The following is a 114208-nucleotide window of genomic DNA, read 5'->3' on the forward strand; positions in this document are numbered from 1 at the left end:
CGTCCAGGAGATGGAGAAGCGCGGCCTGGGCACCAAGTCCACCCGCGCGAGCATCATCGAGCGCCTCTACACGGTGCGCTACCTCAAGAACGACCCGATCGAGCCCAGCCAGCTCGGCATCGCCATCATCGACGCGCTCTCGCAGTTCGCGCCGCGCATCACCACGCCCGAGATGACCGCGGAGCTGGACGAGGACATGACGCGCGTGGCGGAGGGTGCCGACACGCAGGAGCACGTCGTGGACCATTCCCGCACGCTGCTCGCCGGCATGCTCGACGCGCTCATCGAGCACAAGGACGATCTGGGCGAGGCCATCTCGGATGCCGTCACCGCCGACGCGCGCGTGGGCGCGTGCCCCAAGTGCGGCAAGGACCTCGTGATGAAGACGAGTGCCAAGACCCGCGGCAGCTTCATCGGCTGCATGGGTTGGCCCGACTGCGACGTGACCTACCCCGTGCCCTCCGGCGTCAAGGTGAGCCCGCTCGAGGGCGAGGCCGCCGTGTGCCCCGAGTGCGGTGCGCCTCGCATCAAGTGCCAGCCGTTCCGAAGCAAGGCCTACGAGCAGTGCGTCAACCCCAAGTGCCCCACCAACTACGAGCCCGACCTCAAGGTGGGCGAGTGCTCGGTGTGCGCCGAGGCGGGCCGTCACGGCGACCTGATCGCGCATAAGAGCGAGAAGAGCGGCAAGCGCTTCATCCGTTGCACGAACTACGACGACTGCGGTGTGAGCTATCCGCTGCCGGCGCGCGGCAAGCTCGAGGCCACCGGCGAGGTCTGCGAGCGCTGCGGCGCCCCCGTGGTGGTGGTCGAGACGGCTCGCGGTCCCTGGCGCATCTGCGTGAACATGGACTGTCCCGGTAAGGAGAAGAAGCCGGCCCGCGGCAAGGCGGCAGCGGCGAAGAAGACGGCTTCGACCGCGAAGAAGACGGCTACCAAGAAACCGACGGCGAAGAAGTCCACGGCGAAGAAGTCCACGGCAAAGAAACCCGCCGCGAAGAAGACGACGTCCAAGAAGTCGTCCGCGGGGGAGTAGCCCTAACCCCTGGGGGCGTCCCGCTGTCTTGCGTGTATGGCTTTCGACCGTTTAGACCGCTCTAAGCAGCCGAAAGTCATACACGCAAATCGAATAACGGCTGCGGATAATCGGCGCTCCCGTGTTCGCGGCATCGACCGTTGGCGTTCGTCCGCATGCCGCCTGCGGTCATAAGAAACCATCAAAGCGCTCTCGTATGCCGCCATGCTGCGGCGTTAGATGGCGATGACATCCTTGTTTGAGACTTGTTCGCCGCTTCTCTGCTACGGTGCCCATAAGGGGGGGTCGAGTATGGGTAGGCGTGGCTGGGAAGCTGCTGAGCGGCTCTTGGATACCGCGGAGGCGGAGGCGAGGTTCGCGTTCGCGGGCGGGCGGGCTGAGGCGCGTTCGCTCTCGCGCGCTTGCGTCGCCGGAGAGGCGGTCGAGGTTTCGCGGGGCTACTATGCGCGGGCCTCGTACTTCGAGGCGCTTCCGCAACGGGCCCGTGCGATGCATCTGATCCGCGCGATGGCCCGCAAGCATCCAGAATGGGCGTTCGCGTCGTTCTCGGCCGCTTTGGTCCACGGGCTGCAGGTGACCAACAGGCTGACCGGCATCGTGCACCTCGCGATGGGCGCGCGTGAGAATCGCTCCATCCGCGACGCTCGAATCAAGTGCCACCTGATCCGAGATGATTCGTACGAGCTGGTCTCCGGGATTCGCGTGACGCCGCTGAGGGCTACGGTGCTGGACTGCCTTTGTCGGGCGAACTTTCCTCAGGGCCTGGCGATCGCCGACTCCGCTCTCCATTGGAACCTGATTGACGAGGATGACCTGAGGCGGTATGTCGAGCACGCGGGCTATCGACGCCGTGGGATCCGGATGGCGAGAAAGGTGCTTCGATGGGCGGACGGCCGAAGCGAGAACGGCGGCGAGTCGATGGCGCGGGCGATCATGATCGATCTGGGGTTCGTGCCGCCCGATCTGCAGGTCGAGATATGCGACCCGATGAATCCGACCAGGTCGTGGCCGTGGATTTCCATTGGATGCTGCCTGACGGCGGGGTGGTTGTCGGCGAGTTGGACGGCAAGGGCAAATACATGCAAGGTGCTGCGCATGATGCGGCGCCCGCGATCGCCAAGCTGACGCGGGAGCGGGTGCGGGAGTCGCACATCAACCTGACGGGCGCCACGGTCCTGCGCTTCTCGTTTGCCGAGGCGATGGACGGGGAGTACATGCGCCGCCTGCTGGAAAAGGCCGGTGTGCCGATACGGATGCCGATGCGCCGTCGATAAGGGCTCCGGTGCGGCGCATGGTGCATCGCGTGGGGTATCATGGCGAGGTACGAGATTCGATTGGAGAGCGATGCCGTTCATTACGCTAGAGGGAGTCGATGGCTGCGGGAAGACCACGCAGGCGGCGCTGATCGCCGATGCGCTCGAGGCAGCCGGCTACGACGTGCTGCGCCTGCGCGAGCCCGGCGGGGTCGCCATATCGGAGAAGATCCGCGCGATCTTGCTCGACCCGGCCAATGGCGAGATGGGCGATGTGTGCGAGCTGCTCCTCTACGAGGCCGCTCGGGCCCAGCTCGTGCATCAGGTGATCAAGCCCGCGCTTGCCGAGGGCAAGACGGTGATTTGCGATCGCTTCTACGATTCGACCACGGCGTATCAGGCTTTTGCCGACGGCCTGGACCGCGATCTGGTGTCGCAGGCCAACAAGCTCGCCGTGGACGGCTGCTATCCCGACCTCACGCTCGTCTTCGACTTGCCGGTCGAGGCCGCCCAGCGCCGTCGTTCCAGCCGTGACACCGAGGACCGCCTCGAGCTCAAGGGCCTTGAATTCCAACAGCGAGTTGCCGAGGGCTTCCGTGCCGTGGCCGCCAGCGAGGTGGGTCGCGTGAGGCTGATAGATGCCGCCGGACCGGTTGATGGGGTCTTTAGGGGCGTCGTCGGTGAACTGGCGGCCGCCGGGCTGGATGTGCCCGAAGCCGCCGTCGCCGCGGCGCTCGCCGCATGCCAGGGGTCGTGCTGGTCATGACCGAGCGCCTCGCCCCCAACAGCCTGCTCTCCCAGCTCGACATGCAGCCGCGTGTCCGGAGCTTCCTCGCCCGCGCGCTCGAGCAGGGCCGCACGAGCCATGCGTACCTGTTCCTCGGCGCCCCGGGCTCGGGCAAGCTCGAAGCCGCCTGGGCGCTTGCCCAGGCGCTGATCTGCGACGACGGGGGCTGCGGGACCTGCGACCACTGCGTGCGCGTCGCCCGCCGCACCCATCCCGACGTCCATCTCTTCTCCCCCGAGTCCGCGACGGGCTACCTCATCGCGCAGACCCGCGAGCTGCTCGAGGACGTCGCGCTCGCCCCCATCCGAGCCAAAGCAAAGGTGTATATCGTCGACCGTGCCGAGCAGCTGCGCGCGAACTCCGCGAACGCGCTGCTCAAGACGCTTGAGGAGCCGCCTGCGGGCGTGACGTTCATCCTGCTGGGCACCTCTGCGGACGCGATGCTTCCCACCATCGTCTCGCGCTGCCAGTGCGTGCCGTTCCGCACCCTTTCCGAGGAGCAGGCCGTCGCCGCCGTGGAGCGCGCATGCGGGGCGCCGCGCGGCCGCTGCCGGATGGCGCTCTCCGTGACGGGCGGGCCCGCCCGCGCCGCCGAGTTCCTCAAGAGCGCGGAGCGCCAGGACGCCCGTCGCGCGACGGTGCGCGCCCTGGACATGCTGCGCCGCTCGGACGAGGCGGACATCCTCATGGCGGCCAAGGACCTCGTGCTCGCCGTCAAGGCTCCGCTCGATGAGGTGAAGTCCACGCAGAAGGCCGTGCTGGAGCAGAATGCCGACTACCTGTCGCGTGGAGCATTGAAGCAGCTCGAGGACCGCAACAAACGCGAACTGTCCGCCCGAGAGCGTTCGGGTATCATGGAGGCGCTCGCGAGCGCGCGCTCGCTGCTGCGCGATTGCCTGCTTCGCCTCGAGGACCCGGCCGCCGATCTCGTGAACGAGGACGTTCCGGAAGTCGTCGAGCGCCTTGCCGCCGCAACCGACACCGCGGGCGCCGTGCGCGCCCTCGAGGCCGTCTCCCGTGCCGAAGCCCGCATCGCGCGGAACATCACCCCGCAGCTGGCCATCGAGGTCATGCTCTTCGATATCAGAAAGGCGCTTCTATGCCTGTAGTCGTTCCCGTCAAGTTCCCCTACGCCTCGCGCGACCTGTGGTTCGATCCCTGCGGCCTCGACATCGTCCAGGCCGACTACGCGATCTGCACCACCGAGCGCGGCACCGAGATCGGTCTGGTCACGGCCGACCCCTTCGAGGTGCCCGCCTCCGAGCTCTCCGCGCCGCTCAAGTACGTCATCCGCGTGGCGAGCGACGAGGACCTCGACCGCGCCGACGACCTCGCGTGCGCGGGCGAGGACGCCATGGAGGACTTCCGTCGGCTCGTCGCCAAGAACGGGCTGGACATGAAGCCGGTGGGCGTCGAGTTCCTCTTCGGCGGCGAGAAGGCCGTGTTCTACTTCGCCGCGGAGGACCGCGTCGATTTCCGCCAGCTGGTGAAGGACCTCTCCGCACGGTTCCATGTGCGCGTGGACATGCGCCAGATCGGCGTGCGCGACGAGACCCGCCTGGTCGGCGGCTATGCGCACTGCGGCCAGGAGCTCTGCTGCACGCGCTTCGGCGGGCAGTTCGAGCCGGTCTCCATCCGCATGGCCAAAGAGCAGGACCTGCCGCTCAACTCCTCGAAGATCTCCGGCATGTGCGGCCGCCTCATGTGCTGCTTGCGCTACGAGTTCGAGGCGTACAAGGACTTCAAGGGCCGCGCCCCCAAGAAGAAGACGCTCATCGACACGCCGCTCGGCCGCGCCCGCATCCAGGAGTACGACACCCCGAGGGAGCAGCTCATCCTGCGCCTCGAGAGCGGCAAGGTGTTCCGCGTGAACCTCGCCGACATGACGTGCTCGGACGCCTGCGTGAAGCGCAGCCGCGAGCAGGGGTGCGCCTGCCGTCCGGACACGGTGACGCGCGATATCCTCGACCGCATCGAGTCGCCCGAGATCAAGCTCGCCCTTATGGAGCTCGACCGCGAGCACGGCGTCGACGTGGGCGACGGCCTCGACACCTCCGACCGCATCATCGCCAGCGGTCCCACGCCGCGCCGTCGCCGCATGCGCGAGGAGGAGGCCACCAAGTTCCACGGCACCTCGCCCGAGTCCCGCGGCGGTCGCCGCCGCCCGTCTGATAACGAGGGCGCTGCGGACGAGGCGTCCCAGCCGCGCCGTCGCCGACGCCGCTCCGCCTCCGAGGGCGCCGAGGGCACCCGTCCCGCCAAGGACGCCGCTCAGGAGAAGCGCGCCGCGGGCGAGCAGGGCCCTGGCGGCCGTCGCCGTCGCCGCCATCTTTCCGCCGAGGAGCGCGACGACGCGTTCCGCAACGCCGCCGCCCGCGAGGACTCCCGCGAGGCGAAGCGCTCCGGCGACGCCGCGCCCGGCCGTTCTCGCCGTCGCCATACGACCTCGCCGGATGCGCGTCCGGGCCGTTCGGTGAAGCCCGACGTCCCCTCGGTCGCCGATCAGCTCGCCGACGGCGACGTCAAGGTGTCGCGCCGCCGCCGACCCGGTGACGGCGGGGGAGCCAAGCAGGCCCCCGAGCGCGACCGCCGCGCCCCGCAGGGGGAGCAGGACGCCCCGGGTGCCGAGAAGAAGCGCCGCCGCCGTCGCCGCCGCAAGCCCGGCTCCGGCGAGGGCGGCGGCGCCCCCGCGGCCCCCGGCGGAGGCGAGGCGTAGCACAAGCCGTCTGCTTCCGGACCCCGGAAACCGGGTATAAGCCCTCCATGGAACGACCCTCCTTCGCCCCGCGCGAGGGAGGGTCGTCTGCATGGAGGGTTGGATTCGCGTTGGATTGGGGGAGGACGCCGCGCTGTCGAAAGGAGGCCCTGCGCCCGGACCCGGCTCGCTCGAGATCCCCGGCCCGCCCGCCGGCTATGCGCGCGGCGGGGCGCTCGCGCACGCGGCTCCCGCTTTGCGAGGGGCGGTGGCGCGCGCGGCGGAATCGGCGCTCGAGCTCCTGTCGCCCACGCGCTGCTGCGGATGCGAGCGCCTGGGTCCGCTCGTGTGCGACCGCTGCCTCGGCGAGCTCACCCTGATCGATCCCGCGCATGCGTGCCTGCGCTGCGGGGCCCCGTACGGCGACATCGTGTGCACGGAGTGCGCGGGCGGCGGCGCTGCGGACGAGCCGCGCGCCGGCGGGGCCGATGACGCCGCGATCGCGCGCTGCCTGGCGATGGCGACCTACGAGGGCCCGCTGCCGCGCATCGTGCGCGCCTACAAGGATGCGGGCGAGCGGCGGCTCGCGCGGCTGCTCGCCGAGATGCTCCTCGACTGCGCCCTCCATGCCGAGCTCGCCGCGCCGGAGCGCTACGGCGGGATCCTGAGCACGGCGGACGCCGTCTGCTTCGTCCCTGCCACGGCGGCGGCGTTTCGCCGGCGCGGATTCGACCACATGGAGCAGGTCGCGCGCCCCCTGGCCGAGATGGCGGGCGTGCCCCTCGACGACGTGCTGCTGAAGCACGGGGCGCGCGACCAGCGCGCGTACGGGCGGGCGGGTCGCCGCGCCGCCGCCCAGGGGCTCTACGAGGTGGTTCACGGCCTGGAGGGCATGCGGGTCCTGCTCGTGGACGACGTTGTGACGACGGGGGCGACCATGGGCGCGGCCGCCGGGGCACTCCGGCGCGCCGGTGCCGCCCGGGTGGACGCCCTCGCCCTCGCCCGCGTCTGGGGCGGCTGATCGCCGTGGGCCGAAAGCCCGTCCGGCACCTTCGCTCGCGGTGGGCGAAGGGGCCGCGCCCGTCCGTTTTGCCCGTCTTGCCGACACCGGGGGTCCGGCCAGCCCGGCACTTCTCCCAAATAAAGCCGCGACCTGCTATAATGCCGCTTTGTTTCTCCCAGGCTGTGGTTGCGGGAGGGTCGGCGCCCCGGCGCCCGGCGTCCTTCCTAGTCCAAGACAGACGCGGTCGAAGGGATCCACGTAAGCGACCGCGTGCGCGCGGCGCGATCATGGCGCGTCCTAGAGGTAAGCCGCACCGTCCGTTCTACATTCTATGGGGCAATGTCGCCCCGCGGGCGAGCGGGCCAGTCGTGACGGGCACCGCGGTGCCCCGAGCAAACGCCCCGGTGCGCAGGTGTGGGGGCAAAGACCAGGTCAGCTGGGAGAAACGATCGAAATCTGCCCCGGGCTGCTCGCGCCCGGGTCGAATGGGATGGAGACGAACGCATATGAGGCTGCATGCATCTTCGAGCGCTTCCCGCCGCGTCGTCGCGGCCGTCTGCGCCGCCGCGGTCGCACTGTGCGGGTCGGGCTGCGCGCTGACGACCCCCTCGCGCGCCGAGGTCCGCCCGGAGTCGGTCGAGCCCCAGGTGAGTTCTTCCGCACTGGTCGAGGACGGCGTGCTCACCGTCGCGCTCAACACGAGCAGCGCCCCGCAGGCCATGCTCGCCCAGGACGGGACCGTCACGGGCTATGCCGCCGACGTCGCGCGGGAGCTCGGCGAGAGGCTCGGCCTCCCGGTCGCCTTCGTGGACTCCGCCAGCGTCTCCGCGCTCGCCGACGGCGAGGCCGATATCTTCCTCGGCGCTTCCCCCTCGGCGTCCGATGACGAGGTGGAGACGGTCGGATCCTATCTCGAGGACGCGTCGGCGCTCTTCTGCCACAAGGACAGGGCCGAAGCCGTCTCCGCCGCGTCGCTGGCGGGCGCCACGGTCGCCGTCCAGGGCTCCTCGGCCGCCGCGGACGCCCTGAACTCCGCGGGCATCTCGGTCAACCAGGAGGACTGCTCCAACGTCAACGAGTGCTTCGAGGCGCTGGCCGAGGGCCGCGTCGACTACGTGGCCTGCAACGCCGCCGCCGGCGCCTACCTCGCGCGCGCCTACGCCGGGGTCCGGATCGCCGGGACGCTCGACGCCCCCTCGACGCTCCAGGTGAGCGTCAGGGCCTCCAGCCCCGAGCTGGCCGAGGCCGTCGTCGAGGCCTTCGATTCCGTTTCCGCGGACGGCACGCTCGATTCCGTGCGCACGTTCTGGTTCGGGGCCCTTCCGGGGAGCCTCTCGGGGACGCTCGTCTCCGGCGTGGAGCTCAAGTCTGCTCAGCAGGAAGAGGACGGCTCCGAGGCCGGCCAGGACGCTTCCGCAGGCGCTGAGGGGGAGTCCGATGACGCCGTCGAGGGCGCCATCGACCACGACATCAACAGCTTCCAGGGGTAGGCTCCCATCCTTTCTGCAGCTCAGGACAGGCAGGTATCGTAGATTGACGGCATGCGCCCCGTCCTCCCGACCATGGAGGGCGGGGCGTTTCCCATGCGGCGCACCGTATCGGGAGGCGGGCGCATGCCGCGTCAGGGCCAAACGGCGCATGGGGCGCAAGGGCCAATCGGCGCATGGGGGCGAAGAATACGTCAGCGGCGTCTTCACATTTTGCGCATCGTCCCGTGCGGAATGTGGGTACAACTGAGGTACGTCCTAATCCCGGATAGATTGGAGCCACGTATGGATATCAAGGTTTCTGGGCGCAAGACCACAGTTACCGATGCTCTGCGTGCGCACGTCGACGAGAAGATCGGCGAGGCCCTCAAGGTATTCGACATCAACCCCATGACGGTCGATGTCGTGCTGCGTTATGAGAAGAATCCCTCGAACCCCAATCCGGCTATCGTCGAGGTCACGGTTCGCGTGCGCGGTTCGGTGATTCGCGTGGCCGAGCACGGGGCGGACATGTATTCCGCCATCGACCTTTCGGCGGACAAGGTGACGCGCCAGCTGCGCAAGTTCAAGACGCGCGTGGTGGACAACCGTCAGCAGGGTCCGTCCGCGGCCGAGGTCGCTCCGGTGCCCTCTGTCGAGGATCTGGCCGACCTGCTGATCCCCGCGGAGGAGGACGAGCAGCTGGTTCGCGAGAAGGTCATCGACATCACGCCGATGACCGAGGAGCAGGCGCTCGTGCAGACCGATCTTCTGGGGCATGACTTCTACGTCTTCGAGAACGCCACGACGGGGCTCATCAATGTGGTCTATCACCGTAAGAATGGTGGATACGGCATCATCAAGCCCAAAATCGAGACGCTCGACGAGTAAAATACATGCACATGCATGAGCGAATGCAGGCGGTCGCCCGTGCGGGCGGCCGCCTTCTTCTGTAAGCGCGAAAGGGAGCATATGGCCGAAACGCATTCCGCACACGAAGCCCCCTCGGGCGTGAGGATCGTCATCGACACCTGCGCCGACCTGACCCCCGAGGTCGCCGCGTCGCTGGATGTCGACATCCTGGGATTCCCCTATATCCTGGACGGCGAGGAGCATACGGACGATATCTGGACGAGCATCACGCCCGAGGAGTTCTACGACAAGCTCCGCGCCGGATCTTCCGCCTCGACCTCCGCGGTGTCGCTCGGGCGGTATCTCGAGTTCTTCGAGCAGTGCGCCCAGGAGGGCACGCCCACGGTGTACCTGTGCTTCACGAGCGCGCTCTCGAGCAGCTACGGCACGGCGTGCACCGCGGCCGACCAGGTCCGCGCCTCCTATCCCGATTTCGAGCTTCACGTGGTGGACAACGCCTTGCCCTGCGCCTGCGGCGAGCTGCTTGCGCTGGAGGCCGTCCGTCAGCGCGCGGCCGGCCTCGATGCGTCGCAGCTGGCTGCCTGGGCCGACGAGGCGAAGACCTACATCCACGGCTACTTCACCCTCGACAGCCTTGACGCCCTGAGTGCCGGCGGGCGCATCCCGCCCGCGGCCGCGCAGCTGTCCAGCAAGCTCGACATCAAGCCCGAGCTCTCGTTCGACCTCTCCGGCGCCCTGTCCCTCATCGGCGTCAACCGCGGTCGGAAGAAGGCCCTGAAGTCGCTCGTCAAGTCGTTCAAGGAGAACTGGGTTCCCGACCCGTCGATGCCCGTCACCATCGTCTCGGCGGACGCCGAGAAGGACGCCGACTGGCTGGAGGCCGCGATCCGCAAGGAGGACGGCTGCTCCGACCTTTCCATCATCCGCGGGTCGGTGGGACCGACCATCGGATCGCATGTCGGTCCGGGCATGGTGGCGATCATCTTCTGGGGCGGCGATCGCTCCGAGAAGATCTCGCTGTCCGACCGGATCGCACGCCGTGTGCGCGGCGGGGAATAAGTCCTGTGCGGGCGGGCGCGCATGCGCGTGTCCGCTTCGCGCGTGCACGCGCCGTCGCGCATCGTCGCGGCCCGGCGCCGTACAACACCTTTGAGCAAGGAGATGCATATGGCAACTGACAACCTTAAGATCGCTTTCGTGGGGACCGGCATCATGGGCGCGCCCATCGCCGGCCACATCCTGGACGCCGGCTACGAGGTGACCGTCTACACCCGCACGCAGGCCAAGGCCGCGGCGCTCATCGAGCGCGGCGCGCGGTGGGCGGACAGCCCCGCCGCCGCGGCGGCGGGCGCGGACGTCGTGTTCACGATGGTCGGCTTCCCCACCGAGGTGGAGGAGGTCTACCTCTCGGGCGACGGCTTGCTCGCTTCGGCCAAGGACGGCGCGTACCTGGTCGACCTCACCACGAGCTCTCCTGAGCTCGCCCGCGATATCGCCGAGGCGGCCGAGACCATGGGCAAGCACGCCTTCGATATCCCGGTCACCGGCGGCGAGGCGGGCGCCATCGCCGGCACCCTGACGCTGATCGCCGGCGCGACCGAGCGCGACATCGAGGCGATCCGGCCCGTCCTCGAGACGTTCTCCCACACGATCTTCTGCTTCGGCGGCGCGGGCAAGGGCCAGGCTGCCAAGCTGGCCAACCAGGTCGCTCTCGCTTCCAGCATGGTGGGCATGGCCGACGCGCTCTCGCTCGCCGAGCAGAGCGGGCTCGATCTGGCCCAGACGCGCGCGATGATCCTCGGCGGCACCGGGGCCTCCGGCGCCATGGAGAACCTCGCTCCCAAGGCGCTCGAGGGCGACTGGAAGCCGGGCTTCATGGTCCAGCACTTCCTCAAGGACATCGGCCTGGCGTTGCAGCTCGCCGAGGAGAAGGAGATCGCCCTTCCGGGGGCGGACACCGCCTTCACGCTCTACGACATGCTCGACGCCATCGGTGGCGGCTCCCTGGGCACGCAGGCCATCACCCTGCTGTACCAGGAAGAGGCCGAGGCCGTCGCCGCCGGTCTCGATTGGTCGCTCTACCAGCACGGGCACGGGCACGAGCACGAGGACGGCTGCGGCTGCGGCCACGACCACGGCGACGACCACGAGTGCGCGTGCGGCCACGACCACGGCGACGACCACGAGTGCGCCTGCGGCCACGACCACGCGGAGTAGCGGGGCATGGCGTTCTTCATTCTCTCGGCCGTCCTGTTCGCGTTCTGCGTCTACATCGGTTTTCTGGTCGGCAACACGCTGGGCGGCCGCGTGGTCTCCACGAAGGACTACTGGAAGCTCAACGCGCTCGCGGTGCTCGTCGCGGTGCTGCTGGCGTTTATCGTCGCGCAGCTCCCTTTGCTGTATTCGGTGGTGATCGGTCTGCTTGCGGGCGCGATCGTCGGACTCAAGATGGGATTCGGCGAGTCGGTGGGCATCTGGCGCGCCCACGATAAGATGTTCAATGTCAACCGCGGGCAGCGCGACGTCGCCGAGCGCGGGGTGGGCGAGGAGCGCCGGCGCCGCCGCAAGTCCGGTGAGGCGGGCCCCGATCTGATCTCGGTGTCCGGCGACGCGGCGAAAAGGGATAACGAAGCAAGGAAGGCGAGGTAGCAACCGATGGCTGAGACTACGATGCATGAGATGACCCCCGAGGAGGCCGAGCGCCTCGCGTCGGTCGAGAAGGACCGCGACGCCCTCGCGGCGCTCGTCGAGGAGCTCTCCGGCCGCACCCGTCGCTCCCGCCAGCTCGCCGCGCACGTGGTGCACCTGCTCGCCGACCGCGAACCCGAGCTGCTCGCGCCGTATATCGATGAGCTGGTCGACGCCCTGGAGCGCCCCGAGGCCCAGACGCGCTGGGAGATTATCGACGCCCTGTCGATCCTGACCGAGACGCACGCCAAGGAGGTCGGTGCCGCCTACGACGGGGCCGAGGCCGCCCTGTTCGACGAGCTTTCCGCCACCTTGCGCCTGTCCGCGTTCCGCCTGCTCTGCACCTGGGGCGCCACCGATCGCGGCAGGTCCCGGAAGGTGTGGCCGCTGCTCGACGAGGCGATCCAGTGCTATCACGGCGACCTGGAGTACCGTGACATGCTGGGCTACCTGCATCTGTTCGCCACGGGCAAGATCGAGGGCGGCGTCGCCGGCGAGCTCGCCGGGCGCCTCCAGTTCGATGCCGAGAACGGCAAGGGAAGCTATCTCAAGGCCCGTTCCTCCGAGATCTACAGCCTGCTGGTCAAGCGCTTCAAGCTCGAGAACCCGCAGAAGCGCGCGCGTGCCCAGGCCGCCTCGGACGACGATGACGCTGATGAGTAATTCGTCGGGTCGAACCGTTTAATAAAGACCTAAGGGGATGCGCCGCTCAGGATGGCGTATCCTCTTTTTCATTTAGGACCCTGACGCCCGCTGTCGCGAGCGGGCGCGATCATGCAAGGAGATATGCCCATGGGTTTGATCCAGAAGAAGGAAGAGCACGAGGTCGTCGACGGCATCGAGGTCATCGAGCGCTCCGATGTGCCGGAGGACCTGCCCCAGGTCGAGGTCGATCTCGTCGAGGGCGAGAGCGCCGAGGACATCGCAGGCGACGGCTCGGACGGTGGTGGCGACGGCGGCTCGGGCAACGACGGCGGGTCGCACGACGGCGACGCGGCGGATCCCGGGGACGGGGAGCCGCGAAAGCCCGGCTGCGGCGTCTCCAAGGTCTTTGTCGCCGTGGCAGCCGTGCTCGTGGTCGTCGCCGCGATCGGCGGCTACTTCTTCGGCTCCGGCGGCTTCGGCGCCAAGGGGGCGGGTTCGGCCACGGTGGAGGAGGGCCAGCTCGACGCCGCGGTCGCGCGCTATACCTACGGCGGCGCCACCAAGACCCTGACCGTCCGCGAGGTCATCGAGGACCAGTACAGCCTGGAGACCGCCCAGGACGAGGACGGAAACTACGCCGTTCCCACGGCCGACACGACGCTGGCCTACGTTCGCAACCGCATCCTGCTCGACGAGGCCGCCGCGCGCGGGATCGAGCCGACCGACGACGAGATCGCCGAGTACGCCGTGTCGACGATCGGCACCTCCGACTACTCCGAGATGTCCGAGCAGTACGGGCTTTCCGAGGAGCAGGCCAAGAGCGTGGTCAAGGACCAGCTGACGCTCAAGCAGCTCTACGATGAGGTCGTGGGCGACGTCACCGCCTCGGCTCCCGAGGCTCCCGAGGAGCCGGCCGACGGCGACACCTCTACCGCCTCCAAGGAGTACGCCGACTACATCATCGCGCTCGCCGGCGATGAGTGGGATGCCGAGAAGGGCACCTGGGCGAGCGAGGACGGCGCGTTTGCCACGGCGCTGGCCGGCCAGGACTTCACCGCGGACTCCGCGACCTACGAGCAGGCCCTGACCGCCTACTACACCGCGTACCAGGAGTACTCGAGCGTCGCATCCGAGGCCAACACGACGTATCGCGATTTCTGCAACACGTTGTTCGCGAGCGCGGACGTCACGCTGCTCGGCCTGTTCGTGTAGCGAACGGGTGCGTCCGCGCGGCTCGACCTCGCCCATCGTGTGTGCTTCACGGAGCCCCCGCCTTCTCGGCGGGGGCTCCGTCTCGTTTTGAGGGGCGCTGCCCGAGGCGGCTTCTGCCGCCGTATCCGTTGCGTCGCGCGCGTACACGGACGGAGCGCTCCGTTCGTACGATATCGCGCCGCCGTGCGCACCGCGCCTTGGTATCCTGAACCGCGAACGCCCATCATGCGGCAGGGACCGCATATCGAGCGGCGCATACGGCCCGGCGGGCCGCCGGATGCGCGGGTGCGCCGCGGGCAGGTCGGATGAGGAGGTATTCCGATGGTTGACGAGCGTACGGTCGCATTTTGCGAGCCGAGTTTCGAGCATCCCGTGGCGATCGTGCTGGGTAGCGGCCTAGGGTCGCTCGCGGACCGCGTGCGCGCGGTGCGGCGCATCCCGTACGACGACATCGAGGGCTTCCCCGATGAGGCGATTCCCGTGGAGGGGCATCGTCACGAGGTCATCGTGGGAACGCTCGAGGGCGTCCCGGTCGTGGTGTATCCCGGCCGCGTGCACCTGTATCAGGGGTATTCCGCCCTTGCGGTGACCTCCTTGGTGCGCCATGCGCACCATCTCGGATGCCGCGTCATCATCCTCACGTGCGCCTCGGGCGCAGTGCGCCAGGTGGCGCCGGGAACGGTCGGCCTCATCGCGGACCAGATCAATCTCACGGGCACCAACCCGCTCGTGGGGCTCGGCGGCCTGGCCGCCGCCCGCGACCGCGAGGACCCGTTCGTCCCGATGGCCGGCGCCTACTCGCCCTACCTCACCGATCTCGCCCGGGCGGCGGGCGAGGAGGCGGGCGTGCCGCTCGCGGACGGCGTGTACGCCGGGCTCCTCGGCCCCACGTACGAGACGGCGGCCGAGGTTCGCGCCCTCGGTATCCTGGGCGCTGATTTCGTGGGCTGCTCGACCGTATGCGAGGCTATCATGGCGCACACCCTGGAGATGCAGGTCCTGGGCGTGACGCTCGTCACCAATCGCGCGGGCCAGCCCGCGAACTCCCACAAGGAGGTGCTCGCCGAGGCGAGCGGCGCCATCGGCAAGGGCTGCACCGATGTGATCCTGGGCGTGCTGAGGCGCCTCGCCGCGACAGCGAAGTAAGCCGCGTGGCCCCGCGTCGCCCTGCGGCGAGGCCACGCGGGGCGACGTCGTGGATGCGCCGCGTATAGCGTGCGGGCGAGAGGCCCGGGAGAGAGGATGGACTGATGATTTACGGGGCATTGTGCGATATCGAGCGCTACCGCGGCCTTTACCGCGGACTCGACGCGCTGATCGATTGGCTGGCGGAATACGATCCCGCCCAGCTCGACTGCGGGTCCCACGAGATCTTGGGAAAGCGGGTGTACGCCAACGTGATGGCGCCGACGACGCGTCTCGAGGAGGGTGCCCATTACGAGACGCATCGCCGCTACCACGATCTCCAGATCGACGTCGAGGGGCGCGAGGCGTTCAAGGTCGCCCTGGGCGAGCAGACCGGGGTCGAGCCGTTCAACGAGGCGGACGATTTCGAGCTCGTCGATACCGGGGACGGCATCCTCGGCGACCTGGACGAAGGGAAGTTCGCCTTGTTCGTGGTCGGTGAGCCGCACATGCCGACGCTCCAGTTCCCCGGCGACGGGGCGCGCGCGATCAAGAAGATCTGCTTCAAGATCGTCGATGATGCGTACTGGGACGAGACGGAGTAGGGCGCCGAACCGTGCGGTTGCGCGCCGAGGCTATTCCGACGGTCTTGCTCGCGGTGGGCTCGGCGGCCGAGGGCGGCCGCACCCGAGCGGATGCACGCGCCTCGCTGCCGATCGGGGATGCAATTTCGAGAAAACCCGTGCAGGCACTTGCGAAAACGCATCGGAGCACGTACTATAACCAATCGTCGGATGTGCGCCTGCATATCCGGTTCATGGATGCGCCAACGTGGCTCAGCTGGTAGAGCAACGCACTCGTAATGCGTGGGTCAGCGGTTCGAATCCGCTCGTTGGCTCCATTGAATGCAAGAGGGTCCCTTCGGGGGCCCTTTTTCTGTGCGCGGCGGCCCCGCTGCCGGAGCTGGGGTGAACGGCCGCGTCCGCGACGCATGGGGCCGCGTGCTCCATGGCGGTCTCGGCCCTCGGTTGCGCGCCGGAACGAGAGCGGACGAGGGTCGGCGCATGCGCGACAATACGGCATGACCTGTCCACTTATCTCGAAATCGTAGACAAATTTACCGTTCGCAGAAGAACACATACCGCTGACGGAACTCCATATTGCGGCTCATCAAAGCGATACCAGTTGTTCATCAGTTTTAATACAAGTGTGTAGCTCTTCATAATTTACCTGTGCGTTTTAACCATATGGAAAAACAGCTGGGAAACAATTTTCGAAATTGGAATGTGCTTGAAAAAAGTGAATAGAAGAGATCGATATTGTTAAACATGCAGGTCAGAAATGTAAACAGCGTTTAAACGGTCGTTTTTCGTCCGCGAACGGCATCGACGATGCTTATATAGAACCTGTGATTGACGGCACTTCGCGTGATGGTACTATGTCCAACGACTTATCACGTGGTTACAACCAGTTGCGGAGACCTCCGCACGTCCTGAGGGAAAGGAAACGCTGGAATGATCGGATTCATCCTGACGGGTCACGGGGAGTTCTCCTGCGGCATCAAGAGCGCGCTCGACATGGTCGCCGGCGATCAGCCCGCGTTCCAGATCGTGCCTTTCGAGGGGTCTCAGGCCGCCACCTACGGCGACGACCTCCGTGCCGCCATCTCCGCGATGCGCGCCGAGTGCGAGGAGGGCGTCATCGTCTTCGTCGACCTGCTCGGCGGCACCCCGTTCAACCAGTCCATGATGATCGCCAACGATATCGACAAGCTCGAGATCGTAACCGGCGCCAACCTTCCCATGATCATCGAGCTCCTGTTCGCCCGCGCCGGCGCCACCGACGTGACCGCGCTCGCCGATCAGGCCGTCCAGGTCGGCCAGGACGCGATCTGCCGCAAGTCCCTCGCCGCTGTCATGGGAGAGGTTTCCGATGAGCTCGACGAGGACGGCATCTAATGGAGAACTTCGGCGCGAACGTTCTCGCCTCCTCCGTCGCCCTGCTCATCCTGATCGGCATCATGGGCGTCGTCTACTTCTTCTGGTCCAAGGCCAACATTAAGAAGAAGGCGAAGTACTTCGAGCAGATCCACACCGAGCTCGCACCGGGTCAGCGCGTGATGTTCGGCGGCGGGATCTTCGGAACCGTCAAGAGCGTCGACGGCGACGTGGTCGAGGTCAAGGTGCGCTCCGGTGCGACCCTCGACGTTTCCCGGTACGCCATCCAGGAGATCAGCAAGTAGGCATCCTCGAGGGAAGGCGCCAGCCACCCCGATGTTGTATAAGCCAGACATGCGAACACGAAAGGAACGGATCGCAATGGCAGAGCCCAACATTCTTCTCACCCGTATCGATAACCGTCTGATCCATGGTCAGGTTGCGACCCAGTGGAACTCCACCCTGGGCTCCAACCTCATCCTCGTCGCCAACGACGAGGTGTCCACCAACACCATGCGTCAGAACCTCATGAAGATGGCGGCCCCGGCCGGCGTCGCCACCCGCTTCTTCTCGCTTCAGCACACCATCGACATCATCGCGAAGGCGTCCCCGAAGCAGAAGATCTTTATCGTGGCCGAAACTCCGCAGGACGTGCTTACGCTCGTCAAGGGCGGGGTGCCTATAAAGAAGGTCAACATCGGCAACATGCACATGTCGGAAGGAAAGCGGCAGGTGGCTACCTCCGTGGCCGTCGACGACTCCGATGTCGCCGCTTTCAAAGAGCTTCAGGAATTGGGGGTGGAGCTGGAGATCAGGCGTGTCCCGAGCACGCCGGTCGAGGATACGAACAAGCTCTTCTCGTAAGGGTTCCGTATCCGTTTCGTTCCGGACGCACCGTCCGGGGCTTCCTGTAGGTTCTTTATGTAAGACATTTTTCGAAAGGAGGAGCATAAGATGGAAGGCATTTCCTTTATCCAGGTAGCGCTCATCTTCGTCGTTACCTTCATTGCCGCTATCGATCAGTTCGACTTCCTCGAGTCTCTGTACCAGCCCATCGTCACCGGCGCCATCATCGGCGCGATCCTCGGCGATGTGCAGACCGGCCTCGTCGTCGGTGGTACCTATCAGCTGATGACCATCGGTAACATGCCGATTGGTGGTGCCCAGCCGCCTAACGCGGTCATCGGTGGCATCATGGCTGCCATCTTCGCTTGCTCTCTCGGCATGGACCCGAACGTGGCCACCGCTACCGCGATTCCGTTCGCCCTGCTCGGCCAGTACGGCGTGACCCTCTTCTTCACGCTTCGTGCCCCGATGCTCGAGTCCTTCCGCGCCGCCGCTACCAAGGCTGACACCAAGGCGATCACCCGCCTGACGGTCATCTCCGAGGTCATCCTCGGCCTGATCTTCGCCGTCATCGTGTCCCTGCTCTTCATCGGTGGCCAGACCTTCGGCCAGCAGGTCGTCGACGCGATCCCCGAGTGGGTCAACAACGGCCTGTCCGCTGCCGGTGGCATGATGAAGTTCGTTGGCTTCGCCATCCTGCTGAAGATTATGATGAACCGCGACATGTGGGGCTTCTTCTTCATGGGCTTCGGCCTGGCCCTCATCGCGGTCAACATCCCGGCTATCGCCGGCCCGGCCCTGCTCATCCTGACCCTTATCGGCTTCGGCATCGCTTTCTGGGACTTCCAGCAGCAGACCGAGCTCAAGGGCGCTGCTTTTGACGGAGGTGACATGAGCGATGGCATCTAATGAGTTTGTTGTACCTGCACAGTACGAGGATCTGACTCCCGCTCCGCAGGTTGACAATAAGACCCTGAACCGCATGGCTCTGCGTTCTTATTGGCTCCAGTCTTCGTTCAACTACGAGACCATGCAGTCCGGCGGCTGGCTCTTCGCCATGCTCCCCGGCCTCGAGAAGGTCCATACCAACAAGAACGACCTCGCTGCGTCGATGTACCACAACCTGGACTTCATCAACACGCACCCGTTCCTGGTCACCTTCGTTATGGGTATCGTTCTCTCCCTCGAGCAGAACAAGCTTGACACCCAGACCATCCGCGCCGTCCGCATCTCCGCTGCCTCCCCGCTGGGCGGCATCGGCGACGCCCTGTTCTGGCTGACGCTCGTGCCCATCACGGCCGGCATCACCTCCAACATGGCGATCGAGGGCTCCATCGCGGCCCCCTTCATCTTCCTGCTGATCTTCAACATCGCGCAGGCTGCTTGCCGCTTCGGCCTCATGAAGTGGTCCTACAAGGTCGGTACCGCCGCCATCGACGCGCTGACCGCCAACATGCAGGCCTTCACCCGTGCCGCCTCCATCCTCGGCGTCTTCGTCGTCGGTGCCCTGACGGTCACCATGGGTGGCACCCAGATCAACCTCACGATCCCGAACGGCACCACCCGTGGCCTCGTTGCCCACAGCATCGTGGTGTCCGATGAGGAGGCCGCCAACTTCGCCGACCTCGCCATCGACGTCGAGACCGCTGAGGCCGGTACGCTCGGCATGACCGCTGAGGACGGCTCCGCCCTCACCGCTGCCGACGCTGACGGCAACGCTGTCGAGTGCGGCATCACCGAGCTCGGCAACGGCATGAGCTCCGTGACCTACGCTGAGGTCACCGAGACCGAGGTCAGCTACTCCGTCGCTTCCACGCTGGACACCGTCCTGCCGAAGCTCGTCCCGCTGGCTCTCGTGCTTGGCCTCTACTTCCTGTTCGCCAAGCACAACTTCACGCCGATCAAGGGCATCGTCCTGCTGCTCATCATCGGCCTGCTCGGCGCTGGCCCCTTCGGCCTGTGGCCCAGCATCTGGTAAGGCTCTAAGGCCCGGGGTGCTCGCAAGCTCCAAGAGCACCCCGCCCCTTACTTCATGTGTATGTTTAAGGCCGTTTGCCCTTCGTGGGGAAGCGGCCTTTCTTCTCTCGATTCGAAGCCTGAATAGGAGGTAGGCCCATGGCGATGGCAGCGCGTAAGCAGCCGCTCTACGATCAGCTTGTCGACATCCTCACCGAGAAGATCGAAAACGAGTACCGCCCCGGCGACCTCATGCCCTCCGAGCGTGAGCTTTCCGAGCGCTATGCGCTCTCCCGCACGACGGTGCGCCTGGCGCTCCAGGAACTCGAGCGCCTGGGTCTCGTCGTGCGCCAGCATGGGCGCGGCACGTTCGTCGCGGACCGTGCGGCGCAGGCCACCAACCTCATGCAGGCTTACAGCTTCACGAATCAGATGCGCTCGCTCGGCCGTGTGCCGGAGACCACGATCCTCGAGTTCTCCGAGATCGAGGTCGACAAGAACCTCGCCGAGCACCTCGGGGTGCGTATCGGCGACAGGCTCTACAAGCTCAAGCGCTTGCGCTCCGCCGACGGCATGCCCATGATGGTCGAGCGCACCTACCTGCCCGTCCGCAAGTTCATGGGTCTCAAGCGCCCCATGTTGGAGCAGATGTCGCTCTACGACATCATCGAGCAGGTCTATCGCGAGAAGATCCGCGTGGCGGAGGAGGAGTTCTTTGCCAGCATCGCGCGTCCCGCCGACGCCCATCTGCTGGATATCTCCGAAGGGTCCCCTGTGCTCGATCTGGTCCGGACCACCTACAACGCGAGCAACGAGATCGTGGAGTACACGCTCTCCGTCGCCCGTGCGGACCAGTTCAAGTACAAGGTCTTCCATCAGCGGAGCGAATAGGATTCGGGAGGCTCGGGCACAGGGCGCAAGCCGTGGGTCCGAGCGTTTGGATTGTGTTGGAACTGAGAGGAATGCGATTGGCTAAACTGGTTACTACCAGATAACCAACTAAGTCGTATACTTCCTCGTACAGGCCCTACTCAGAAGGAGAGGTATTATCAATGTTTGAGAAGTCCCTCGAAGAACTCAAGGCGCTCGGTGCCGACATCACCACCGCCGAGATCAAGCAGCAGCCGGAGCTCTGGCTCGACACCCTCAACATCTACAAGGAGAACCTCGAGGCCATCGAGGCGTTCCTGGCCGATGCCCGCGCCATGGGCGATGGCCGTCTGTCCGTCGTCTTCACCGGCGCCGGCACTTCCGACTACGTCGGCGACACCGTGGCTCCCTACCTGCGTCACGCCGGCGACACCGCCCTCTACGACTTCAAGCCCATCGCCACGACCGACATCGTGAGCGCTCCTCGCGACTTCCTCTGCCCCGAGGACCCCACGCTGGTCGTGTCCTTCGCCCGCTCCGGCAACAGCCCGGAGTCCCTCGCTGCCGTCCAGGTCGCCGGCCAGTTCGTGAAGAACGTCAAGTTCCTCAACATCACCTGCGCCCCTGAGGGCAAGCTCGCCGTCGAGTCCGCCGGCAACCCCGACGCCCTGACGCTCCTCATCCCGCGCGCCAACGACAAGGGCTTCGCCATGACCGGCTCCTACAGCTGCATGGAGCTGCTCACCGCCCTTATCTTCGACACCGCCTCCCTCGAGCAGAAGACCGCTTGGGTCGAGTGCGCCGCCAAGATGGGCGAGGACGTCGTCGCTCGCGAGGAGCAGATCGCTGCCTACCTCGACAACGACTTCAACCGCGTCACCTACCTCGGCTCCGGCTCCTTCGGCGGCCTCGCCCAGGAGACCCAGCTGAAGATTCTCGAGCTCGCGCACGGCCTCGTCGCGACCTCCTTCGACACCTCCATGGGCTATCGCCACGGGCCGAAGTCCTTCGTCGACGACAAGACCCTCGTGTTCGTGTTCGTGAACAACGACGCCTACACCCGTCAGTACGACCTCGACATCCTGAACGAGATCGACGGCGACGGCATCTGCAAGAAGGCCATCGCGGTCCAGCAGGCCGGCGACACCGCCTTCGCTGGCGAGTCCTTCACGTTCGAGGGCTTCGACGCGCTGCCCGAGGCCTACCTCGCGCTGCCGTTCGTCATGGTCGGTCAGGTCGTCTCCCTGCTCAACTCCGTGCGCGTGGGTAACACCCCGGACACCCCGAGCCCGACCGGCACCGTGAACCGCGTCGTCAAGGGCGTGACCATCCATCCGTTCGAGGCGTAAGCAACGCCTTCGGGGCGCCGGGCCTTATGCCTGTCGCCCGGTAGCATCCATGAGGCGCCCGCCCGGTCTGCAAGGACGGGTGGGCGCCTTCTTTTTTGGGTACACCTGCGGTATGTGCACCCGATCGTGTGAGGAGAACACATGAGCACTTATGCAATCAAGGCCGATGCCTTCTATCTTCCTACCCGCGTCGCCCGCGGCGGCTACCTCATGGTCGAGGACGGCGTTTTCGGCGAGTATGTGACCGAGGCCCCCGACTGCGAGATTCGCGACTACTCCGGTCACGAGATCGCTCCTGGCTACGTCGACACCCATATCCACGGCTTCGACGATCATGACATCATGGATTGCGAGTCCGAGAGCGTCGCCATCGTGTCCCGTGGCATCCTGCGCAACGGCGTGACCAGCTACCTGCCCACCACGCTCACCGCGAGCGCCGAGCAGCTCGAGAAGGCCTGCGCTTCCGTTGCCGAGTACGTCGAGGCTGGCGACGAGACGCCGCACGCCCGCATCCAGGGCATCTTCCTCGAGGGCCCTTTCTTCACCGAGAAGTACAAGGGCGCCCAGAACCCAGCTTATCTCTCCGCCCCCACCATGGAGAAGTTGAACGCCTGGCAGGCCGCCGCACACGGCCTCGTCAAGAAGATCGCCGTCGCCCCCGAGTACGATGGTGCCGTCGAGTTCACCGCCGAGGCCGTCAAGTCCGGCGTCGTCGTGGCCCTCGGTCACTCCGCCGCCACCTGCGAGCAGGCTCAGGCCTGCCTGGACGCGGGCGCCAAGGTCTTCGTCCACACCTATAACGGCATGAGCGGCCTGCATCACCGCGAGCCCGGCATGGTGGGCGCCGCCCTTTCCAGCCAGGATAAGTCCTACTCCGAGCTCATCTGCGACGGGCACCACGTCAACCCGATCTCCGCGGGCATCGTGATGCGGGCCAAGGGCCATGAGCACGTCGCGCTCATCACCGACTGCATGTGCGCCGGCGGCATGCCCGAGGGCGAGTACAAGCTCGGCGAGCTCCCCGTCATCGTGAAGGACGGCACCGCTCGCCTGAAGGAAGGCAACTCGCTCGCCGGTTCCATCCTCAACATGAAGGATGCCGTCAAGAACGTCGCTGATTGGGGTATCGCCACCAAGGCCGAGGCCGTCTACATGGCGACCCAGGCTCCCGCCGAGGCGAACGATATCGACGACGTGTGCGGCTCGATCCGCCCCGGCCGCGATGCCGACTTCGTCGTGCTTAACCCCGACCTCACCCTTGTCGCGACCTACCTGGGCGGCGAGAGCGTCTACACGGCGTAGGTTTCGCGTCGACCCTACATCGATAGCGCGCCCGCAAGGCGCGGACAGATATGCCCGATCGACCATCTTGCGTGGCCGGTCGGGCGTTTTAGATGCGGGTACATTGTTGCACGCGGGTGGCGCCAGGGGCCTCTCCGCTTTCAGGGACGAACCGGGTGGGCTGCCTGCCTATGCTTCGTCATGCGACGAGACGACGAGCCGGGTGGAGCCCTCCACGAGGGTGCGCTGCTCTGGCGTGATGCTCGCATCGGTGATGAGCGCGTCGATGCGCTCAAGGTTGCAGAAGTTGTAGAAGTCCTGCAGCCCGATCTTGGCCGCATCGCACACGAGGTAACGCTCGCCGCTGCGGTCGCATGCGAGGGACTGGAGCCGGCCCTCGTCCAAATTACGAGCTGTTCGATTTCGCCGAGACGATCTTCGACGTGCTGGAGAGCCGCGTGGTCGACCTCGTCAAGAAGGACGAGGAGAAGGGCCTGCGCGTGAGCTTCCCGGGCTTCCCGTACCTGATCGTGTGGAGCAAGCCCGAGGGCGATTTCGTCGCCATCGAGCCGTGGGGTGGGCTTTCCACCTGCTCCGACGAGGGGGACGTCTTTGAGGACAAGCGCGGCTGCCTGGTGGCCGCCCCGGGAGAGACCGTCGTGCGCGGCTTCGAGATCAAGATCCTGTAGCAATTCTCCTTGCCCGTGCGAACCGCATGACGCGCCGAGCGCCCGCAGCAGCCAGACTGCGACGGGCGCTCGATTTTATTTCGGGTCGTTTGCGATGGCGCGCGGCTGCTAGAGCGTGCCGAAGCGGTACTCGATCGTGGATGCGTACGGGTGCTCGGGTCCGCAGAGCGCCTGCGGGAAGCCGGGCGTGTTGACGGTGTTGGGATAGAGTTCGGGCTCCGCGGCGAAACCGGAGTGGCGCGTGTAGACAGCACCGCCCTTGGCGCACGCCTCGTCCAGGTAATTGCCCGTGTAGAGCTGCAAGCCGGGGTCGGTCACGCGGATCTCGAGGGTGCGGCCGCTCGCCATGTCCTCGGCGCGAAGCGCGCGGCGGAGTAGCCCGGAGGAGCGGTAGCCGTCGATGCAGAAGCAGTGGTCGTAGCCCGCGCCGAAGCGGATCTGCTCGTCGTCGGCGTCGATGCGGGCGCCGAGCGATGCGGGCGCGGTGAAGTCGAAGGGCGTGCCCGCAACCGGGGCGATCTCTCCGGTGGGGATGAGCTGGGCGTCGACGGGCAGGTAGCTGGCGGCGTCGATCGTCACGACCTGGTCCAGGACCGATCCGGAGGCGTGGCCCGCAAGGTTGAAATAGGCATGGTTGGTCATGGCGACGTAGGTGCGGCGGTCCGACTCGGCGCGGTACTCGAGGCGGAGCACGCCGTCGGCGGCAAGGGTGAAGGTGGCGGCAAAGGTGCGCGCGCCGGGCAGGCCGAGCTCGCCGTGGGCGAGGTGGGCCGTCATGCGCACGGAGCAGGCGTCCTCATCGACCTCGACGTCCCACATGCGCTGCTGGAGCGCATGGGCGCGGTCGGTGTGCAGGTTGTTGCCGTTCTCGTTGGCGACAAGCTCCCATTCGGCCCCATCGATCGTGCAGCGCGCGCCGGCGATGCGGTTAGCGCACGGGGCGATCGTCATGCCGAAGCCGGCATCGTTGCCGATGTAGCCCTCGACGGAGTCGAAGCCGAGCACCACGTCCTCGCGGACGCCGTCGGCATCCGGCACGTCGATGCCCACGATGGTCGCGCCGAAGTCCATGACACGGACGGCGATCCGCTCGTTTTCCAAGGTGTAGAGGGTTACGGCCGATCCGTCGGGCGCCGTGCCGAACGCGGACGTGGTGATCATGGGCGGGGCTCCTTCGCTGCTCGGCGCGCCCGTCCGGCGCGCCCTCGTATCGCGGCGCGCGCGTGCGCGCCTGATTTTTCTGCATCACATTATCGCCCAAGCGCGCGGCGCAGGGAGCGGTTTTCACAAAGCTCACCTTGCGTTTGCTTGCGTATGCGAACCGCCCGCCCGCCGGTCCGCCCGTGTTCCGCCTGCGCGCCACGGTACAATTGCGTCAACGAATCCCGTTTGGATGAAAGGGCTGGACATGATACTCACCGTCACCATGAACCCTGCGATCGACACCGCATACCACCTCGACCATCTGGCCATCGACGACGTGAACCGCGTCGCCCCGCGCAAGACCGCGGGCGGAAAGGGCCTCAACGTGAGTCGCGTCCTCAGGCAGCTCGGCGACGACGTTCTGGCAACCGGTCTTTCGGGCGGTCACATGGGCGCCTACATGGGCGAGCTCATGGACGGCGACGGCATCGCCCACGACTTCACCCCGATCGCCGGCGAGACGCGCGTCTGCATCAGCATCCTGCACGAGGGCAACCAGACCGAGCTGCTCGAGAGCGGCCCGGAGGTCTCCGCCGACGAGCTGGCCGCGTTCCTCGACCGTTTCGGCGAGCTCGTGGTCAAGGTCGACTGCGTGACCATCTCCGGCTCCCTGCCCAAGGGCGTCCCGGCCGACTGCTACGCCGGCATGGTCGCGACGGCCTCGGCCGCTGGCGTCCCCGTGCTGCTGGACACCTCGGGCGCCTCGCTGGACGCCGCGCTCGCCGCCGAGGCCAAGCCCACGCTCGTCAAGCCCAACCTCACCGAGATCAACGACCTGCTCGGCACCGCGTTCACCCCCGACGACCTGCCGCGCCTGCGGGAGACCCTCGCCGCCGACGCCCGCTTCGCGGGCATTCCCTGGGTGGTCGTGAGCATGGGCGCCGCCGGCTCCGTCGCGTTCCACGAGGGCCGCGCATACCGTGCGACCTCCACGCCTATCGAGGCCGTGAACGCCACCGGCTCGGGCGACTCCACCATCGCCGGCTTCGCGCACGCGGTGGCCGCGGGCATGGGCGCCGAGGACGTCCTGCGCTACGGCAACACCTGCGGCAAGCTCAACGCGATGGATCCGCGTACCGGCCACCTCGTCATGGAGAAATGGGACGAGGTCTTCAACGACATCCAGGTCGTCGAGCTGTAGGCGCGCGGCGCTGGGCGCCGTGACTGCATGGCAGAGTCCGCATGCCCGTCGCGGGGCGGCGTGCGGAGGGAGGGGCGGCGGGCCGATGGGCTCGTCGCCCTTTGCGTGCGAGGCCGGGGGCACCGGGCTGCCGAGAGGCGTGGAGCTGCGGGGATGAGTCGGGCTTCCGCGGAAGGCGCTCCCGGCGCCCCCGCGCGTCGCGTCAGGCGCCGGCGCAGACGAGGCGCGGCGCGCGCGTGCCGTCGGGCAGCGCGGCTATGGCGGCCGACGCGACCCCGTCCGGATCGGCATCCATCACCAGGACGTCGATGTCGGAGAGCCCGGCGAAGCGCATGAGCCCGGGCGCATCGACCTTGGACGCGTCGAGCAGCGCGACGCGGAGCCGCGTGGCCCTCAGGAACGCCTCCTTGATCTCGGCCATCTGCTCGAAGTTCGTCATGAGGCCGCGCTCGGGGACGAGCGAGGTGGGGCAGAGGAACGCCTTGTCCGCATGGAGGACCTCCAGGCCGCGTATGGCAAGGGGGCCGAAGAGGTAGCGGTGCCCCTTGCGCAGGGTGCCCCCGAGCAGGATCACGTCGACCCCGGGAAGGCTCTCGTCGATGTAGTTGGCGATCGTGAGGTCGGCGGTGATCACCGTGATGCCCGTCCGCGCCCCGAGCGTGCGCACGAACTCGAGCGCCGTGGTGCCGGAGTCGATGAGGAGCGCGTCGCCGTCGTCGACCAGCTCGAGCGCTGCCGCGGCGATGGCCTGCTTGGCGGCGACGTTGACGTTGATGCGCTTGTCCTGGATGGAGACGGTGAGGGCGCGGCTGAGCGAGACGGCGCCCCCGTGCGTGCGGCGGAGCTTGCCGTCCGCCTCGAGCGCGTCGAGGTCGGCGCGAATGGTGACGGCCGAGACCCCGAAGGTGCGCGCGAGCTCGGAGACCTGCACCGATGCGGCGCGGTCGAGCATCGACATGATGGCGGCCCTGCGTTCTTCGGCAAAAGAATGCGCGGATACGTGGGACATGGTTCCCCTCCGTCTCGAAATCGGAAGCCGACGGCGGCGCCCAACGGGTGCCCCGGCGGGTCGTTCGCGTAGCCCGGTGCGCACGCCGGCGCCCCGACTGATGCGGCAAGGCGCGCCGAGGTTGCATGCGGCGCAATTGTGCAGATTCTATTTTGCTTTATTTTCTTTTTTGGAAACAAAAAAACTTGCTTTCTCTTGCCTTTTTAAAGAAAAACAAGGAGAGCCGTCTGCGATGCGGCGGGAATCGGCCATTCGCATCGGCATTTCCCCGCGAGCGGTCGAGCGCGTTCCGCCTGGGCTTTTCTTTTCTTTGCAATTCGGTCTCCCCATATACCGAGACGGAAGAGCCGTCGCAGGTGGGAACGCATACAATGGCCTCAATGAGATCGCCGCTCACAGGGAGACGGCGACGACACGCCGGCGCGCCGGGCGCGGCGGCAGGAGGGAGCGATAGCTCATGCTCGTAACCACCAAGGAGATGCTGCTCGACGCGCAGAAGAACCACTACGCCGTCGGCGCCTTCAACGTCGAGAACCTCGAGTTCGTCATGGCCGTCCTGGCTGCTGCCGAGGAGACCAAGTCCCCCGTCATCATGCAGACCACTTCCGGCACCATCAAGAAGACCGGCCTCGATTACTTCTACGGCTTGGTCAAGGCCGCCGCTGAGCGCGCTTCCGTGCCCGTGGCCCTGCACCTCGATCACGGCGACGGCTACGATCGCTGCATGAAGGCCCTCCGCACCGGTTACACCTCCGTCATGATCGACGGCTCCCATGAGTCCTTCGAGGACAACATCGCCCTCACCAAGTCCGTTGCCGATGCCGGCGCCGCTATGGGTATCCCCGTCGAGGCCGAGCTTGGCAAGGTCGGCGGCAAGGAGGACGACGTCGAGGTCGAGGGCGAGTCCCCCTACACCGATCCCGTCGAGGCCAAGGAGTTCGTCGAGCGCACCGGCTGCACCAGCCTCGCCATCGGCGTCGGCACCTCTCACGGCGTGTACACCGAGGAGCCCCACATCAACCAGGACGTCGTGAAGGCCATCCGCGCCGCCGTCGACGTGCCGCTGGTCCTGCACGGCACCTCCGGTGTGCCCGATGAGCAGGTCGCCGAGGCTGTCAAGAACGGCATCTGCAAGGTTAACTACGCTACCGAGCTGCGTCAGGCCTACACCAAGGGCTACATGGCGTATATGGCCGAGAACCCCAACAACTTCGACCCCAAGAACCCGGGCAAGGCCGGTGCCGAGGAGATCACCAAGATCGTCAAGATCCGCATGGAGAACCTCGGTTCCTGCGGTCGCGCGTAAGCTCACATAACGCTTGACTCCCGCCGGATGCCCCGGAGGGTCCCTCGCAAACGTCCTCGGCTTCGCCTGCGGAATGTTTGCTCAGGACCCTCCGGGGCCTTTTTGCGCCTCGCGTCTGCTCGCCGCCCCAAATAATGATGGTGCGCTGCGGATTGTCTACTTAGGAAGGCCTGACGGCCTTCTTGCATCTTGCGTCTGCTCATGGCCTCAAGAGGGCGGTGCGCTGCGGAATGTTTGCCCGGGATCCTCCTGGCCCTCCTGCATCGCGCTCACTGCCGTTTCGCCATCGCCTCCTGTCGTGCCATTTATGTAAATAGATGGCGAAGCGTGCGACGGGCGTGCGAAAATACGGAGCAGAAAGCACATTTGCGAAGGGGAGCGGCACGTGGACAAGATAGAAATTCAGAAGCGCATGGAGAAGGCGATCCGCCTTACCGCCCCAGGTCAGCCCATCAGGACCGCGCTCGACATGATCATCGCCGGGCACCTCGGCGCCCTCATCTGCGTGGGTGATAGCGAAAACGTGCTCGCGGCGGGCAACGACGGGTTCCCGCTCAACATCTCGTTCACCAGCAACCGCCTGTTCGAGCTCTCCAAGATGGACGGCGCGATCGTTATCGATGACGACATGAACCAGATCCTTCGCGCCAACTTCCATCTCAACCCCGATCCCTCCCTCGCCACCAACGAGACGGGTATGCGCCACCGCACCGCCGCGCGCATGAGCGTGCTCACCGATGCCATCGTGATCTCGGTCTCCGCCCGTCGCGCGGTGGTCAACGTGTACGTGAAGGGCAAGTCCTACGAGATCCAGCCCGTCACCGAGGTCATGAGTTCGGTCAACCAGCTCATCGCCACGCTCCAGACGACCCGCTCCACGCTGGATCGCTCGCTGCTGCGCCTTACCGCGCTCGAGCTGGACGATTACGTCACGCTCGCCGACATCACCGACATCATCTCGAGCTTCGAGATCATGCAGCAGGCCAAAGCCGAGCTCAAGAGCTGCATCGTCAAGCTCGGCAACCAGGGCAAGCTCGTCCAGATGCAGCTCGAGCAGCTCGCGGGCGCCAGCATGGACACGGAGTACGACCTGATGATCCGCGACTACGCCTCGGAGTCCTCCCAGGACAACGCGCGCCGCATCCGTGAGCGCTTCTCCGAGATGACCGCCTACGAGCTTTCCAACCCCAAGTCCGTCGCCGAGGTCCTCGGGTTCGACGACCTCGACGAGGATTCCGTCATGACGCCGCTCGGCCTGCGCACGCTCTCCCGGGTCTCGGTCGTTCGCGACGGCGTCGCCGAGAAGATCGTGGATGAGTACGGCTCGCTGCAGGACCTCATGGGCGATCTCAAGAAGGATCCGGATCGCCTGGGCAGCGTCGGCGTGAACAACCCTGCGATTCTGGCAGATTCCCTTGCGCGCATGCACGGTAGGAAGGGCTGATATGTCCTGTTCCAGCGTGTGCGCCGTCATCGTCTCCGGCGGAAGCGGGACGAGGTTCGGCAATCCCGGGGGCAAGCAGCTGGTGAACGTCGCCGGCAGGCCGCTCATGACCTGGTCGATCATGGCGTTCGACCGCTCCTCGCTCGTGGGCCATATCGTGCTCGTCGTGCCTCCCGAGAAGCTCGGGGACATGCGTCGTCTTGCGGTGGACCCCTTTGAGTTCAAGACGCCCGTCACCTTTGCCGTCGCTGGCTCGACGCGGCAGGATTCGACGAGGTCGGGCGTGGACGCGGTTCCCGTCGGCTTTCGCTATGCCGCCATCCACGACGGCGCCCGCCCCTTGATCACCACCGAGGCGATCGACCATGCGATCGAGGCGCTTGTCGCAGACGATCGGCTCGACGGCGTGGTGTGCGGGCAGCCCGCCATCGATACGCTCAAGATCGTCGACGGCGACCGCATCGTGGAGACGCCGCCGCGCGAGCTGTACTGGGCGGCGCAGACGCCGCAGATCTTCAAGGTCGACGTGATGCGCCGTGCGTACGCTTGGGCCGAGGCGCACGGGGTCCAGGGCACGGACGATTCCTCGCTCGTGGAGCGCATGGGCGGATCGGTGCGCTGCGTCGAGAGCCCGCGCGACAACCTCAAGGTCACGCTGCCCGAGGACTTGCGTCCCGTTACCGCGATCCTGCTCGGGCGCATGAGCGACGCCGAGAGCGCCCAGGATACCGGCATCATCGCCCGAAGCCCGCTGGCGTAGGGCACGTTGCGGCCGAGGCCTGCGGCTTGCGCAGGCTTGCGAGGCGGCGGTTTCACCGTTTGCTCGGGGGCCTCTGCATGGCGCATCCCCCGTTTCAGCGTAAACCGCCTCACGCCGCGCTCGGAATCCGAAAGCGCCCTCCAGGTAGGCAGAAAAAGGGGGTCTGTATAATCGTTTTAGGTAACCCCCTCTCATTTTGGACAAATTCGCCAGATAATGACGATCGGCGTATCCTGGACCCAGCAAAACGTGGGTCTGTAAATAAGGAATTGCCGTCTTATCGTCTTCTCGAGCCGTCGAAAATGGAAAAGCTCCCTCGTTCCCACTAAAACAGACGCCCTATAATCGTCATTATCTGGCGAATTTGTCCAGAAAAGCAGGGGGTCAAGCAAAAAACAGTATAAACAAACCCCTCAAGACGAGATAAGCTGCCGGGAGCGGAGCTGCTGGCGGGAACTTCGACCTCGCATTCGCCCTGTTTACGGTGGCGGCTGCGCCGGGCATGGTCGGATGGGGCTTGGGAAGAGTTGGCGATCCGGAGATGCGCCTTCGTGGCGGTCCGGCTGCCGTGCGTCGCTTGGGGCGGAAGCGCTGATATTGCAAACATGTGCGTTCAGGCATATGCGAACAGGTATATTGGGAACCAAGGGACTCACGATTTGGATAGGGGGCCGCATGGCATCCAATCTTCGCATAGGCCACGGATACGATGTGCATCGCCTGGTGGAAGGCCGCCGCTGCATCATCGGCGGCGTCGATATCCCGCACGGTAAAGGCCTGCTGGGCCATAGCGACGCCGACGTTCTGGCGCATGCGCTGGCCGACGCCATCCTCGGCGCCTGCCGCGGTGGCGACATCGGCAAGCTCTTCCCCGACACGGATCCCGCTTACGAGGGCGCCGACTCCCTGGTCCTGCTCGCGCGCGTGATGGAACACGCGCGCTCCCTGGGTTACGAGTTCGTCGACGCGGATTGCACCCTGGCGTGCCAGGAGCCCAAGATCACCCCGCATCGCGATGCCATGCGCGAGAACGTGGCGCGCGCCATAGGCTGCCCGGTCGAAAACGTGGGCGTGAAGGCCACGACCACCGAGCGCCTCGGCTGGGAGGGCGAAGGGGAGGGCATCGGCGCCTGGGCCGTCTGCCTTCTCGAGCGATGTATCTAGACGAGCCGCCCGCGGCGGCGCGCCATCTTTCCCTTTTTCTTTTCTGAGCGGATTTCCATGCCCGACGAGGCGGAAGTCCACGCTTCTGCAAGGTACCCCGCTCATATAGACTATTCAAGAACGATAACGACGTGGGCGAGGCGGTGTGTCTCGTCCAATGCGAGTTCCGCACGAGCCGAAGCGCCCAGTAGGCGCTTCGTGTGAGCCAGGACTGCTTGAGCAGCGGATGAGACACACCGCCTCGCCTCGCGAGGAGAGACCCATGAAGATCTACAACAGCGCAACCCACCAGAAAGAGGACTTCAGCCCCATCGAGGAGGGCAAGGTCCGCATGTACGTGTGCGGCCCCACCGTCTACGACAACATCCACATCGGCAACGCCCGCACGTTCATCAGCTTCGACGTGATCCGCCGCTGGCTCATCGCGAGCGGCTACGAGGTCACTTTCGCCCAGAACCTCACGGACGTCGACGATAAGATCATCAACCGCGCCAACGAGCAGGGCCGTACCTCCGAGGAAGTCGCGACCGAGTTCTCCGACAAGTTCATCGGTGTCATGCGCGCCGCCAACGTGCTCGACCCGGACGTCCGTCCCCGCGCCACCAAGGAGATCGGCGCCATGATCGGCATGATCAAGACGTTGATCGAGGGCGGCCACGCCTATGCTGCCGACAACGGCGACGTGTACTTCTCCGTGCGCAGCGATCCCGCTTACGGCGAGGTCTCCGGCCGCAACATCGACGACCTCATGGTGGGTGCCCGCATCGAGGAGAACGAGGACAAGCGCGACCCGCTCGATTTCGCCTTGTGGAAGGCTGCCAAGCCCGGCGAGCCCAGCTGGAAGAGCCCCTGGGGCGAGGGCCGTCCCGGCTGGCACACCGAATGCGCCGCGATGGTCCATCGCTACCTCGGCACGCCCATCGACATCCACGGCGGCGGCTCCGACCTCGCCTTCCCGCACCATGAGAACGAGTGCGCGCAGGCCACCTGCGCCTGGCACGAGGGCTTCGCCAATACCTGGATGCACACGGGCATGCTGCTCGTGGACGGCGAGAAGATGAGCAAGAGCCTCGGCAACTTCTTTACCCTGGCCGAGGTGTTCGAGAAGCATTCCGCCGCGGCCCTGCGCCTGCTCATGCTGCAGACCCACTACCGCAGCCCGCTCGACTTCTCCTGGGAGCGCCTCGAGGGCGCCGAGAACTCGCTCGCGCGCATCGCGGGCACGGTCCGCAACCTCAAGTGGGCGGCCGACCACGCGGAAGGCGAGCCGAACGCCGAGCTCGCCGACGCGCTGACCGCTGCCATGGAAAAGGCCGCCGCGGACTACGAGGCCTGCATGGACGACGACTTCAACACCGCAGGCGCCGTCGCGGCGTACTTCCAGCTCGTGACCGAGGCCAACAAGTATCTCGAGCAGGCCGTCGGCGCCGTGGACGAGGACGCCGCGCGCGTGTGCGCCGCCGTCATCACCGGCGCCCTCGTGCAGCTGGGCGTCGAGCTCCCCGTGATCGAGGAGCCGCTGCCGGTCGGTCTGCTCGGCGTGGCCGCGGGCCTCACGGGCTACACCGGCGACGATATCGACGAGGCCGCCGAGAAGATTCTCGAGGCCCGCGCCGCGGCCCGCGCCGCGAAGGACTGGGGGACCGCCGACGCCATCCGCGACCAGCTCCGCGACATGGGCCTGGCGATCGAGGACACCGCCGCCGGTTCCCGCATCAAGCACGCTTAGCTCCCCCGTCTCAATTTAGGGACAGGCACTAAATTGAGGCATCGATACGGCCTTCGCGCCATCCGGGTTTTTCGGGTGCGGCGTTTGCGTACGTCGACACTTCAAAAGGGGGCCGACGCCCCAAAAGGAGGCCGGAGCCATTTCGAGGTACGGGCGGGCTTGCGGGCGAACCTCGATTGCGAGCCTGTTCCCAAATTGAGGTGTTTTGCCGCGCGCGCGGCGCGTGCAGCCGTTCAATGTGACAATGGGGCGGATTGACGAGAACGAAGGAGGCCGCGCATGGCTGAGAAGAAGCGCGCACAGAAGCGTACGAACACGGTGGGCGGGCCGAGGCGGTCCGCTGGTCCTAAGCCCAAGCGGCAGCAGGAGCGTCCCGCCCGCCGTGGGGATTCCGCCCCGCGCTCCGGCCAGGGTCCCGCCCGCCAGCGCGGCGGCGCGTCCGTTCGCGCCGTCGCGGGCAGCTTCATCGAGGGGCGCCGCGCCGCCGCCGAGGCCCTGCGCACGGGCTTCCCCATCCGCCGCGCCCTCATCGCCCAGGGCGTCGAGGGAGATCCCGCCATCCGCGAGCTGCTCGCCGGACTCGGCGAGGCGGGCGTGGGCGTCAAGTTCGTCCCGCGCATCAAACTCGATGAGCTCTCGAGCCACGGCGCCCACCAGGGCATCGTGCTCGAGGTGGGGGAGTTTCCCTACGCGGGCCTTGCGGACATCGTCGAGCGGGCGGGCGACGGCCCGGCGCTCGTGGTCGTGCTCGACCATGTGACCGACGCGGGCAACTTCGGCGCCATCGTGCGCTCCGCGGAGATCGTCGGCGCCGCGGGCGTGGTCATCGCCAGCAAGCGCGCCGCCGAGGTGACCGTCGCCACCTACAAGACTTCCGCCGGCGCCGTCATGCACCTGCCCATCGCGCAGGTCCCCAACATCGCGCGCGCCCTCGAAGACCTCAAGGCCGCGGGCTTCTGGGTGGGAGGCGCCACCGAGCACGCCGAGGGCGTCTGCTGGGACGTCCCCTTCGAGGGGCGCGTCGCGCTCGTCATGGGGTCCGAGGGCGACGGCATCAGCCGTCTCGTGCTCGAGGCGTGCGACTTCACGACCAAGCTGCCCCAGATCGGGCAGACCGAAAGCCTCAACGTCGCCCAGGCGGCGACCACGCTGTGCTTCGAGTGGATGCGCCGCAACTACGACGCGCTCTTTCCGATGTCCGGCGCACCGGCGGGGGAGTAGGCCATGACCAAGAAGAACCGCGCGAAGTCCAAGGCGAAACGCTTCGGCGAGGGTTCCGCGCAGAAGTTCGTCGACGCCAGCACGTACGGGGTCGGCAACGCCTTCGGCGCGCCGTCCGTGTCGCTGCCCGCCCGCGGAGCGGCGTCGGGCAAGAAGGAGCTGCTCGTCGTCGACGGCTACAACATCATCTACGCGACGCCGCGCTACGAGCGCCTGATCTTCGACAAATCCGACGACCCGTACTCGTCCGACGTCTACGACCGCGCCCGCACCGCGCTCATCGCGGACGTCGCGGCGTTCGCCCAGGGTCGCTACGAGCCCGTCATCGTGTTCGACGGGGCCGGCAACATATCGGACGACCGCCCCAACCTCCCGCAGGCGGGCGTGCGCATCGAGTTCTCGCCGCGGGGCGTCTCGGCCGACACCGTCGTCCAGCGCCTCTGCACCGAGGCGCGCGACGAGGGCCGCGCCTGCACGGTGGTCACGAGCGACGGCACCATCCAGGCAACGGTCATGGGCAAGGGCGTGACGCGCATCTCTGCTCGCATGCTGGTCGACGAGATCCGCCACATCGATGCCGACGTGCGCGAGGCCCAGGAGGCCCCGGATATAAAGATGACGCTCGGCAGCAGGCTCTCGCCCGAGTCGCTGGCGAAGCTCAAGGCGCTTCGCGGCAGGTAGCGCACGGGTTTCGCGAAGGGGTCGAAGCGCTCTGACGACGGGCCGCCGACGTGCCGAAGGCCGTGCCGCCCTTGCCCCGGCGCGGCGCATTCAGTATCCTGTACTAGCTTTGCGCGCATAGGCGCCCGAAGCGCCAGCGTGGCTCAACGGTAGAGCAACTGATTTGTAATCAGTGGGTTGCGGGTTCGATTCCTGTCGCTGGCTCCATAGACCGCGAGCGCCCGGTTCCCCCGCGGAGCCGGGCGTTTTGCTGCCGGCCGCCGGAATCGAACCCGGTTGCGGGCGCGGAGCTGAGGAAACGGCGGAGCCGTTTGCCAGCGCAGCGCGCAAGGGCCGTGAGGCCCGCAGCGGATCGAGCGAGCGGCGATACAGTCGCTGGCTCCATAGACCGCGAGCGCCCGGTTACCCCGCGGAGCCGGGCGTTTTGCTGCCTGGCGCTCGGGCCTCGTCCTATCTTCCAAAGAGACTAGGAGGGGTGTGATGTGTGGACGATATGGCAGAGTCGCATGCCGAACACGACGAAAACTGCAGCAAAATAAAGCATATGCTGGGGTAAATGTAATCATGGATACGCCCGGACGCGTGTATTAGAGGATACTTGTTGACACGGCATATTGCGTCGGAATAATATAGCTTCGCTCGCTGAGGAGCTGAGGTTTCCAAAGCTCAGTAGCGAGGCTTGACACGTGGGAGTTTGCCCGAGTGGTTAATGGGGACGGGCTGTAAACCCGTTGGCTATGCCTACATAGGTTCGAATCCTATAGCTCCCACCAGTTCAAGTGCCTGTATAGCTCAGTCGGTAGAGCACTTCGTTGGTAACGAAGAGGTCACCAGTTCAAGTCTGGTTGCAGGCTCCATTTACGGCGGTGTAGCTCAGCTGGTTAGAGCACACGGTTCATACCCGTGGCGTCACTGGTTCGAATCCAGTCACCGCTACCAAAGGTAACACGGTGGCTTTCCTAGAATATATTTAGGGAAGCCACTTAGGTTTACGTAGGCTTTGTCCCAACCGGGGACAGCTAAAGGAGGAGGGCTTCATGGCCAAGGAAAAGTTTGAGCGCACTAAGCCGCATGTTAACATCGGCACCATCGGTCACGTTGACCACGGCAAGACCACGCTGACGGCTGCCATCACCAAGGTTCTCTCTGAGACCGAGGGCTGCAAGGCCGACTTCACCGCCTTCGAGAACATCGACAAGGCTCCCGAGGAGCGCGAGCGCGGCATTACCATCTCCGTCTCCCACGTCGAGTACGAGACCGCCACGCGTCACTACGCTCACGTCGACTGCCCCGGCCACGCTGACTACGTCAAGAACATGATCTCCGGTGCTGCTCAGATGGACGGCGCCATCATGGTTATCGCTGCCACCGACGGCCCGATGGCCCAGACCCGTGAGCACATCCTGCTCGCTCGTCAGGTCGGCGTTCCCTACATCGTCGTGTTCCTGAACAAGTGCGACATGGTCGACGACGACGAGCTTATCGACCTCGTCGAGATGGAGACCCGTGAGCTCCTCTCCGAGTACGATTTCCCCGGAGACGACATCCCCGTCATCCGCGGCTCCGCCCTCGGCGCCCTCAACGGCGAGGAGAAGTGGATGGACGCCATCCGCGAGCTCATGAACGCCGTTGACGAGTACATCCCCACCCCGGAGCGCGATAACGAGAAGCCGTTCCTGATGGCTGTCGAGGACGTTATGACCATCTCCGGCCGTGGTACCGTCGCTACCGGTCGTGTCGAGCGCGGCGAGCTCCGCCTCAACGACCCGGTCGAGATCGTCGGCATCAAGGAGACCAACTCCTCCGTCGCCACCGGTATCGAGATGTTCCGTAAGTCCATGGACTTCTGCGAGGCTGGTGACAACGTCGGCATCCTGCTCCGCGGCATCAAGCGCGAGGACATCGAGCGCGGCCAGGTTCTCTGCAAGCCGGGTTCCGTTACCCCGCACACCAAGTTCACCGGCGAGATCTACGTTCTCACCAAGGAGGAGGGCGGCCGTCATACCCCGTTCTTCGATGGCTATCGTCCGCAGTTCTACTTCCGTACCACTGACGTGACCGGTTCCGTCAAGCTCCCCGAGGGCACCGAGATGGCCATGCCTGGTGACCACATCACCATCGAGGGCGACCTCATCCACCCGATCGCCATGGAGGAGGGCCTGCGCTTCGCTATCCGCGAGGGTGGCCACACCGTCGGCTCGGGCATCGTCAGCACCATCATCGAGTAGCTTTAAGCTGACTCGGGTCTGAATGATCCTTTTGACCCGGCTCCCATCGGGAGCCGGGTCGTTTTGTCTCTGAGAGATGCGTATAGATTGTGAAGCCGAAGTATTTCGGATAACTCCTCGGAACTGAGCATTGACAGAGACCCATGTCCGATGCTAATGTTTACCACCGTGCCCGTATGGGACGGTCAATGGAGGTTAATTCACACATGCGCACTATGGTTACTCTTGCTTGCACCGAGTGCAAGCGTCGCAACTACACGACGACCAAGAACAAGGCGACCATGCCGGATCGCATGGAGATCAAGAAGTATTGCCCTTGGTGCCGTCAGCACACCGTGCACAAGGAGACTCGCTAGTCTCTAAGCATACACGCCAGTAGTTCAATTGGTAGAGCATCGGTCTCCAAAACCGAGTGTTGAGGGTTCGAGTCCTTCCTGGCGTGCCAGTCTTTAATCCGTAAGCCTCCTTGTGGGGCTTACGGTTTCTAATGTTATAGCCACAAGGCCGAAGGGAAGCGTTCATGGCCAACAAGAAGACCAAGAAGAAGAGTACGCAGTCCGCTGCTCCTGCTTCGTCTGCTCAGGCAGAGGCCTCCAAGGACGCCGCCAAGAAGGCCGCGCCCGCCAAGGCGGACGCCAAGGCTGCCAAGAAGGCGGAGAAGAAGAAGGCCGAGAAGAACAAGAAGCCCGGCCTCATCGCTCGCGCCAAGAACTACCTGGCTTCGATTCGTTCCGAGATGAAGCGCGTCACCTGGCCCACCAAGAAGGAGCTCGTCAACTACTCCGTGGCCGTGTGCGTGTCGCTCGTCGTCGTCGGCATCGCGATCGCCGTGCTCGATCTCGTCATCGGCGAGGGTCTTATGCTCTTCGCTGGTCTGAGGGGGTAAGCAATGTCCAAGCGTTGGTATGTCGTTCACACCTATTCCGGATACGAGAACAAGGTCAAGGTTGACCTCGAGCATCGTATCGAGACCATGGGGATGCAGGATCGCATCTTCTCTATCGAGATTCCGACCGAGCGCGTCACCGAGATCAAAGAGGGCGGCAAGCGCGAGACCAAGGACTCGAAGATCTTTCCGGGTTACGTCCTCGTCCGCATGGAGATGGACGACGACGCGTGGACCTGCGTCCGCAACACCCCGGGTGTCACCGGCTTCCTCGGCGGCAACGGCAAGCCCGCGCCGCTGTCCCGCGACGAGTACAACAAGATGATGCGCAAGTCCGACAAGGGCACCGCATCCAAGCATACGTCCGTGGACATCGAGGTCGGTACCACCGTCAAGGTCATCTCCGGTCCGCTTTCGGACTTCGATGGCAAGGTGTCCGAGGTCAATGCGGAGGCCGGCAAGGTCAAGGTCACGCTCGTCATCTTCGGTCGTGAGACCCCGGTTGAGCTCTCCTTCGACCAGATCACGGTGATCTCCTAAGGTTGTCCGTTCGCGCGTTCGCGTTTCTCCTGCCGACCGCTCACCGGCGGGTGTGCTTCTAGCGGGTTCGCGCTGACGATAGATACGTATTCGCACGTTTGTGTTCAGGAAGGAATGACCATGGCTGAGAAGAAGATTGCCACCGTCATTAAGCTCCAGATCCCGGCCGGCCAGGCCAACCCGGCTCCTCCGGTCGGTCCCGCCCTGGGCGCCGCCCAGGTCAACATCATGCAGTTCTGCCAGGCCTTCAACGCCGCCACGCAGGACAAGATGGGCGACATCATCCCCGTCGAGATCTCCGTCTACGAGGACCGCACCTTCACCTTCATCTGCAAGACCCCGCCTGCGGCTCACCTCATCAAGAAGGAGCTCAAGCTCAAGGGCGGCTCCGCCGTTCCCCAGCGCGACAAGGTCGGCCAGCTCACCGACGAGCAGCTCACCAAGATCGCCGAGATCAAGATGCCGGACCTCAATGCCAACGACATCGAGGCCGCCAAGAAGATCGTTGCCGGCACCGCCCGCTCCATGGGCGTCACCATCGCCGAGTAGCGCAAGTGTGTAATCAGCAGGCGTCATCCGGCGCCTGCTTTACGCGTGCAATAGGGCACGCATCGATGTGGGAGGGCGCACGCCCGTATGACCACAGGAGGTATTAACATGGCTAAGCATGGCAAGAAGTTCCGCGCTGCCGCCGAGCTCGTGAACAGCGATCAGCTGTACACCCCGCTGGCTGCCGCCAAGCTGGTGAAGTCTCTCGACACCGCCAAGTTCGACGAGACCGTCGAGGCTCACTTCCGTCTGGGCATCGACACCCGTAAGGCCGATCAGAACATCCGCGGCTCCATCTCCCTGCCCCACGGCACCGGCAAGACCGTTCGCGTCGCCGTGTTCGCCGAGGGCGCCAAGGCCGACGAGGCCCGCGAGGCCGGTGCCGACGTCGTTGGCTCCGACGAGCTGATCGCCGACATCCAGAAGGGCGAGATCAACTTCGACGCCGCCATCGCCACCCCCAACATGATGGCGAAGGTCGGCCGCATCGGTAAGATCCTCGGCCCCCGTGGCCTCATGCCGAACCCCAAGCTCGGCACTGTCACCATGGACGTCGCCAAGATGGTCGGTGAGCTCAAGGCCGGCCGCGTGGAGTACCGTGCCGACCGTTACGGCATCTGCCACGTGCCCCTGGGCAAGAAGTCCTTCTCCGAGCAGCAGCTCGTCGAGAACTACGCCGCCCTGTACACCGAGATCCTGCGCGTGAAGCCGTCTTCCGCCAAGGGCAAGTACGTGAAGAGCGTTTCCATCTCTTCCACCATGGGCCCTGGTGTCAAGGTCGACCCTGCCGTTCAGCGCGACTTCCTCGCTGAGTAGCTCCACGTTTCATAGACGGGTTCAACCCGGTTCCGCGTCATGCGGGACCGGGTTTTTTGTTAGGCGGCGTGCCCGAAATACGCATATAGAAGTGCGCCAGTTGAAGAGCGCCTGAGGATCGAGGCTGCTGTTCGGGTTTCGCGCGAGGGTGGCGTTTTGGTGTTATGGTGCCCGATGTGTTCCGAATCTTCGGTATTGCTTTGCGTACCGTGCGATACGTACATACCGTTTGAGTCTGTATGTATACCGTCTATCTATTACAAAAGAAGTACCTCAACACACATAGTACTTATGTTAGATTGTGGGTACCAGGGAAGAGCGATTCAGGAGGTGACATATGGCCACGAAGGACGCGGTGAGCGACCTTATCCGCGGCAACATCGATGCGATCATTCTTTGCACGCTTTCCTCGAAAGACAGCTACGGGTACGAGATTCTCAAGGCTGTTGCCACGGCGAGTCGGGGGGAATACGAGATGAAGGAGCCCTCGCTGTACACGAGCCTCAAACGGCTCGAGAAGCAGGGGTTCGTCGAGAGCTATTGGGGCGACGAGACCCAGGGCGCGCGACGAAAGTACTACCACATGACACCTGCCGGGTCGACGGAGCTTGTCGAGGCGACCGAACGCTGGGTGCGGGTGCGCGACATCATTGATTGCCTGTTGCAGCAGGATGGAGGAGAACGATGAACGAGATTCGGATGTACGTGGAGCACCTGTTCGAGGGCAAGCTGCTCACGGCCGATATGATCGAGCTCAAAGAAGAGATCTACGGAAACCTGGTGGCTCGGTACGAGGACCTCATCGCCGAGGGTGTCGAGCCCGGTGACGCCCTTGCTCGCACCAAGAAGAGCATGACGAGCATCGACGACGTGCTGGCGGGCGAGGATGCCGAGGAAAACGCCTCCGAGCTTTCGCCTGCGGGCAAGGACACGGGGTCTGGGGTGGATGCCAGTGGGGCGCAGCCGGCTGTCGCGGCGCCCGCTGGGAAGCCTACCGGCGAGAGCTTGGCTTCCGAATCCGCCGCCGAGACTGCACGGCTGGAGGCGTCGGGAGTCTCCGCTCCGGAGCCACAGGATGCCACGGCCGCGGCGCCCGCGATCGCCGCCGCTTCCGCCGCGGGTGCCGCATCCGGCGCTCCTGTGCCGCCTGAAGGTGCGGAAAACCCGTTGCCTGGACCCGTTGCGCAGCCTGCGCAAGATGCTGGCAAGAAGCGCCGCACATGGATTATCGTCGCGGCTGTCGTTGCGGCGATTCTGCTTGTGCCGGCGCTGCTGTTTGGGGCCGGTATGATCGGCTTCACGTCGATGAGCGGTGCGGACGTTGATATCGACGAGGGCCGCGTGGAAGTCGAAGACGGCAAGGGCAACGAGGTGACGATCGACCCGCAGCAGGGAATTACGGTGACGGACGGTGACAATGAGGTGACCATCGGGTCCGACGGCATCGTGCGCATCGATGGCGATCCGGCGGACGACCTCCTTACCGCGGTGGTGAACGCGCGGTCCGGCGACGTGAAAGAGCTGGTGAACACGGATCCGGCCGATGCTGCCGCGGTGGAGCGCGTGCTGAGGGCCCTGCCGATGAGCCAATGGCTGAGCGACCTCGATGTGACGCGCGGCGTGGACGTCCTGTCGTTTGCGTATCGCGAGGTGCCGGACACGTACGAGGGCGAGTCCGTGGATATCGCGCTGGCCTACAACGTGGCCGCCATCTTCTGCACGATGCCGACGCTCAATGAGGTCCAGGTCACGCTGACGGAGAGCGATGAGCCTGCCGACGAGAGCTGCTACGTGTTCAAGCGCGACGACGTGCAGCAGCGGATCGGCGTGTGCCTCGACGAGGGCATGGTGAACGAGGCTGGCTGGACGCAGATCATGCGGGATCACCTGTACAAGCATGATTTTGCCGAGAACCTGGTGGATGCTGCGGAGCGCGCCTGGCGCTAGAGCGCGGTCCTCCACCTCAAATTAGGGACAGGCACTTATTTGAGGCGGGCCCCGGTTCTATCGAGAGCGGCCTTCGGCCACGTTGTGCATCTGCACTCCGTGGCCGAAGGCCGTTTTCGTTTGGTGGGTATGCCGTGGGAGCATGCGCGCTCAATTTGGTGCCTGTCCCCTTTTTGAGATTGAGCTCCTCCGGCTGCGCTTACACCAGCGCCGCGATGGAACGGACCACGGCGTCGGCCGCCAGGCCCGTCTTCGTCGCATCCTCGACCTGAAGGATGATCTTTCCCTTGATGCCGAGTTCCGAGATCTCGGAGAACAGGACGCGCGGCCCGTCGATGACGGGGGAGACGCCGCCCGCCGCATCCCCTGCAAGGCGGGCAAGCTGCTCGGCAAGGGCGTCCATGTGCTCGGTGCGCGCACCGCCGTCGTCGCCCAGGCGCGGCACGGCGAAGGGAACGGCCACGCGGTTGGCGGGAAGCAGGTGCACGAGCGCCGTCTTGGAGATGATCGAGTTGGGGATGATCACGGTCTGGCCGAGCGCGTCGCGGATCGTGGTGTGACGCCACGTGACGTCCTGCACCACACCGGTCTCGGACCCGACCTCGATGTTGTCGCCGGGCTTGACGATGCCCATGAAGGTAACCTGCAGCCCTCCGATGAGGTTGGAGAGCGTGTCCTGGAAACCGAGGGAGACGGCGATACCGCCGACGCCAAGGGCGGCGACGAGCGCGTTGGCGTTGATTCCGAAGCAGGCATCGAGCAGCACGCTCGCCCCCAGCGCCCAGATGACCCCGCGTGCGATGTTGACCAGGATGCTGGAGCTGGGCAGCGGGTTGCTGTCACGCTCGAGCAGTTTGCGCAGGGTGCGCGCCGCGATGCGCGAGGCGACGGCGGTGACGATCACGATGAGGACGCCCCACAGCGCGGTCTTGATGGCCGGCATGGCGAGGAGATCGAAGAGTGGCTGGAAAAGCTCGGGCATGTGGCAGGCCTTTCGAATCCGGTAAACCCGTAGGTGTCGCCCCATCATACCTGTCTTGCTCCTACCGCTAACGCGCTGGGCGCCTTATTAGAGAAAAGCGACACGCAGGGAGCGCGCCGGCCTTCAGGGCCGGCGCGCTCGGCATGTCCGCCGGCGGCTGCGGCGTTTGCGTGCTTCCCGACGCGGCAATTGCAGGGCGCCGACGCGGTTTTCGCCCGCGGACATGGGCGTCAGCGTCGTATCCATAACGTTTTTCGTACCGGAAGCGGATTCGCCTAGTACACCCTCGTGCTCCGTCGGTAAAACCGCTGGTAGTAAGGGTGCGGAATAACGGGATACTCGGGGCTTTTCAGAAGTTGTACGAAAAACGCGGTAGATAGTAAGCGAGCGCGATTCCCGGGCGCTCGGGGGCCGCGGAATCGGTGGGTCCGAAGGCCTTCTTCGCCGGATTTCACGCATGGTCCGACTCTTTTGGGCCCCATGCGCGGCGATGGCCTTGCTGTCGCTTCGCTCCGCCCGGTCCGCCTGGCTGCGTGCGTTCAATCAGCGCATATGCGCCGGGCCGCACTGCGCCAACTTGTCAAAATACTTGAAGACCGGGTTCACCTTGCGGCGAGATTCGGAAACGGGTTCCGCCTTGCGGTGAAACGAACGCGGGGCCCGGCAGCATGTCGGGCCCCGCGTCGGGTGCGCTCGCATGCAGCGTGCGCGTATGGCATGCGTCTCCTGCTGTGCGGCGGTGAACGGCTAGCTCAGCAGCATGCGGTCGTTGGCGAGCTCGCCGCCGGAGACCTCCTCGAACTTGCGGAGCAGGTCGGGCACGGTGAGGCTCTTCTTCTCGTCGCCCGAAACGTCGTAGATCACGTTGCCGTCGCTCATCATGATGAGGCGGTTGCCCAGGCGGATGGCGTCGTTCATGTTGTGCGTGACCATGAGCGTGGTGAGGCGGCGCTCGGAGACGATGCGCTCAGTGAGGTCGAGCACCTTCGCGGCCGTCTTGGGGTCGAGCGCGGCGGTGTGCTCGTCGAGCAGCAGCAGCTTGGGGTCGGTGAGCGTCGCCATAAGCAGGGTGAGCGCCTGGCGCTGACCGCCGGAGAGCAGGCCGACCTTCGCCGTCATGCGGTTCTCGAGGCCCAGGCCCAGGGTCGCCAGCAGCTCGGGATACTCGTCCTTCTCCTGCTTGGTGATGCCCCAAGCCAGGCCGCGGTGCTTGCCGCGACGGCGCGCGAGCGCGAGGTTCTCGTCGATCTGCATGTCGGCGGCGGTGCCGCGCATGGGGTCCTGGAACACGCGGCCCAGGTACTGGGCGCGCTTGGGCTCCGAGAGGCGCGAGATGTCGACGCCGTCGAGCTCGATGGTGCCGGAATCCAGCGGGTACACGCCGGCGATCATGTTGAGCAGGGTGGACTTGCCCGCGCCGTTGCCGCCGATCACGGTGACGAAGTCGCCGTCGGCCAGCGTGAGGTCGACGCCCGTGAGCGCGCGCTTCTCGGTGACGGTGCCGCGGTTGAAGGTCTTCTTCACATGGGACAGCTTAAGCATCTGCCTCACCGCCCTTCGTGTAGCTGGAGCGCAGCTTGAACTTCTCCCACACCACGGGCACGCAGAGCGCGAGCGCGACGATCAGGGCGGACAGGAGCTTCATGTCGTTGGCGTCCATGCCCATCTGCAGCACGATGGCGCGGATGAGGAAGTAGACGATGGAGCCGGCCACGGCGGAGACCAGGCGGCTCTTGAAGCCGGTGAGCTTGCCGGGGGTGAGGCGGCCGAGCACCTCGCCGATCACGATGGCGGCGAGGCCGATCACGATGGCGCCCGTGCCCATGCCGATGTCGGCGTACTTCTGGCTCTGGCAGATGAGGCCGCCGGAGAGGCCCACAAGGGCGTTGGACAGCATGAGGGCGATCATCTTGGTCTTGGCGGTGGACACGCCGAGCGCGCGGATCATGTCCTCGTTGTTGCCGGTGGCGCGCAGGGCGCTGCCGATCTCGGTGCCGAAGAACCAGTAGAGCGCGGCGATGATGGCCACCGCGGCGATGAGGCCCACGATGATCGAGCCGGCGTTGTTGGACAGGCCGGTCATCTCCGTCATGCGGGAGAAGATCGTCTCGCTCTGCAGCAGGGGCGTGTTGGATTTGCCCATGATGCGTAGATTGATGGACCACAGGCTGATCTGCGTGAGGATTCCGGCGAGGATCGCGGGGATCTCGAGCACGGTGTGCAAAAAGCCGGTGACGGCGCCGGCGAGCATGCCGGCGAGCATGGCGGCGATGACGGCGACGAGCGGGTCGACGCCGGAGACGACGAGGACCGCGCACACGCTTCCGCCGAGCGCGAAGCTGCCGTCGACCGTGAGGTCGGCGATGTCGAGCAGCTTGTAGGTGATGAAGACGCCGAGGACCATGATGCCCCAGAGGATGCCCTGGGAGGCGGCGCCGAGGAGCGCACCTGTCATGCATTCCCTCCTTCTATCGCGGGGCCGCGAGCCAAATGAACCCCGGCGGGCGGACCCGTCGGGGTTCATCGCTGCGACGATGGAATATACCTCGTGAAAGTCTACCATGCGCGCGGTGACCCGCAGCAACGCCGGGCGTTCCGTAACGCGTCCGAAACGGAAGGGCGCGGGGCGCGGGTGTCGGGCACGGAAGGATGCCCGCGCCCCGGAGCCGCGAGGAAGCGGGCCAGGGCGCGGGGCGTCGGGCGCCGCGACGGGCGGGGCGCGTGCCTGCCGCTACGCGCTCACGTCCGTGCCGCCCTCGTCGGCAAGCGCGGTCACGTCCACGCCGATCTCGTCGGCGGTCTTCTGGTTGTACACCAGGTCGCATTCATCGGCGGACATGGTCTCGATGGGCATCTCGGCGGGGTCGGCGCCCTCGGAGAGGATCTTCACCGCCATCTCGCCCGCGCGGCGCCCGAGCTCCTCGTAGTTGATGGAAATGCTCGCCAGGCCGCCGGCCTCCACGTGGGCGACCTCGCCGCACACGGTGGGGATCTTGGCTTCGTTGGCGATCATGGCGATGGTGGACATGGCCGAGGCGATCGTGTTGTCGGTGGGCGTGTAGATGGCGTCCACCTTGCCCACCATGGACTCGGCGACCTGCTGGACCTCGTTGGAGCTGGACACGGTGTACTTGACGCCCGCAAGCCCGAGCTTCTCCAGCTCGGCGGCGGCCATGTCGATCTGGATCTTGGAGTTTGCCTCAGCGGTGCAGTAGAGCAGGCCTACCGTCTCGGCGTCGGGTAGCAGGCGCTGCAGCAGGTCGATCTGCGCGGCGACGGGATTCATGTCGGAGGTTCCGGTGACGTTGCCGCCGGGGGCGTCGTTGTCCGCGACCAGCTCGGACGCGGCGAAGTCGGTGATCGCGGTTCCCACGACGGGGATGTCCGAGGTGGCGCCCGCCATGGCCTGCGCCGCGGGCGTGCCGATGGCGAGCACGAGGTCCACGCCGTCGTTCACGAACTTGCTCGCGATCGTCTGGCAGGCGGACTGGTCGTTCTGCGCGTTCTGCTGGTCGACCTGCGCGCCGATGCCGGCTGCCTCGACGGCTGCGACGAAGCCCCTGTTGGCCGCGTCGAGCGCCGGGTGCTCGGTGAGCTGCAGGACGCCGATCTTGTAGGCGCCGCCGTCCGTGGCGGCGCCGCTGCCGGCGGGGGCGCCGGCGTTTCCGCAGCCGGCGAGGCCGAGGCCGGCGGCTGCGGCGAGCACGCCGGCGCCGGCGATGCCCTTGGTGAACGAGCGACGGGAGCAAAGGGTGCGATCCATGGCGGGTCTCCTAACGTGCGCGCGGGGCGCGGGGCGTATGCGGTGGAAGCCGTGCGAGGGCCGTGGCGGCGCGATGGCGGCCGCAGGGCGCACGGCGTGCTGGCCGTCGGGTGCCCTCGAGGGGCGTCCGACGAAGGTCGGCGTTTCAGGCCGCGCTAGACGGTCTGGCCACCGTCGAGGATGGAAACGTTGACGCCGAGCGCGTCGGCGGTGGCCTGGTTCACGATGAGCTGGCACTCCTCGCTCGACAGGTACTCGATGGGCATGTCTGCCGGGTCGGCTCCCTCGGAGAGGATCTTCACCGCCATCTCGCCCGCTTTGTAGCCGAGGTCGTGGTAGTTGATGCTGTAGGACGCCAGGCCGCCGTCTTCGACCATGGTATCGCATCCCACGATGGTGGGCAGGCCGTTCTCGTTGGCGATGTCCGAGACGGCCGCCATGCCGGCGGCGATGGTGTTGTCGGTCGGCGCGTAGATGGCGTCCACCTTGCCCACCATGGACTGGACTACCTGCTGGATCTCGTTGGAGGACGAGACGGAGTAGCGCTCGTGCGCCACGCCGGCGGCGTCGAGCGTCTCCTCGGCGAGCTTGACCTGGACCTCGGAGTTGGACTCGGCGGAGCAGAACAGGATGCCGACGGACTCGGTGTCGGGCAGAAGCTTGAGCATGAGGTCGATCTGGTCGGCGACGGGGGTGAGGTCGGAGCTGCCGGTGACGTTGCCGCCCGGGGCGTCGTTGTCTGCAACGAGGCCGCTCTCGGCGTAGTCGGTGATGGCGGATCCCACGATGGGGATGTCCGAGGTGGCGCCGGCCATGGCCTGGGCGGCGGGCGTGGCGATGGCGAAGACGAGGTCCACGCCGTCGTTCACGAACTTGCTCGCGATCGTCTGGCAGGCCGACTGGTCGTTCTGCGCGTTCTGCTGATCGACGCTGCAGGAGATGCCGGAGTCGTTGAGGGCGTCAACGAAGCCCTTATTGGTCTGGTCGAGCGCGCCGTGCTCGGTGAGCTGCAGCACGCCGATCTTGTAGTTGCCGCCCTTGGATCCGGCGGAGCTGCCGGTGCTCGCTGCGGGCTTGTCGGATCCGCAGCCTGCCAGGGCGCCGGCGGCGAAGAGGCCGGCGGTGACGATGAGGTTTCTGCGAGAGATGCTCTTCACGGCGATCAGCTCCGTTTCTATCGGGAAATGGTGCCTTCTGAATGGTCACTTTACTATAGGAAAGCATGTAAGGGACATACTAGCGCCCCCGCATCGTATGCTCAATTCGTTACAGACGTGTTAACGTGGCAGCGTCGGCGGGGCGGGCAAGGGAGGTCGACGCGTGCGGCTGGCGAGGGTCGTGCGCGCGCGAGGTCTCCGTGAATCTCTTCTCGCGCATTGTCGTTCAGGCGGTGCCGGGCTGCGCTGCGCGCCTGCGAGGGGTTGGATGCGCCCCATGGGGGTAGAATGCGGCTTGGGCCCTCGATGGCCCAACCACACGAAAGGATCTTCCATGTACGTGCTCACCAGCCGGGTCAGATATAGCGAAATCGACGAAAGCGGCGCCTTGAGTCCGCTCTCCCTCATCAACTACCTGCAGGATTGCAGCGCATTTCACGCTGAGGACGTGGGCGCGGGGATCGCGGCGTCCGTCGAGCGCCGAGCCGCCTGGATGATCGCGGCGTGGAAGATCCGCATCCACCGGCTGCCGAGCATGGGCGAGTCCATCCGCATCGGGACGTGGCCCACGGGCTTCAAGGGGCTGATGTCCAACAGGAACTTCGTCATGGAGGCGGCCGACGCCCCCGAGGGGTCCGCGCCTTTGGTGGAGGCGGATTCCGCCTGGTTCCTCTTCGATGTGGACGCGGGGCGCCCGCGTCGCCTCGTGCACGATGACCTCGCCTGCTACTTGGAGGGAGACCAGTTCGAGCCCGCGCTCGATATGCCTGCCGTGCAGCGCCGCCTGCGCGTCCCCCGCGATGCCGAGCCCGTCGTCGCCGATGCGGTCACGGTGACGGGCAGCCACATCGACACGAACCACCATGTGAACAACGCCCAGTACGTGGGCATGGCGCTCGACGCGCTGCGCGCGCTCGCGCCGGCGCCGGAGGGAAGCGTCTGGGAGCTGCCCCCGCAGCCCGAGCCGCGCGGGATCGACGTTCAGTACGTCGCCGCGGCGAAGCTTGGCGATGCCGTCGCGCCGCACGTGTATCCGCTCGAGGCCGCAGAAGACGGAGCGCAGGAGGTGCTCGTGGCGCTCGACGCTCCCGACGGCGGTCACTATGCGCTGGTGAAGCTGGCGTTCTAGCGCTCGGCCGGATCGGCCCACAGCTTCCGATTCAGGACCTCAATTTAGGGACTGTCCTTCAATTGAGGTGGGGGTCCGTGGGGGGTCCGGATCTGGCACAAAATGCACTCGAGTCGGTATTCGGTGCGTATATGCGCGGCTGCGTCGGCTGTTGATCTCTATAATAGAGGTATGTTCAGAGACATCTGTAACGGTATCTTGACGAATGGCAGTGTCCGGCCACTGCAAGATTGCGCATCGAGTTCCCTCACGGTCGTCATCGACCAGCTTGCCGGGTTCGTTGGTACCGACTCGATGGCATTTCGTGCCACAACTGTTGAGGGGCACGGGAATACGGGAATATTCGATGCATATTCCCGGCTGTGTTAACCCTTTTTGGAGGTCCTGGCCACCCTGACGGCGACCCTCGCCTCGACGGCGTACTCCTCGCGGAACAGCGCGCGCCGCGTCGTCCGGTACCTGCCGACGGCGAGGATGGAGAGCAGCGCCGACGTCGCCGCGCGGCTGCCGCCGGCCCCGCGGTAGCTCGCCTGCCGGCAGAACCACCACATGTACCTCTGCATGCGCCTCGACGCGACGCCCCGGAACCTCGCGATGAAGTGCTTGAGCGCGGAGTGCACCGCGTTCAGGGCGTTGAGGGCGTGTTCGCCGGAGTAGGAGCGCGCCACCTCGAGACCGAGCGCCCCCGCCGCCGTGCCGAGGCTCGAGGACATCTCGCACGCCACCCTCGTCCCGCGGTGCGCGAGCCGCGCCAGCCGGCCGCGCGCGTCGGCGGCGACGGTCGCGGACGAGGATACCAGCACGTCGGCGCTCCCGTCCGACCCGACCACCGTGAGCAGCGTGTCGCGCTCGCGGGCGCCGCCCCCGCGGCGGCGCGGCGCCCTCCAGGGCTCGAAGCCGGGGTTGCGCGAATGGTTCCCGGAGAAGCTCTCGGGCGGGAACGCCTCGTCGGCCTCGACGGCGTCCTCGGGGCCGGTCGTGAACACGGTGACCTCCCCCCTGAGCGCCTCGCACGCCCTCACGCGCATGAACCACGCGGTCTTGGGGCTGACCCCGCACTCCTCGGCGCACTCGCGCAGCGTGAGGCGGGCGCAGAAGCACCTCGCGAAGGCCGCCCAGGCCTCCGCGGGCAGGTGGGAGCGCGAGAGCACCCCGCCCGTGTCGAGCGTGAAGCTGCGCGCGCAGCCGCGGCGCAGCCAGCGCTGCCTGGCCGCGGCGGGCGATCCGCTCGCACCCGCGGCGCGGGCAGCGCCGGGGGCCGCCGAGGCGCGAGCGCTCGCGCAGGAACGCGCCCTCGGCCTCCCTGACCTCGACTTTGTATAAAAGCTCGGCCCTCTCGGCCGGTTTGAGCGCGAGGACCTCCCCGATCAGCGCGTCGAGCCCGCCCCTCATGGCCGCACCCCCTCCTGTCAAGGACTTCTACCTGCGGGTCCATCCTCGCGCCCCGCGCGGACAGAAGCACCTCCAAAAAGGGTTAACACAGCCATATTCCCGACTGTACTGCATATTTTTTGCATATGGATCTGCATGCGGGCAAATCGTCCCCCGAGTTTCGCAAGGATCCGCCTCAAGAGCGAGCTGGATACGAAAACGGGCGCGGCCGCTTCGTGCGGTCGCGCCCGTCTGGCGTATATCCCTCGCGGCGCCTCAAAAAGGTGCCTGTCCCCTTTTTGAGGTTTAGAAGTCGCAGCTGCCCACGGTGCGGGGGTGCGGCAGGACGTCGCGGATGTTGCCGACGCCCGTGAGGTACATGACCAGGCGCTCGAAGCCCAGGCCGAAGCCCGCGTGCTTGCAGGTGCCGTAGCGGCGCAGGTCGAGGTAGTACTTGTACTGCTCGGGGTCCATGCCCAGCTCGGCGATGCGGCGCTCGAGCACGTCGAGGCGCTCCTCGCGCTGGGAGCCGCCGATGATCTCGCCGATGCCGGGGACCAGGCAGTCGGCCGCGGCGACGGTTTTGCCGTCGTCGTTCAGGCGCATGTAGAAGGCCTTGATCTCGACCGGGTAGTCGGTCACGAACGTGGGGCACTTGAAGTGCTCCTCGGTGAGGAAGCGCTCGTGCTCGGTCTGCAGGTCGATGCCCCAGCTCACGGGGTACTCGAACTGGTGGCCGGTGGCGACGGCGTCCTCGAGGATCTTCACGGCTTCGGTGTAGGTGACGCGTGCGAAGTCGGAGTTCGCTACATGCGTGAGGCGCTCGATGAGGCCCTTGTCCACGAACTTGTTGAGCATGGCGAGCTCGTCGGGGCAGCGGTCCATGACGTCGCGGATGACGTATTTGAGCATGTCCTCGGCGAGGTCCATGTCGTCGGCGAGGTCGGCGAAGGCGATCTCGGGCTCGATCATCCAGAACTCGGCGGCATGGCGCGTGGTGTTGGAGTTCTCGGCACGGAAGGTGGGGCCGAAGGTGTAGACGTCGCCGAAGGCCATGGCGAAGTTCTCGGCGTTGAGCTGGCCGGACACGGTGAGCGAGGCGGCGGTGCCGAAGAAGTCCTGGCTGAAGTCCACGTTGCCGTGCTCGTCCAGCGGCGGGTTGGCCGGGTCGATCGTGGTGACGTGGAACATCTCGCCGGCGCCCTCGCAGTCGCTCGCGGTGATGATGGGGGTGTGCACGTAGACGAAGCCGCGGTCCTGGAAGAAGCGGTGGATGGAGGCGGCGGCCACGGAGCGGATGCGGAAGACGGCGCGGAAGAGGTTGGTGCGCGGGCGCAGGTGCTGCTGGGTACGCAGGAACTCGACGGTGGCGCGCTTCTTCTGCAGCGGGTAGTCCGGGGCGGAGGCGCCCTCGACCACGATCTGGGTCGCAGCGAGCTCGAAGGGCTGGGGAGCGTCCGGGGTGAGCTTGAGCTCGCCGGTGCAGACCAGCGCGGCGGAGACGTTCTGGTGGGCGATCTCGTCGTAGTTCTCGAGCGCCTCGCGGTTCATGACGACCTGCAGGTCCTTGAAGCAGCTACCGTCGTTCAGGGTGACGAAGCCGAAGTTCTTCATGTCGCGGACGGACTTGACCCATCCGGCGACGGTGACGGTGCTGCCACCGAGGGCCTCGGCGTCGGCGTAGAGCTGGGCGATCTTGGTGCGATCCATGCCATTCCTTTCACGCGGGAAAGCGTATAACTTGACTAACGTTTCATTCTAGCAGCTGGACGCAAGCGTGTGTCGGCTGCGCGGCGGGCGGAGGCGGCTGCGGCGGCGCGCGGCGGGCCCTAGGTCGAACGGCGCGCCGAGGGCAGCTCGCCGCATCGGAGGGTGAGCCCCTTGGTCCACGGGCCCCACCGTGCCGAAAGGGTACGTCCCTCTTGGCACGAGGGCACGCTTCTCGCGGCGCGTCGCGGTGTGCCGGTGGAGGGTTTGTGTTCGCTTGACCCCGACGTAACGTCGGGGTTTTTACTGGGTGCCGAAAAGAACCGGGACCTTGGGACGAAAGGGGGCGCCATGTTCAAAGGCGCCGTGCTGCGCTACCTCATCTCCGACGCACTTTCCATGCTGGGCAACTCGATTGCGGGCGTGGTGCTCCCGCTGGTGCTGCTGGCGCGCACGGGGGACGTGCTCGCCGCGGGCTCGCTCGCGCTGATCTGCGCCGTGCCGCAGTTCGTGTTCGGGCTTCTGGGCGGCGCGGTGCTCGACCGCGTCGACCGCAAGCTGGTGTGCGTGGTCTCCGACCTCGTCTCGGCGCTGTCCATCGCCCTGCTCCCGATCGTGGACGAGGTCTGGGGGCTCTCCTTCGGCTGGTTCGTGGCGCTCGGGCTGCTGGGGGCGGTGGGCGACGTGCCGGGCATGACGGCGCGCGACGCCCTGCTTCCGGCGGTCTGCCGCCACGAGGGGGTCGACCTGCAGCGGTTCGTGGGCGCCAGCCAGTCGCTCGCCTCCCTCACCACCATCGCGGGGCCGGCGGCCGCCGCGCTGCTGATGGGCGCCCTCGGCGACATCGACGCGCTGTGGGTCACGGCCGCGTGCTCCTGCCTGGCGTCCGCGGTGAGCGCGACGCTCCCGCGCGAGGTGGGCGCCGTGAGCGCGGCCGTCCCCGCCGACACCGCGGATGCTTCCGCCGATTCCGCGCCGACCGGTTTCTCCGCCCTGGCGGCCGCCCCGCCTCGGCGCTGCTGGGATTCTTCGCCTTCGACCGCGTATCCGACGAGCGTCGCGGCTCGACGATGGGCACGCTGAACGCCCTGTACCTCGTCGTCGCCCCCGCGGGAACCTTCATGGGCTCGGCGCTGCTGAGCGCGCTCGACCTCAAGGGCACGGGCATCGCGCTCACCGCGGCCTGGATCGTCGTGACGGCGGCGACGCTCGTCGCTCCCGCCCTGCGCGACCTGGGGGACGCGCGCGGCGCGGACGTGGTACAACAGGGGAGTGACGAGACCGTTCCGTGCAAGGAGTGCGAGTAGATGAGAAGCGGCGAGCTGGCGAGCCTGGCGGGCGTGACGGTGCGCACCCTGCGGCACTACCACGCGATAGGCCTTCTGGCCGAGCCGCCGCGCTCGGAAAACGGGTACCGCTCGTACGGCCCGGAGGACCTGCTGCGCGTCCTGCGCATCCGCCAGCTCGCCTCGCTCGGCTTCTCGCTGGACAAGATCGGCCCCATGCTCGACGAGCTCGATGCCGAGCGGGCGGGCGAGGGGATCTTGTCGGGCGACACCCCTTCGGCCTCCGTCGACGGGCTGCTCGATGAGCTGGACCGCACGCTCGCGCGCCAGATCGAGCATCTCGAGCGCCAACGCGCGACCGTGGCGCGTCTGCGCCAGGGCGAGCTGACCGCCGACTACCCCGAGCGCGCCGCGAACGCCCTGGGGGCCCTGCGCGCCTTCGAGGAGCGGTCTGGGGTCCCGGGGATGCTCGACGCTGCGCTCTTGCAGGACGACTGGCTCGCTATGGGCATCGCCGCCCATCTGTACTCGGATGCGGAGCTCGCCGAGATCGAGCGCGTGTTCCGCGCGATCCCGGAGCGCGGCCTTGCGGACGAGTACCGGCGCCTGGGCGCGCTGTACGACGCGCTGCCGCACGACGCCTCGGCGGGGGAGCGCGAGGTGGCGATCGAGGCGGGGATGGCGTTTTTGGAGCGGCTCTCCGATTGCTTCGACCCTGCGAACTGGCTGAAGCCCGACACCGATTGCGACCGCCTGCTCGAGCAGGCGGCGGCGTCGGGGTTCAACGAGGCGCAGCTCGCCGTCTCCGACGAGCTGTTCTGGCGCTTCACGCGCCGTCTCGCCGAGCGCGCGGGCGGCAGATAGCGCGCAAAGGGCCATGCGCCCGCGCCGCCCGCCCCGACCGCATGCTCGCTCGCCGCGCCAAAAGGGACGTACCCTTTTGGCGCGCATTGGGCGCGCTGGCTTCGCCGGTGTCTAGGGCTCGCTAGCGAAACGCGTCGCCGTGCCATGAGGGATGCGCCCTCATGGCACGCGTGTCCTTTCGGCGCGCATCGGGCGCGCTTCTTGCGGTGCGCAGGTTCCGCTGGTGGAGCCCCGCCCGTCTCGCTTGCGCCCGGCGCGCATTCCGGGTACAACGAGGGGGAGGCCGGATGCGGCCGCGTGAGGAGGAGGCGTCGTGAAGCTATCGTTCAAGTCAAAGCCCATGAGCGTGTACAGCGAGGTCGAGGTGAAGGCGGCCGATGGCGCCGTGCTGTTCACCTCCGAGACCGAGCCTCTCTCGCCTGAGCATCTCACCAGGCTGAAGGATGCCTCCCACTCCATCGTGGCGACCACGGTCTCCCCGGTCCTCGAGAAGGCATCCCGTGCGCACCGCATCGAGTTCGCGGACGGCCGCGCCATGGACCTCAAGCGCACCTGGCCCCATACCTGGAGCACCGTCGACAGCACCGTGATCGCGGACGAGCCGGCGTGGCGCTGCTCGATCCACCGCGCGTGGACCACGCGCTTCTGCCTGCGCGACGAGGACGGGAGCGAGATCGCGGTGGGCACGCAGGAGCTGGGAGGGCTGGGGGATGCCTACAGCGTGGAGGTGCTCGATGAGGCGCGGCTGGTTGAGGTCGTGGCCTTCGGCCTCGTAGTGTGCCGCGTGATCGCCCTCGACCGACCCGCGCCCGCCGCCTGACGGCGAGTCTCTCTGGTTGTTCGCGTGGCATCTGCCCGCACGATGGCGCCCCCGGCGCCCCGGCATGCAGTCCGGGCGCCGGGGGCGCTTTGTGCGAGGAGGGGATGCCGGGGGATCCGGGGCGCGAGGCGGAGCCGCGGCCCGCGGCGCGCGGCAGGTTCGCTACGCGTCGAACGAGGCCGGGGCGAACGCGCACTCGAACAGCGCGTCGGGGCACGCTTCGTCGGCCTGCGCGAGCGAGGCGGCGTACAGGACGGGGTCGCCGTCGAACTGCGCGTAGTACGTCCCGGTCGCGGCGGAGAAGCAGCCCGTGTAGAGGGTGCGCTCGGCTTCCCCGTCCGCGGAGCGCGCGGTCCCCTCGACCATCGCGACGTTGCCGAGCGTGCGGAGCATCCGCGCCACGTTGGCGCGTTCGCCGCGGCGCACGGGATGGTGGGTGTTGTGGAACGCGGCGCGCGTGAAGCGCGCGGGCGAGCAGGCGTCGCCGGGAAGCCCGAGCACGCCGGCGCCCACGCCCAGCGGCTGCACGGCGAGCTCGCCCCAGGGGACGGGCTGCGGCGCGGCCGTGTTGAGGGCGGTGTAGGTGCGCAGGTTGGTGAGGTGCCAGGGGAGGTCCGGGGCGTTGGCGAGCACGCCGACGGGGTCGTCGAGCACGTGCAGGCCGTCGGCCATGCTCTCGACGACGACGGCCCGCGAGCCGTCCGAGACGATCCAGTGAAGGCTCGCGCCGCCGGCTCCGCCCGCCTGCGCATCGACGGTGATCGCGGCCCCCTCGAGCGCGCGGACGACCTCCTCCACCGAGCCGAAGCTCGCGGCGACCCAGCAGGGGAACTCGGAGACGGTCACGTTGGCGGCGCCGTCCTGCGGGTCCTTGGCGTAGCGAGCGCACCCGGGGAAGTTGAGCCCCGCGACGGCGAGGCCCGCGTCGTTTCCGCAGTCGAAGAAGAGCGGGAAGCCCCCGGCGTCGACGCACATGCCGATGACGGTGTGCTTGGCGGGGACGGCGGGCAGATGGGTGTAGGCGAGGCGGTATCCCGCGGGGACGATGCGGCAGCGCTCGCCGTAGCCGCAGGTCCAGTTGAGGTTGCGGCCGAGGTAGAGGTTTCCGGCGTCATCGGGGAAGCAGACGGCAGTGCACATGGGGCTCCTTTCGCAAGCGGTACGGATGCATATCTACCCGCCGGGAAAGGGGGGGGGCTGCGCGCAGGGGCCGCTGGGCGGCGGGACGGGTCGCGGCCGACGGTGCGGTCGCGGAGGCCCGCCCGCCGGAGCGCGGCGGCGCCTACTTCATCCGCAGCGGTCTGTTGCCGTTGCGGAACACCAGGTAGCTGTACACGCAGGTAAGCAGGCTCGCGCCGAGGACGCTTGCGATCAGGATGGTGACGGCAGACCCGCCTAGCGTCTGGGAGAAGAGGCCGCCGAGCGCCGTCGCGATGCCCGCGACCACCATGGCCACGCCGCCCACGCGGTGGGTGAGGCGCCAGTTGCGGTCGTCGTCGAGCGCCCAGGGCGTCTTGATGCCGAAGCTGTAGTTGCGCTTGATCTTGGGGAGGTAGTTCCCCAGCAGGATGAAGCCGATCCCCACGGTCGTTCCCGCGAAGATGCCGATGGGGCTGTTGTCCTCGGGCACGATCCCGAAGACCGTGAGCTCTGTGGTCCAGGTGATGGCGACCAGGAAAAGCGTCATGAGCGCGACGAACCCGGTGTAGAACGAGCCCATGCGCTTGTAGGCGCGCCCGCGCGGGTCCATACGGGGCACGACGTAGAAGAGCGCGAGGAACCCGAGGGGCAGCAGGTCGAGTCCGAGCGCGGCCTCGCGGGGGCTCCAGCCGTCGACGCTGCCGGCGACGTCCCAGTGAGTGGGGACCATGGCCGGGAGCTGCGGGAAGAGCACGAGGTGCCCGATGAAGCTCGCGACGCAGACCGCGCCGAGCGCCAGCAGCGCGCGGCGGCTCAGCGGCGACTTGGACGTCGGCGCGGATGCGTTCCCGCCCGATGCCCGCCTGTCGTGTGCGGACGTTTCCGGCCGTCTGCTGCCCGTGTTCTCGATGTCGGTCATTGGTCTTCGCTCCTATCGGTAAAGGTGTAGAACCACCTCATGAGGTCCTGCATGACGGTGGTGTTGAGGCTGTAGACGATGGACTGCCCGTCGCGTTCCGCGTCGACGAGGCCCGCCGCCTTGAGCGTGCTGAGATGGTGGCTGATCGAGGGCTTTGTCATGTCGAAGTGTTCGGCGAGCTCTCCGGCGGTGAGTTCGCCCGCCCGAAGCAGTTCCAAGATCCGTCGTCGCGTGGGGTCCGCGAGTGCCTTGAAGGCTGATTCCCCCATGGCTGCTCCTTTCGAAACGAGTGCGCTACAGAGACTGTTAGATAATTAGAAATATATCTAACAAATGAGGATTATAGGGTTGCTTGGTCTCGTGTCAAGAACCTAGGCGGACTTCGGAGGCGTGCGCATCGTCTCGCCGCGCGTTTCGCGCCGTCGCGTGGTACGCTGTCCTGCGCGGTCGCCCCGCGGCGCCGCGCATTGCATCTCATCCAGACCGAAGGCGAGCGAAGATGATCATCGAGACCCATGCCCTGTGGGGAGAGGAGCCGGTGCCCGATTACCCGGCGACGTTCACGTCCTACCTTGCGGACGCCAACCCGAAGGCCCCCGGCGCGCTGCGGCCGGCGGTCATCATCTGCGGCGGCGGATCGTTCACCCATATCGCCCGGCATGAGCAGGAGCCCGTGGCGCTGGAGTTTCTCGCCTATGGGTACCAGGCGTTCGTGCTCGATTACGTGACGAAGGAGACGGGTGACCCGTCGTTCCCCAACCCGGAGGCCGACCTCGCCAAGATGGTCGCGCGTGTGCGTGCGAACGCGGCGGAGTGGCGCATCGACCCTGCGCGCGTGTGCGTCGTGGGATTCTCCGCCGGGGCCTTCGTGTGCGCCTCGCTTGCGGCGCAGTGGAAGGAGGGTTGCCTTTCCGCAGCTACCGGGGAGGCGGCGGCCTCCATCCGGCCGGATGCCGTGGTGTTGGGATATCCGCTGCTCGACCTGCGCGTGACTCGCGACGAGCAGACGCGCGACCCGCGGATCGACCTGCGGGTGCCCAAGACGGGCGGAAAGACCGGCCGCGACCTGCTCATGGAGTACCTGTCGCTCGTGGCCGGCGGGGAGGCGACCGAGGAGCGGCTGCAGGAGATCTGTCCGGCATCGCACGTGTCGCGCGCGATGTCCCCGACGTTTATCTGGGCGACTGCGGACGATAAGACCTGCCCGGTGCGCCAGGTGTACGATTTCGCGTCTGCGCTGTCTGCGGCGGGTGTCGTCCACGAGCTCCATGTGTTCGCCGCGGGCGGGCATGGGCTTTCCGTCGCGAACGCGAGCACGCGTGTCGAGGGTGTCGAGGAACGTCAGGAGGCCGTGGCCGCATGGCTTCCCCTGACGCACGCCTTTTTGCGCCGGCAGGGAGTCGAGGACGCGTAGGGGCCGCAGGGGTCGCGCCGCCGACCGATGCGGGCGCGTACCCTTGCGGGCAGGCGGGCCGGACGCGTAAAACCAGCTATATAAATCGATCGGGCTTGGCCGATCGGGCTCGCTTTGCCGGACAATAGGGCGATTCGACGTCTCTTGTGTTGATTCCGGCCGGCTCGGAAAGCCTATCTTGTCAGTTCGGGCGTCTTGGACGAGGCAAAAGGCCCAGCTATCCCCTCAAAGGGGGTTACACAATATTGTTCTATTTATAACCCCCTACAAATTTGGACAAATCTGCCAGATAATGACGGCTTTAAAATATGCAACCCTCTATACCACGCGCACCGCAGGGCACTTTGGGGCTTTTCGAAGCGTATTTCTCTGAGATAAGCAACGTATGTTGCTCAATTTAAGCCTCTGTTTTTCAGATAGTCCGGAGCAATCGTTACTATCTGGCAGATTTGTCCAAAAAAGTAGGGGGTCAAGCAAAAAAATAGGACGCGTCCCGAAAATTGGTGTAGCCGGCATCCCGGCCGGCGCCCGAAAGGGCGCGGCCGTTCCCTAGAATCGTAGTCACCACAACAGACGGTTCTGGAGAAAGGAACGACCGCTATGGACACTGTACACGAGGAGGCGCTCGCCGCCGCCGGCGTCCGCGCCGACGGCACGATCGACATCAACGCCGCGCTGAGGTCCCTGCTGGAGGGGCTGCTGAACGCGGTCATGGACGAGCAGGCGTCCGAGCTCGGGGTGCCGCGCAACGGCTACCGCGAGCGCTCGCTCGACACCTGCGTCGGGCGGGTGACGCTCAGGATCCCCAAGCTCAGGGAGGGGACGTACTTCCCCGAGGACGTGGTCGCGCGCTGGTCGCGGACGGACACGGCCCTCGCCTCGGCCGTGTGCGACATGTGGGCGGCGGGCATCTCGACCAGGAAGGTCGAGGCCGTCGCCTCCGACCTGGGCCTCGAGTCGATGGGCCGGTCCCGCGTGTCGCGGCTGTGCGAGGGGCTCGACGGCGAGGTGGCGGAGCTGCGGGGCGCGGACCTCTCCTCCGAGGAGTGGCCGTACCTGTGGCTCGACGCCACCTACGTGCCGTGCCGCGAGGCCGGCGCGCCGAGGTCGGTGGCGCTCGTCACCGCGGTGGCCTGCTCGGGCTCGGCGCGCAGGCGCGTCGTGGGCATAGAGTGCATCGACACCGAGTCCTACCTCTCCTGGCGCGGCTTCCTGCTGTCGCTCAGGTCCCGCGGGCTCTCGGGCGTGCGCCTCGTCGTCTCGGACGCCCACGAGGGCCTCGTCCGGGCCGTCCGCGAGTCCCTGCCCGGCGCCGCCTGGCAGCGCTGCATCGCGCACCTCGAGCGCAACGTGCTGGAGCGCTGCCGCAGGAAGGGCGACGGCTCGGCCGCCGTCGCGGCCCTCAAGGCCGCCTTCGCCGAGGCGGACCCGGCGCTCGTGAGGGCGGGCTACCGCCGCGCCGTCGACCTGCTCGCCGCCGTGGACGAGCGCGGCGCCGAGCTCCTCGAGGAGGCCGCGCCCGCGGCCCTCGCCTACCTCGCGTTCCCCCGGGAGCACCGGCACTGGGTGAGGACGAACAACGTCCAGGAGCGCATGAACTGCGAGATCAAGCGGCGCACGAGGGTGGTCCAGGTGTTCCCGTCGGCGGAGTCCCTCGTGCGCCTGGTCGGGGCGGTGTGCTGCGACCAGAACGACGCCTGGGCGTGCGAGCGCAACTTCATCGACAGGAGGAGCCTGGAGCCCGGCTACGAGCGCGAACCCCTGCCCGAGGAACCCGGCGGCGAGGAGAGGGTGCTCAGGCTGGTGGAGGAGGCGTTCGACAGGAAGAGGAGGGCGGCGTAGCATACGGGGCGGGGCTGCGACCCCGGGGGAACGGCCCTACACCACTTTTCGTGACGCGATAAAAAAATAAAAATAACAACCCTCTAGTCTGGTTCTATGGCGGCTCACCGCGCTTCATTTGCGTCCAAGACCTGCAGGTTGCGATGGCGCGTCGCCACGCGATTACCGCAGGCCCGCTCCGCGCCGTCTTTCTCGGGTTCCAGCCGTTTGGCGCCTGGGCTTTCCTGTCGTTCAGGTCCGCATGCGATGCGCTCGCGGGGCCACGCGCTCGCGGTGGGACGAAGCCCTGCCGTTACGCAAAAGGCGCCGCCCTTCGGGGCGGCGCCTTTTGCGTCTCCTTGATTGGCCGTGCGCTTCGTTACAGCTTGGCGACGATGAGCGGGTCGCCGACCTTGACGAGCGGGCGGTTGTCGATGAGGGTGCTGGACTCGCCGACGTGGCGGACCTTGGAGAACGCCTCCGGGTTGAACAGCACGATGCTCACCATGTCCTCGTAGCCGGCCGCGGCGATGGCGGCGGGGTCGAACGTGAGCAGCGGCTGCCCGGCGACGACCTGGTCGCCGGCCTCGACGAGGCGCTTGAAGCCCTTGCCCTCCATCTTGACGGTATCGATGCCGACATGGATGAGGATCTCGTGGCCGGCGGGCGTGAGCACGCCGATAGCGTGGTTGGTCACGGTGACGGTGTCGATGCGGCCGGTCGCGGGGGCGTAGATGACGTTGCCCACGGGCAGGATGCCGTAGCCGTCGCCCAGAAGGCCGGACGAGATGATCTCGTCGTTGATCTCGGGCATGCTGACGAGCATGCCGCTGATGGGAGCGTAGATGGTGTCGGGGCGGGTCGCGAACGACGCGGCGGCGGGAACGGTCTCGTCGGTGCTGGTGAACGAGTTGCGAATCTTCTGGAGCAGGTTCATGTGACCTCCTAGTGATCTGGCGCGTCGCATGATGCGGCGCTTTGTCTATTCTACCGAAGCGGGCTGCCCGGTGACCGCACGTTTGCGCGCGCGGTCGCGCACACACGTAAAGCCAACCGAATCAACGCTAAACAAAGGGTTGTCGGTTTCGCATGGGGTCGGGATGCGGAAGGGGGCCGCCGTCGCGCGGGGCCCGCTGCGTTGCGGCGAGGTGCGCCGGCATCCCGCCGTGCCGTCCGCGCATCGGGTCCGAGGGGGTATCGGTTCGCCTGGCGCGCTCCGCATGCGCCGGAGGCGCACGATGCGGGGGCCGCGCGCAAGGTATATGCTGGTGCGCATCGGAAAGGGGGGAGAGATGGACGGCTTCGCTTCTGCTGTCGGTGCGCTCGCGCCCGCGCTGCTGCTGGCTGCCGCGGCGCTGGGGATGAGATGCGGCGCCTCGCGTCGTGTCGCGCTGGCTGCGGCGTCGGTCTGCTGTGCCGTCCTGGCGGTGTTCGGGGGGACGGCCACCGACGCGCTCCGGGCGGCATCTGCCGCCTGCGTCCCCGCGTCGCTTGTCCTGTTGGCGGTCAACGCCGTGCTGCAATTCCGGCAGCGCGGCGTCGCGGTCCTGAGCGTCCTGCCCCTGATGCTGGCCGCAGCGGTCGCGCTCGCCCTGCTCGCCCCGTCGGTCGCGGGCGCGTCGTGTTCCGGCGCGGCGCGGCGGGCGGCCAAGCTCCTCGCCGCCGAGGCGCTCTGGTTCTGCGTTTCTCTTTCGGCGTTCTCCCTGGGCACATGGGCCCTCCGCGGTCTCGAGCCGAGCCGTCCGCCCTATCGCTTCATCGTGGTTCCCGGAGCCGCGCTGTTCGGCACCCGACCGTGCCCGCTGCTCGAGACGCGCCTGGACCGCGCGCTCGACCTCTGGAGCCAGGGAGGCGGGGCCCCTGCCATCGTGGTCTCCGGGGGCCAGGGCGCCGACGAGGAGGTCTCGGAGGCCGCGGCCATGCGCTCCTACCTCGAGGGGCGCGGCGTTCCGCCGATGTCGATCCTGGACGAGGACCGGTCAGCGACGACCGAGGAGAACCTGCGCTGCTCCAAGCGGGTGATGGATGCCGCCGCGGGCGGCGTGCCCTACCGCGCCGCGATCGCGACGAGCGAGTTCCATGCCCCGCGCTGCATGGGGTATGCGAGGCGGTTCGGCGTCGATGCCGATGCGGCCCCTGCACGCAGCGCCCGCGCGTCGTGGGCCCGCTCGGTGGTGCGCGAGTTTCTCGCCGTGACCGCGGGAAATTGGTGGCCGTATGCGGCGATACTGCTGGTGTGGGTCGCGGGGGTCGCATTCTAGGGGACTGCGGGCGGCTTCATGAGTTCCCGCTGACAGCTTTGCTGGTTCCCGTTCGCGGTTTCGCAGGCTCCCGCTGGTGGCCTCGCCGCGCGGGATGCTCGGCAAGGCGGTTGTCCCGGCGCCGCCCCGCTGCGATGCGCCGTCCCGGCCCGCGTGCCCTGTGCCGCGCATCGAACGACGGGTGCCGTCTGTGCTTCATTATTTCACACTAGTGAATTTTGTTCAGAATATAGAGAGACGATTAAGCCGAGCATGCGCGGCCGCATCGCCCGCCCCTCCTACATGCAGCTGGGGCGGGTCCACCTCGAGCGCCGTCCGCCCACGTGAATGGAATACCATGGACGGCTTCACCGACCCGTGCCCTGCACCCGAGATCTTCGACGCGCGTCTCATCGATGCCCGCCGCATCGAGCTCTACTGGAACACGCAGGTCCATCATGCCGAAGACGAGCGCTACTTCGAGGTCGTTCTCGACGGCCGTGTGCTGCCGCTCGTGCATTGGACGCGCGACATGCCGTGGGACTTTGGCACGGTCTACCAGAAGGAGACGTGCTGCACCACGATCTGCCTCGTCGATCCGGTCGACACGGCCCGCGCTCAGGACATCACCGTCCGCGTGACGGGCGAGGTGCGCGACCTGCTCGACCGCCCCGTCGATTGCGACCGCCGCTACGCCCTTACCTACAAGCCGCACTACACGAGCTTCACCACCACGCGCGACGGCATTCGCATCAAGGGCAGCAAGGTCATCCAGCCCTACACGCTGGACGTGGCGGCGAGCATCGTGGACATGATGCTCGAGAAGCGCCCGGACATCGCCGCGAAGCTCGTCGATCGTGGGGCCGAGATCGCCGTGTTCGGCCTCAAGTACGATGCGTACGACGTGCCCGAGCGCCGCATGGGTTACCGCCTGGCGACGCGTCCCGTCGAGGGCTTCGGCGGCGAGGCGGACAACCCCATGGGCTCCATCTCCGAGGCGAACCTCATCCGGCTGCAGTCCGGCCGCTACGCCACGCGCTATCCGCACGAGATGATCCTCGTCCACGAGTTCGGCCACACGGTGCATCTCGTCGGCATCAACTTCCTCGACGACCAGTCCACCGCCGACCAGGTCCGTGCCGCGTACGCCCATGCGGTCGAGGCGGGGCTCTGGCCCAGCTCGTACGCTATCTCCAACTACGAGGAGCACTTCGCAACGCTCTCCACCGTGTGGTTCAACGTGATGGAGGAGGGCATCGACGGCCGCTGGGACGGCATCCGCGGCCCGGTGAACACCCGCGACGAGCTGCTCGAGTACGACTCGATGGGCTACGAGCTCATGGCGAGCGTGTACCCGGAGAAGTCGCTGCCGCGCCCGTGGTGCTTCAACAAGGACGACTACGACATCGAGGGGCGTCCGCGCGTCTACGACCTGGACACCAAGTTCGATTGGGACTTCATCCGCTAGGGGTGCGCCCCTCCGCGTGCGTTCACCCGCCTGATTCCGCCTCCCGGACCTCACGCACGAGGGCCGGGGGGCTTTTTAATATGAGTTGAACATTGTCAAGTGGCAAAAAGGCCCTGCCCTCCGCGGAGCTACCGCGGAGGGCAGGGTCCATCTATCTTCACCCGGTGGCCGCGCCGCTTGAGGGCGTGTCTGCTCGACGCACGTTCGGCACTCTAATATCCGCGGGTCGGAACCGCATCTCGTTGCTACGGCTGGGGGCCTCCGCTCGGTCGCAGTCTCGTGGCGGGCGTGGCGGTCTCCCGCCGCCCAGAAAAAGGACTGGAACGGCCTCCCAACGGCCTCGAGCGCGGCGAGCCCCCGGGGTCGGACTCCTATGGGGCCGCGGGCGCTACCGGGCCATGAGCGCTATCGCCCAGACCCAGCAGGCCATCTCGCGGGCCGTCGCGCAGTTCGCCACGCACGGCCTCTTCCCCGCCTGGGACATGGCGTCCCGCCTGTCCTGCAGGCGGCGGTTGCACTTCGCGGCGTGCCTCGACACGGCCGGCGCGACCCCGTGGCCCGGCCTCGGCTTCTTGGGGTGCCTCGTCGACATCGGGACGTGCCAGGACGCCTCGACCAGCGCGCGCCGGACGTGGCCGTTACCGGCGCGGGTGATCCCGCCGCGCGACTCCGTCTCGCCGCTCGAGCGCTCCGAGGGGGCCAGGCCGCACCACGAGGCGAACGACGGCGCGGTCGGGAACCTCGAGAAGTCGCCGGCCTCGGCGGCGAGCAGGAAGGCACTCGCGACGTCGATGCCCTTCACCAGGCAGAGCGCGTCGACGACAGGCGCCCACCCGGGGCGCGCGGCGGCCTCCTCCACCTTGCGCTCGAGCTCCCTCTTGGCCTCGGCGCAGCGCTCCACGGCGTCCATGTAGTGCTCGTAGGCGGCCGCGTCGTCGGCCTCGCCGAACTCGATCGACCTCGCCCACCTCCAGTACGCCTCGGTCCAGTTCGACCTGCGGCGCCCGGCCGGCGTCGTCTCGTCGAACACCAGGCCGTGCCTGAGCAGGAACTTGGACATGCGCTGCCTGGCGCGCTGCAGGTCGTCGCGGGCGTCCTCGAGCGCGCGGGAGAGGTCCCGGGCGGCCTCGGTGCGGTCATCGGGCACCCACACCTCGACGACGTTGCGGCAGGCGAGGAGCCTGGCCAGCCACTCGGCGTCGCGCCGGTCGTTCTTGCGGCCCCGGTCGGCCGCGGGCCGGTGCATCTTGGAGACGGCGCCCACGGCGCAGTCGACGCCGAGGGCGCGCAGGGCGCGGCACAGGTGGAAGCCGGTCGGGCCGCTCTCGTACACCGCCTTGGGCGACTCGAACCCCAGGACCCACTCGGCGACCGACGCCGGGTCGTAGCCGAACCTGGCCCGGACCACCTCGCCGGTCATGGGGTCGAAGGCGCATGCGGAGATGCTCCTCGCGTGGACGTCGAGACCGATGGCTGTGACATAATTGGACATGGCGGGCCCCTCTCCGTCGCATGTGGCGCGCGGCCACGGTTGGCGTTACGACCATTGTCGCCCGACCCACGATAGAGCTACAAGGGGAGGGGCTCCCAATGTTCAACTCATATCGTCTCGTGCCCGCAGCGCAGCGGGCCGGGTGCCGCCCGTGCCAAAAGGGACAGGCCCTCGCCAAGAGGGACGTACCCTAACGGCACGCCGAACGTTTAACTGTGCCGTTAGGGTACGTCCCTTTTGGCACGGCATGCCCTCGGCGCGCACAAGAACGACGGCCTCGGCGGCGGTGCGCGGCGCGGCCTCGGCGGCGATGGTCACCTCGGCCGTCACGCGGCAGTCGGTGCCGTGGATGGTGCCCGCGGCGGTGTAGGATCCGGCTTCGGGCCAGGTGCGCTCGATGCCCTCGTCCCACTCGCCGCGCAGGGCGAGCGTGCGCCCGTCATCGGTGGTGGCGGAGACGGCGTCGGGCAGGAAGGTCGCCGCGCCCGCGACGCGCTCGACGGCGATGGGGTCGCCGCCTCGACGACGAAGTCGCTGTTCTGCTCGATGACCTGGACGCTGTACTCGTGCTGCTCGGAGGCGTCGTCATGCGCGAAGGTGGCGGTGAGCGTCACGATGCGGTTGCCGCGCCCGTATGCGGGGCGCGTCACGCGGCCCTCGGCGTCCAGGAAATGCGGCGCGTCGGATTCCCAGGTGATCGTGGATCCGTGCTTGCCGGCGCGGGGCAGGTCGAGGTCGAACTCCACGGTCCCCAGGTTTCCGAGATACAGTGTCTCGATGTCCGACAGGACGATCTCGCAGTCGGTCATGGCTTCCTCTCCATCCTCGCGATGTGTGTGCTAATCTGTAAAATCAAATTCATATACGTGAAATTTAATCTAAGGGCATTGTTCTCGCGGACGCGAATTGTCCACCGCTCGTTGCGTTCGGTACGGCAAACGGTTGTCTGGGACGGGCAAGCGGTAGCTTGAGATAGCTATATAGGAAGAATTTGTTTCATAGCTATGATGAAAAGGCTACGCGCCGGAGGACGGCGTACGCTTAAAGGCCATCTGTCCCGTATGCTGGTTGCTATCTCACGGCGGAGCATGCGCGAACGGTTCCGTCACCCGCGGTGCCGCCTGCCCCGGTATCTGGAGCTGGCGTCGCGGCCCGTGCGGAAGGGCGCCTATGTCTATGTATGAGATGAGAGGATACGCCATGCCCGATACCGAATCCGCCGCGCGCGCCGCGGTCTCCGAGAGCGATTCCTGCAACGAGGGCGAGTTCCGCCTCATGCTCGGCCGCAAGCTCAAGGAGCTGCGCAAGCGAAAGCTGCTCACCATCACCCAGCTCTCGCTCTACACCGGACTCTCCGTGGGCTACCTGAGCAACGTCGAGCGCGGGCAGACCAGCCCCACGGTGGACAACCTCCGCAAGATCTGCGACGAGCTCGACGTGTCGCCCGCCGAGCTCATCACCCAGAAAGTCGAGGGCAAGAGCATCATCCGCAGCACTGATGCCCAGATCATCGTGCGCCCCGAGAGCGGCATGACCATCATGCAGTATGATTTCGGCGCCGTCGCCGAACCCTACAGCGTGATCCGCCTGGAGGCGGGCGACTTCGAGGCCGATCCCGAGGCCATGCACCCGTTCCCCGAGGTGTGCCACGTGCTCTCCGGCGAGCTCACCCTGCGCATCGAGGGGGAGGAGTTCAGGCTCGTCCCCGGTGACGCCATGCTCATCCGCGCCAACCAGCGCCACATGATGCTCAACTGCTCCGACGCCCCGTGCGAGAGCCTGTGGTACCAGACGATGCGCTACGTGGTCACGAGCCTGGCGTAGGCTCGCGCCCTCGCCCCACCTCAAATTGGGGACAGGCACCAAATTGAGGTTGGGGTCGACGCGAGAGGGGCTGTGTGCGCGTGCCCGGCCCCGGCCTCGCCCCTCTCTCTCAAAATGGGGACAGGCGCCAAATTGAGGTGGGCTCACCCTGCCTCTTCCGAGCAGGCCGCTTCGACATGAGGGCCCGCCGTCGCGCCGATTGCGGCGGCGGGCCCGCTCCCGCCGTACCCACCAGTCCCTCTCAAATTAGGGACAGGCACCGATTTGAGACTAATTCGAGGCGACACCGTTCCCGCGGGGTGCGGTCGCGTCCGGTCTCTGTGCGCTCCTCTCAAATTAGGGACAGGCACCGATTCGAGGCGATCGTCGATTCGAGGCGACGCCGTTCCCCCGTGTGCGCTCACGACCGCGCGCCCCTCCAAACCGTACATTCACGATTATAGAATAATTCTCACAAAACTGAATCCAATCTGATGGCATACTTATGCTGAAGGTAATTTCAGAGCCGTGAATCTTAAACGCGCTCGTGCCGGCCTGGCGCCGCAAGGCCCAAAATCCGCAGCATCGCCGCGCACGGTTATGGAATGGGAGACGCTAAGAAGAAAGAAGGGACCGATCATGTCTACCGCTTCGGATATGACCGCGGTAGAGGTCGAGGAGGTCGCAGCGATCCGTCGCCAGCGCGGCTTCATCGGCCATCCCAAGGCCATCGGCACGCTGTCCACCATGCAGATGTGCAACAGCTTCGCCAACTACACCATGAGCTCGCTGCTCGTGTTCTACCTGTACCTGAGCGTGGGCGAGGGCGGCCTGGGCTTCTCGCAGACCGAGGCCGCGCAGCTCATCTCGCCGTACTCCGCCGTGTCCATCCTGGCCGGCCTCGTGGGCTCCTACGTCGCCGACCGCATCCTCGGGCCCCGTGCGGCCCTGCGCTGGTCGCGCATCATCTAGGCTGCCGCCTACGTGCTGCTCGCCCTGCCGCTGGGCGTCGCCTCCTATGCGGCGAGCCAGGTCCTGCTCGTCGTGGGCGCCATGATCTGCGGCCGCTCGCTCGACGCGCTCGCCGGCATGGTCTACGAGACCGGCGATGAGCGCCGCGACGGCGCGTACACCATCCTGTACACCATCTCCAACATCGGCGCCGCCGTGCCGGCGATCGCCGGCGCCATCGCGGTCGCCGCGGGCTACCACGCCGCGTTCGCTGTGGGCGCCGTCGCCGCGGTCGCGGGCTGCGTCGCCTACGTCGTGACCGAGAAGAAGTTCTTCGGCCCCATCGGCGCCAAGCCGGACGATCCCGTGCCCGCCGCCCAGCGCAACAAGTTCGTCACTGCCCTCGTCGCCGTCGTCGTCGCCGCGATCGCCCTCATCGGCGGCCTGCTGGCCACCGGCACCGTGACCATCTCCCAGTTCGCCAGCGCCATGTCGACGGCCGCTATCTTCATCCCCGTGGTGTACCTCGTCTACATCATCAGGAGCAAGAAGACCACGCGCGAGGAGGTCTCCCGCATCATCGGCCTGATCCCGATGTACGTCTGCAACTGCCTCGCCATGCTCGTGTGGACCCAGTCCACCTCCATCGTGGCGATCTACATCGAGCAAAACATCGACCTCAACCTCTTCGGCATGGAGCTCTCGCCCGCGTTCTTCCAGACGCTGCCCGGCGTGCTCGCCATCATCTTCGGCGCCATCTTCACGGCCCTGTGGGCCAAGCTCGGCTCCAAGCAGCCCAAGTCCCCGACCAAGATGGGCTTCGGCACGATCCTGTGGGGTCTCGGCCCGGTGTTCATGTGCCTGCCGTTCATGCTCTTCGCCCCGGGCGTCAAGGTGAGCCCGATGTGGATCGTCGGCTTCTACGCGCTGATCATCCTGGGCGAGGCGTTCACGAGCCCCACCGGCTACTCCGCCGCGAACCTCGTCGCCCCTGCCGCCTTCTCCACCCAGATGATGTCCGTGTGGAGCCTGTCGCAGTCCACGGGCGCCGGCCTCTCCATCCTGGTGAGCCCGCTGTACGCCGAGGGCTCCGAGATCCCGTACTTTTTGGCCATCGGCGGCATCACCATCGTCGCCGGCCTGCTGGTCCTTCTCGCCACCAAGAAGCTGAGCGCGAAGATGGGCCTCGACAAGGCCTAGCGGGCAAGCGCGCCGCCCCGTGCGGCGCGCCCCCGTCCCGTCGGCTCGCGCAGAGCCGTCTCCCGGCGCCCCTTTCGGGGAGCCGATCCTTCCGGGCAGGCCGGCGCACCGCCCGTGCGGAAGGTGAAACCTGCGTGCACAACGGGCCGCATCGCGAACGCATCAGGCGTGCGATGCGGCCCTTCGTGTAAAGGAAAGGGATATCCCATGACGAGAATCGAAAGGCTTGCGGCCAAACTAGCCGAAGCCGGCGTCGAGGCGCTCGTGGTCACCAAGGGCTCCGACATCAAGTACCTCACCGGCTTCACCGGAGAGTACGGGACCTCCGTGCTCGTGGTCGCCGCGTCCGGCTGCCATTTCGTGACCGACGGCCGCTTCGAGAGCCAGGCAGCCGCCGAGGTGGGCGGTGCCGCCCAGGTCCATGTGTACAAGCGCAGCGGCATGCACCCGGCCACGTACTACACCTGCGCCGGCGACATCCTGCGCGAGCTGGGCGTGGACGAGGCCGGCTTCGTGGCGGGCGACATCACCGCGGGCGACCATGCCGACCTCGCCGAGCACGCTCAGGGCGTGCGCCTCGTGCCGGTCGACGACTTCATGGCGGCCATCCGCATGATCAAGGACGCCGACGAGATCGCGACGATCCGCCGCGCGTGCCGGATCTCCATGCGGTCGTTCTACGCGGTCCTCGACTTCATCAAGCCGGGCGTGACCGAGATCGACGTTGCCAACGAGCTGGAGTACCAGTTCCGCAGCCGCGGCGGCTCGGGCTTCTGCTTCGAGACGATCGTGGCCTCCGGCCCCGACAACGGTGCGTGCCCGCACGCCACGGCGAGCAACCGCGTGATCGAGCAGGGCGACTTCGTGACGCTCGACTTCGGTACCTATCTCGACGGCTACTGCTGCGACATCACGCGCACCGTCGTGCTCGGCCGCCCCAAGGAGCCGCAGCTGCTCAAGGTGTGGGACATCGTCGAGCAGGCCAAGGAGCTCGGCGCCTCCATGCTGCGCCCCGGCGTCACCTACGCCGAGGTCTCCAACGCGGTCAACGCCTACGTGGAGGAGCGCGGCTACAGCATCCCGCACGGCGTGGGCCACAACTTCGGCCTGGACATCCACGAGGCGCCCTTCACGGGGCCGGCCAACACCACGCCCGAGCAGCCGGGCATGTGCCATACCATCGAGCCCAGCATCTACCTGCCCGGCATCGGCGGCGTGCGCCAGGAGGACGACCACCTCATCACCGAGGACGGCTGCGAGCGCCTCACCTACATCACCGATCACCTGATCGAGCTGTAAGGGGCTCCGCGGGGCCGGGCCGCCGGCGGGCTCCGCTGCGCGCGGCCCCGCTCCGTCGCCCGCCGCGGCGCGGCCTGCACCCGCCCGCCGCGTCGACCGCTCGCCAGCATCGCGCCCGCGTGCGCGGCGACTCGGATACACTACGGTGCATACGACCTATCGGCCGCCGGGGCCCGCAGTCCCGGCGGCCGTTCCATGAAAGGGGGCCGCACGTGTCCAACGTGCTGGATATCATCGGGCCGGTCATGATCGGGCCCTCGAGCTCGCATACGGCCGGCGCCGCGCGCCTGGGGCGCATCGCGCTCGAGCTTCTGGGCGAGCCCGCCGTGCGGGCGGACATCGCGCTGTTCGGCTCGTTCGCCAAGACCTACCGCGGGCACGGCACGGACCGTGCCCTGGTCGCGGGCATCCTCGGTTTCGCCGCCGACGATGTGCGCCTGCGCGACTCGCTCGCCATCGCTGCCGAGCGCGGGCTCGCCGTGTCCTTCGCCACCGAGGACGGCGAGGACGTCCATCCCAACACCGCGCGGATCGCGCTCACGGGCGCGGGCGGACGGCGCGTCGAGGTCCTCGGCAGCAGCGTGGGCGGCGGCGCGATCCTCATCACCCAGATCGACGGCATGGCGGTGCACCTCACCGGCCAGCACGTCACCTTCATCGTGCTGCACCGCGACGTCCCCGGCCTGATCGCCGCGGTGACCGACGTCCTCGCGGACGCCGGGACCAACATCTGCGACTTCCACCTGTCCCGCGCGCGCCGCGGCGGCGACGCGGTGATGAGCATCGAGGTCGAGGGTCTGCAGGACGAGGGGCTTACGGACCGCCTGGCGCGCCTCGACGACGTCACGGGCGCCATCATGCTGAGGCCGCTGGCGTAAACGGCCTCGGCCCATTCGAAAAAAGGGGAGACGATGAGCTTCGATTTCAACTACGCGACCCTCGCGGGGGTCGTCGCGGCCGCCGAGGAGGCGGGCTGCCCCATATCCGAGGCGGTTCTGGTCCAGCAGGCCGCCGCCATGGAGATCTCTGCCGAGGAGCTGTACGGGCAGATGCGCGGGAGGCTCCAGGTGATGGACGAGTGCATCGAGCCGGGCTGCGCCCCCGACCTGCGCTCCACGAGCGGGCTTACGGGCGGCGGGGCGCACAAGGTGCGCGAGGCGGTGCGCGCGGGCTTCTCGCTCACCGGCGGGCTCATGGCCGGCGCCCTGTACCGGGCGCTCGCGGTGTCCGAGCTCAACGCCTCGATGGGCCGCATCGTGGCGGCGCCCACGGCGGGTTCCTGCGGGATCCTGCCCGCCGCCGTGTTGGCCATGCGCGACGAGCGGGGGCTGTCCGAGCGCGCCTGCGTGATGAGCCTGTTCACGGCCGCCGCGGTGGGCCTCGTCATCGAGCGCAACGCGTGCCTCGCCGGCGCGCAGGGCGGCTGCCAGGCCGAGTGCGGCAGCGCCGCCGCCATGGCCGCCGCCGCGCTCGTCGAGCTCGCGGGCGGCACGCCTGCGCAGGCCGCCGACGCCGTGTCCATCGCGCTGCAGAACGTGCTGGGCCTGGTGTGCGACCCGGTGGCGGGCCTGGTGGAGATCCCCTGCATCAAGCGGAACGCCTCGGGCGTGGCCGGCGCCGTCGTGGCGGCCGAGCTGGCGCTCGCCGGCGTGCCCGCCGACATCCCCGCCGACGAGTCGATCGCGGCGCTTCGCCGCGTGGGCAACGCGATGCCCGCCGCACTGCGCGAGACGGCCGACGGCGGCCTGGCCACGACGCCTACCGGCCGCGCCATGATGGAGCAGGTCTTCGGCCCGCAAGACGGCGGCGCGACCGCGGGAGGCTGCGCCGCCTGCGGACGTTGCTCCTAAATCCTCGGGTGGCCGCGGCTTCCTGCGCCGTGCCCGGCCGCTTCGTCCGGCCGCGGCATCCCGCATCGCACCCGTCTGCGGCACCCCTATGGGCGGCTCGCGGCCTCGCGGCCCGGGCCGCCTTCGCGCGCGACGCCGGAGAAGAGGCCGCGGCGGACGCGCTATCCAACGTAAACGATGCGGGCGCCCACCGTGCCAGGTGGACGCCCGCATCTGCGTTACGGTTCGTTCACGGGACCCCGGTCGCCGCGACGCATCGGCCCCGAGGCGACCGGGCGAGGCCGCCTTGCCCCGCTGCTCCGCCCCGCTGCTCCGCCCCGCGCGCCTAGCTCATCAGCTCGATGACGTTCCAGCCGGCATCGCTCGCCTCGATGGCCTCGCGCCCGCCGAATACGCAGGCGGGAGCCGCCTCGGCGATGCGCGCGACCTGCCCGCCCAGGGCGCGGAGCCCCTCGGGGGTGGCGGCGAGCATCTCGGCGCGGCGCCGCTCGCGGGCGTCGACGTCGACCTTGCCGAGGTACTCGGCGCACCGGCGCTTGGTGAGCCCGTAGGGCTTGACCGGCGCGTCCATGCTGGAGACGCAGCTCACGATGAAGCCCTCGAACGCCGCGGGGTCGGGCTCGAAGGACGAGAGCCAGGCGCCCGCCGCGGCGATGCGCGCGAGCGAGGGGTCGATGGCCGGGTCGCGGTACGTGTAGAAGCTCGCCTGGCGCGTGCCCGCCGAGCGGAACCCGCAGCCGTACGCCCCGCCCTTCACGCGGACCTCGTTCCACAGGTAGTCGTAGGACAGCGCGTTGGCCGCCACGCCCCAGGTGCCGTCGACCTCGATGCCCAGCGTACGCGGGTCGGTCGCCGCGCCCAGGTAGCACACGTCGCTGGGGATCACGAAGGCCTCGTGCCTGTCTTCCGGCATGGGCACGTAGAGCTCCTTGGCGCGCGCGGTGCGCGGCGAAAGGCCCAGGTCGCCGGCGGCTTCCCAGTAGCGCGCGTAATCCTCATCGGACCCGGTGAAGCTTGCGATCGTCCCCGTGGAGGTGAAGATCCGCGCAGACAGCTCGCGCAGCGTTGCGCACAGTTCCTCGGCGCGCTCGTCGAAGTGATCGAGCATCTCGCGCAGGAAGCGGTAGAAGTCGACGCCGGAGAGCTGCTGCACGAGCACCGAGGCGGGGGAGACGTAGGACATCGAGCGGGCGAGCGCGGCGCTGTGCCCGTTCATGAGGAAGCCCTGCTCCATGCCGATGCGCAGCTGGGTGAGCACGTCGCGCATGCGGTCGGTGTCCTCGAACACGGTCTCTGCCCACACCTCGCGCGGGATGCTCGCCAGCTCACCGATCTTTTCGGACAGGGCGCCTGCCGAGACCAGCAGGTAGGGGCGGGCGAGCTTCCAGTTGGGCTGGGTGAACACCTCGGTGGTGAACGAGAGGAAGCCGAGGTTCTTGGCGATATGGCTGTCCAGCTCGGCGGCGCTGCGGCGCTCCGTGGCCAGCTGCTGCATGAGGCGCGCGAGCACGGTGACGTAGGGCAGCTCGGAGAACGCGAGGTGGCTCAGGTCGAAGTAGGTGAGCGCGTAGGCGAGCCGGTGCGTGGGGATGTCGTGGCGCAGGCAGGGCACGGGCGCCGTGGCGTCCACGACGAGCGGCTGCTCGGGGCGCGCCGGCCCGATGTCGGAGACGCGCAGGCGCGGCAGCGTCGCCTTGGCATTGGGCGCGTCCTCGGCCTCCTGCTGGCGGCGGAGTTCCGCCACGTCGTCGACGACGCGCTGCAGGTCCGCCTCGCTCATGGACGCCATGGTCGCGGCGAGCTCCGCGGCCTCGCCGGCGTCCTCGTCGCCTGCCGACCCGTCCGCGCCCCCGCCGTCCACGGGCACGAGCTCCACGAGCGCGTTGTGGTCGCTGTCCAGGACGAGCTCGCGCAGCAGGTCCTCGAAGTACGTGCCCGCAAGTTCCCCGCGCAGCTCGCGGTAGGCGTCGGCGTAGCGGATACCGCGCGTGGCGGCCTCATCGCTGTCGTCGTAGAGCCAGGTGCCCAGGGCGTCGCAGGCGAGCGCCACGCCGTCGGGGTAGCCGTAGTCGCGCTGGCGCAGGTCGTACTCCTCGCTGGCGATGACGGCCTCGAGGCGGTCGCGGGGGATGCCCTCCTCCACGAGGCGGCGGCACGTGTCCTCCACCACGCGGCGGAACTTGGCGGCCACGTCCTCGTCGGCGTTCTGCAGGATGATGAGCTCGTAGGGCTGAAGCAGGTCGCCGGCGGTGTAGCTCGCCAGGTTCCCGCCGAGTCCCGCCTCGATGACCGCCTTCTTGATGGGCGCCTCGTTGGTGGCGAGCAGCGCGTCGAACAGGATGTCGGCGGCGATGAGGCGCTTGCGGTCGGATGCCTCGCCGATCACGTAGGCGAGGCCCACGAGCGCGTTCTCGGGGGTGGTCGCCATGCGGGTCACGGCGTGCTCGCACACCACGGGGCGCTGGAGCTCGAGCGGGTTGGGCACGCCGACCGTGCCGGCGTCGCCCGTTCCCGCGCCTCCGCGCGCCGCGGCCTTCGCCGCGCGGGCCGCCTCGCGCGCCGCGTCGCCCAGGTAGCTATCGTCCAGGAAGGCAAGCTCGCGCTCGACGGACATGTCGCCGTACAGCACGATGTAGCTGTTGGACAGGTTGTAGTGGCGTGCGTGCGTGTCGAGGAACCCCTCGTAGGTCAGGCGCGGTATCGCGCGCGGATGGCCGCCGGATTCGAAGGCGTAGGCGGTGTCGGGGAACAGCTCCCGCATGATGGCGTTGTCGAGGACGTCCATGGGGTCGGACAGCGCTCCCTTCATCTCGTTGAACACCACGCCGTTGTAGCGCAGGCGGCCGTCTGCGAGCGGCGCGTCCTCGGGCACGTCCAGCTCGTAGTGCCAGCCCTCCTGCTCGAAGATCGCGCGCTTGGTGTAGATGGCCGGATTGAGCACCGCGTCCATGTAGACGTCCATGAGGTTGAGCAGGTCCTGCTCGTTGGTGCTCGCCACGGGGTAGACCGTCTTGTCCGGGTAAGTCATGGCGTTGAGGAAGGTCTGCATGGAGCTCTTGATGAGGTCGACGAACGGCTCCTTGACCGGGAACTTCGCCGACCCGCACAGCACGGAGTGCTCCAGGATGTGGAAGACGCCGGTGTCGTCGGCGGGAGGGGTCTTGAAGCCGATGGCGAAGGCCTTGTTCTCGTCCTCGCAGGCGAGGTGGAGCAGGCGCGCCCCGGATGCGTCGTGATGCAGGACGTAGGCGTCCGCCTCGAGCTCGGGGATGGGGGAGACGTGCGTGACGGTGAAGCCGTGCAGGCGTGCCCCCTGGGGCAGCAGCTCGGCGGCGTGCGCGCGGGCGCTCTGCTGGGGGTCGGTCGCGGCGGCTTGGGTATCGGTATCGGGCATGTGCGCTCCTTGGGTTCGTCGTTGCGTGGGCAGAAGTATACCCATATGGAGCTGGGCCCTTTCGGGCGTCCCCGCCGCGCTCCCGTTCAGCCGGCCCGCCCCCGCATCCGCCCGACCTGCCTCGGCTCCCCGGCGGCGCACCCGCATCCCCGACCGGCTCCCGGCAGTGCGACCGCATCTGTCCCCGACCGGCCCCCGCTTGGTCGGCCCGGCCCTCGGCCCGGCACCCGCATCCGCCTGACCTGCCGGCTCCCCGGCCCGGCGCCCGCGCCTGCTCGACCGGCCCCGGCCCCCGGTCCGGCCCGCGCCTGCTCGACCGGCCCCGGCCCCCGGTTCCTCTGGCCCGGCGCTCGCGCCCGCTCAAATGAGCGCCTGTCTGCGAATCGAGGCGTCCCCGCTGCGTCTGCCGACTCGTTCGCACGCTCCACCTGTCTGCGGGGGCACCGCTGCCCGAGCGGTGTCGAGAATATGCATTCCGCAGGCACGGACCGTCGTTTTGCGGTAAGGTGAACAGGTTCAAGATGCAATCGATGCGCACGGATCGGCGCTCCTCCCGGGTGCCCCGCGGCGTGCGCGGTGGGGAGCCGGCGTGACGCAGGACAACATGGAGAAAGCGGGACGCGCTCCCGAGGTCCAGGTGCCCGAGGGGACGGATGCCGCATCGCGCGCCCAGCGCCGAGCCTGGCGCGACCGCCTCAACGACGACTCGTTCCGCCGCATGCTCATCGGCGTGCTCGTCACGCTCGTCGGCGGGTCGTTCTGGGGCTTCTCCGGCACCGCCGCGAGCATCCTGTTCGACGTCTACCACGTGGACACGCTGTGGCTCATGAGCACGCGCCAGATCCTCGCCGGCGCGCTCTTCCTCATCGTCATCCTGCTGTTCGACCGCAAGCGGTTCGTGAAGCTCTGGACCACTCCCGAGCATCGGCGCATCCAGATCGTCTTCACCTTCTGCGGGCTGTGCGCCAACCAGCTGTTCTACCTGCTCGCCGTGCGCCTCACCAACGCGGGCACGGCGACGGTGCTGCAGTGCCTCCAGCTCGTGTTCATCATGGGCTACACCTGCCTGCGCGATCACCGCTCCCCGCGCCGACGCGAGCTCGCCGGGCTCGTGCTCGCGTTCGCCGGCACCTTCTTGATCGCCACGGGCGGCGATATCACGCAGCTCGCCATCCCGCCGGCGGGCCTCGCTGTGGGCCTGCTCACCGCCGTGGGCGCGTCGCTCATCACCATCCTGCCCGTCAAGATCCTGCGCGAGTACGGCTCCACGGTCGTCACGGGATCGGGCATGGCGCTCTCGGGCATCGTGATGTCGCTGATCTTCCAGCCCTGGAGCCATGTGCCCGCGTTCGATGCGAACGGCTGGATCGTGCTGGCGGTGTTCGTGTTCATCGGGTCGTTTTTGGCGTACCTGCTGTACATGCACGGCGTCAAGGAGATCGGCAGCGTCCGCGCGAGCCTGATCGGCACCGTGGAACCGGTCTCGGCAACCGTGACGAGCGCGCTGCTTCTGGGTACGGCGTTCGCCGGCACCGACATCCTCGGCTTCGGGCTCATCATCGCGATGGTGTTCCTTACCGTGTAGGGGCCGTTCCACGCACGGGCGCGTTCGGCTCTCGCGGGCGCTGTTCTGCGACGGGCGCCTCCTCCGTCGTCGGCGCCCACCGGTGCTCCCTCGCGCTCGAGGGTTGCTGCCGTGCTGTTTTCGCGTCGTTTGTCGGCTCGACGCCCCTGATAGGCGATGCGCGCCGATCGGGACTCAGCCGTTGTTTCAAAAAGTGGGTCTATAAAATATGAAATCTCGTGAGAGTGGTACAAAACCGCGTCGAGTCGGTATTGTAGTGGGTCTGTAAAAGCATCGCAGCGATGGTGTAGAGGCCGTTTTGACTTCATTCAGTCTCATCCATGGGCTAAGTGGAAGCAAAATGCGGGGTTTTGGCTCATCAACAACATATAACCAACCCATCATGATACCGACTCGGCGCGGTTTCGTGCCATTCTCGTCGTTGTGTACTAAAATATAACCCCCTTTATGCTTGATGGAAGCCTTTGCGAGGGCTGCCGCATCCGTTCCAACGTTCAATCCAGCGTGCATTGCGCACGGCGGATCGAAGGCCGGAGTGCGTCAACGGAGGGGCGGCGTGCCGACATCGCCTTCCTTCTTTTGATTACCGCGAGGGTCGTGTTCAGGCGCTTTCTCAGGATGTTTCGGATTCGTGAGGCAGGTCATCGAATAGCGGCTGGTCATCGTCGATTCGGTCCGTAAGCTCGTCTTCGCTAAATGTTCCGTTGCCAGACGAGCCGGCGCGCTTGCCATAAGGAGAGCCCCCGTTTCTCTCCGATCCCTTTGGCATGAGGCGCGCACGAAGGACGTCTTGCCTATATAGGAAGTCGTCCTTCCTCCTGAGCCGGATGCCCATCGCTCGATGCAGATCGCGAAGCAGCTGGTCGAAAAGGTGACGCGATTTCAGATCCTCGTGCCATACGTTGAGGATCGTCATGCCCGAGCCGACGACCTTGTTCTGCCGCCGGTCGTCGCGTTCCGAGGCCTCGATCGAGTGGTATTCCTTCCCCTTGTATTCGAGCCCGACCTTGTGTTTTGGAAACGCAAGGTCGACGTATCGCGTGCCGTCCGCGGTCCGCACGGGGTGGTTGAGCCGCGCGGGCGCGATGCCCATCCCACCGTAGCGACGCGGTGCGCATAAGAGCATCGCGAGCGCGGATTCCATGGGAGAGTTGGAGTTGTCGAAGGCGAGTTCGAGCGCGCGCCGCGCGAGGCGGCATCCGCGGGTGCCGGGCATCTGATCAAGAAAGCTCCCGATGCGCGCTACGCTCGTAAGCGGCTTGTCGGTATTGGTCAGCCCGTCCCAGGAGGTATCGAGAACGTACGTGCCGCAGAGTTCGCAGGCGATAAGTCCCAGGCTCACCTCGTCGAGGTCATCGTTGGCGGCGAGCTGCAGAAACGTGAGTTCGGGACCGGTTATCAGCGTGCGGTCGGAAATGCGGATGAGGGCATTCGGGGGAAGGGCCGCGCTGCAGACGCGGAAGCGGACGTCGTCTCGATGGTGCGTAGATGCCTTGCTTCCGACCATCAGGCGGTAGGGGCGCGACTTCGCGCCGAGCAGGCGCAGCTCGTGGGCGAGGGAGTCGCGGTCCGGAAGGCGGGTGTCCTCGAGCTTTCCGGTCCGAGGGCGTTCGAGCAACTGGGGGAGGAGTCGGCCGCTTGTTCGGTAGATCTCGAGGGCCGTTGTGTTGCACAGGCACGTCATGCCGGAACGGTACGCCCGGAGAGCGGGCAGACGGCTCGCGGACCCGCTGAGCGATGGGAGATCGTCGGTGGGCTGCACGCGTGTGCGGAACGCACGAAATGCCTGTTAGAAGTATGTAAGAGGCGTGCAGGAAGCATGGTTGCCGCGACTTTCGCCGATGTCCGGTATGCGGTCCGCCTCGGCCCTCGCCGACGTCCGTGCACCGCCGACCAAGTTCGAATCGCAGCACAGCACCCGCCCCCTTCGCGCGGTCTCGCGTCGAGGGGGGCGGATGCGCATTGGGCGGGTGCGCAATGGGCGGATTGGCTTGCCCGCTTGATGCTCGAGAATCAGAGGACGAGCATCAGGACCGTGACGAACACGACGGTGATGGCGGTGAGTAGCGCCATGTAGCGCGCGGCGGTCTTGATGTAGGTCGCGTAGCTCACCTGCGCGAGCTCGAGACCGGCCATGATGGAGCCGCAGGTGGGGGTGATCATGGCGACGACGCCGTGCGTGGCGAGGTAGACGGCGATCATGGCCTCGGGGGCGAACCCGAGCGAGGCGGCGAGCGGCCCCATGATGGGCATGGAGACCGTCGCCATGCCGGTGCTCGAGGGAATCAGGAACGATAGCGCGAAATAGAGCGCGTAGGAGAGCGGTGCGAAGACGGTCGCGGAGACGCCGGCGAGCGCGTTGGCGGCGTTGGCGAGGATCCACACGTCCAGCCCGGTGGTGGACATGAGCACGGAGACGCCTCGGGCGACGGCGACGACCAGCGCGACGGAGACGAGGTCTGCGCATCCGTGCAGGATGGTGCCGACGAGCTCCTTCTCGTGCATGCCGGCGACCTTTCCGATCACGACGGTCATGGTGAAGAACCAGATGCCGCACTCGGTGAAGTACCACTCGCCGAGCGGCAGGCCGGTGAGCTGGGCGCTCCAGGCGGCCCCGGGGTTATCGGCCGTGCCGCCGATGTCGAAGAGCGTGACGCCGAAGGTCTGCCACGGGATGAACCCTACGATCATGACGGTGAACGTGAGGGCGAACAGCACGAGCACGCGCTTCTGGACCTTGGAAAGGCGTGGCGCGGCCCCCTCCGCGGAGTCGATGCCCTTGTCGCCGTAGATGCGCTCGGCGATCTGCCACTCCTCGGGGGTGAGGGCGGACGAGGCGCGGTCGGCGCGCACGCGCTTGGCGTAGCGCATGACGAAGATGACGCCCGTGGCCTCGGCGATGACGAACATGATCAGGCCGATGCCGATCATCAGGCCCTGGTCGTAGGCGATCCCGGCTGCCTTGAGCGCATCGAGCGCGAGGCCGGTGGAGAACGGGTTGACGGTCGATCCGAGTACACCCAGCCCGCAGCCCATGAGGACGACCATGCAGCCGACGAGCGGGTCCCAGCCCATGGCGAACGTCACCGAGGCGAGCAGTAGGTAGAATGGCACGGACTCCTCGAGCATGCCGTATGTCGAGCCGCAGACGCCGAAGGCGAGCATGAGCACGGGGACGAGCAGGAGGTCGTTGCCGCCGAGCTTACGCACGAGCACCGCGATGCCCGTGTCGAGCGCGCCGGTCTTCTGGACCACGCCCAGGAACCCGCCGAGCACGAGGATGAAGACGCACACCTGCATGGCGCTCTCGAAGCCGAGGAACGGCGATGCCATGAAGTCGGCGACTGTAGCAGCTCGGACATCCGTCGTGAACAAGGAGACTGCCCACGAAGCGACTGCCACTAACAGCAAGCAGCCGAAAAGAATGGTGAACGAGGATGGCATCTGGCGCTTCTTGCGCCCTTTGCCCGCGTCTGTGCTCGTTTGGGACATGAGGGGCTCCTTCGCTGCGGCGTCCGACTTTTAGCGAACCAGTTCCGCGCTGCTGTGTATGGCAGGCGGCAAGGCGCCCGACTCCATGTGGAGCCAGGCGCCAGGGTTACATCACGTTCACGACGGGAACGTCGTTGACCAGCTTGAACAGTTTGTCTTTCTCACCCTTCAGGAAGTGCCCGATGTTGTTGCACGGCATCACCATGAGGTCGCGCAGCGAAGAAGAGGAGTAGAACGCGGAGTGAGGCGTGATGATCACGTTGTTGCGGCCCACGAGCGGATGGTTTGCCAGATCGGGTGTTTCGTCGTAGAGGACGTCGGCACCGAAGGCGCGAATCTGGCCGGAATCGAGCGCTTCGATGAGGGCGGGCTCGTCGACGCAGAGGCCGCGACCGAGGTTGATGAGGATGGGTCTGCGCTCCATCTTGGCAAACTTCTCCGCATTGAAGAAGCCGTGGTTCGTTTCGTTGAGGTTCATATGGTTGACGATGATGTCGGCATTCTCGAGGATCTCATCGACCTCCGTCCGCTCAACGCCATGTTCGGCGAATAATTCCTGGTCGATGAAGGGATCGTTGGCGATTACGCGCTTTACCAGCCCCTTGGCCTTTCCGGCGGTGCACGTTCCGATCTTGCCAAAGCCAAAGATGCCCAGAGTCTGGTCCTCGAGGCGCGGCACTTCGGGGGCGGCGGCGTAATCCCAACGGTGTTCGTCCTCGATCTGCCCGATATAGAACTTGAAGTGCTTGTTGAGTGCGAACATGTAGGCAATGGCGCTCTCGGAGACGTCCCAGGTGCAGTACTCGCCGACGGGGCACACGCCCACGCCGCGCTTAGTCGCCTCATCCATGTCCACGTTATCGAAGCCCGTGGCGTTGATGGCGATCACCTTGAGGTTGGGTGCGTGCTCGAAGGCCTCCTTGTCTATCTGGACGAAGGCGGTGAGCAGGGCGTCGGCGTCGGAAAGATGCTCGTAGAACTCTTCGCGCGCGTCGTCGGAGTAGGCGTAGACCTCGACCTCGATGTCGTCACCCAGGTGAGACTTGAGGGTTTCGATCTCGAGGTCGTGTACGGGCATCATGCTGTCGGGGTAATCGCTGATGAGGATCTTCATGGCGGTTCCTTTCCCGGTCGTCTTGGCCGGTTGAAAACAGGGGCGCCGCGCGCCGGCGATCCAGCGGAGCGGCGCCCCAGAGGAGAGAGGCGGGAATGCGGGTGATTCCCGAGATTCGATGGAAGCGGCGAGACCCGCTCCCATCGAAACGCTCGGTTACGGACGCTCGATGGGCTGGGTCAGGCAGTGCGGGCCGCCACCGGCATGCAGGATCTGGTCGAGCGGCACGTCGATAACCTCGATGCCCAGGGCGCGCATCTTGTCGTTGATGTGCTTGTTCTTCTCGATAGCGATGACCTTGTTGTTGCCGATGCACTGGACGTTGCAGCCGTGCTTGTACATGTCCTCGCTGGCCACGGGGATGAGCTCGAAGTTGCGGCGCTTGAGCATCTGGAGGAAGTTGTACGGGAGCTGGTCGATGCACGCCAGGGCAACCTGCGGGGCGACGATGTTGAAGATCATGTCGAGGTGCAGGTTGTCGGGCGGGCAGGGGACGCCCACGACGGTGTAGCCGAACTTCTCGAGCTGATGGCGGAGGCTGGCGACGCCCTGCTCATCGGTGCGGTCGACCATGCCCCAGGCGAGCGTGTGCTCGTCGATCATCCAGAAGTCGCCGCCCTCCATGCAGCCGGCGTTGACGCGGGCCACGATGGGCACGCCCATCTCCTTGAGCTTGGCCTCGTAGGCCTGGGCCTCGATCTGGCGGACCGGGTGGCGGAAGTGGCCCATGACGGCGCCTTCCTTGATCATGCAGCCGTAGTCGCGGGCGAAGGTCATGACCTGGAACTCGGGGTTGGCCTCGACCTCGACGACCTCGATGCCGTTGTCCTTGTAGGCGTCGACGAGCATCTGCCATTCCTGGACCATGACGTTGTTCTGCTCGGTGTCGCCCTTCTTCATCCACTCGGCGGTGATGACGTTGATCGCGTTGAAGGTGTAGTACTTCGGCGAGCACATCATGACCTTCTTGAGCGGGTTGGTTGCGTTGGAGACGTAGACCTTCTCTTCAGACATGACAGTTCCTTTCGGTAGGTCCGTGTGGAGCGGACGGTTTTCGGAAACGCGTCGCGAGCGGGGTGGAGGCTTGCCCGCGACGCGCGGTTCCCAGAGGGGGGGCGGCGCCTAGAGCATCACGAGGACGCAGAGGAAGGCGCAGCAGGCGACGAACAGCAGGGCGACGACGGGGGCTATCTTCTTGACCCAGTCGCCGTAGCTCATGTGGGCCGCCGCCGTGCAGGTCATGACGACGATGGAGCACGGGGTGATCATCTTTGCGAGGCCGAGGGCCATGAGGTAGATGATGACCATGATGTAGACGTCGACGCCGGCGAAGGTGGACAGGGTGCCCATGATGCCCATGGTGGCGGCGGCGAGGCCGGTAGAGCTGGGGATCAGGCACGCGATGAGGAAGTAGCACACCAGCGCGACGATGACGAAGGCGAAGGGCGGGAGCGACGCGAGCGCGCCCTCGCATATGTTGAGGATGGACGGGGTGATCTGGCCGTTGTCCATGACGACCTGGATGCCGCGCGCCAGGGGCACGACGAAGGCGGTGGAGACGAGGCCCGAGGCGCCCTTGAGGATCGTGTCGATGATGGTGTCGGCGTCATAGCGCATGACCACACCGATGAGGATGACCATGATCAGGGTGATCATCGAGAGCTCGGGGAAGTACCAGTCGCCGAAGGCGGTGACGTCGGTGCCCAGGATGTTGCGGACGACCGGGGTAGCGGCGATCCAGGCGGTGAAGTCCTGGAAGAACGTCCACTCGGGATTGAGGGAGGTCCAGGGCGTGAGGCCTACGATCATGAAGCCGAAGGTGAGCACGAACAGTGCGAGGGCGCCCTTCTGACGGCCAGTGAGGGTGAGGTCTTCCTCCTCGGCGGCGGGGAACTCCTTGAGGTCCTGCTCGCGGCGGAAGAACTGGACGGATTTTTCGGGATGGGCTTTCACCTTGTCGGCGTAGCGACAGATGATGAAGATGACGAGCGCGGTGAAGATCACGAACATCGCGACGCGGGGGATCATGCCCTCACCGGGGGAGATGCCGGCGATGCCGGAGGCGATACCGGTCGAGAAGGGGTTGATGATCGAGGAGAGGCAGCCGATCTGGGTGCCGAGGACCACGATCATGATCGCGGTTACCGTGTCGAGGCCGAGGGCCAGGATGACGGGCACGAACATCAGGAAGTAGACGATGCCTTCCTCATAGGCTCCTTCGAGCGTGCCGAAGAACGCCATGATGATGACGAGGATCGCGATGAGCATGTGCATGTTGTTTTGGTTGGCGACCGTGATGCGCTTGATGGCGGTCTTGAGGGCGCACGTGCGGTCCATCATCTCGAGCAGGCTGCCGAACAGCATGATCGTGAGGGAGATTGAGATCGCGCCGGAAACGGTCCCGCCGCCGAGCATGCCGGTGATGGGCGCCATGAAGATGTCCCAGAGGCCCTGGGGGTTGCTCTCGACCACGTGGTACGTGCCGGCAATGGCGTCGCCGGACTCGGTGAGGTCATAGGCGCCGCCGGGTACGAACCAGGTGAGGAGGGCGATGAAGGCGATGACGGCGAACAGGATCACATACGTGTTCGGCATCTGGAACTTTTTCTTCGCCGGCTGTTCCTTGGTTGCTTCAGCCATGGTGATGTCCTCTCTTGAGGCAGGTGAAGGGGCGTGCCGCGGGAGGGTGCGCGCGGCACGCGCGAGCTTGTGGGGCCCGGTCGCTAGACGCGGGGGATGTAGAGGTTGCCCAGGGTCGCCGCCATGATCGCCTTGATGGTGTGCATGCGGTTCTCTGCCTCCTGGAAGCAACGGGAGTGCTCGCTGTAGATCACGTCGTCGGTGCACTCCATGGCCTCGATGCCGTGTTCATCGCGGATCTTGGCCGCGTACTCGGTCTCGGCGTTGTGGAACGCCGGCAGGCAGTGCAGGAAGATCCAGTCGGGGTTCTCGATGTGGGAGACGAGCTCGGCGTTGACCTGATAGGGGGACATGAGGCGCACGCGCTCGGCGAACTGGGATTCCTCGCCCATGGCCGCCCAGACGTTCGTGTAGACCGCATCGGCGCCGCGGACGGCGTCCACGGGATCGTTGGTGACGCGGATGGTCGCGCCGGATTCGGCGGCGAACTTCTGGGCGAGCTCCACGATCTCGGGGTCGGGCTCGAGTTCGGCGGGTGTGGCGTTGACGTAGTTCACGCCGAGGATGGCGGAGGTGATCATGAGGGAGTTCTGGACGTTGTTGCGCCCCTGTCCGCAGTAGGCGAGCGTAAGGCCCTCGAGCTTGCCGAAGTGCTCCTTCATGGTCATGAAGTCGGCGAGCATCTGGGTGGGGTGCTCGCGGTCGGTGAGCCCGTTCCACACGGGTACTCCGGAGTACTCAGCGAGCTGCTCGACGTGCTCCTGCTTGAAACCGCGGAACTCGATGCCGTCGAACATGGAGCCCAGGACCTTGGCGGTGTCGAGGACGGTCTCCTTCTTGCCGAGCTGGATGTCTCCCTTGCCCAAGTACTCGGGGTGGGCGCCCAGGTCGATGCAGGCGGTGGTGAAGGCGGCGCGGGTGCGGGTGGAGGTCTTCTCGAAGAGAAGTGCGATGTTCTTGCCCTCAAGGTAGCGATGCGGGATATTACGCTTCTTGAGGTCCTTGAGGTGCTCGGCGAAGCCGATGAGCCACATCAGCTCGTCCTTGGTGTAGTCCCTGGTGGAGAGAAGATGGCGACCCTGGAAAACCGAATCCGTCATGATTGCGACCCCTTTCGTCGGATCTCGCCCTTTCCCCGACGGACGCCGTATGGCCCCTCCAGACAGGTCAGGCTGTTCGTTTGCCCCCATGGGGCCGTGTTACCTGTTTTCGGGCATCAAGTGGTCGGTGCTCCGAAACCTTGAATTGAAGTCTAGGGGCGGCCGACCTGTATGTTTTTGGACAGAAATGAAAGCCTTGCAAAGCGGCTTTTGTATGAAATTACAAATGATATTTAGAGGAATTCACTTATTGAGCGACGTGGGGAGGGGGCGCACTGGTGTGGCCGTCGCGATCGGGGTCCGGTAGGCCGCGGCTCATTCGCGCCGGATGTCACCAAGCGGACGGGGCACACATTGCCCGGAGCCCGTTTGCGCAGCCGTGCCGGCGGGTTGCGAGCCATGTCATTCTAGGCGTGCCCGGCTATCGGCTCAGAAATGTCAGCGAGAGGAAGACGAGCAGCTCGCGGTCGCGGGCGCTCTCCATGTCGAGCAGCTCCCGTATGCGGCGCAGGCGGTAGCGCACGGTGTTGGGATGCTGGTGGAGTACCTCGGCCGTTTCGGAGACGTCGCCGCTGCACTGCGCGAAGACGCGGGCGGTCTTCACGAGCTCGGTGGAGTTCTCGGCATCGTACTCCTCGATGCGGCGGCGAAAGGCCCCCGTGGTCCGTTCGAACATGGGGTCGACCCGGGCCGCGTAGGAGAAGGCGTCCATGGCGAGGTCCGTCCATTCGAGTTTGGGCACGCCGCGCAGGTGCGCCTCGTTGAGCAGGATCGTCGCCTGCCGTATGGACACGTCCGCCTCGCCCAAGGGGACGAGGTCGCCGATCCCGCAGTGGTTGACCCCGATGCCGCGGATGGCCCGCCCGAAGTCGTGGTACAGGGCGTCCTGGGGGTCGTCGGTTGCGTAAGAGGCGAAGGCGAGCAGCGCGTCGTGGTAGCGGAATGCGCAGGCGTTCTGCACGTTCTCGTGGCGCTCGCGGAAGGAGTCGAGGAAGTCGTTGAGCGTGTCCTGGATAGCGTAGAGGGAGCAACGGTCATCCTTTTCGGCGGAGATGGCCACGCAGCGCATGGTGGAGCCTGTAAGGCCTGCGAGTTCATGGACCGTCTCGCGCACTTCGGCCTTGGTGCGGCCGTCGAGGAATGCGTCCACGGCATCGCTTTTGTCGGATGCGGCAAGATCGCGGCGCAAAAGATCCAGAGACTCGAAGGCGACGCGCTCGTGGTAGGCGCCGGAGTACAGGTACACCGGGACCCCCATGCGCTCGCTGGCGCGCGCGACCGCGTCGGTGAAGCAGGGGGAGTAGACGCGCTTGACCGCGATGGCAGCTACGCGCCGCTCGATCATGGCGATGAGCGACGCGTCGGAGAGCTCCGGGTCGCCGTAACAGAACCCCAGGTTGGTGAGGATGAACTCGCCGGGCATGTACACGTTGTAGCCGTTGATGGTGGGCGGGCAGTCCAAGATCCCCACGTTGTACACGCGATGTTCGCCGGCTCCCGGGACGGGGGCGAGTAGGTCGATCTGCTCGAAGGCCGGTAGGGCCAGGATGTCTGCAATGGTGATCAAGGTCGCCTCCGCTCATGCAATCGCACGCCTGCTATACTCTGCCGCGGGGGCGCAGGTGCCCGGCCGCTTGCGCGGTGGGCGCTGAACGCCTCCAAGAACAGATGATACGGCTCCGACCGGGTTTTCGGGAAGCGCAACAGGGGATATCGGGCGATGCGTTCCGCTTGCGGGCGCAGCTGCCTGCCAAAGGGGGACACCATGGGACGCAGGTATGCAATCGTCGGCGGCAAGCTCATCGACGGCACCGGGGCGGCGCCGGTCGACAACGCGCTCGTGCTGGTGGGGGAGGACGGCACGATCGAGTACACCGGCGCCATGCAGGACCTTCCGGAGGGCTACGAGGTCATCGACGCCGCCGGCAAGACCGTCATGCCCGGCCTCATCGACACCCACCTGCACTTTTCCGGCAACCTCACCGACGACGACACCGACTGGGTCATGCAGCCGCTGCTCGAGAAGCAGGCCGTCGCCGTCAAGCAGGCCTACGACTGCCTCACCCACGGCCTCACCACCGTCTGCGAGATCGGCCGCTTCGGTATCCAGATCCGCGACTGCATCGAGAAGGGTGTCTTCCGCGGCCCGCGCATCCTCGCCACCGGCCTGGGCTTCTGCCGCACCGCCGGCCATGGTGACTCCCACCGGTGCAGTCAGCTCGAGAACAAGGAGTCCCATCCCTGGGGCGACCAGGTCGACGGCCCGTGGGACTTGCGCCGCGCCGTGCGCCGGCGTCTGCGCGAGAACCCCGACGCCATCAAGATCTGGGCCACCGGCGGCGGCATCTGGCGCTGGGACTCCGGTCGCGACCAGCACTACTGCGCCGAGGAGATCCAGGCCGTCATCGACGAGGCCAAGATGGTGGGCATCCCCGTGTGGAGCCACTGCTACAACAACCACGCTGCTGCCTACGATTCCGTCCGCTTCGGCTGCGAGCAGCTGATCCACGGCTTCGACATCGACGAGCGCACCATGGATCTCATGGCCGAGCAGGGAACCTTCTTCACGCCCACGATCGCCTTTTTGCCCACCTGGTACGCCACCTATCCGCCGGTCTACGTGCCCGAGCTGCATGACAAGTACGAGGGCACCCTCGTCGAGAAGGAGCTCCAGCGCAACTACGACTGCCTGCGCGAGGCCAAGCGCCGCGGCGTCGTGATGACGATCGGCTCCGATTCCTTCTCCTTCGTCACCCCGTACGGCACCTGCACCATCGAGGAGATGTACGAGTTCGTGGGCAAGATCGGCTTCACCCCGGTCGAGACCGTCGCCTGCGCTACCCTCAACGGTGCCAAGATGGCGCATGTGGACAACGTGACCGGCTCGCTCGAGGCTGGCAAGTGCGCCGACCTGCTGGTGGTGAACGGCGACGTCGCTGCCGACATCCACACGCTGAACGTCGACAACATGGACGTCATCATGAAGGACGGCTGGATCGTGGAGGCCGGTACCTTCGGAGAGGCCAACCGCTATTCGGCATAGGGACTTCTGTGGCGGCCCCTCGTTCCCGGCGGCGGGGGCGAGGGGCCGGCGCTTCGTTCGCGGCGGCCGTGCGTCAAAATGAGAGTCGGATCCACAGTATTTCACGTTATCTCCTGGATGGCTCCGATGTGCCCGATTTGTGTTTGTTGGCAACAGGCCGCAACGTGAATATTTCGTGGGGGGGGGGCGGCTCAAAAGAAGCAATTGCAGCGTAGACGCGGTGGACACGTAGCGCCTTACCTGCGGAAACCAATTGCTTACAATCTTTACCGCCCTTGCCTTCGAGCGGATGCAAAGCACAGTGTTACACTGTTTTGACACGCCATGGCGTGTCCGTCCGTGTATCAAAACGATATCCCGGGCGGTAGAAATATCCGATGGACGGGCAATCGTCGCCGAGCGCGCGTTGGTTATTCCTTCGGAGGATGAATAGGCAGGCGAATTCGCCCCTGCGGGGTGGATGGTCGATGGTGCCGGTTGAAGTCGTTCGCGGCAGCGGGGCACGCGCAAGCGTGCGGTGCGGCGGCGTCCGACGGTCACCAGGAGACGGCCGAGCGAAGAGGCGTCGTGGCGAAGCTGTGCCGCGATGCCCGCTTGCCCGTTGACCCTTCGATACGAACTACCAAGGCACAAGCGCTCTGCAGCGAGAACCCGCACGACCGACCGGGGCCGCATGCAGGCAGGCGAGACCACAGGACAGCTGAGCATGTACGTGCTGCACGTGCCCGGCGGACGCGAGCGAACCGCGCGCGACCTGATCGTCAAGCTGCTGGGAGAGCTCGTGGAGGAGTGCTTCGTCCCCGTGGGCGAGGTGATGCGCCGCGAGGGTGGCGCGTGGGTCCGCACCGAGCAGCTGCTGTTCCCGGGCTACGTGTTCGTGACCACGGGAGCCATCGACCGCCTGGCGCGCAGGCTGCGCGAGCTGCCGTTCTACGCGCGCGTGATCGGCGGGGACGCCGAGCGGTTCGTGCCGCTCACGGTGGAGGAGGTCGCCTGGCTGACGGCCCTCACCAACGTGGAGACGCACGTGGTGGAGATGTCGCGCGGCGTGATCGAGGGTGATCGTGTGGTGGTGTGGAGCGGTCCGCTCCGCGGGCACGAGGGTGACATCCGCAAGATCGACCGCCACAAGCGCGTGGCGTACCTGGATATGGAGATGTTCGGCCGCACCAAGACCATCAAGGTGGGCCTGGAGATCGTAAGCAAGAAGTAGGGATCGAGCGTCGGGGGATAGACGTTGGAGAACGTACTCGAGAACAACGAAATAGGGGATGGTCCGGTGAGCGGGGAGGCCGTTGCGGCCAGTGCCGTCGCTGTGCCTGTCGAGCCCGCCGCGGTGCCCGCGAGCGACGCGCCGGTCTCCGGCACGCGCGAGAAGGTGGCAGAGGGCGGGGCGCGCCGGGCGCGCCTGGGCTCCATGCGCGAGCTCGCGGAGTGGGACCGCGGCCGCATAGGCTACCGCTTCGTGAAGAGGGCCTTCGACATAGCGTTCTCCGCGTGCGTGATCGCCGTGGCGATCGTGCCGTCCGCCGTGCTCTGCGCGGCCATCGCCATCGAGAGCCCGGGATGCCCGCTGTACCGCCAGAGACGCGTGGGGCGCATCGGCGCGGACGGCAGGCCGCGCGAGTTCACCATGTGGAAGTTCCGCAGCATGGTGAAGGGCGCCGACAGGATGAAGGACGCCCTGCTGGCCGAGAACGAGGTCGAGGGGCCCATGTTCAAGATGAAAGACGACCCGCGCGTCACGCGCATCGGCCGCTTCATCCGCAGGCACTCCATCGACGAGTTCCCGCAGTTCCTGAACGTCCTCGTCGGCGACATGTCCGTGGTGGGCCCGCGCCCGCCGCTGCCGCGCGAGGTCGCGCAGTACGACGAGTGGGCCATGCAGCGCCTGGCCGTGAAGCCGGGCCTCACCGGCCCCTGGCAGGTGGGCGGCCGCTCGGACGTGGACTTCGACGACATGGTGCGGCTGGACCTGGGCTACATCGCGCGCCGGTCGGTCGCCATGGACCTCAAGATCATCCTCCAGACGATCGCGGTCGTCTTCACCGGAAAGGGGGCGGCGTAGGATGGCTGAACCTATTCGAGTTGCCCACGTGATGGGAAAGATGGTCGGCGGCGGCGTCGAGCAGGTGGTCATGAACTACTATCGCCACATTGACAGGTCGAAGGTACAGTTCGATTTCCTGGTCGATGCCGACTCGACGCTTGTTCCGACGGAAGAGATCGAGTCGTTTGGCGGGCGTGTTTTCGTTGTGCCGCCGTACCAGAACGTTCTTGAATATCAACAGGCGTTGAAGTTTCTTTTTCGAGTTCAGGGCTGGGAGATTGTTCATAGCCACATTAATGCGCTCAGCGTATTTCCCCTTCATGCCGCCAAGAAGGCGGGAGTACCGGTCCGCATCGCCCACAGCCATTCCACGAGTGGTAAGGGCGAGTATGCCAAGAACGCGCTGAAGGCGGTGCTGAGGACCCAGTCGAACCGCTATCCCACGCAACGGTTCGCGTGTAGCGAATTAGCGGGTAAGTGGCTTTTCGGCGTGGGAGCCGACTTCGAGGTTATCCACAATGCGGTTGACCTAAGCCGCTTCATCTTTGACGTGAGCACACGAGCCGAGGCGCGGGCTGAGCTGGGCCTCGTCGGCGACCAGTTTGCCATTGGTCATGTTGGCAGATTCACGGCTCAGAAGAACCATCGTTTTCTCATCGAGGTGTTCTCGGAAGTGGTAAAGCGTCGTCCTGACGCTGTGCTTCTTCTCGTGGGCACCGGCGAAGCCGAGGCTCTCGCGGAGAGCTGGGCTGCCGAACGCATGGTTGCGGACAAGGTGAGGTTCCTCGGTCAGCGGGCGGATGTCGAGAAGCTATACCAGGCTTTCGATGCGTTCGCGCTGCCCAGCCTCTACGAGGGCCTGGGCCTCGTCGGCGTCGAGGCACAGGTAGCGGGTTTGCCGTGTTTCCTATCGGACGCCATTACCCGTGAGGTTGATGTCACTGGCACCAGCCGTTTCCTGCCCATAGACGACCCTAGGGTGTGGGCGGATGTCATCTGCGGAACCGGGCAAAGAACGAACGAAGAGCGTGCATCCTTCCGGGCTTCCGCGTTTGCCGATTATGACATTAAGAGCCAGGGCGAACGACTTACCAAAAGGTACCTAGAGCTTTCTAAAGGGGTGAAAGGGCAATGAGCCGAAGAGTCAAGAACGTTATCGTCGTTGATGATACTGCTGACAACCTCGGCGGTACTGCGCAGATTGCCTATGTGACTGCTGCTGTTCTGCGTGATCGTGGCTACAATGTCGTTTATTATGCCGGTTGCGGGCCTATTCATGAGCGCCTTGCGGGCTTTCGCGTAGTCGTTGCACATGAGAGGCCTTTTCTTGATGCCCCAAATAAGGTGAATGCGGCTTTGGAGGGCATTCACAGCTCCAAATCATATGAAAAGCTTCGTGGTCTTCTCGCAGAGTTTGATTCCATGGATACCGTGGTTCATATCCACTCTTGGACCCATGCACTGTCGTCTTCCATCTTTGATGCGATTGCGGACGAGGGCTTCAAGTCAGTTGTTACGCTACACGATTACTTTCTGATGTGTCCCAATGGAGGATTTTACGATTACCAAAAGAACGAGATATGTCACCTTGAGCCGTGTTCGCGTGCTTGCGTACTTAGAAACTGTGACAAGCGTAGCTATGCGCAAAAACTGTATAGGCTATGGCGCATTGCAAGGCAGACCAAATCCATCGGACGCGCTAAGCCGACGCTGTGCTACCTTTCCGATTTCACCTACGACATTTTGCGGGGAAATCCGTTTGACGATGGCAAGCCTGTCTACTTGCCCAATCCTATCGCGGTAGAAGATGGTGTTTGCCTTGGGAATCCACGCAAGAAGACTGGTTACCTTTTTGTGGGGCGTCTTGATAAAGAAAAGAATCCCGAGCTTTTTTGCAGGGCGCTCGCAAGGCTTGGGTTGCGGGGGACGATTTGCGGCGATGGCCCAGAGCTGGAGCGCCTGAAATCCGAATACCCAAACTTGGAGTTTAAGGGATGGTGCGACAAGAGAGAGCTTTCTGAACAGTTCTTTGCCAGTAGGGCACTGGTCATGACCTCGTCCTGTTACGAGGCGTCGCCTTTGGTGTGCCTTGAGGCGATGTTCGCATCGGGGATCCCCTCGGTTGTTCCGGATACATGCGGGGCAACTGCCTATATCAAAAACCGTGAAAACGGATTGTGGTTCAGGAGCGGAGACGTCGATTCGCTATGCGAGTCCTTGTCTCAAATTGAAGATCAAGTCTTCTATGAGCGCATGTGCCGAAACATAGCCGCCGATATCGACGCACTGCGTAGCGACCGTAGCTATGCGACGTATGCCAGTCGCATCATCAGTTTATATGAGGAACAAAATGTATAGAAAAGTAGTCTATATCGTTAAGTCAGACTTGGCGTACTATCCTCCGTGCCTATCTCAGATTCAGATGATTAGTGACTTGGGAATTGACATCGAGGTCTGGTATGGGTCGAGTAAACAGACCGCCATAGACATCATGTCCGAAAAGGGCATCCCGTTCATCGAGCTTGTTGACCTTCGCGGAAAGTATTCTGGAAAATTGGATGTTGTCTCCAATTGGCTGGCATTTCGATCCGCGGTAGTCAAAAGGCTTCACCAGCTGGATAAGGAATCGACGTTGCTCTGGTTTGGCACTGCTGAATCGGTCATGCCTCTTGAGGGCGCTCTCTCGGGCTTTCATTATGTTGTTTCTGCTCTCGAGCTTTATGACGACCTGCCTATGAAAAAGGCGCTGCTTGGCCCGTTGTGCAGAAGGGCCGTCGCTTGCACGGCGTGCGAAACAGCAAGGGCATATATCATGAAAAGCTGGTGGGACCTCGAGTCCCTGCCATATGTCTTCCCAAACAAGCCATACGGTATGGCACTCCGTCGTGAACTTCCCCTGTCTTGTGACGTCACGAGAAGGATCATTGATGAGCTTGGCGGGAGCGATTTCGTTATCTATCAGGGTATTCTTCAAAACGAAGAATCGGTGGCTGAGATTGCGAGAGCGCTTAAGTTGCTCGGCGGTCATTATCCACTTGTGCTCATGGGGATCGACCGAAATGGGATGGCCCCGCGCATCAAGAAGGTTTACGAGGGCACCCGCTATTATGAGAGCATTCCCGCGCCTAAGCATTTGGAGATAACCAGCAGGGCTAGATTTGGCGTTGTATTTTATGATGGTGCCAACCTCAATAAGGCATTTTGTGCGCCAAACAAGATATATGAATATTCATCCTTCGGCATGCCTATGCTTGCGAACGATATCCCCGGATTGACGAACACTGTGGGGGCATGGGGATGTGCAGAATGCGTGAAGATGGAGTCCAACTCTATCGCCGATGCCCTTACAAAAATGGATGCAGATTACGACGCATATGCGAAAGCGGCAACCGCATTTTTTGAGCATACCGATAATCTTTCCACAATGAGGCACATGCTTGCAGACTTGGGGGTCATGCGGCATGGGCATTAGTGGGAGCGTCAAACCATCGGCTGGCTGCACCACTATGGCTGGGCGTATGGATGGTGGACCTCTCTATTCATCCAATGAGTTCCTGATCAATCCTGCTTGGCCTGAAGGGTCGCTACTTCTCATTGGGTTTTTGCTTGCATTTTTGTTCACACCGAACAAATAGCCAAAGAACAGGCCTGCTTCGAGAGGAAGTTTCAAGATATGGCTCTGATGCGTATCGTCATTGATTGGGTGCTGATTCTAATGTCCTCATATCTGGCAATCAGGGCAGTGGATAGGCTTTTGACTGGACGCAACACTTCGTTGGGAAATTATGTCATCGCGGTTACTTGGCTTTTTTGCGTACTGCCAATACTATTTGACTATCTGATCGGCTTGCCAAAATATAGAACAATTTACTGGTATGCGCCATTCGTTGAAGCGATGGCAAATGATGATGTGTCGATAGTCTATGACGGTTTGATTCTTTCTTCGATAATAGCTATTCATTTCTATTGCGTTTCTCATTTTCGCAAAGAGGATCGTACCGCAGCACTTAAATGGTCAACTTCATTAGGCGAATGCAATCCGTTGTTGTGTCTGGGGATGCTGCTCCCCCTTGTCCACGTTGTCTTTAGCGGGTTACTACCTTATTTAAAAATATATGGTGACCCTGCCACTCGCGGCATGCCGGAGGGGTCAAGCGTTGCGGTGAATGCGTTTCTTTTGATTGGGCTTATTTCTGCAGCAATATGGTTTTTTGGGAGGTCAAAAAGAACCGGCATTCACATCATGACGTTTATTGTTTATAGCGGGGCATTGGCATGGATTTCCGGTAAACGATTCATGATTGCTCTGATGTTGATGGTCTATCTATTCTTTATGCTTAGTGTCGAAGTGTCCGAAGCTAATAGAAGGAAGATTAGGCTATTGATACCCATGGGGCTGCTGTGCCTCGCTGCATTTTCTGCGTTCTATCTAATTGGTATCCGACCACTTTCCGACACGAGCTTTGACAGCGTTTATGAAATGCTTCGAGTCGATTTTGGTCGTGATGACGTCACGAAATACGTGATCCATCACGAGCTTTTTCTCGGAGATCATATTTTGCAGTTCCCCGGTCAAAGTTTCCTATCGACCTTCCTTGTCTTTGTTCCCCGTTTCCTATGGGCGGCTAAGCCCTATCAACATTTTCAGTATCTGACATCTTCAATCCTCAACCTTCCTATTCCTCTCCTTCCAGCGGGCACGACGCCTAGTTGGTGGGAGATGTGTATCGCGAATTTTTCGTATTTAGGATTGATAGCCGCTCCATTGTTGTTGGTTGGTTTTATTGCGCTTGCTGATAAGGCAAAAGCTGTATCTATTCGCGGAACACTTCTGATTCTTTTGGTTGCTCTGCTAACACAAAGTGTCGACGCCTATATTTCTCTAATCATTTTGTTGTTTATACAGCAAGGTTTCGCTCTCTTTATTTCTAGGAGGAAACCCCATGAGCAAATCACAGAAAGAGCTTACCGTGCAAAGAGGGCGTGGGACTATGGCCGTTGATAAAGGAATCTACTGCACGGGCTGTGGTGCTTGCGAAAGAGCCTGTCCTGTTGGCTGCATCGAAATGGCTGTGGACTCTGAAGGTTTTTCCTTTCCACGGATAGACAAAACGACGTGCATTGATTGTGGCAAGTGTGAGAAAGCCTGCCCGTTAAACAACAATACTCTCCAGCGTTCCAAGAATGCCTATTGCTACACTGCGAAAACCAGCTCAATCCTGTCTACAAGTGCCTCTGGTGGAGCGTTTAGCTCGATCGCTCGCGCTTTTGTAAGTGACGGCGGTGCTGTTATCGCCGTATCCGACGATGTTCAGAAGGGCTCTTCTTTTGAACTTGTGTCGACAGGGGAAGAATTGAGTTCTTTCGCTGGGTCCAAGTATTATCAGTGCGATTTAAAATCGAGTGATTTCGTAAAGATAGAAAGCGCCTTGAAGCAGGGGGTGTGCGTGCTGTTCTGCGGCACGCCCTGTCAGGTGCTTGCTGTCAAGAATGCAGTTCCGAAACGTCTCCAACACGGTCTTTATTTAATTGACATCATTTGCCAAGGGGTTCCTTCAAGGACATCAATTGATGCCTATCGCCGTGAAGTTGAAAAGCGGAAGGGTTCAAAACTTCTTCAGCATGTCTTTAGGGCAAAAGTTAAGGGTGAAGAGGGCCACTATGTATCTCGACTTTCCTTTGCTGATGGGGACCGCTGCGATCAGGTAGGAGGAGATAACCTCTTCACCCGGGCATTTATGTATCAAGTTTCGTTGCGGGAAAGCTGCTACCAGTGTCCTTTTGCGAGGCAGGAAAGAGCGGGCGACCTGACTCTAGGGGACTATTGGTCGGAATCGCTTGAAGAGGGTTATGTGCGCGGCTCGACTTCCCTGATTTTAGAAAACACAAAAAAGGGGGCGGAGTTGCTGGGACAGCTCGGGAGTCTGGGCCGCATTCAGAAAGTTCCGCTTGAGGCTGCAACTGCAGACAACATTCCCCTTCATCATCCGGTGAGCAGGCCGTTTGCAAGGTCATTCTTTTATCCGCTCATGCGTAAGATCGGGTTCATGAGGGCGTCGAAACTTTGTTGTTGGCGATATTCATTGAAGCATGCAGTGAGGCGATGTGTTGGAAGTAGGGGGTAAGCCATGAAGATCGGCATTATCACGTATCACTTTGCAAGGAATTACGGCGCTATTCTGCAATGTTATGCTTTGCAGACAAAATTGTTGTCCATGGGCCATGATGTCTGGGTGCTTAACTACAAGAGCGAACGGCAGGAGAAGAACAACTCACTGCACCATAAGCGCGATGGTATTGTTGCAAATCTGGCCGTGAACGCGGCATTACTTCCTTTCGAGGCAGCTCGAAAGACGAAGGAGCGGCGTTTTGCTCAATATGAAAATAGCGAGCTTCGCCTTACTCCAAGGTTTAGGAGTGTGGGCGAGATGCAGGATTATGTGAACTCAGAAGGGTTTGACCTGCTCATCAGCGGAAGCGACCAAGTTTTTAATCCCAAGATTGCCGATTTCGATTGCGCCTTTCTTTTCCCTTTCGAGACATCCGCACGAAAGGGCAGCTTTGCTGCAAGCTTGGGGAGCGCAACAGAGGAGGACCTTGGCTGTCATGCAGAAAAGCTACGAGAGTTCGACGTGCTAAGCGTGCGAGAAAAAACTGATGCCCCCACTGTTCAACTTGTTTGCGGGCGATCGCCGCATGTGGTCGATGATCCTGTTTTTCTGCTTGACTCAAGCACTTGGGCTGCTGCATCGGGAATTGAAATGCGTGATGATGGCTATGTGCTCGGCTATTTCATCAATAAGGAGATGTCGAAACGCTACCTTGAGCTCATCGAGCTTGTTGCGAAAAAACTGGGGCTTCCGTTTAAAGTCCTGAATGTTCGATATGGCATTGATTCATTTAGACCGCAGATGATTACCGATGCGGGGCCTGAGGAGTTTTTGGACTGCTTTTCCCGCGCCTCCTTTGTATGCACCGATTCGTTTCACGGGACGGCATTCTCTTTGATTTTTAATAAGAGGTTTATTTCGTTTGAGCCCAAAGCCAAGTCCCATGATTGGCGCAAGCGCGATTTGTTGGAGAAGACTGGGGAAACCATGCGTAGCGTGGTTATAGACAATGGCGATGCTCGTGCGGATGTGGAAAGGCTGTGCGCCTGTCCGCCGCCTGATGCCATGGAGGGTCTCGGCACTATTCGAGAAAGGCAAATTGCGTTCCTAGACATGATGCTGGGGGAGTAAGTGCATATTAGAGAAAAAAAGCTGCTTGAGAATGCCGGTTGGTTGCTTGCGTTGCAGGCAGTCAATATCCTGCTACCTTTTGTTACTGTGCCTTACGTGACCAGGGTTTTCGGTACTGATGGCTATGGCGTGTTTTCAATTGCCCTCAATTGGGTTACGTATTTCCAGCTGGTTATTGAATATGGCTTCAACTTAAGCGCGACAAAGAAGGTCGTAGGAACCAAGAATGTCACGGAGCTCAATCGGCTTGTCTCGGCTGTCGTCTTTGCTCGCATGGGTCTTGTCGGTGTCTGCTTTCTCATCGTCTTGGTGCTGGGCGCAACTTCTGCTGCAACGGGCGATCAACTTGCATGTATGTTGGTGTTGTTTTCGATGCTTGTAGGCATTGCGATTCAGCTGAACTGGCTGTTTCAAGGGCTTCAGGACATGAAGGTGATTACAATTGCCACTGCAGCCGCGAGAAGCCTTTCGGTTCTCTTGGTGTTTCTGCTTATCAAGTATCCCAATCAGTTGATGCTCTATTCCCTTCTTTATTCCATCACGTTTTTGCTCTCAGGTTTGATTACTCATATATTTGCACGGAAGCGCTATGGCGTTCGGATTGGGCTACCGTCGCTGCGACAGATACTGGAAGAGATGCGAGACGGCATGCCGATTTTCCTCTCATCTGCTGCGGGGAAGCTGATTGGCAATGTCGGCATAACGGTGCTTGGCAGTTATAGTACAAGTGCGATTGTCGGTTCCTATGCTGCCATACTGAAGATTCCCCAAATGGTAAGTCTTATGTTCACGCCAATCGGCCAGGCTCTTTATCCGCGCATCAATGAAGAGTGCATCAAATCTAGGCGCGGAGCTGCGAAATTGGTGGTTAGGTTCGGCTTGCCAACGGTCGTTCTGTTTGGTTTGGGTCTTTTTGGTATTGCTGTTTTACGGGTCCCTTTGGTAAGTCTGTTGTTTGGCGAAGAATATCTTCTGTGTGCGGATACGCTTATCCCGCTTGCAATGTGGGTCTTGCTGGGAATCGTGAACAATTTTATAGGTGTTCAACTCTTGATTCCTTTTGGACGCCAATCCATCTACAGCGCTCTTATGATTGCTGATTCGATTCTGTCGTTGGCACTTAATTTCTTATTAGGTTATTCATTTGGAGCTATGGGAGTGGCATCTGCGATTGCTATTTCGGAAGCCGCTTTAACTATGGCGCTAATCCTGTCGCTTCTTATTGTCGTCGGGCCCTCACGGTTAAAGGCGGTGGCTCCTAGCATGCGCATTGGTTGTAACGGAAGGGAATAGCTAATGAAGAAAGTCATGCTTGTCTTCGGCACGCGTCCGGAGGCCATCAAGATGTGCCCGCTCGTCAACGAGATCAAGTCCCGTCCGGGCGAGTTCGAGACGACCGTCTGCGTGACGGGCCAGCACCGCGAGATGCTCGAGCAGGTGCTGCGGGTGTTCGACGTCGTGCCCGACCACGACCTGGCGATCATGAAGCCGGGCCAGACCCTGTTCGACGTGACCTGCGACGTGCTGCTCAGGCTCAAGGCGGTCCTCGAGGCGGAGCGCCCCGACGTGGTCCTCGTCCACGGCGACACCACGACGAGCTTCGCCGCCGCGCTGGCGTGCTTCTACCTGCAGATCCCGGTCGGCCACGTCGAGGCGGGCCTGCGCACGCGCGACATCTACAGCCCCTGGCCGGAGGAGTTCAACCGACAGGCGGTCGACATCGTCTCCGGGTACTACTTCGCGCCCACCGAGGCGAGCAGGCGGAACCTGCTGGACGAGGGGAAGCCCACCGACCGCATCTGGGTCACCGGCAACACGGGGATCGACGCGCTCGCCACCACGGTGCGCGAGGGCTACGCGCACCCGGAGCTGGAGTGGGCCCGCGGCAGCCGCCTCATCCTGGTCACCGCGCATCGCCGCGAGAACCTGGGCGAGCCCATGCACCGCATGTTCCGCGCCATCCGCCGCGTGATGGAGGAGCACCCCGACACCAAGGCGATCTACCCCATCCACATGAACCCCCTGGTGCGCAAGGCCGCCCACGAGGAGCTCGACGGCTTCGACCGCCTGCGCATCGTCGAGCCGCTCGAGGTCCTGGACTTCCACAACTTCATGGCTGCCTCGCATCTCATCCTCACCGACTCCGGCGGCATCCAGGAGGAGGCGCCCGGGCTCGGCAAGCCGGTGCTCGTGATGCGCGACACCACCGAGCGCCCCGAGGGCGTCGAGGCGGGGACCCTCAAGCTCGTGGGCACCGACGAGGACGTGATCTGCCGCGAGTTCAGCCGCCTGCTCTCCGATGCGGACGAGTACGCGCGCATGTCCCGCGCATCGAACCCTTACGGCGACGGGCACGCGAGCGAGCGGATCGCGGACGTACTTGCGGGGTAAGCCGGGCAGATCTGCATGGATTCCTAATTGATGTAATGGGGCTGCGACTTGGGATTGCAGCCTCTAATTTATATCGGGGTGCAGTTCTGCGGCCAATTACTGTTCGGTTGGTGCTGCAGAGGCTTCCGTCAACTTTTGCGGCCGTGTCAATCGACCGCGTGATGTCATTGGTGTACGCCGGCGAGCCCATGCCGGTGGTCGGCGTCTACCGCCTCACCATGAAGAGCAACTTCGACAACTTCCGCGCGAGCTCCATCCAAGGGATCATGAAGCGCGTGAAGGCCAAGAGCATTCCCGTCATGATGCCCCGAGGCCCACACTGGCCGCGTCCGACTTCTTCGGTTCCGAGGTCACGCACGATCTCGAGGCGCTTAAGGCGCGCTGCGGCGTGATCGTGGTCAACCGCTGGAGCGACGACCTCGTCAACGTCGCAGACAAGGTGTACACGAGGGACCTGTTCAAGCGGGACTAGGTTTTCCCATGTCGCCTGGTTTTCAGCCCTCGACGGCTTCGGCCGCCAGGGGCTCTCTTGATTTAGGGCTTTGGTGAGTAATGCCCCGGTCAGGTCGCGGTTGGCAAGCAGATCGGGCCCCTCGCTGCCAGAAGGGGCAGCCCTGCTTCACCCTCGCGGGTATCGACGAGCGCGGTCTGCTGAGTCGCGATATCGAGGCTGTTGGCAAGCGCGGTTGTTGGGTACTGTACATAGTTAGCACCTCCATTCTAACTAGGTGCAGTACTTACGATTGTTATTGATGGCTCCCGCTCAATATCCGGATCCGTATCCGAATTCCGAGGCGTATATCTGAGTTCTGATATAGGTCCGGATATGGTTCGATATAAATGGATGAGGTCAACCGGTCTTTCATTAGATTTAAAATGGGCAGAGTCTATTCAGAATCCGAAAGAACGGGATAAATAGACCATGATAAAGTCAGCAAACACCGCAGAGAAAAAGATTCAAAACAGCAGCGCTGGCCGCCTGATGCAGCTGTGTCCACAATACGTTGAAACTCAACATTCAATGCATGTTGAGCTGTTGGAACATGCGGTATATCAAGACGGACTTTCGAATGTGGCTCTTGCCGGACCTTATGGCAGCGGCAAGAGCAGCATTTTGAGTCGATTTAGGGAGCAGCATCCGGACAAGTGCATTTCCATCGGGCTTTCGACCCTTGCGCCTAAGAGGGTTGATGAAAGAACACAAGACACGGCTCAGGGGGAAGATGCAGGCGGATTTGGTTGCAAGCGCGATCAGGACGGCCTGACAAATGAGCTGGAAAGGGAGATTGTAAGGCAGCTCTTATATCAGGGCGATCCGTCTAAAACGCCGAAGTCTCGATTCAACCGAATACACCCAACGCCGAAATCCCGACAAATGATTATGTCTTTACTAGTTTCTTTGGCGGTCGTGATCGCAGCGATCTTGGTGGTCTACTGTGCTGATAACACTACGGACAAGTTATCGGTGTGGATCTCCCTTGTGAAGAGCCACTATATTTTGGTTATCACGCCTGCCCTATTGGCTCTGTGCCTGTCTGCCATCATATATAGATTCATTGTCCCCAAGTGGAGCCGCATTACGATCGGTGGGCTATCTGCGATGGGTGCGACGATCAAGCTAGAGGAGGGATCGTTTTCCTATTTCGATCAATACCTCGATGAGATCCTCTATTTTTTCGAGGCCAATGAATACGATACGGTGATATTTGAAGATCTTGATCGGTTCGACAACCCTTTAATATTCGAACATCTTAGGGAGTTGAATCTGCTTCTGAATAACGCCGACGGCATAAAGAAGAAGGGGAATGAGAAGAAAATACATTTTATATACGCCTTAAGAGACAGCGTTTTCGAACCCGATTCATTTGAAGCAACTGGCGAGTACAGCTCTTCTGAGTCGAAAGGGGGAACGGTCCCTGGAAGCGGAAGGGTCAAGTTCTTTGACGAAGTTATTCCTCTCATGCCGTTCCTTTCGGATTTGAGCGCCTATGACCATATGAAGGCGATTTTCAAAGCGGAACTCAAATTAATAAAGGATGAAGAGGAGAGGGAGAAATTTGACCGCTGTCTCAGAACCGCCGCTCCCAGCCTTGTCGATATGAGGTTAATCAAAGCCATACGAAACGAATACTTGGTTTTATTCGACCAGATGGGTCCGCATACGCGCCGAGGGGTAAATCTCGGATTGCGCGAAAGCGCGATTCTGGCCATGACCATATTCAAAAACATTCACCCACGGGAATTTGAAAATGCTCGCGTTGGCGACGGATGGCTAAATAAGGTATATGAAGCGTATTTCAGCGCCGTTGAGGCTAAAGTGTCAGCACTAAAAGAAGAGCTGGCATGGTGCAAGAGTTCGGAGCTGGCAGACAAGACATTAAGCGAGAGGGCGTTGGAACTTGGAGAAAGATTGAACCACGCGCTCTCCAAGCTATACGGTGGACATCCAACTTTGAAAATGCAATCAAACTCCTATAGCAGCCAGGAGCTGAAGGCTGTTGAGTTCTGGGAAGTATTCATTTCCTTGCCTGATGACGGAGAAATTGCCGTTAGCGAGTACAGGAGAGGATACCAACTGGACGGGGGCTTTTCGAAGAACCAACTCATCTTCCTTATGAATCTGAAGAGCGAAGACCTTGCTCTTTTCAAAGCTGCTTCTAATCCAGGGAGCAGAGAGAAAGAGTTGCGGGAAGAAATTGATGCTCTGCTGGGCGCTGATTATCCAGATGTAAAAGGGCTGACTTGGCTTCGAAACAAAGGAGACAGTCAAGTCGAACGTACCTTTGAAGAGGTGGTACTGAGAGACGCACCTGACCCATTGGCGGCGCAGCTGATTTTGAATGGTTTTATCGGTAAAGATTACCGTCTCTATACCGCGCTGTTTCCCGATGAGGGACGGGCGTCGGTGATCAATTTCATCACGAACCATGTTAATCACAACAGAACGGCGATTGACTTTCCTCTTGATGATGGTGATTGCGCCGAGCTTATCAAGAGGCTTGGAGTCGACCAGTACGAAAACGCATGCACGTTCAATTGTGACCTATTAGGTTATCTGGTTGTTCATGAGCAGGATTTTGCCAAGCTGATGGTAAGGTCTGCATGCAAATCAATGGACGGACAAGGAAAGAAGCTCCTCGTGAGGTTCATTGAAGAGAAGGATGAAGAGTATTGGCTTAACAACACGGTACTTGGCACCATGTCGGCCGAGCTCGACAACATCATACCGTTGATAATCGACGGCGTTGTTCCCAGCGAACTACGCCTAAAAGCTATGTTCTTTGCTCTGGGATCCCTAAATGAGGAAAAGACCTACTCGGTCGAGGGCTTCTCATGTTGGCTTGGATCGAAATGGGAGACCTTGCTTCTCGATGAGACGCTGATGGCGCCTGGGGCTTTCCATAAAGCGCTTTTGGTTTTCGAAGATTCAGGTTTCGAAGCGCCGATATTGTCGAATGTCGATGATCTATTCGTTCAAGAGATTGTCGAGCGCGGTCTATTCGTTATCACTCGCGACAATCTAATGATCGCGACAAATGCATCCTCGGTGCTTCCGCTTGAACGCTTGTTCAGTCTGCATCGATCTGTATTCGCTAGGATTGTTCGCAACTCGGGCGCGCTTAACGAGTATCTCTCATGTTTGGAAACGGGGGAATTCGCGTTCTCGTCGTTTGAGCATGAGCCCTTCGTCATCTGCGTTGGCCTAGCCGGTTCTGACGAATCTTTGCTGGGAATGTTGATAGGGCTTTGTAGCAAAGACATGGTCATTGACGACGTGTACGACTTGGCGAACGAGCTATTTGACGAGAGCGTTCTTTCGCAGGGGGTCCGGTTGCTTGACCTTCTTGTTGAACACGGTCACATCGCGCCGTCCTCGTACAATATCTCTTGCATAATGAGCGCCGCAAAGGACGCAGGGGGTTCGTCAGAGGTTGAACATGCGGTTGACGCCCTGCTTGCGAATCAGGCTTTTGAGGTCAAAGGTGAACTTGTCGGTGGGGTTGGAGCTAACGAACTGGCCCGTGCAATAATTCTCTGCAACGAGCTTAATGATGAAGAGGCAGAGAGTCGCATTGTGGCCCTGTTCGACGGATATTGCGATGGGCTTCCGTTTGCAGTAAACGATATTTCGCTTGATTCGTATTGCCGCAAAGAGCTGCTTGTCAGTTTGCTGGAATCCGGCGTCGTTGAAGCGTCCGTGGATGTATACAGGAGACTGCGTGATGCTGGATGGGAGTTGAGGGAACGGTGCCTTGTTCAGCTGCTGCGTGAAGAGGAGCCCATCAGGGCCGCTGATCTCTTCCCTAGTGATGTCGTTTACATTATGAGGAGCAAGAAGCTTCAAAAAACGGCGCTGTGCACCCTTATCATTGATGACCCTGAAGGGGCTTTGGATGCGTGTGCGGCCATGGCAAATGATTATGCGGACGCCGCAGTTGCGTTGTCTCGACTGAGTTGCATGCCGCCAGAAGGCGTGTTGGAATCCGCGCTGGACGAGAGCTCTACTTGGGAGCACTTGGAACCCTGGCTAAGGCTGGAGATTCCCCTGTCATACAAGATTGATGCTGTGGCGCTTTGCGCTTCGGGCCTTACGAGCACTCAACTAGAGGGGGCGTTGAGAGAGCTTGGGGGACAGTACGCCAAGATATGCGATAGAAAGACCAGGTCCATAAGACTTCCTCTCACCGATAGCAATTACAAGATTGCAGCTTCTGCAGCTAAGCTGCTAAAAATTGTTTCTTCGAAGTCGGCCAACGAGGATAAGGGCATTCGAATATACAAGCGCACTTCCATGTTAGACGGTTAAACAAAGTGCGGGTGAGTTCGGATGCTTGCCGCCTCTTTCAGTGATAGTTGCCTGCGTGGAGAGGGGTGTTCATTTCTTCGTGCAGGCGGCGCTCTCGGCTATAGCCAGTGCGTCGGAGGCCAATTCGGGTATGGTGGTTGATGCCCCGGCTTATCCACGAGCATCGATCAGTCCGGATTGAGTAGTACGCTCAAATAGTACCGCTGTTCCGTTTGCTGAGTACCGACGTTCCGCACATCCGGTACCACCTCTCCCACAATAACCTTCTCTACAGAGGGCGCCGCCATCCGGGCGGTCCCGACGACGGAAAGGAGGCCTGCCATGGCCACCAAGAAGGCGATCATGGTGCAGCTGCTCAAAAAGGGGGGGGGGGTGAGCTGGAACGACGCGGCGCGCTCACTGCGGTGCAGCAAGGCGACGGTCGCGAAGTGCGCCGCGAAGATGCGCGAGGAAGGCATCGATGCTAGCTACTTACCCATGTCGGTGATCGACGTCTACCACATTAGTGTGAAGAGCAGCTCCGATAGCTTCCGGTTGAGCTCTATCCAGGGAATCATGAAGTGCATGAAGGCCGAGGGCTTTTGCTGCTTGCCGGGTATTTCCCCTTTGATGTTTAACATAGACGCACAATCGGATGGTGTCGGCGTTTCGCGGGGGCGGCCTGCGTACTTTGCGGCGGATACATAGAACTGAACCCATTCACATCTACTCAACTGATGATTAGAATGATTAGATTTGACTAGGTATGAATAGAAGGATGGGAATATGGGCGTTCGAGAAGGGGAGACCGTAGAGTTCAAGCGCGAGATGAATTCGAACGCGGTCAAGACGATCATCGAGTTCGCCAACACGGGCGGCGGAACGCTGTACATCGGCGTCGATGACGAGGGCGTCCCTGTCGGCGTCGATGACGTTGACGCGGAGATGACACGCGTGACGAGCCTCCTCAGGGGCTCGGTCAAGCCCGACATCCTCATGATGATATCCGTAGTGCCGGAGGCGATCGATGGGCGCGACGTGATCGCGGTTCATGTTGGCAGGGGCGTCAAACGCTCGTACTATCTGGCGTCGAAGGGCCCCCGTCCGGAGGGCGTCTACATTCGCTCGGGCGCCGCGAGCGTGCCCGCAAGCGATTCCGCCATCATCCGCATGATTCGCGAATGCGAGGGAGACGTGTTCGAAGCCCGTCTCTCGATGAACCAGGACCTCACGTTTCGCTATGCGCAAGCGGAGTTCGCGAAGAGGGGGCTTCCGCTTGAGTCCGGAGAGATGCGGACGCTGGGTATGCTCAATCCGGACGGTGCCTTCACGAACCTGGGGCTCCTGCTGTCGGATCAATGCCCCCCGACGGTGAAGGCCGCCGCGTTTTCCGACGACGGCCGGAACGTGTTCACCGAGCGCTGCGAGTACGAGGGCTCGATTCTCAAGCAGCTCGCCGACGCCTATGCGTTTCTCGAGGCCCATAACCACTATCGGACCGAGTTCTTAGGCCTCGGGCGGATCGACCACTACGACTACCCCGCCGTTGCGCTTCGAGAGGCCCTCGTGAACTCGGTCGCGCATCGCGAGTACGCGCTGTCCGGCCCCACGCTCGTTTCCGTCATGCCGTCGGCGGTGGAGATCGTGTCGCTTGGGGGGCTGCCGACGGGCATCGAATACGAAGACCTTTCCGCTCGAATCTCCATGCCGCGCAACCGTGCGCTCGCCAACGTGCTGTTCCGCCTGGAGCTTATCGAGGCATACGGGACCGGCATCGGCAGGATGCGCGAAAGCTATGAGGGGGAGGGGCTGTTCCCGGAGATAGCGGTGACGGCGAATACGTTTTCGATCGTCTTGCCGAACAGGAATGCGCCGGATGCGAGGGTGTCCGAGTCCATGGGATCGCTGCCGGAGGCGGCGATGCGCTCGCTTGCCGATGGCGCTCGGACCCGAGCAGAGGTTCAAGCTGACCTTGGGGTCAGCCAGTCGACGGCAGTTCGGATTCTGGCGGACCTTGTGAGCAGCGGCCGCGCTATGAGGACCGGATCGGGCAGGGGGACTCGGTATCGCCTGCTATAGTCCCGGCGTCGGGCTTCGGTGCTCGATGAGTGACGCGCGTTGTTTCGGCCGCTGGGTGTTTTGCCGTATGGAGAGGATCCCTATGTTTGCTGCTGTGCAGGGTTTCACGGCGGATGGAAGCGATGGACACGTCGGGAGTTTGGCTCAAGGATGGGAGGAGCGAATGGGCGGAACCTTCGAGCCCGAGAACATAGTCGTCACCGGCGGCTGCGGCTTCATCGGGAGCAACTTCGTCCACCACGTCGTGCGCGAGCACCCCGGCGTCCACGTCACCGTGCTGGACAAGCTCACCTACGCCGGCAACCCGGGGAACATCGCGGGGCTGCCCTCCGACCGCGTCGAGCTCGTGGTCGGCGACATCTGCGACGAGGGTCTGGTGGACCGCCTCGTGGCCGGCGCCGACGCCGTGGTGCACTACGCCGCCGAGTCCCACAACGACAACTCCATCGCCGACCCCTCGCCCTTCCTGGAGACCAACGTCCGGGGCACCTACACGCTCATCGAGGCGTGCCGGAAGCACGGCGTGCGCTACCACCACGTCTCCACCGACGAGGTCTACGGCGACCTGGCGCTCGACGACCCGGCCCGCTTCACCGAGGAGACCCCGTACAGGCCTTCAAGCCCGTACAGCTCCACCAAGGCGGCCTCCGACATGCTCGTGCGCACCTGGGTGAGGACGTTCGGCCTGCGCGCCACCATCTCCAACTGCTCCAACAACTACGGGCCCTACCAGCACGTGGAGAAGTTCATCCCCAGGCAGATCACCAACCTGATCGACGGGGTGCGCCCCAAGCTCTACGGCGACGGGAGGAACGTCCGCGACTGGATCCACACCGAGGACCACAGCTCCGCCGTCTGGTGCATCCTCACGAAGGGCCGCATCGGCGAGACCTACCTGATCGGCGCCGACGGGGAGCGCGACAACCTCGCGGTCCTGCGCGAGATCCTGCGCGCCTTCGGCCGGCCCGAGGACGACTTCGACTGGGTCCGCGACCGCCCCGGCCACGACCGCCGCTACGCCATCGACAGCGCGAAGCTCCGCCGCGAGCTGGGCTGGGAGCCCGCCCGCACCGACTTCGCCGCCGGCCTCGCCGAGACCATCGAGTGGTACCGCGAGAACGAGCCCTGGTGGCGCCCGGCCAAGGAGGCCACCGAGGTCCGCTACCGGGCGCAGGGCCAGTAGCCCGCCCGCAAGCCTTCCCTGCACATAGCGCAACGGTGAGCCCCGTGCACTCGCTGCCCGACGTCGGGCCCGCAGTGCACGAGGTTTTTGCTTGCTGGGCGTTCGCTCAACCTCGGGACGTCTGGCACAATCTCGATCTCCTCATACTGTGGTACGATATAGCCACAGTATGAGGAGGCAGCTATGGCGCTCTGCGTTCCCGTCCGCGATATGAAGGACACCGCTAAGTTTCTCTCGGTTGTCGAGGGATCCAAGGATCCCGTGACGGTGACGCGCAATGGGCGTGACGCCCTGATCGTCATGACGCCGGAGGCCTATGACGGTCTCAAAAGCGAGCTAGCTCACGAGCGTCTTATGCGTCGATTGGACCGCGCGGAGCTCGAATTCGATTCCGGTGAGTGCTTCGATGGCGGCACGTTCCTGGATGCGCTGTTGGATCGTTACGATGCTTAAGCTTGTCGTCTCGAAGGGCGCTGCGATGGAGTTACGCGGCATCGCCCAGTACCTTGAAGACGAGCCCGCCTCTCCGGGCGCGGCGCGTTCTTTTATCCAGGAATTCAAACATCAGGCCGAGCTCGCTTGCTCGTTTCCTCGCTCGCATCCGCTATGCGTTCATTCCGAGCTCGCGCAGAGGGGCTACCGTTCGTTTCGGGTGGGCAGGTATGTCGCAATCTATTCCGTCGCAGATGAATTCCTCAAGGTCCTCCATGTATTCCACCGGTCGCAGGATTATGTCCGCGATGTTTTGGAGTAATGCGCTTGCCTTGGGCATGCTGTAAGTCGAGGACGTTCTTTGAGTGCGGAAGGGGAAGTGGCGGGACTTTTTTGGATCGTGGCGAGTCTCCGCCCGCCCGCTCTTCAGCTTGCGCACTTGTATGGTAGCGGGTGCGCACCGGCGCGTGGATCACCGGCTTGATGATGCTGCAAGAGATTGTGGGCACACGCCTGCCATCGCGTTGAAACGGGGTGCTGCCGCGCCGTCACCATCCCATTCCAAGCATCTGCCCTTACAGGATGTCCGCATAGCGCTCGGCTATGTTGTTGTTCATGCGCTCGAACTCGGGGATGTATTGGTCAATGATGGTTGCGACCAGCCGCTCGGCAAGCTCGGCGTCGTAGATGTGGGCCGTGTCGTTTCGATCGCGCAGCATGTGCAACCAGATCTCCTCGTCCATCCAATCATAGTAGGCGTATGCTGCCTTGATAATCTCTCGAGGAGAGCCGGTCGCAGCGACGCGGTCGCCTTCGTATTTCATGAGCTCTTTTAAGAGCTTCCATCCGAGTTCGAATTGCAGGGAAAACTTGGCGATGATGCCTCCTCGCACGAACTCGTTCTCCAAATCCTGGTCCTTTGATCGTCTGAGGGTCTCGAGTGCGGAGGAGTAGCTATCGAACTTCTTCATACAGCACCTTCCCGTCCTTCAGCACCTCTTCGAGCAGCTCGTGCGATGAGCTCTCGTCCATGTTGACGACATCTAGCTGGAGCAGTGACCACAATTCGTTGTCGAGGCGATCTTCGAGGTGCGGAAAGTCCGGACAGCCCCATACGGCAAGGTCGATATCGCTCTTCTCTTCCGCGGTCCCGCGGGCGCGGGAACCGAAGAGCATGACGCGCACTGCGCGCTCTTCCGCACATATCTCGCGTATCTGATTGTAGACGTGCTCCATGTTTCGCATACGCCCTCATCTGCCGTGCGTTTCTCGACGCCCATCATACTCCATTGTCTGGTTTCGGGCAGAGCCGAAAGAGCTTAGCGCCCGAGGGGACGATTGCCCATTACAGTTTGAGTCGTCCGCGAGGGCGGCCCTTTCCTTCAATCCCGTATCCATAGACGAGATGCGGGGATACGATTGGGCCGTTCCGATGGTCGCCGACCGACCGCCCCGGATGGCCGTCTGCCCCTGCCCCGACCGATCGCCGAGGGCCCGGGGGGGGTGCGGCGGCGGGGAAACGACTGATAGAGATGTGCCGGGCGCGTGACGCCACGGCCGGGTAATGTGGGTGTCGCTTCCGCCGCCTCCGGCCGGCTCAAGGGAGAGGATACACCATGGGCGCAGCGAAGAAGCACGGGCCGGCGGCCTACCTGGGGATCGACGTCGGCAAGAGCAGGCACAGCGCCTGCGCGCTCGACGCCGCCGGCGGGGTCGTCTTCAGGGCCGACCTCGACAACAGGCCGGACGCGATAGACCGGCCGCCGGAGCGCGCCGGGGACGCCGCGCTGGTCGTCGTCGACCAGAAGCGCAACATCGGCGCGCTCGTCCTGGCCAGGGCGCACGCGCTGGGGCGCAGGTGCGCCTACCTGCCCGGCTACGCCGAGAAGCGGGCGCGCGACATGATGCCCGGCATCGCCAAGACCGACGCGATCGACGCCGAGGTCATCGCCCGCACCGCCATGGGCATGCCGCAGGCGCTCAGGCCGATCGCCGCGGAGGACGCCGCCGCCAGGTCGCTGAGGGCGCTGTCGTCGCAGCGCGAGTACGCCGTCGCGTCCAGGACCAGGGCGAAGAACAGGTTCCGCGCCGTCCTGCTCGAGGCCGGCCCGGAGCTGGAGCGCGCCGTGGACCCGTCGTCGCCGTGGCAGATGGCGGTGCTCTCCGAGCTCGGCGGCGCGCCCGGCTGCTCGGCCGCCGGATGGGGCGCGTTCGCCGACGCCGCGCGGCGCGCGGGCGCGCCGGCCGCGAGGGCCAGGGAGTTCTGGGAGGCGCTCGACGCGTCGGCGGGGTCCGGGAGGGGCGCCGGCGCGGGAGAGGACGTCTCGGTGCGCATGCTGGCGCGCGAGATATCCGCGCTGGACTCCGACGTCGCCGAGCTCGACGGGCTCATAGGAGAGGCGCTGGCCGGCGACGAGGTCTACGAGAGCCTGCTCACGATACCCGGCATAGGGCCGAAGACCGCCGCGGCGCTGGTCACCGCGGTCGACATCTCGCTGTTCGGGAGCCACCACGAGCTCGCGAGCTACTGCGGGGTGGCGCCCGCCGACAGCAGGTCCGGCACCAGCGTGAGGTCGACCTCCCCGCAGCGCGGCGGCAACAAGCAGCTCAAGAACCTCCTGATATTCAGCTGCAACTCCCTCGTCGGCACGGACAACAGGTTCGGAAGGTACTACGACGAGTGCAGGGCGAGGGGGATGAGGCACAACAAGGCGCTGAAGGCCGTCGCGAGGAAGAGGATGAAGGTCGTCTACGCGGTCATGTGGGACGCGGTCCCGTACGAGCCCCGTCGGTAGCGCTCAGGGACAACCTAGTCGGAGGAGAGGGCGCCTGCGCGCGTCCCGATGCGTTATGCTGAAATCGAGCGGTCCCCGCCGCTTGACAAAACCATAGAGACACGTTACGTTGGCGATCACATCTTTCTCATTATGTTCTCGACGGGTGAGACCCGTCTGTTCGATGCGTCCTGCCTTCCGTCCCTTCCGGCGTTCAAACCGCTAGCAGACGAAGCCGTGCTTCGTGAATTCGGGATCGACCATGGCGTCTTGACGTGGTGTGACGGGGAAATCGATATCGCGCCGGAAGCGTTATACGAACGAAGCTTCGAATGCCAGCGTATTGCATAGGGTGTTCTGCCGGCTCGGCCTGCCGGCGTGCTTCTCGCGTGGCGCTGTCTGTCTGGCGGGCGGCGGCGTTTTGCGCGGGGATTCGACGGTGGCGCCTCTGCACGCGGCTTTCGAGTCAAAACGGCAGCGCCGCCACCCGTTGGGAGACGGCGCTGTCGAGCGGCTGCAGGTTGCACCCTGCCGACGGGGCGCTCGGGGTGCGGGTCCCGCGGTTGCGCCGCGCATTGCCCGCGCAAGCTTCGGGCGTCCTACATCTCGAAGCTCGTAAGCGCCCCGCGCGCTGCGGCGACGGCACCCGCCACGAGCGCGTCTACGTTTTCCGACTCCTTGGCCGGGAACATGAGCTCCATGAGCACGGGGAAGTTCGTGCCCGTCACGAGGCGCACCTCGGGATGCTTCATTCGCGTGAGCACCGATGCCTTGAACGGTGACCCGCCCTGCACATCCGTGCAGATGACGGTGGGGGCGCCTGCGTTTTCCGCCACGAGTCCCTCCATGCGTTCGCACAGCTCGTCGAAGCTGTCCCCCTCGCGGAAGTCCAGGGAGCGCACGCGGCTGTCGTCGCCGCATAACAGGGTCAGTGCTCCGTGGAACCCTGTGCCGAAGCCTCCGTGCCCGCACAGCACGAGTCTAGCGTCCATCCTTCCTCCTTTCGGTGCGCAGCTCGCGCACCTGGTCCATGAAGATCCGCGCGCGTTCCGGGTTGATGGGGTTTCTCATGTTGCCGTCCTTCACCCAGGTGCCTACGGAGACCCCGTCGTATTCGGAGAGTATTTCCTTGATGTTCTCGCCGGTTGAGCCGCTACTCAAGAAGATGGGGATTTCCGATCCCAGCCGTGCGCGCACGGCGCGCACGAGCTCCATGCTCTCAGTGAGTGAGCGTCCTCCTACGAAAAGGCCGTCGGCGAACGCGTTCATCACGGTGTCCCAGGCGTTATCCACCACGGATTTGCCGCACAGCTGTTCGTAGTGCACCTCCTGCACATCGGCGAAGACGGGCATGCGCGAGCCCAGGCGCTTTTTGAGCGCGAGCACGTCGATGCATTGCGCTTGCAGAAGACCGGCGTAGCCCACTTCCACGGAGGTGTAGGTGTGCTCGACGCGTATGAAATCGCTTTCCGCCGCCTCGGCCACGGCCAGCGATGACTCGCCGTCCCAGTTGACGAGGATGCCCTGTATCAGATCGGGGCACGCCCTGCGCAGCTCGAGGGCGATGCGCGTCATGAAGGCGGTCGTCTCGACGTTGGCGTGCTGGCGCACGGGCGCGTCGTTGCGGTTCTGGATGATGTAGCCGTCGAAGCCGTTCTCGGCGAGCATCTTGGCCTCGGCGACCGCGCGCTCCACGATCTCGTCGAGCCCCATGCCGTCGTTCAGGTAGGTTCCGGGCAGCGGCTCGGGCTGGATCATGGCGAGCGCGACCGGGTATCGATCTCTGCTCAGCATCAGATCTCCTCTCCAAGCGCGCGCCCGTACTCGAGCGCGAGGGGGAACAGCCCTGCGGGCGGGATGACGCCCCGCTCGCAGATCACGGCTTCGATCAGGTTC

The 114208-nt window shown here is 64.5% G+C and carries 106 protein-coding genes, 6 tRNA genes and 1 pseudogene (2 of these 113 only partly in view); 83 read left to right on the forward strand and 30 right to left on the reverse strand.

The window, feature by feature from the left end:
• The 25 genes from BQ7355_RS03565 to nagA form a co-directional block, all read left to right on the forward strand.
• A protein-coding gene (locus BQ7355_RS03565) for a DNA topoisomerase I (RefSeq protein ID WP_072414963.1) crosses the window boundary here: on the forward strand, positions 1 to 1033 show its 3' end. Its footprint begins 1568 nt before the window's first position; 1033 of the gene's 2601 nt are visible here — the last part of the coding sequence; the start codon falls outside the window, past its left edge; its stop codon occupies positions 1031 to 1033.
• 291 nt (positions 1034 to 1324) lie between these two features.
• Positions 1325 to 2158 carry a hypothetical protein gene (locus BQ7355_RS03570; protein ID WP_072414964.1) on the forward strand — a complete coding sequence of 278 codons (834 nt, stop codon included), beginning with the start codon at positions 1325 to 1327 and terminating at the stop codon, positions 2156 to 2158.
• Entirely contained in the window at positions 2113 to 2307 is a 195-nt protein-coding gene (locus BQ7355_RS03575; RefSeq protein ID WP_072414965.1) for a hypothetical protein, read from the forward strand. The genes BQ7355_RS03570 and BQ7355_RS03575 overlap by 46 nt, the downstream gene beginning before the upstream one ends.
• Before the next feature lie 70 nt (positions 2308 to 2377).
• Complete coding sequence (gene tmk / locus BQ7355_RS03580) at positions 2378 to 3052, forward strand: dTMP kinase (protein WP_072414966.1); 675 nt, start codon at positions 2378 to 2380, stop codon at positions 3050 to 3052.
• Entirely contained in the window at positions 3028 to 4182 is a 1155-nt protein-coding gene (gene holB / locus BQ7355_RS03585) for a DNA polymerase III subunit delta' (RefSeq protein WP_240307305.1), read from the forward strand. The genes tmk and holB overlap by 25 nt, the downstream gene beginning before the upstream one ends.
• Positions 4173 to 5789 carry a PSP1 domain-containing protein gene (locus tag BQ7355_RS03590; protein ID WP_072414968.1) on the forward strand — a complete coding sequence of 539 codons (1617 nt, stop codon included), beginning with the start codon at positions 4173 to 4175 and terminating at the stop codon, positions 5787 to 5789. Before holB ends, BQ7355_RS03590 begins: the two co-directional genes overlap by 10 nt.
• 91 nt (positions 5790 to 5880) lie before the next feature.
• Positions 5881 to 6789 (forward strand): ComF family protein, encoded by a 909-nt coding sequence (locus BQ7355_RS03595; RefSeq protein ID WP_083581526.1) that lies wholly within the window; start codon positions 5881 to 5883, stop codon positions 6787 to 6789.
• A gap of 488 nt (positions 6790 to 7277) precedes the next feature.
• Positions 7278 to 8261, forward strand: coding sequence for a substrate-binding periplasmic protein (locus BQ7355_RS03600; protein ID WP_072414969.1), 984 nt, complete (start codon positions 7278 to 7280; stop codon positions 8259 to 8261).
• Positions 8262 to 8543: 282 nt separating this feature from the next.
• A complete protein-coding gene (gene hpf / locus BQ7355_RS03605; protein WP_072414970.1) occupies positions 8544 to 9128 on the forward strand; it encodes a ribosome hibernation-promoting factor, HPF/YfiA family in 585 nt (194 codons plus the stop codon).
• Positions 9129 to 9209: 81 nt separating this feature from the next.
• Complete coding sequence (locus tag BQ7355_RS03610; RefSeq protein WP_072414971.1) at positions 9210 to 10169, forward strand: DegV family protein; 960 nt, start codon at positions 9210 to 9212, stop codon at positions 10167 to 10169.
• A gap of 108 nt (positions 10170 to 10277) precedes the next feature.
• Positions 10278 to 11327: an NAD(P)-dependent oxidoreductase gene (locus BQ7355_RS03615; protein WP_072414972.1), complete on the forward strand. Its 1050-nt coding sequence runs from the start codon at positions 10278 to 10280 to the stop codon at positions 11325 to 11327.
• 6 nt (positions 11328 to 11333) lie between these two features.
• Positions 11334 to 11759, forward strand: coding sequence for a hypothetical protein (locus BQ7355_RS03620; RefSeq protein ID WP_072414973.1), 426 nt, complete (start codon positions 11334 to 11336; stop codon positions 11757 to 11759).
• 6 nt (positions 11760 to 11765) lie between these two features.
• On the forward strand, positions 11766 to 12461 hold the full coding sequence (locus BQ7355_RS03625) for a hypothetical protein (RefSeq protein ID WP_072414974.1): 696 nt from the start codon (positions 11766 to 11768) through the stop codon (positions 12459 to 12461).
• Positions 12462 to 12590: 129 nt separating this feature from the next.
• Complete coding sequence (locus tag BQ7355_RS03630) at positions 12591 to 13655, forward strand: hypothetical protein (protein WP_072414975.1); 1065 nt, start codon at positions 12591 to 12593, stop codon at positions 13653 to 13655.
• Between the two features lie 321 nt (positions 13656 to 13976).
• Positions 13977 to 14801, forward strand: coding sequence for a purine-nucleoside phosphorylase (locus BQ7355_RS03635; RefSeq protein ID WP_072414976.1), 825 nt, complete (start codon positions 13977 to 13979; stop codon positions 14799 to 14801).
• A gap of 104 nt (positions 14802 to 14905) precedes the next feature.
• Positions 14906 to 15385 (forward strand): NanQ anomerase/TabA/YiaL family protein, encoded by a 480-nt coding sequence (locus tag BQ7355_RS03640; protein WP_072414977.1) that lies wholly within the window; start codon positions 14906 to 14908, stop codon positions 15383 to 15385.
• A gap of 220 nt (positions 15386 to 15605) precedes the next feature.
• Positions 15606 to 15681, forward strand: a tRNA-Thr gene (locus BQ7355_RS03645).
• Positions 15682 to 16294: 613 nt separating this feature from the next.
• Entirely contained in the window at positions 16295 to 16738 is a 444-nt protein-coding gene (locus tag BQ7355_RS03650; protein WP_072414978.1) for a PTS sugar transporter subunit IIA domain-containing protein, read from the forward strand.
• Entirely contained in the window at positions 16738 to 17022 is a 285-nt protein-coding gene (yajC, locus tag BQ7355_RS03655) for a preprotein translocase subunit YajC (RefSeq protein WP_072414979.1), read from the forward strand. The genes BQ7355_RS03650 and yajC overlap by 1 nt, the downstream gene beginning before the upstream one ends.
• Positions 17023 to 17098: 76 nt before the next feature.
• The gene (gene agaV / locus BQ7355_RS03660; protein WP_072414980.1) at positions 17099 to 17581 is read left to right on the forward strand and encodes a PTS N-acetylgalactosamine transporter subunit IIB; all 483 of its coding nucleotides are present in this window, start codon (positions 17099 to 17101) and stop codon (positions 17579 to 17581) included.
• Positions 17582 to 17671: 90 nt separating this feature from the next.
• Positions 17672 to 18472, forward strand: a complete 801-nt coding sequence (locus BQ7355_RS03665) for a PTS mannose/fructose/sorbose/N-acetylgalactosamine transporter subunit IIC (RefSeq protein WP_072414981.1) — start codon at positions 17672 to 17674, stop codon at positions 18470 to 18472.
• Positions 18462 to 19541: a PTS system mannose/fructose/sorbose family transporter subunit IID gene (locus BQ7355_RS03670; protein ID WP_072414982.1), complete on the forward strand. Its 1080-nt coding sequence runs from the start codon at positions 18462 to 18464 to the stop codon at positions 19539 to 19541. The genes BQ7355_RS03665 and BQ7355_RS03670 overlap by 11 nt, the downstream gene beginning before the upstream one ends.
• A gap of 137 nt (positions 19542 to 19678) precedes the next feature.
• Positions 19679 to 20410, forward strand: coding sequence for a GntR family transcriptional regulator (locus BQ7355_RS03675; RefSeq protein ID WP_072414983.1), 732 nt, complete (start codon positions 19679 to 19681; stop codon positions 20408 to 20410).
• A 161-nt stretch (positions 20411 to 20571) separates the two neighbouring features.
• Positions 20572 to 21738, forward strand: coding sequence for an AgaS family sugar isomerase (locus BQ7355_RS03680; RefSeq protein ID WP_072414984.1), 1167 nt, complete (start codon positions 20572 to 20574; stop codon positions 21736 to 21738).
• A 141-nt stretch (positions 21739 to 21879) separates the two neighbouring features.
• Positions 21880 to 23040: an N-acetylglucosamine-6-phosphate deacetylase gene (gene nagA / locus BQ7355_RS03685; RefSeq protein ID WP_072414985.1), complete on the forward strand. Its 1161-nt coding sequence runs from the start codon at positions 21880 to 21882 to the stop codon at positions 23038 to 23040.
• A 168-nt stretch (positions 23041 to 23208) separates the two neighbouring features.
• On the opposite strand, the gene BQ7355_RS03690 is transcribed toward nagA, so the two are convergent.
• Positions 23209 to 23424 (reverse strand): sugar phosphate isomerase family, encoded by a 216-nt coding sequence (locus tag BQ7355_RS03690; RefSeq protein WP_240307306.1) that lies wholly within the window; start codon positions 23422 to 23424, stop codon positions 23209 to 23211.
• On the opposite strand from BQ7355_RS03690, the gene BQ7355_RS03695 reads away from it, so the two are divergent.
• Entirely contained in the window at positions 23394 to 23708 is a 315-nt protein-coding gene (locus BQ7355_RS03695) for an aldose epimerase family protein (protein WP_240307307.1), read from the forward strand. The genes BQ7355_RS03690 and BQ7355_RS03695 overlap by 31 nt on opposite strands.
• Positions 23709 to 23816: 108 nt before the next feature.
• Here the strand turns inward: BQ7355_RS03695 and BQ7355_RS03700 are convergent, their stop codons facing one another.
• The gene (locus BQ7355_RS03700; RefSeq protein ID WP_072414986.1) at positions 23817 to 24869 is read right to left on the reverse strand and encodes an aldose epimerase family protein; all 1053 of its coding nucleotides are present in this window, start codon (positions 24867 to 24869) and stop codon (positions 23817 to 23819) included.
• Between the two features lie 247 nt (positions 24870 to 25116).
• Between BQ7355_RS03700 and BQ7355_RS03705 the strand changes: the two genes are divergently transcribed.
• Positions 25117 to 26052 (forward strand): hexose kinase, encoded by a 936-nt coding sequence (locus BQ7355_RS03705; RefSeq protein ID WP_072415887.1) that lies wholly within the window; start codon positions 25117 to 25119, stop codon positions 26050 to 26052.
• 202 nt (positions 26053 to 26254) lie between these two features.
• On the opposite strand, the gene BQ7355_RS03710 is transcribed toward BQ7355_RS03705, so the two are convergent.
• Positions 26255 to 27061: a DeoR/GlpR family DNA-binding transcription regulator gene (locus tag BQ7355_RS03710; RefSeq protein ID WP_072414987.1), complete on the reverse strand. Its 807-nt coding sequence runs from the start codon at positions 27059 to 27061 to the stop codon at positions 26255 to 26257.
• Between the two features lie 457 nt (positions 27062 to 27518).
• On the opposite strand from BQ7355_RS03710, the gene BQ7355_RS03715 reads away from it, so the two are divergent.
• The 20 genes from BQ7355_RS03715 to BQ7355_RS03810 all read left to right on the forward strand — a co-directional run bounded on the left by BQ7355_RS03715 (position 27519) and on the right by BQ7355_RS03810 (position 42332).
• On the forward strand, positions 27519 to 28367 hold the full coding sequence (locus BQ7355_RS03715; RefSeq protein WP_072414988.1) for a class II fructose-bisphosphate aldolase: 849 nt from the start codon (positions 27519 to 27521) through the stop codon (positions 28365 to 28367).
• A gap of 412 nt (positions 28368 to 28779) precedes the next feature.
• On the forward strand, positions 28780 to 29811 hold the full coding sequence (gene disA / locus BQ7355_RS03720) for a DNA integrity scanning diadenylate cyclase DisA (protein ID WP_420806555.1): 1032 nt from the start codon (positions 28780 to 28782) through the stop codon (positions 29809 to 29811).
• A gap of 1 nt (position 29812) precedes the next feature.
• A complete protein-coding gene (gene ispD / locus BQ7355_RS03725) occupies positions 29813 to 30571 on the forward strand; it encodes a 2-C-methyl-D-erythritol 4-phosphate cytidylyltransferase (RefSeq protein ID WP_072414990.1) in 759 nt (252 codons plus the stop codon).
• Between the two features lie 675 nt (positions 30572 to 31246).
• Entirely contained in the window at positions 31247 to 31735 is a 489-nt protein-coding gene (gene ispF / locus BQ7355_RS03730; protein WP_072414991.1) for a 2-C-methyl-D-erythritol 2,4-cyclodiphosphate synthase, read from the forward strand.
• 262 nt (positions 31736 to 31997) lie between these two features.
• Positions 31998 to 33464 carry a cysteine--tRNA ligase gene (cysS, locus tag BQ7355_RS03735; RefSeq protein ID WP_072414992.1) on the forward strand — a complete coding sequence of 489 codons (1467 nt, stop codon included), beginning with the start codon at positions 31998 to 32000 and terminating at the stop codon, positions 33462 to 33464.
• A gap of 279 nt (positions 33465 to 33743) precedes the next feature.
• Complete coding sequence (gene rlmB, locus BQ7355_RS03740) at positions 33744 to 34685, forward strand: 23S rRNA (guanosine(2251)-2'-O)-methyltransferase RlmB (RefSeq protein ID WP_072414993.1); 942 nt, start codon at positions 33744 to 33746, stop codon at positions 34683 to 34685.
• Between the two features lie 3 nt (positions 34686 to 34688).
• Positions 34689 to 35366, forward strand: a complete 678-nt coding sequence (locus BQ7355_RS03745; RefSeq protein ID WP_072414994.1) for an NYN domain-containing protein — start codon at positions 34689 to 34691, stop codon at positions 35364 to 35366.
• 132 nt (positions 35367 to 35498) lie between these two features.
• Positions 35499 to 35573: transfer RNA gene (locus tag BQ7355_RS03750), tRNA-Thr, on the forward strand.
• Positions 35574 to 36054: 481 nt separating this feature from the next.
• Positions 36055 to 36139 (forward strand) — tRNA-Tyr (locus BQ7355_RS03755).
• A gap of 8 nt (positions 36140 to 36147) precedes the next feature.
• Positions 36148 to 36223, forward strand: a tRNA-Thr gene (locus BQ7355_RS03760).
• A 5-nt stretch (positions 36224 to 36228) separates the two neighbouring features.
• Positions 36229 to 36305, forward strand: a tRNA-Met gene (locus tag BQ7355_RS03765).
• Between the two features lie 98 nt (positions 36306 to 36403).
• Complete coding sequence (tuf, locus tag BQ7355_RS03770; protein ID WP_072414995.1) at positions 36404 to 37594, forward strand: elongation factor Tu; 1191 nt, start codon at positions 36404 to 36406, stop codon at positions 37592 to 37594.
• Positions 37595 to 37800: 206 nt separating this feature from the next.
• Positions 37801 to 37950, forward strand: a complete 150-nt coding sequence (gene rpmG / locus BQ7355_RS03775; protein ID WP_072414996.1) for a 50S ribosomal protein L33 — start codon at positions 37801 to 37803, stop codon at positions 37948 to 37950.
• Positions 37951 to 37963: 13 nt separating this feature from the next.
• Positions 37964 to 38039, forward strand: a tRNA-Trp gene (locus BQ7355_RS03780).
• A gap of 75 nt (positions 38040 to 38114) precedes the next feature.
• Positions 38115 to 38480: a preprotein translocase subunit SecE gene (gene secE / locus BQ7355_RS03785; RefSeq protein WP_072414997.1), complete on the forward strand. Its 366-nt coding sequence runs from the start codon at positions 38115 to 38117 to the stop codon at positions 38478 to 38480.
• Positions 38481 to 38483: 3 nt separating this feature from the next.
• Positions 38484 to 39020 carry a transcription termination/antitermination protein NusG gene (gene nusG / locus BQ7355_RS03790; protein WP_072414998.1) on the forward strand — a complete coding sequence of 179 codons (537 nt, stop codon included), beginning with the start codon at positions 38484 to 38486 and terminating at the stop codon, positions 39018 to 39020.
• Between the two features lie 120 nt (positions 39021 to 39140).
• Positions 39141 to 39569, forward strand: coding sequence for a 50S ribosomal protein L11 (gene rplK, locus BQ7355_RS03795; RefSeq protein ID WP_072414999.1), 429 nt, complete (start codon positions 39141 to 39143; stop codon positions 39567 to 39569).
• A gap of 108 nt (positions 39570 to 39677) precedes the next feature.
• Positions 39678 to 40385, forward strand: a complete 708-nt coding sequence (gene rplA / locus BQ7355_RS03800) for a 50S ribosomal protein L1 (RefSeq protein WP_072415000.1) — start codon at positions 39678 to 39680, stop codon at positions 40383 to 40385.
• Between the two features lie 337 nt (positions 40386 to 40722).
• A complete protein-coding gene (locus BQ7355_RS03805) occupies positions 40723 to 41073 on the forward strand; it encodes a PadR family transcriptional regulator (RefSeq protein ID WP_072415001.1) in 351 nt (116 codons plus the stop codon).
• Positions 41070 to 42332: a hypothetical protein gene (locus BQ7355_RS03810; protein WP_072415002.1), complete on the forward strand. Its 1263-nt coding sequence runs from the start codon at positions 41070 to 41072 to the stop codon at positions 42330 to 42332. Before BQ7355_RS03805 ends, BQ7355_RS03810 begins: the two co-directional genes overlap by 4 nt.
• A gap of 199 nt (positions 42333 to 42531) precedes the next feature.
• Here BQ7355_RS03810 and BQ7355_RS03815 read toward each other — a convergent pair whose 3' ends face one another.
• The 5 genes from BQ7355_RS03815 to BQ7355_RS03835 form a co-directional block, all read right to left on the reverse strand.
• Complete coding sequence (locus tag BQ7355_RS03815; protein WP_072415003.1) at positions 42532 to 43314, reverse strand: mechanosensitive ion channel family protein; 783 nt, start codon at positions 43312 to 43314, stop codon at positions 42532 to 42534.
• Positions 43315 to 44061: 747 nt separating this feature from the next.
• Entirely contained in the window at positions 44062 to 44856 is a 795-nt protein-coding gene (locus BQ7355_RS03820; RefSeq protein WP_072415004.1) for an ABC transporter ATP-binding protein, read from the reverse strand.
• The gene (locus BQ7355_RS03825; protein ID WP_072415005.1) at positions 44849 to 45769 is read right to left on the reverse strand and encodes an ABC transporter permease; all 921 of its coding nucleotides are present in this window, start codon (positions 45767 to 45769) and stop codon (positions 44849 to 44851) included. The genes BQ7355_RS03820 and BQ7355_RS03825 overlap by 8 nt, the downstream gene beginning before the upstream one ends.
• Positions 45770 to 46045: 276 nt before the next feature.
• Positions 46046 to 47077, reverse strand: coding sequence for an ABC transporter substrate-binding protein (locus BQ7355_RS03830; protein WP_072415006.1), 1032 nt, complete (start codon positions 47075 to 47077; stop codon positions 46046 to 46048).
• Positions 47078 to 47232: 155 nt separating this feature from the next.
• On the reverse strand, positions 47233 to 48234 hold the full coding sequence (locus BQ7355_RS03835; RefSeq protein ID WP_072415007.1) for an ABC transporter substrate binding protein: 1002 nt from the start codon (positions 48232 to 48234) through the stop codon (positions 47233 to 47235).
• A 334-nt stretch (positions 48235 to 48568) separates the two neighbouring features.
• On the opposite strand from BQ7355_RS03835, the gene BQ7355_RS03840 reads away from it, so the two are divergent.
• A complete protein-coding gene (locus BQ7355_RS03840) occupies positions 48569 to 49363 on the forward strand; it encodes an acyl-[acyl-carrier-protein] thioesterase (RefSeq protein ID WP_072415008.1) in 795 nt (264 codons plus the stop codon).
• A gap of 365 nt (positions 49364 to 49728) precedes the next feature.
• On the opposite strand, the gene BQ7355_RS03845 is transcribed toward BQ7355_RS03840, so the two are convergent.
• Together BQ7355_RS03845 and asnS are read right to left on the reverse strand one after the other, a co-directional pair.
• Entirely contained in the window at positions 49729 to 50514 is a 786-nt protein-coding gene (locus tag BQ7355_RS03845) for an IS1595 family transposase (RefSeq protein WP_072415009.1), read from the reverse strand.
• 526 nt (positions 50515 to 51040) lie between these two features.
• Positions 51041 to 52444: an asparagine--tRNA ligase gene (gene asnS / locus BQ7355_RS03850; RefSeq protein WP_072415010.1), complete on the reverse strand. Its 1404-nt coding sequence runs from the start codon at positions 52442 to 52444 to the stop codon at positions 51041 to 51043.
• A 348-nt stretch (positions 52445 to 52792) separates the two neighbouring features.
• Here asnS and BQ7355_RS03855 point away from each other — a divergent pair, with 348 nt between their 5' ends.
• From BQ7355_RS03855 to BQ7355_RS03865, 4 genes are all read left to right on the forward strand, one after another.
• Positions 52793 to 53524 (forward strand): MFS transporter, encoded by a 732-nt coding sequence (locus tag BQ7355_RS03855; RefSeq protein ID WP_240307308.1) that lies wholly within the window; start codon positions 52793 to 52795, stop codon positions 53522 to 53524.
• Entirely contained in the window at positions 53512 to 53748 is a 237-nt protein-coding gene (locus BQ7355_RS09345) for a hypothetical protein (RefSeq protein WP_240307309.1), read from the forward strand. The genes BQ7355_RS03855 and BQ7355_RS09345 overlap by 13 nt, the downstream gene beginning before the upstream one ends.
• Positions 53749 to 54591, forward strand: a complete 843-nt coding sequence (locus BQ7355_RS03860) for a MerR family transcriptional regulator (RefSeq protein WP_072415011.1) — start codon at positions 53749 to 53751, stop codon at positions 54589 to 54591.
• A gap of 313 nt (positions 54592 to 54904) precedes the next feature.
• Positions 54905 to 55411 (forward strand): hypothetical protein, encoded by a 507-nt coding sequence (locus BQ7355_RS03865; RefSeq protein WP_072415012.1) that lies wholly within the window; start codon positions 54905 to 54907, stop codon positions 55409 to 55411.
• Positions 55412 to 55573: 162 nt separating this feature from the next.
• Here the strand turns inward: BQ7355_RS03865 and BQ7355_RS03870 are convergent, their stop codons facing one another.
• The 3 genes from BQ7355_RS03870 to BQ7355_RS03880 form a co-directional block, all read right to left on the reverse strand.
• Complete coding sequence (locus BQ7355_RS03870; RefSeq protein ID WP_072415013.1) at positions 55574 to 56551, reverse strand: linear amide C-N hydrolase; 978 nt, start codon at positions 56549 to 56551, stop codon at positions 55574 to 55576.
• 142 nt (positions 56552 to 56693) lie between these two features.
• Positions 56694 to 57470: an SdpI family protein gene (locus BQ7355_RS03875; protein ID WP_072415014.1), complete on the reverse strand. Its 777-nt coding sequence runs from the start codon at positions 57468 to 57470 to the stop codon at positions 56694 to 56696.
• Entirely contained in the window at positions 57467 to 57739 is a 273-nt protein-coding gene (locus tag BQ7355_RS03880; protein ID WP_072415015.1) for an autorepressor SdpR family transcription factor, read from the reverse strand. Before BQ7355_RS03880 ends, BQ7355_RS03875 begins: the two co-directional genes overlap by 4 nt.
• A gap of 230 nt (positions 57740 to 57969) precedes the next feature.
• Between BQ7355_RS03880 and BQ7355_RS03885 the strand changes: the two genes are divergently transcribed.
• Positions 57970 to 58884 (forward strand): alpha/beta hydrolase, encoded by a 915-nt coding sequence (locus BQ7355_RS03885; protein WP_072415016.1) that lies wholly within the window; start codon positions 57970 to 57972, stop codon positions 58882 to 58884.
• 600 nt (positions 58885 to 59484) lie between these two features.
• Positions 59485 to 60726: an IS256 family transposase gene (locus tag BQ7355_RS03890; protein WP_072414685.1), complete on the forward strand. Its 1242-nt coding sequence runs from the start codon at positions 59485 to 59487 to the stop codon at positions 60724 to 60726.
• 358 nt (positions 60727 to 61084) lie between these two features.
• Here BQ7355_RS03890 and BQ7355_RS03895 read toward each other — a convergent pair whose 3' ends face one another.
• A complete protein-coding gene (locus BQ7355_RS03895; protein WP_072415017.1) occupies positions 61085 to 61642 on the reverse strand; it encodes a PTS sugar transporter subunit IIA in 558 nt (185 codons plus the stop codon).
• Between the two features lie 331 nt (positions 61643 to 61973).
• Here BQ7355_RS03895 and BQ7355_RS03900 point away from each other — a divergent pair, with 331 nt between their 5' ends.
• Both BQ7355_RS03900 and BQ7355_RS03905 read left to right on the forward strand, forming a co-directional pair.
• Positions 61974 to 62966 carry a YdcF family protein gene (locus tag BQ7355_RS03900; RefSeq protein ID WP_143761713.1) on the forward strand — a complete coding sequence of 331 codons (993 nt, stop codon included), beginning with the start codon at positions 61974 to 61976 and terminating at the stop codon, positions 62964 to 62966.
• Positions 62967 to 63303: 337 nt separating this feature from the next.
• On the forward strand, positions 63304 to 64413 hold the full coding sequence (locus BQ7355_RS03905) for a hypothetical protein (RefSeq protein WP_072415019.1): 1110 nt from the start codon (positions 63304 to 63306) through the stop codon (positions 64411 to 64413).
• A 388-nt stretch (positions 64414 to 64801) separates the two neighbouring features.
• Here the strand turns inward: BQ7355_RS03905 and BQ7355_RS03910 are convergent, their stop codons facing one another.
• From BQ7355_RS03910 to BQ7355_RS09470, 3 genes and pseudogenes are all read right to left on the reverse strand, one after another.
• Positions 64802 to 65905 carry an IS110 family RNA-guided transposase gene (locus BQ7355_RS03910; RefSeq protein WP_072414706.1) on the reverse strand — a complete coding sequence of 368 codons (1104 nt, stop codon included), beginning with the start codon at positions 65903 to 65905 and terminating at the stop codon, positions 64802 to 64804.
• A gap of 102 nt (positions 65906 to 66007) precedes the next feature.
• On the reverse strand, positions 66008 to 66412 hold the full coding sequence (locus BQ7355_RS09465; protein WP_420806556.1) for an Ig-like domain-containing protein: 405 nt from the start codon (positions 66410 to 66412) through the stop codon (positions 66008 to 66010).
• 44 nt (positions 66413 to 66456) lie between these two features.
• Positions 66457 to 66714: pseudogene (locus BQ7355_RS09470) on the reverse strand (immunoglobulin-like domain-containing protein); the annotation flags it as partial.
• A gap of 391 nt (positions 66715 to 67105) precedes the next feature.
• Between BQ7355_RS09470 and BQ7355_RS03920 the strand changes: the two are divergent.
• The 6 genes from BQ7355_RS03920 to sdaAA all read left to right on the forward strand — a co-directional run bounded on the left by BQ7355_RS03920 (position 67106) and on the right by sdaAA (position 73008).
• Entirely contained in the window at positions 67106 to 67729 is a 624-nt protein-coding gene (locus BQ7355_RS03920; RefSeq protein ID WP_072415021.1) for a helix-turn-helix domain-containing protein, read from the forward strand.
• Between the two features lie 618 nt (positions 67730 to 68347).
• Positions 68348 to 68680: a hypothetical protein gene (locus BQ7355_RS09350; protein ID WP_240307310.1), complete on the forward strand. Its 333-nt coding sequence runs from the start codon at positions 68348 to 68350 to the stop codon at positions 68678 to 68680.
• A gap of 12 nt (positions 68681 to 68692) precedes the next feature.
• Entirely contained in the window at positions 68693 to 69859 is a 1167-nt protein-coding gene (locus tag BQ7355_RS03925) for an oligopeptide:H+ symporter (RefSeq protein WP_240307311.1), read from the forward strand.
• A 207-nt stretch (positions 69860 to 70066) separates the two neighbouring features.
• The gene (locus tag BQ7355_RS03930) at positions 70067 to 71158 is read left to right on the forward strand and encodes a M24 family metallopeptidase (RefSeq protein ID WP_072415022.1); all 1092 of its coding nucleotides are present in this window, start codon (positions 70067 to 70069) and stop codon (positions 71156 to 71158) included.
• A 212-nt stretch (positions 71159 to 71370) separates the two neighbouring features.
• Positions 71371 to 72036, forward strand: a complete 666-nt coding sequence (gene sdaAB / locus BQ7355_RS03935; protein ID WP_205407559.1) for an L-serine ammonia-lyase, iron-sulfur-dependent subunit beta — start codon at positions 71371 to 71373, stop codon at positions 72034 to 72036.
• Positions 72037 to 72069: 33 nt separating this feature from the next.
• Positions 72070 to 73008 carry an L-serine ammonia-lyase, iron-sulfur-dependent, subunit alpha gene (gene sdaAA, locus BQ7355_RS03940; RefSeq protein ID WP_072415023.1) on the forward strand — a complete coding sequence of 313 codons (939 nt, stop codon included), beginning with the start codon at positions 72070 to 72072 and terminating at the stop codon, positions 73006 to 73008.
• Positions 73009 to 73333: 325 nt separating this feature from the next.
• Here the strand turns inward: sdaAA and BQ7355_RS03945 are convergent, their stop codons facing one another.
• Positions 73334 to 76402 carry an insulinase family protein gene (locus BQ7355_RS03945; RefSeq protein ID WP_072415024.1) on the reverse strand — a complete coding sequence of 1023 codons (3069 nt, stop codon included), beginning with the start codon at positions 76400 to 76402 and terminating at the stop codon, positions 73334 to 73336.
• Positions 76403 to 76991: 589 nt separating this feature from the next.
• Between BQ7355_RS03945 and BQ7355_RS03950 the strand changes: the two genes are divergently transcribed.
• On the forward strand, positions 76992 to 77987 hold the full coding sequence (locus BQ7355_RS03950) for a DMT family transporter (protein ID WP_338027644.1): 996 nt from the start codon (positions 76992 to 76994) through the stop codon (positions 77985 to 77987).
• Between the two features lie 613 nt (positions 77988 to 78600).
• Here the strand turns inward: BQ7355_RS03950 and BQ7355_RS03955 are convergent.
• The 7 genes from BQ7355_RS03955 to BQ7355_RS03985 form a co-directional block, all read right to left on the reverse strand.
• Complete coding sequence (locus BQ7355_RS03955; RefSeq protein WP_072415025.1) at positions 78601 to 79605, reverse strand: hypothetical protein; 1005 nt, start codon at positions 79603 to 79605, stop codon at positions 78601 to 78603.
• A 395-nt stretch (positions 79606 to 80000) separates the two neighbouring features.
• The gene (locus tag BQ7355_RS03960) at positions 80001 to 81479 is read right to left on the reverse strand and encodes a YfcC family protein (protein WP_072415026.1); all 1479 of its coding nucleotides are present in this window, start codon (positions 81477 to 81479) and stop codon (positions 80001 to 80003) included.
• A 106-nt stretch (positions 81480 to 81585) separates the two neighbouring features.
• Positions 81586 to 82593 carry an NAD(P)-dependent oxidoreductase gene (locus BQ7355_RS03965; protein WP_072415027.1) on the reverse strand — a complete coding sequence of 336 codons (1008 nt, stop codon included), beginning with the start codon at positions 82591 to 82593 and terminating at the stop codon, positions 81586 to 81588.
• Between the two features lie 156 nt (positions 82594 to 82749).
• Complete coding sequence (locus BQ7355_RS03970; RefSeq protein WP_072415028.1) at positions 82750 to 83607, reverse strand: dimethylarginine dimethylaminohydrolase family protein; 858 nt, start codon at positions 83605 to 83607, stop codon at positions 82750 to 82752.
• Between the two features lie 108 nt (positions 83608 to 83715).
• Entirely contained in the window at positions 83716 to 85233 is a 1518-nt protein-coding gene (locus BQ7355_RS03975) for a YfcC family protein (RefSeq protein ID WP_072415029.1), read from the reverse strand.
• Positions 85234 to 85316: 83 nt separating this feature from the next.
• Entirely contained in the window at positions 85317 to 86333 is a 1017-nt protein-coding gene (gene argF, locus BQ7355_RS03980) for an ornithine carbamoyltransferase (protein WP_072415030.1), read from the reverse strand.
• A 421-nt stretch (positions 86334 to 86754) separates the two neighbouring features.
• Entirely contained in the window at positions 86755 to 87900 is a 1146-nt protein-coding gene (locus tag BQ7355_RS03985) for a helix-turn-helix domain-containing protein (RefSeq protein WP_072415031.1), read from the reverse strand.
• 198 nt (positions 87901 to 88098) lie between these two features.
• Here BQ7355_RS03985 and BQ7355_RS03990 point away from each other — a divergent pair, with 198 nt between their 5' ends.
• The 18 genes from BQ7355_RS03990 to BQ7355_RS09475 all read left to right on the forward strand — a co-directional run bounded on the left by BQ7355_RS03990 (position 88099) and on the right by BQ7355_RS09475 (position 109860).
• The gene (locus BQ7355_RS03990) at positions 88099 to 89376 is read left to right on the forward strand and encodes a metal-dependent hydrolase family protein (RefSeq protein ID WP_072415032.1); all 1278 of its coding nucleotides are present in this window, start codon (positions 88099 to 88101) and stop codon (positions 89374 to 89376) included.
• A 673-nt stretch (positions 89377 to 90049) separates the two neighbouring features.
• On the forward strand, positions 90050 to 90589 hold the full coding sequence (loaP, locus tag BQ7355_RS03995) for an antiterminator LoaP (protein ID WP_159430437.1): 540 nt from the start codon (positions 90050 to 90052) through the stop codon (positions 90587 to 90589).
• A gap of 24 nt (positions 90590 to 90613) precedes the next feature.
• Complete coding sequence (locus BQ7355_RS04000) at positions 90614 to 91444, forward strand: sugar transferase (RefSeq protein ID WP_240307312.1); 831 nt, start codon at positions 90614 to 90616, stop codon at positions 91442 to 91444.
• A gap of 1 nt (position 91445) precedes the next feature.
• A complete protein-coding gene (locus BQ7355_RS04005; RefSeq protein WP_072415034.1) occupies positions 91446 to 92561 on the forward strand; it encodes a glycosyltransferase family 1 protein in 1116 nt (371 codons plus the stop codon).
• A complete protein-coding gene (locus BQ7355_RS08960) occupies positions 92558 to 93784 on the forward strand; it encodes a glycosyltransferase family 4 protein (RefSeq protein WP_083581540.1) in 1227 nt (408 codons plus the stop codon). The genes BQ7355_RS04005 and BQ7355_RS08960 overlap by 4 nt, the downstream gene beginning before the upstream one ends.
• Complete coding sequence (locus BQ7355_RS04015; RefSeq protein WP_072415036.1) at positions 93777 to 94898, forward strand: glycosyltransferase family protein; 1122 nt, start codon at positions 93777 to 93779, stop codon at positions 94896 to 94898. Before BQ7355_RS08960 ends, BQ7355_RS04015 begins: the two co-directional genes overlap by 8 nt.
• 201 nt (positions 94899 to 95099) lie before the next feature.
• Positions 95100 to 96428, forward strand: coding sequence for a hypothetical protein (locus tag BQ7355_RS09055; protein ID WP_143761715.1), 1329 nt, complete (start codon positions 95100 to 95102; stop codon positions 96426 to 96428).
• Entirely contained in the window at positions 96370 to 97551 is a 1182-nt protein-coding gene (locus BQ7355_RS04020; protein ID WP_072415037.1) for a Coenzyme F420 hydrogenase/dehydrogenase, beta subunit C-terminal domain, read from the forward strand. The genes BQ7355_RS09055 and BQ7355_RS04020 overlap by 59 nt, the downstream gene beginning before the upstream one ends.
• A gap of 3 nt (positions 97552 to 97554) precedes the next feature.
• Positions 97555 to 98667 carry a polysaccharide pyruvyl transferase family protein gene (locus tag BQ7355_RS04025; RefSeq protein ID WP_072415038.1) on the forward strand — a complete coding sequence of 371 codons (1113 nt, stop codon included), beginning with the start codon at positions 97555 to 97557 and terminating at the stop codon, positions 98665 to 98667.
• Entirely contained in the window at positions 98668 to 99960 is a 1293-nt protein-coding gene (locus BQ7355_RS04030; protein WP_072415039.1) for an oligosaccharide flippase family protein, read from the forward strand.
• Positions 99961 to 99963: 3 nt separating this feature from the next.
• Positions 99964 to 101058, forward strand: coding sequence for a non-hydrolyzing UDP-N-acetylglucosamine 2-epimerase (gene wecB, locus BQ7355_RS04035; RefSeq protein WP_072415040.1), 1095 nt, complete (start codon positions 99964 to 99966; stop codon positions 101056 to 101058).
• A gap of 161 nt (positions 101059 to 101219) precedes the next feature.
• Positions 101220 to 101450 (forward strand): hypothetical protein, encoded by a 231-nt coding sequence (locus BQ7355_RS04040; protein WP_205407560.1) that lies wholly within the window; start codon positions 101220 to 101222, stop codon positions 101448 to 101450.
• Positions 101451 to 101980: 530 nt separating this feature from the next.
• On the forward strand, positions 101981 to 105865 hold the full coding sequence (locus BQ7355_RS04045; RefSeq protein WP_143761717.1) for a YobI family P-loop NTPase: 3885 nt from the start codon (positions 101981 to 101983) through the stop codon (positions 105863 to 105865).
• Positions 105866 to 106186: 321 nt separating this feature from the next.
• Complete coding sequence (locus BQ7355_RS04050; protein WP_072415042.1) at positions 106187 to 106552, forward strand: helix-turn-helix domain-containing protein; 366 nt, start codon at positions 106187 to 106189, stop codon at positions 106550 to 106552.
• 78 nt (positions 106553 to 106630) lie between these two features.
• Complete coding sequence (locus BQ7355_RS04055) at positions 106631 to 107923, forward strand: RNA-binding domain-containing protein (RefSeq protein WP_072415043.1); 1293 nt, start codon at positions 106631 to 106633, stop codon at positions 107921 to 107923.
• Positions 107924 to 108086: 163 nt separating this feature from the next.
• Positions 108087 to 109106 (forward strand): dTDP-glucose 4,6-dehydratase, encoded by a 1020-nt coding sequence (gene rfbB / locus BQ7355_RS04060; RefSeq protein ID WP_072415044.1) that lies wholly within the window; start codon positions 108087 to 108089, stop codon positions 109104 to 109106.
• Between the two features lie 183 nt (positions 109107 to 109289).
• Positions 109290 to 109559: a type II toxin-antitoxin system Phd/YefM family antitoxin gene (locus BQ7355_RS04065; RefSeq protein WP_072415045.1), complete on the forward strand. Its 270-nt coding sequence runs from the start codon at positions 109290 to 109292 to the stop codon at positions 109557 to 109559.
• Positions 109552 to 109860, forward strand: a complete 309-nt coding sequence (locus BQ7355_RS09475) for a type II toxin-antitoxin system RelE/ParE family toxin (RefSeq protein WP_072415046.1) — start codon at positions 109552 to 109554, stop codon at positions 109858 to 109860. The genes BQ7355_RS04065 and BQ7355_RS09475 overlap by 8 nt, the downstream gene beginning before the upstream one ends.
• A gap of 253 nt (positions 109861 to 110113) precedes the next feature.
• Here the strand turns inward: BQ7355_RS09475 and BQ7355_RS04075 are convergent, their stop codons facing one another.
• Positions 110114 to 110509 (reverse strand): HI0074 family nucleotidyltransferase substrate-binding subunit, encoded by a 396-nt coding sequence (locus BQ7355_RS04075; RefSeq protein WP_072415047.1) that lies wholly within the window; start codon positions 110507 to 110509, stop codon positions 110114 to 110116.
• A complete protein-coding gene (locus tag BQ7355_RS04080) occupies positions 110493 to 110783 on the reverse strand; it encodes a nucleotidyltransferase family protein (RefSeq protein WP_143761719.1) in 291 nt (96 codons plus the stop codon). The genes BQ7355_RS04075 and BQ7355_RS04080 overlap by 17 nt, the downstream gene beginning before the upstream one ends.
• A 371-nt stretch (positions 110784 to 111154) precedes the next feature.
• Between BQ7355_RS04080 and BQ7355_RS04085 the strand changes: the two genes are divergently transcribed.
• The gene (locus tag BQ7355_RS04085; protein WP_072415048.1) at positions 111155 to 112333 is read left to right on the forward strand and encodes an IS110 family RNA-guided transposase; all 1179 of its coding nucleotides are present in this window, start codon (positions 111155 to 111157) and stop codon (positions 112331 to 112333) included.
• Positions 112334 to 112381: 48 nt separating this feature from the next.
• Positions 112382 to 112663 (forward strand): DUF2442 domain-containing protein, encoded by a 282-nt coding sequence (locus BQ7355_RS04090; RefSeq protein WP_072415049.1) that lies wholly within the window; start codon positions 112382 to 112384, stop codon positions 112661 to 112663.
• 248 nt (positions 112664 to 112911) lie between these two features.
• On the opposite strand, the gene BQ7355_RS04095 is transcribed toward BQ7355_RS04090, so the two are convergent.
• The 3 genes in view from BQ7355_RS04095 to BQ7355_RS04105 are tightly spaced (each overlapping or abutting the next) and all read right to left on the reverse strand, a layout consistent with a single transcriptional unit that may run on beyond the window.
• Positions 112912 to 113304 (reverse strand): PTS sugar transporter subunit IIA, encoded by a 393-nt coding sequence (locus tag BQ7355_RS04095; protein ID WP_072415050.1) that lies wholly within the window; start codon positions 113302 to 113304, stop codon positions 112912 to 112914.
• Entirely contained in the window at positions 113294 to 114106 is an 813-nt protein-coding gene (locus tag BQ7355_RS04100) for a BtpA/SgcQ family protein (protein ID WP_072415051.1), read from the reverse strand. Before BQ7355_RS04100 ends, BQ7355_RS04095 begins: the two co-directional genes overlap by 11 nt.
• Positions 114106 to 114208, reverse strand: the 3' portion of a protein-coding gene (locus tag BQ7355_RS04105; protein ID WP_072415052.1) for an IF-2B domain-containing protein. It continues 866 nt past the right edge of the window; only the last 103 of its 969 coding nucleotides appear in the window; the start codon falls outside the window, past its right edge; it ends in the stop codon at positions 114106 to 114108. Before BQ7355_RS04105 ends, BQ7355_RS04100 begins: the two co-directional genes overlap by 1 nt.

This window comes from Collinsella phocaeensis (assembly GCF_900119895.1).
In the GTDB taxonomy this organism is placed as follows: Bacteria; Actinomycetota; Coriobacteriia; order Coriobacteriales; family Coriobacteriaceae; genus Collinsella; species Collinsella phocaeensis.

Coding starts and splice junctions, on each gene's coding strand:
- BQ7355_RS04020 (WP_072415037.1), top strand. CDS start 96,370: ATGAGCAAATCACAGAAAGAGCTTACCGTGCAAAGAGGGCGTGGGACT.
- BQ7355_RS09475 (WP_072415046.1), top strand. CDS start 109,552: ATGCTTAAGCTTGTCGTCTCGAAGGGCGCTGCGATGGAGTTACGCGGC.
- BQ7355_RS03650 (WP_072414978.1), top strand. CDS start 16,295: ATGATCGGATTCATCCTGACGGGTCACGGGGAGTTCTCCTGCGGCATC.
- BQ7355_RS09055 (WP_143761715.1), top strand. CDS start 95,100: ATGGCTCTGATGCGTATCGTCATTGATTGGGTGCTGATTCTAATGTCC.
- BQ7355_RS04040 (WP_205407560.1), top strand. CDS start 101,220: ATGTCATTGGTGTACGCCGGCGAGCCCATGCCGGTGGTCGGCGTCTAC.
- BQ7355_RS04005 (WP_072415034.1), top strand. CDS start 91,446: ATGGCTGAACCTATTCGAGTTGCCCACGTGATGGGAAAGATGGTCGGC.
- BQ7355_RS04065 (WP_072415045.1), top strand. CDS start 109,290: ATGGCGCTCTGCGTTCCCGTCCGCGATATGAAGGACACCGCTAAGTTT.
- BQ7355_RS03670 (WP_072414982.1), top strand. CDS start 18,462: ATGGCATCTAATGAGTTTGTTGTACCTGCACAGTACGAGGATCTGACT.
- BQ7355_RS03620 (WP_072414973.1), top strand. CDS start 11,334: ATGGCGTTCTTCATTCTCTCGGCCGTCCTGTTCGCGTTCTGCGTCTAC.
- BQ7355_RS04100 (WP_072415051.1), bottom strand. CDS start 114,106: ATGCTGAGCAGAGATCGATACCCGGTCGCGCTCGCCATGATCCAGCCC.
- BQ7355_RS03880 (WP_072415015.1), bottom strand. CDS start 57,739: ATGGGGGAATCAGCCTTCAAGGCACTCGCGGACCCCACGCGACGACGG.
- BQ7355_RS03600 (WP_072414969.1), top strand. CDS start 7,278: ATGAGGCTGCATGCATCTTCGAGCGCTTCCCGCCGCGTCGTCGCGGCC.
- BQ7355_RS04075 (WP_072415047.1), bottom strand. CDS start 110,509: ATGAAGAAGTTCGATAGCTACTCCTCCGCACTCGAGACCCTCAGACGA.
- BQ7355_RS03710 (WP_072414987.1), bottom strand. CDS start 27,061: ATGTCCCACGTATCCGCGCATTCTTTTGCCGAAGAACGCAGGGCCGCC.
- BQ7355_RS03825 (WP_072415005.1), bottom strand. CDS start 45,769: ATGACAGGTGCGCTCCTCGGCGCCGCCTCCCAGGGCATCCTCTGGGGC.
- BQ7355_RS03805 (WP_072415001.1), top strand. CDS start 40,723: ATGGCCACGAAGGACGCGGTGAGCGACCTTATCCGCGGCAACATCGAT.
- rplK (WP_072414999.1), top strand. CDS start 39,141: ATGGCTGAGAAGAAGATTGCCACCGTCATTAAGCTCCAGATCCCGGCC.
- ispD (WP_072414990.1), top strand. CDS start 29,813: ATGTCCTGTTCCAGCGTGTGCGCCGTCATCGTCTCCGGCGGAAGCGGG.
- BQ7355_RS03615 (WP_072414972.1), top strand. CDS start 10,278: ATGGCAACTGACAACCTTAAGATCGCTTTCGTGGGGACCGGCATCATG.
- nusG (WP_072414998.1), top strand. CDS start 38,484: ATGTCCAAGCGTTGGTATGTCGTTCACACCTATTCCGGATACGAGAAC.
- disA (WP_420806555.1), top strand. CDS start 28,780: ATGGAGAAGGCGATCCGCCTTACCGCCCCAGGTCAGCCCATCAGGACC.
- rplA (WP_072415000.1), top strand. CDS start 39,678: ATGGCTAAGCATGGCAAGAAGTTCCGCGCTGCCGCCGAGCTCGTGAAC.
- BQ7355_RS03895 (WP_072415017.1), bottom strand. CDS start 61,642: ATGAACCTGCTCCAGAAGATTCGCAACTCGTTCACCAGCACCGACGAG.
- BQ7355_RS03960 (WP_072415026.1), bottom strand. CDS start 81,479: ATGTCCCAAACGAGCACAGACGCGGGCAAAGGGCGCAAGAAGCGCCAG.
- agaV (WP_072414980.1), top strand. CDS start 17,099: ATGGCAGAGCCCAACATTCTTCTCACCCGTATCGATAACCGTCTGATC.
- BQ7355_RS03965 (WP_072415027.1), bottom strand. CDS start 82,593: ATGAAGATCCTCATCAGCGATTACCCCGACAGCATGATGCCCGTACAC.
- BQ7355_RS04055 (WP_072415043.1), top strand. CDS start 106,631: ATGGGCGTTCGAGAAGGGGAGACCGTAGAGTTCAAGCGCGAGATGAAT.
- BQ7355_RS04025 (WP_072415038.1), top strand. CDS start 97,555: ATGAAGATCGGCATTATCACGTATCACTTTGCAAGGAATTACGGCGCT.
- BQ7355_RS03930 (WP_072415022.1), top strand. CDS start 70,067: ATGACGAGAATCGAAAGGCTTGCGGCCAAACTAGCCGAAGCCGGCGTC.
- BQ7355_RS03910 (WP_072414706.1), bottom strand. CDS start 65,905: ATGTCCAATTATGTCACAGCCATCGGTCTCGACGTCCACGCGAGGAGC.
- yajC (WP_072414979.1), top strand. CDS start 16,738: ATGGAGAACTTCGGCGCGAACGTTCTCGCCTCCTCCGTCGCCCTGCTC.
- BQ7355_RS03745 (WP_072414994.1), top strand. CDS start 34,689: ATGACCAAGAAGAACCGCGCGAAGTCCAAGGCGAAACGCTTCGGCGAG.
- BQ7355_RS03610 (WP_072414971.1), top strand. CDS start 9,210: ATGGCCGAAACGCATTCCGCACACGAAGCCCCCTCGGGCGTGAGGATC.
- BQ7355_RS03680 (WP_072414984.1), top strand. CDS start 20,572: ATGTTTGAGAAGTCCCTCGAAGAACTCAAGGCGCTCGGTGCCGACATC.
- BQ7355_RS03635 (WP_072414976.1), top strand. CDS start 13,977: ATGGTTGACGAGCGTACGGTCGCATTTTGCGAGCCGAGTTTCGAGCAT.
- BQ7355_RS03595 (WP_083581526.1), top strand. CDS start 5,881: ATGGAGGGTTGGATTCGCGTTGGATTGGGGGAGGACGCCGCGCTGTCG.
- BQ7355_RS03625 (WP_072414974.1), top strand. CDS start 11,766: ATGGCTGAGACTACGATGCATGAGATGACCCCCGAGGAGGCCGAGCGC.
- BQ7355_RS03810 (WP_072415002.1), top strand. CDS start 41,070: ATGAACGAGATTCGGATGTACGTGGAGCACCTGTTCGAGGGCAAGCTG.
- BQ7355_RS03855 (WP_240307308.1), top strand. CDS start 52,793: ATGTTCAAAGGCGCCGTGCTGCGCTACCTCATCTCCGACGCACTTTCC.
- BQ7355_RS09350 (WP_240307310.1), top strand. CDS start 68,348: ATGTCTACCGCTTCGGATATGACCGCGGTAGAGGTCGAGGAGGTCGCA.
- sdaAA (WP_072415023.1), top strand. CDS start 72,070: ATGAGCTTCGATTTCAACTACGCGACCCTCGCGGGGGTCGTCGCGGCC.
- rfbB (WP_072415044.1), top strand. CDS start 108,087: ATGGGCGGAACCTTCGAGCCCGAGAACATAGTCGTCACCGGCGGCTGC.
- BQ7355_RS03570 (WP_072414964.1), top strand. CDS start 1,325: ATGGGTAGGCGTGGCTGGGAAGCTGCTGAGCGGCTCTTGGATACCGCG.
- BQ7355_RS09345 (WP_240307309.1), top strand. CDS start 53,512: ATGGGCACGCTGAACGCCCTGTACCTCGTCGTCGCCCCCGCGGGAACC.
- BQ7355_RS03970 (WP_072415028.1), bottom strand. CDS start 83,607: ATGTCTGAAGAGAAGGTCTACGTCTCCAACGCAACCAACCCGCTCAAG.
- BQ7355_RS03920 (WP_072415021.1), top strand. CDS start 67,106: ATGCCCGATACCGAATCCGCCGCGCGCGCCGCGGTCTCCGAGAGCGAT.
- tmk (WP_072414966.1), top strand. CDS start 2,378: ATGCCGTTCATTACGCTAGAGGGAGTCGATGGCTGCGGGAAGACCACG.
- BQ7355_RS04015 (WP_072415036.1), top strand. CDS start 93,777: ATGTATAGAAAAGTAGTCTATATCGTTAAGTCAGACTTGGCGTACTAT.
- BQ7355_RS03830 (WP_072415006.1), bottom strand. CDS start 47,077: ATGGATCGCACCCTTTGCTCCCGTCGCTCGTTCACCAAGGGCATCGCC.
- BQ7355_RS04045 (WP_143761717.1), top strand. CDS start 101,981: ATGATAAAGTCAGCAAACACCGCAGAGAAAAAGATTCAAAACAGCAGC.
- BQ7355_RS03905 (WP_072415019.1), top strand. CDS start 63,304: ATGGACGGCTTCACCGACCCGTGCCCTGCACCCGAGATCTTCGACGCG.
- BQ7355_RS03630 (WP_072414975.1), top strand. CDS start 12,591: ATGGGTTTGATCCAGAAGAAGGAAGAGCACGAGGTCGTCGACGGCATC.
- nagA (WP_072414985.1), top strand. CDS start 21,880: ATGAGCACTTATGCAATCAAGGCCGATGCCTTCTATCTTCCTACCCGC.
- BQ7355_RS04095 (WP_072415050.1), bottom strand. CDS start 113,304: ATGGACGCTAGACTCGTGCTGTGCGGGCACGGAGGCTTCGGCACAGGG.
- loaP (WP_159430437.1), top strand. CDS start 90,050: ATGCAGGCAGGCGAGACCACAGGACAGCTGAGCATGTACGTGCTGCAC.
- BQ7355_RS04090 (WP_072415049.1), top strand. CDS start 112,382: ATGCGTTATGCTGAAATCGAGCGGTCCCCGCCGCTTGACAAAACCATA.
- BQ7355_RS03705 (WP_072415887.1), top strand. CDS start 25,117: ATGATACTCACCGTCACCATGAACCCTGCGATCGACACCGCATACCAC.
- cysS (WP_072414992.1), top strand. CDS start 31,998: ATGAAGATCTACAACAGCGCAACCCACCAGAAAGAGGACTTCAGCCCC.
- BQ7355_RS03815 (WP_072415003.1), bottom strand. CDS start 43,314: ATGCCCGAGCTTTTCCAGCCACTCTTCGATCTCCTCGCCATGCCGGCC.
- BQ7355_RS03695 (WP_240307307.1), top strand. CDS start 23,394: ATGCGAGGGACTGGAGCCGGCCCTCGTCCAAATTACGAGCTGTTCGAT.
- BQ7355_RS08960 (WP_083581540.1), top strand. CDS start 92,558: ATGAGCCGAAGAGTCAAGAACGTTATCGTCGTTGATGATACTGCTGAC.
- BQ7355_RS03840 (WP_072415008.1), top strand. CDS start 48,569: ATGTACGTGCTCACCAGCCGGGTCAGATATAGCGAAATCGACGAAAGC.
- BQ7355_RS04085 (WP_072415048.1), top strand. CDS start 111,155: ATGGGCGCAGCGAAGAAGCACGGGCCGGCGGCCTACCTGGGGATCGAC.
- BQ7355_RS03945 (WP_072415024.1), bottom strand. CDS start 76,402: ATGCCCGATACCGATACCCAAGCCGCCGCGACCGACCCCCAGCAGAGC.
- BQ7355_RS03590 (WP_072414968.1), top strand. CDS start 4,173: ATGCCTGTAGTCGTTCCCGTCAAGTTCCCCTACGCCTCGCGCGACCTG.
- BQ7355_RS03575 (WP_072414965.1), top strand. CDS start 2,113: ATGCAAGGTGCTGCGCATGATGCGGCGCCCGCGATCGCCAAGCTGACG.
- BQ7355_RS03990 (WP_072415032.1), top strand. CDS start 88,099: ATGGGACGCAGGTATGCAATCGTCGGCGGCAAGCTCATCGACGGCACC.
- BQ7355_RS03870 (WP_072415013.1), bottom strand. CDS start 56,551: ATGTGCACTGCCGTCTGCTTCCCCGATGACGCCGGAAACCTCTACCTC.
- BQ7355_RS03675 (WP_072414983.1), top strand. CDS start 19,679: ATGGCGATGGCAGCGCGTAAGCAGCCGCTCTACGATCAGCTTGTCGAC.
- BQ7355_RS03820 (WP_072415004.1), bottom strand. CDS start 44,856: ATGCTTAAGCTGTCCCATGTGAAGAAGACCTTCAACCGCGGCACCGTC.
- tuf (WP_072414995.1), top strand. CDS start 36,404: ATGGCCAAGGAAAAGTTTGAGCGCACTAAGCCGCATGTTAACATCGGC.
- rpmG (WP_072414996.1), top strand. CDS start 37,801: ATGCGCACTATGGTTACTCTTGCTTGCACCGAGTGCAAGCGTCGCAAC.
- argF (WP_072415030.1), bottom strand. CDS start 86,333: ATGACGGATTCGGTTTTCCAGGGTCGCCATCTTCTCTCCACCAGGGAC.
- BQ7355_RS03640 (WP_072414977.1), top strand. CDS start 14,906: ATGATTTACGGGGCATTGTGCGATATCGAGCGCTACCGCGGCCTTTAC.
- asnS (WP_072415010.1), bottom strand. CDS start 52,444: ATGGATCGCACCAAGATCGCCCAGCTCTACGCCGACGCCGAGGCCCTC.
- ispF (WP_072414991.1), top strand. CDS start 31,247: ATGGCATCCAATCTTCGCATAGGCCACGGATACGATGTGCATCGCCTG.
- secE (WP_072414997.1), top strand. CDS start 38,115: ATGGCCAACAAGAAGACCAAGAAGAAGAGTACGCAGTCCGCTGCTCCT.
- BQ7355_RS03885 (WP_072415016.1), top strand. CDS start 57,970: ATGATCATCGAGACCCATGCCCTGTGGGGAGAGGAGCCGGTGCCCGAT.
- BQ7355_RS03975 (WP_072415029.1), bottom strand. CDS start 85,233: ATGGCTGAAGCAACCAAGGAACAGCCGGCGAAGAAAAAGTTCCAGATG.
- rlmB (WP_072414993.1), top strand. CDS start 33,744: ATGGCTGAGAAGAAGCGCGCACAGAAGCGTACGAACACGGTGGGCGGG.
- BQ7355_RS03875 (WP_072415014.1), bottom strand. CDS start 57,470: ATGACCGACATCGAGAACACGGGCAGCAGACGGCCGGAAACGTCCGCA.
- BQ7355_RS03890 (WP_072414685.1), top strand. CDS start 59,485: ATGGACACTGTACACGAGGAGGCGCTCGCCGCCGCCGGCGTCCGCGCC.
- BQ7355_RS04080 (WP_143761719.1), bottom strand. CDS start 110,783: ATGCGAAACATGGAGCACGTCTACAATCAGATACGCGAGATATGTGCG.
- BQ7355_RS03700 (WP_072414986.1), bottom strand. CDS start 24,869: ATGATCACCACGTCCGCGTTCGGCACGGCGCCCGACGGATCGGCCGTA.
- wecB (WP_072415040.1), top strand. CDS start 99,964: ATGAAGAAAGTCATGCTTGTCTTCGGCACGCGTCCGGAGGCCATCAAG.
- BQ7355_RS03860 (WP_072415011.1), top strand. CDS start 53,749: ATGAGAAGCGGCGAGCTGGCGAGCCTGGCGGGCGTGACGGTGCGCACC.
- holB (WP_240307305.1), top strand. CDS start 3,028: ATGCCAGGGGTCGTGCTGGTCATGACCGAGCGCCTCGCCCCCAACAGC.
- BQ7355_RS04050 (WP_072415042.1), top strand. CDS start 106,187: ATGGCCACCAAGAAGGCGATCATGGTGCAGCTGCTCAAAAAGGGGGGG.
- BQ7355_RS03715 (WP_072414988.1), top strand. CDS start 27,519: ATGCTCGTAACCACCAAGGAGATGCTGCTCGACGCGCAGAAGAACCAC.
- hpf (WP_072414970.1), top strand. CDS start 8,544: ATGGATATCAAGGTTTCTGGGCGCAAGACCACAGTTACCGATGCTCTG.
- BQ7355_RS03665 (WP_072414981.1), top strand. CDS start 17,672: ATGGAAGGCATTTCCTTTATCCAGGTAGCGCTCATCTTCGTCGTTACC.